103 protein-coding genes and 9 pseudogenes (1 of these 112 running past the window's edge) are annotated in these 115343 nt (G+C 63.8%); 46 read left to right on the forward strand and 66 right to left on the reverse strand.

Going from position 1 to position 115343, the window contains the following annotated elements:
* Window positions 1-269: 269 nt before the first annotated feature.
* From FA702_RS21575 to FA702_RS21700, 27 genes and pseudogenes are all read right to left on the reverse strand, one after another.
* Window positions 270-869 (reverse strand): annotated as a pseudogene (locus tag FA702_RS21575) (ATP-binding protein).
* Window positions 814-975 (reverse strand): hypothetical protein, encoded by a 162-nt coding sequence (locus tag FA702_RS23020; protein ID WP_210417681.1) that lies wholly within the window; start codon window positions 973-975, stop codon window positions 814-816. Before FA702_RS23020 ends, FA702_RS21575 begins: the two are co-directional and overlap by 56 nt.
* A gap of 6 nt (window positions 976-981) precedes the next feature.
* Window positions 982-1512: pseudogene (locus FA702_RS23400) on the reverse strand (IS21 family transposase); the annotation flags it as partial.
* A 30-nt stretch (window positions 1513-1542) separates the two neighbouring features.
* Window positions 1543-2436 (reverse strand): annotated as a pseudogene (istB, locus tag FA702_RS21585) (IS21-like element helper ATPase IstB).
* Window positions 2433-3892, reverse strand: a pseudogene (istA, locus tag FA702_RS21590) (IS21 family transposase). The pseudogenes istB (FA702_RS21585) and istA (FA702_RS21590) overlap by 4 nt, the downstream one beginning before the upstream one ends.
* Window positions 3893-4111: 219 nt before the next feature.
* Window positions 4112-4273 (reverse strand): annotated as a pseudogene (locus FA702_RS23405) (IS21 family transposase); the annotation flags it as partial.
* Window positions 4274-4674: 401 nt separating this feature from the next.
* Window positions 4675-4956 carry a type II toxin-antitoxin system YafQ family toxin gene (locus tag FA702_RS21600; RefSeq protein WP_004212690.1) on the reverse strand — a complete coding sequence of 94 codons (282 nt, stop codon included), beginning with the start codon at window positions 4954-4956 and terminating at the stop codon, window positions 4675-4677.
* Window positions 4943-5206 (reverse strand): type II toxin-antitoxin system RelB/DinJ family antitoxin, encoded by a 264-nt coding sequence (locus tag FA702_RS21605; protein ID WP_004212689.1) that lies wholly within the window; start codon window positions 5204-5206, stop codon window positions 4943-4945. Before FA702_RS21605 ends, FA702_RS21600 begins: the two co-directional genes overlap by 14 nt.
* A 383-nt stretch (window positions 5207-5589) precedes the next feature.
* On the reverse strand, window positions 5590-6027 hold the full coding sequence (locus FA702_RS21610) for a DUF411 domain-containing protein (protein ID WP_007683347.1): 438 nt from the start codon (window positions 6025-6027) through the stop codon (window positions 5590-5592).
* A 79-nt stretch (window positions 6028-6106) separates the two neighbouring features.
* A pseudogene (locus FA702_RS21615) lies at window positions 6107-7347 on the reverse strand (MFS transporter).
* The gene (locus FA702_RS21620; RefSeq protein WP_009823975.1) at window positions 7341-8327 is read right to left on the reverse strand and encodes a copper resistance protein B; all 987 of its coding nucleotides are present in this window, start codon (window positions 8325-8327) and stop codon (window positions 7341-7343) included. Before FA702_RS21620 ends, FA702_RS21615 begins: the two are co-directional and overlap by 7 nt.
* Window positions 8324-10030, reverse strand: coding sequence for a copper resistance system multicopper oxidase (locus FA702_RS21625; protein ID WP_136958154.1), 1707 nt, complete (start codon window positions 10028-10030; stop codon window positions 8324-8326). The genes FA702_RS21620 and FA702_RS21625 overlap by 4 nt, the downstream gene beginning before the upstream one ends.
* A gap of 25 nt (window positions 10031-10055) precedes the next feature.
* Window positions 10056-11081: an alcohol dehydrogenase AdhP gene (gene adhP / locus FA702_RS21630; protein WP_044663293.1), complete on the reverse strand. Its 1026-nt coding sequence runs from the start codon at window positions 11079-11081 to the stop codon at window positions 10056-10058.
* Between the two features lie 26 nt (window positions 11082-11107).
* Window positions 11108-12628 (reverse strand): aldehyde dehydrogenase family protein, encoded by a 1521-nt coding sequence (locus FA702_RS21635; protein WP_015449264.1) that lies wholly within the window; start codon window positions 12626-12628, stop codon window positions 11108-11110.
* A gap of 252 nt (window positions 12629-12880) precedes the next feature.
* Complete coding sequence (locus FA702_RS21640; RefSeq protein ID WP_004212674.1) at window positions 12881-13210, reverse strand: hypothetical protein; 330 nt, start codon at window positions 13208-13210, stop codon at window positions 12881-12883.
* 148 nt (window positions 13211-13358) lie between these two features.
* Window positions 13359-13760: a hypothetical protein gene (locus tag FA702_RS23030; protein ID WP_015449265.1), complete on the reverse strand. Its 402-nt coding sequence runs from the start codon at window positions 13758-13760 to the stop codon at window positions 13359-13361.
* A 318-nt stretch (window positions 13761-14078) separates the two neighbouring features.
* Window positions 14079-14369 carry a hypothetical protein gene (locus FA702_RS21650; protein WP_007406388.1) on the reverse strand — a complete coding sequence of 97 codons (291 nt, stop codon included), beginning with the start codon at window positions 14367-14369 and terminating at the stop codon, window positions 14079-14081.
* A 228-nt stretch (window positions 14370-14597) separates the two neighbouring features.
* Window positions 14598-15821, reverse strand: coding sequence for a glycoside hydrolase family 130 protein (locus FA702_RS21655; RefSeq protein WP_016743863.1), 1224 nt, complete (start codon window positions 15819-15821; stop codon window positions 14598-14600).
* A gap of 332 nt (window positions 15822-16153) precedes the next feature.
* Entirely contained in the window at window positions 16154-16594 is a 441-nt protein-coding gene (locus tag FA702_RS21660) for a four-helix bundle copper-binding protein (RefSeq protein ID WP_015449267.1), read from the reverse strand.
* 14 nt (window positions 16595-16608) lie between these two features.
* Window positions 16609-17052: a DUF1622 domain-containing protein gene (locus FA702_RS21665; RefSeq protein ID WP_007406411.1), complete on the reverse strand. Its 444-nt coding sequence runs from the start codon at window positions 17050-17052 to the stop codon at window positions 16609-16611.
* A complete protein-coding gene (locus FA702_RS21670; RefSeq protein WP_004212662.1) occupies window positions 17039-17761 on the reverse strand; it encodes a hypothetical protein in 723 nt (240 codons plus the stop codon). The genes FA702_RS21665 and FA702_RS21670 overlap by 14 nt, the downstream gene beginning before the upstream one ends.
* Window positions 17758-18486 (reverse strand): hypothetical protein, encoded by a 729-nt coding sequence (locus FA702_RS21675; protein WP_136958155.1) that lies wholly within the window; start codon window positions 18484-18486, stop codon window positions 17758-17760. The genes FA702_RS21670 and FA702_RS21675 overlap by 4 nt, the downstream gene beginning before the upstream one ends.
* Window positions 18486-20402: a 2Fe-2S iron-sulfur cluster-binding protein gene (locus FA702_RS21680; protein WP_136958156.1), complete on the reverse strand. Its 1917-nt coding sequence runs from the start codon at window positions 20400-20402 to the stop codon at window positions 18486-18488. Before FA702_RS21680 ends, FA702_RS21675 begins: the two co-directional genes overlap by 1 nt.
* A gap of 23 nt (window positions 20403-20425) precedes the next feature.
* Window positions 20426-20746, reverse strand: coding sequence for a hypothetical protein (locus FA702_RS21685; RefSeq protein ID WP_007406382.1), 321 nt, complete (start codon window positions 20744-20746; stop codon window positions 20426-20428).
* A 58-nt stretch (window positions 20747-20804) separates the two neighbouring features.
* A complete protein-coding gene (locus tag FA702_RS21690; RefSeq protein WP_062345065.1) occupies window positions 20805-21026 on the reverse strand; it encodes a hypothetical protein in 222 nt (73 codons plus the stop codon).
* On the reverse strand, window positions 21023-21502 hold the full coding sequence (locus FA702_RS21695; RefSeq protein WP_062345064.1) for a heavy metal-responsive transcriptional regulator: 480 nt from the start codon (window positions 21500-21502) through the stop codon (window positions 21023-21025). The genes FA702_RS21690 and FA702_RS21695 overlap by 4 nt, the downstream gene beginning before the upstream one ends.
* A 142-nt stretch (window positions 21503-21644) precedes the next feature.
* Window positions 21645-22001, reverse strand: a complete 357-nt coding sequence (locus tag FA702_RS21700) for a hypothetical protein (protein WP_210417682.1) — start codon at window positions 21999-22001, stop codon at window positions 21645-21647.
* Between the two features lie 243 nt (window positions 22002-22244).
* Here FA702_RS21700 and FA702_RS21705 point away from each other — a divergent pair, with 243 nt between their 5' ends.
* From FA702_RS21705 to FA702_RS21735, 7 genes are all read left to right on the forward strand, one after another.
* Entirely contained in the window at window positions 22245-22607 is a 363-nt protein-coding gene (locus tag FA702_RS21705) for a hypothetical protein (RefSeq protein WP_007406428.1), read from the forward strand.
* Window positions 22608-22683: 76 nt separating this feature from the next.
* The gene (locus FA702_RS21710; RefSeq protein ID WP_136958229.1) at window positions 22684-22941 is read left to right on the forward strand and encodes a hypothetical protein; all 258 of its coding nucleotides are present in this window, start codon (window positions 22684-22686) and stop codon (window positions 22939-22941) included.
* A gap of 63 nt (window positions 22942-23004) precedes the next feature.
* A complete protein-coding gene (locus tag FA702_RS21715; protein ID WP_136958157.1) occupies window positions 23005-24267 on the forward strand; it encodes a TolC family protein in 1263 nt (420 codons plus the stop codon).
* Window positions 24264-25754 carry an efflux RND transporter periplasmic adaptor subunit gene (locus tag FA702_RS21720; protein ID WP_021243085.1) on the forward strand — a complete coding sequence of 497 codons (1491 nt, stop codon included), beginning with the start codon at window positions 24264-24266 and terminating at the stop codon, window positions 25752-25754. Before FA702_RS21715 ends, FA702_RS21720 begins: the two co-directional genes overlap by 4 nt.
* The gene (locus FA702_RS21725) at window positions 25751-28894 is read left to right on the forward strand and encodes an efflux RND transporter permease subunit (RefSeq protein WP_136958158.1); all 3144 of its coding nucleotides are present in this window, start codon (window positions 25751-25753) and stop codon (window positions 28892-28894) included. The genes FA702_RS21720 and FA702_RS21725 overlap by 4 nt, the downstream gene beginning before the upstream one ends.
* Before the next feature lie 11 nt (window positions 28895-28905).
* Window positions 28906-29295: a copper-binding protein gene (locus tag FA702_RS21730; protein ID WP_021245555.1), complete on the forward strand. Its 390-nt coding sequence runs from the start codon at window positions 28906-28908 to the stop codon at window positions 29293-29295.
* 248 nt (window positions 29296-29543) lie between these two features.
* Window positions 29544-30839, forward strand: a complete 1296-nt coding sequence (locus FA702_RS21735; protein ID WP_021247421.1) for a hypothetical protein — start codon at window positions 29544-29546, stop codon at window positions 30837-30839.
* Between the two features lie 66 nt (window positions 30840-30905).
* On the opposite strand, the gene FA702_RS21740 is transcribed toward FA702_RS21735, so the two are convergent.
* Both FA702_RS21740 and FA702_RS21745 read right to left on the reverse strand, forming a co-directional pair.
* Window positions 30906-31436 carry a GNAT family N-acetyltransferase gene (locus tag FA702_RS21740; RefSeq protein WP_007686150.1) on the reverse strand — a complete coding sequence of 177 codons (531 nt, stop codon included), beginning with the start codon at window positions 31434-31436 and terminating at the stop codon, window positions 30906-30908.
* The gene (locus tag FA702_RS21745; RefSeq protein WP_008832583.1) at window positions 31433-32053 is read right to left on the reverse strand and encodes a recombinase family protein; all 621 of its coding nucleotides are present in this window, start codon (window positions 32051-32053) and stop codon (window positions 31433-31435) included. Before FA702_RS21745 ends, FA702_RS21740 begins: the two co-directional genes overlap by 4 nt.
* 125 nt (window positions 32054-32178) lie before the next feature.
* Here FA702_RS21745 and FA702_RS21750 point away from each other — a divergent pair.
* Window positions 32179-34451, forward strand: a pseudogene (locus FA702_RS21750) (Tn3 family transposase); the annotation flags it as partial.
* Window positions 34452-34512: 61 nt separating this feature from the next.
* Here the strand turns inward: FA702_RS21750 and FA702_RS21755 are convergent.
* The gene (locus FA702_RS21755) at window positions 34513-35073 is read right to left on the reverse strand and encodes a recombinase family protein (protein WP_004213255.1); all 561 of its coding nucleotides are present in this window, start codon (window positions 35071-35073) and stop codon (window positions 34513-34515) included.
* A 170-nt stretch (window positions 35074-35243) separates the two neighbouring features.
* Window positions 35244-35666: a helix-turn-helix domain-containing protein gene (locus FA702_RS21760; RefSeq protein WP_014072603.1), complete on the reverse strand. Its 423-nt coding sequence runs from the start codon at window positions 35664-35666 to the stop codon at window positions 35244-35246.
* A 76-nt stretch (window positions 35667-35742) separates the two neighbouring features.
* On the opposite strand from FA702_RS21760, the gene FA702_RS21765 reads away from it, so the two are divergent.
* The 5 genes and pseudogenes from FA702_RS21765 to FA702_RS21785 form a co-directional block, all read left to right on the forward strand.
* Entirely contained in the window at window positions 35743-36138 is a 396-nt protein-coding gene (locus tag FA702_RS21765) for a mercuric transporter MerT family protein (RefSeq protein ID WP_014072602.1), read from the forward strand.
* Window positions 36139-36150: 12 nt separating this feature from the next.
* Entirely contained in the window at window positions 36151-36480 is a 330-nt protein-coding gene (locus FA702_RS21770; RefSeq protein WP_004213249.1) for a heavy-metal-associated domain-containing protein, read from the forward strand.
* 37 nt (window positions 36481-36517) lie between these two features.
* The gene (merA, locus tag FA702_RS21775; protein ID WP_046765853.1) at window positions 36518-37936 is read left to right on the forward strand and encodes a mercury(II) reductase; all 1419 of its coding nucleotides are present in this window, start codon (window positions 36518-36520) and stop codon (window positions 37934-37936) included.
* Between the two features lie 91 nt (window positions 37937-38027).
* Window positions 38028-40997, forward strand: coding sequence for a Tn3 family transposase (locus FA702_RS21780; protein ID WP_014072601.1), 2970 nt, complete (start codon window positions 38028-38030; stop codon window positions 40995-40997).
* A gap of 57 nt (window positions 40998-41054) precedes the next feature.
* Window positions 41055-41630: pseudogene (locus tag FA702_RS21785) on the forward strand (Tn3 family transposase); the annotation flags it as partial.
* Between the two features lie 247 nt (window positions 41631-41877).
* Here FA702_RS21785 and FA702_RS21790 read toward each other — a convergent pair.
* The 13 genes from FA702_RS21790 to FA702_RS21850 form a co-directional block, all read right to left on the reverse strand.
* The gene (locus FA702_RS21790; protein WP_004212890.1) at window positions 41878-42627 is read right to left on the reverse strand and encodes an HAD-IIB family hydrolase; all 750 of its coding nucleotides are present in this window, start codon (window positions 42625-42627) and stop codon (window positions 41878-41880) included.
* Entirely contained in the window at window positions 42624-45125 is a 2502-nt protein-coding gene (locus FA702_RS21795) for a heavy metal translocating P-type ATPase (RefSeq protein ID WP_004212886.1), read from the reverse strand. Before FA702_RS21795 ends, FA702_RS21790 begins: the two co-directional genes overlap by 4 nt.
* Window positions 45122-45730: a cation transporter gene (locus tag FA702_RS21800; RefSeq protein WP_004212885.1), complete on the reverse strand. Its 609-nt coding sequence runs from the start codon at window positions 45728-45730 to the stop codon at window positions 45122-45124. The genes FA702_RS21795 and FA702_RS21800 overlap by 4 nt, the downstream gene beginning before the upstream one ends.
* Window positions 45727-46413 carry a ZIP family metal transporter gene (locus FA702_RS21805; RefSeq protein ID WP_004212882.1) on the reverse strand — a complete coding sequence of 229 codons (687 nt, stop codon included), beginning with the start codon at window positions 46411-46413 and terminating at the stop codon, window positions 45727-45729. The genes FA702_RS21800 and FA702_RS21805 overlap by 4 nt, the downstream gene beginning before the upstream one ends.
* Before the next feature lie 3 nt (window positions 46414-46416).
* Window positions 46417-46830: a hypothetical protein gene (locus FA702_RS21810; protein ID WP_017183574.1), complete on the reverse strand. Its 414-nt coding sequence runs from the start codon at window positions 46828-46830 to the stop codon at window positions 46417-46419.
* A 47-nt stretch (window positions 46831-46877) separates the two neighbouring features.
* Complete coding sequence (locus FA702_RS21815; protein WP_021238674.1) at window positions 46878-47255, reverse strand: hypothetical protein; 378 nt, start codon at window positions 47253-47255, stop codon at window positions 46878-46880.
* Complete coding sequence (locus FA702_RS21820; protein ID WP_004212879.1) at window positions 47252-47740, reverse strand: SRPBCC domain-containing protein; 489 nt, start codon at window positions 47738-47740, stop codon at window positions 47252-47254. The genes FA702_RS21815 and FA702_RS21820 overlap by 4 nt, the downstream gene beginning before the upstream one ends.
* Before the next feature lie 53 nt (window positions 47741-47793).
* Complete coding sequence (locus FA702_RS21825; protein ID WP_004212878.1) at window positions 47794-51039, reverse strand: efflux RND transporter permease subunit; 3246 nt, start codon at window positions 51037-51039, stop codon at window positions 47794-47796.
* A gap of 3 nt (window positions 51040-51042) precedes the next feature.
* A complete protein-coding gene (locus tag FA702_RS21830; RefSeq protein WP_004212877.1) occupies window positions 51043-52221 on the reverse strand; it encodes an efflux RND transporter periplasmic adaptor subunit in 1179 nt (392 codons plus the stop codon).
* Window positions 52221-53498, reverse strand: a complete 1278-nt coding sequence (locus FA702_RS21835; protein ID WP_004212875.1) for a TolC family protein — start codon at window positions 53496-53498, stop codon at window positions 52221-52223. Before FA702_RS21835 ends, FA702_RS21830 begins: the two co-directional genes overlap by 1 nt.
* A gap of 60 nt (window positions 53499-53558) precedes the next feature.
* A complete protein-coding gene (locus tag FA702_RS21840) occupies window positions 53559-53855 on the reverse strand; it encodes a hypothetical protein (protein ID WP_007406840.1) in 297 nt (98 codons plus the stop codon).
* 73 nt (window positions 53856-53928) lie between these two features.
* Complete coding sequence (locus FA702_RS21845; RefSeq protein ID WP_004212871.1) at window positions 53929-55896, reverse strand: cytochrome c/FTR1 family iron permease; 1968 nt, start codon at window positions 55894-55896, stop codon at window positions 53929-53931.
* Window positions 55896-56522: a cation transporter gene (locus FA702_RS21850; RefSeq protein ID WP_004212870.1), complete on the reverse strand. Its 627-nt coding sequence runs from the start codon at window positions 56520-56522 to the stop codon at window positions 55896-55898. The genes FA702_RS21845 and FA702_RS21850 overlap by 1 nt, the downstream gene beginning before the upstream one ends.
* A 75-nt stretch (window positions 56523-56597) precedes the next feature.
* On the opposite strand from FA702_RS21850, the gene FA702_RS21855 reads away from it, so the two are divergent.
* Window positions 56598-57017 carry a helix-turn-helix domain-containing protein gene (locus FA702_RS21855; protein ID WP_136958159.1) on the forward strand — a complete coding sequence of 140 codons (420 nt, stop codon included), beginning with the start codon at window positions 56598-56600 and terminating at the stop codon, window positions 57015-57017.
* On the opposite strand, the gene FA702_RS21860 is transcribed toward FA702_RS21855, so the two are convergent.
* Window positions 57011-58213, reverse strand: a complete 1203-nt coding sequence (locus FA702_RS21860) for an aspartyl protease family protein (protein WP_013039112.1) — start codon at window positions 58211-58213, stop codon at window positions 57011-57013. The two genes, FA702_RS21855 and FA702_RS21860, sit on opposite strands and share 7 nt — an antisense overlap.
* Window positions 58214-58502: 289 nt before the next feature.
* On the reverse strand, window positions 58503-59075 hold the full coding sequence (locus tag FA702_RS21865) for a recombinase family protein (RefSeq protein ID WP_021224432.1): 573 nt from the start codon (window positions 59073-59075) through the stop codon (window positions 58503-58505).
* 191 nt (window positions 59076-59266) lie between these two features.
* Here FA702_RS21865 and FA702_RS23620 point away from each other — a divergent pair.
* Window positions 59267-60666, forward strand: a pseudogene (locus FA702_RS23620) (Mu transposase C-terminal domain-containing protein).
* A complete protein-coding gene (locus FA702_RS21875; protein WP_009824028.1) occupies window positions 60593-61471 on the forward strand; it encodes an AAA family ATPase in 879 nt (292 codons plus the stop codon). The pseudogene FA702_RS23620 and the gene FA702_RS21875 overlap by 74 nt, the downstream one beginning before the upstream one ends.
* A 314-nt stretch (window positions 61472-61785) precedes the next feature.
* On the opposite strand, the gene FA702_RS21880 is transcribed toward FA702_RS21875, so the two are convergent.
* Window positions 61786-62979 carry a tyrosine-type recombinase/integrase gene (locus tag FA702_RS21880; protein WP_136958160.1) on the reverse strand — a complete coding sequence of 398 codons (1194 nt, stop codon included), beginning with the start codon at window positions 62977-62979 and terminating at the stop codon, window positions 61786-61788.
* Between the two features lie 194 nt (window positions 62980-63173).
* Between FA702_RS21880 and FA702_RS21885 the strand changes: the two genes are divergently transcribed.
* Window positions 63174-64322: a hypothetical protein gene (locus FA702_RS21885; RefSeq protein WP_136958161.1), complete on the forward strand. Its 1149-nt coding sequence runs from the start codon at window positions 63174-63176 to the stop codon at window positions 64320-64322.
* 31 nt (window positions 64323-64353) lie between these two features.
* Here FA702_RS21885 and FA702_RS21890 read toward each other — a convergent pair whose 3' ends face one another.
* Window positions 64354-65517, reverse strand: a complete 1164-nt coding sequence (locus tag FA702_RS21890; protein ID WP_136958162.1) for a tyrosine-type recombinase/integrase — start codon at window positions 65515-65517, stop codon at window positions 64354-64356.
* Between the two features lie 212 nt (window positions 65518-65729).
* Here FA702_RS21890 and FA702_RS21895 point away from each other — a divergent pair, with 212 nt between their 5' ends.
* Complete coding sequence (locus FA702_RS21895) at window positions 65730-66698, forward strand: hypothetical protein (protein WP_136958163.1); 969 nt, start codon at window positions 65730-65732, stop codon at window positions 66696-66698.
* Here the strand turns inward: FA702_RS21895 and FA702_RS21900 are convergent.
* From FA702_RS21900 to FA702_RS21910, 3 genes are read right to left on the reverse strand one after another with little or no spacing between them, the layout of a single operon-like run.
* Window positions 66695-67636 (reverse strand): TniQ family protein, encoded by a 942-nt coding sequence (locus FA702_RS21900; RefSeq protein WP_255504938.1) that lies wholly within the window; start codon window positions 67634-67636, stop codon window positions 66695-66697. The two genes, FA702_RS21895 and FA702_RS21900, sit on opposite strands and share 4 nt — an antisense overlap.
* A complete protein-coding gene (locus FA702_RS21905; RefSeq protein ID WP_136958164.1) occupies window positions 67633-68448 on the reverse strand; it encodes a TniB family NTP-binding protein in 816 nt (271 codons plus the stop codon). Before FA702_RS21905 ends, FA702_RS21900 begins: the two co-directional genes overlap by 4 nt.
* The gene (locus FA702_RS21910; RefSeq protein ID WP_136958165.1) at window positions 68445-70115 is read right to left on the reverse strand and encodes a Mu transposase C-terminal domain-containing protein; all 1671 of its coding nucleotides are present in this window, start codon (window positions 70113-70115) and stop codon (window positions 68445-68447) included. The genes FA702_RS21905 and FA702_RS21910 overlap by 4 nt, the downstream gene beginning before the upstream one ends.
* 122 nt (window positions 70116-70237) lie before the next feature.
* Between FA702_RS21910 and FA702_RS21915 the strand changes: the two genes are divergently transcribed.
* The gene (locus tag FA702_RS21915) at window positions 70238-71218 is read left to right on the forward strand and encodes a hypothetical protein (protein ID WP_136958166.1); all 981 of its coding nucleotides are present in this window, start codon (window positions 70238-70240) and stop codon (window positions 71216-71218) included.
* A 1018-nt stretch (window positions 71219-72236) separates the two neighbouring features.
* On the opposite strand, the gene FA702_RS21920 is transcribed toward FA702_RS21915, so the two are convergent.
* The 3 genes from FA702_RS21920 to FA702_RS21930 form a co-directional block, all read right to left on the reverse strand.
* Window positions 72237-73577, reverse strand: a complete 1341-nt coding sequence (locus FA702_RS21920; RefSeq protein ID WP_136958167.1) for a replication initiator protein A — start codon at window positions 73575-73577, stop codon at window positions 72237-72239.
* Between the two features lie 109 nt (window positions 73578-73686).
* Window positions 73687-74706 (reverse strand): ParB/RepB/Spo0J family partition protein, encoded by a 1020-nt coding sequence (locus FA702_RS21925; RefSeq protein ID WP_136958168.1) that lies wholly within the window; start codon window positions 74704-74706, stop codon window positions 73687-73689.
* A complete protein-coding gene (locus tag FA702_RS21930) occupies window positions 74703-75902 on the reverse strand; it encodes an AAA family ATPase (protein ID WP_168196193.1) in 1200 nt (399 codons plus the stop codon). The genes FA702_RS21925 and FA702_RS21930 overlap by 4 nt, the downstream gene beginning before the upstream one ends.
* 315 nt (window positions 75903-76217) lie before the next feature.
* On the opposite strand from FA702_RS21930, the gene FA702_RS21935 reads away from it, so the two are divergent.
* From FA702_RS21935 to FA702_RS21945, 3 genes are all read left to right on the forward strand, one after another.
* Window positions 76218-76457, forward strand: coding sequence for a type II toxin-antitoxin system prevent-host-death family antitoxin (locus FA702_RS21935; RefSeq protein ID WP_136958169.1), 240 nt, complete (start codon window positions 76218-76220; stop codon window positions 76455-76457).
* Window positions 76458-76472: 15 nt separating this feature from the next.
* Window positions 76473-76901, forward strand: a complete 429-nt coding sequence (locus FA702_RS21940; protein WP_136958170.1) for a type II toxin-antitoxin system VapC family toxin — start codon at window positions 76473-76475, stop codon at window positions 76899-76901.
* 219 nt (window positions 76902-77120) lie between these two features.
* Entirely contained in the window at window positions 77121-78209 is a 1089-nt protein-coding gene (locus tag FA702_RS21945; protein WP_136957250.1) for an IS5 family transposase, read from the forward strand.
* A 637-nt stretch (window positions 78210-78846) separates the two neighbouring features.
* Here FA702_RS21945 and FA702_RS21950 read toward each other — a convergent pair.
* Window positions 78847-80127: an HD-GYP domain-containing protein gene (locus FA702_RS21950; RefSeq protein ID WP_136958171.1), complete on the reverse strand. Its 1281-nt coding sequence runs from the start codon at window positions 80125-80127 to the stop codon at window positions 78847-78849.
* A gap of 203 nt (window positions 80128-80330) precedes the next feature.
* Between FA702_RS21950 and FA702_RS21955 the strand changes: the two genes are divergently transcribed.
* Entirely contained in the window at window positions 80331-80867 is a 537-nt protein-coding gene (locus FA702_RS21955) for a hypothetical protein (RefSeq protein ID WP_136958172.1), read from the forward strand.
* 100 nt (window positions 80868-80967) lie between these two features.
* Here FA702_RS21955 and FA702_RS21960 read toward each other — a convergent pair whose 3' ends face one another.
* Window positions 80968-82056: an IS5 family transposase gene (locus FA702_RS21960; protein WP_136957250.1), complete on the reverse strand. Its 1089-nt coding sequence runs from the start codon at window positions 82054-82056 to the stop codon at window positions 80968-80970.
* 153 nt (window positions 82057-82209) lie between these two features.
* Here FA702_RS21960 and FA702_RS21965 point away from each other — a divergent pair, with 153 nt between their 5' ends.
* The 7 genes from FA702_RS21965 (at window position 82210) to FA702_RS21995 (ending at window position 90527) form a co-directional block, all read left to right on the forward strand.
* A complete protein-coding gene (locus FA702_RS21965) occupies window positions 82210-85875 on the forward strand; it encodes a strawberry notch family protein (RefSeq protein ID WP_136958173.1) in 3666 nt (1221 codons plus the stop codon).
* Window positions 85872-86285: a hypothetical protein gene (locus FA702_RS21970; protein ID WP_136958174.1), complete on the forward strand. Its 414-nt coding sequence runs from the start codon at window positions 85872-85874 to the stop codon at window positions 86283-86285. Before FA702_RS21965 ends, FA702_RS21970 begins: the two co-directional genes overlap by 4 nt.
* Before the next feature lie 73 nt (window positions 86286-86358).
* Window positions 86359-86637 (forward strand): type II toxin-antitoxin system RelE/ParE family toxin, encoded by a 279-nt coding sequence (locus FA702_RS21975; protein ID WP_136958231.1) that lies wholly within the window; start codon window positions 86359-86361, stop codon window positions 86635-86637.
* A gap of 10 nt (window positions 86638-86647) precedes the next feature.
* The gene (locus tag FA702_RS21980; RefSeq protein WP_136958175.1) at window positions 86648-86968 is read left to right on the forward strand and encodes a HigA family addiction module antitoxin; all 321 of its coding nucleotides are present in this window, start codon (window positions 86648-86650) and stop codon (window positions 86966-86968) included.
* On the forward strand, window positions 86931-87164 hold the full coding sequence (locus tag FA702_RS21985) for a hypothetical protein (RefSeq protein ID WP_136958176.1): 234 nt from the start codon (window positions 86931-86933) through the stop codon (window positions 87162-87164). The genes FA702_RS21980 and FA702_RS21985 overlap by 38 nt, the downstream gene beginning before the upstream one ends.
* A 148-nt stretch (window positions 87165-87312) precedes the next feature.
* On the forward strand, window positions 87313-89391 hold the full coding sequence (locus tag FA702_RS21990) for a ParB N-terminal domain-containing protein (protein ID WP_136958177.1): 2079 nt from the start codon (window positions 87313-87315) through the stop codon (window positions 89389-89391).
* A gap of 80 nt (window positions 89392-89471) precedes the next feature.
* Complete coding sequence (locus tag FA702_RS21995; RefSeq protein WP_136958178.1) at window positions 89472-90527, forward strand: hypothetical protein; 1056 nt, start codon at window positions 89472-89474, stop codon at window positions 90525-90527.
* A 533-nt stretch (window positions 90528-91060) separates the two neighbouring features.
* Here the strand turns inward: FA702_RS21995 and FA702_RS22000 are convergent.
* The 3 genes from FA702_RS22000 to FA702_RS22010 form a co-directional block, all read right to left on the reverse strand.
* Window positions 91061-91393, reverse strand: a complete 333-nt coding sequence (locus FA702_RS22000) for an STAS-like domain-containing protein (protein WP_255504939.1) — start codon at window positions 91391-91393, stop codon at window positions 91061-91063.
* Window positions 91386-92519: a hypothetical protein gene (locus FA702_RS22005; RefSeq protein ID WP_136958179.1), complete on the reverse strand. Its 1134-nt coding sequence runs from the start codon at window positions 92517-92519 to the stop codon at window positions 91386-91388. Before FA702_RS22005 ends, FA702_RS22000 begins: the two co-directional genes overlap by 8 nt.
* A gap of 127 nt (window positions 92520-92646) precedes the next feature.
* The gene (locus tag FA702_RS22010) at window positions 92647-93582 is read right to left on the reverse strand and encodes an IS110 family transposase (RefSeq protein ID WP_136958180.1); all 936 of its coding nucleotides are present in this window, start codon (window positions 93580-93582) and stop codon (window positions 92647-92649) included.
* Between the two features lie 241 nt (window positions 93583-93823).
* On the opposite strand from FA702_RS22010, the gene FA702_RS22015 reads away from it, so the two are divergent.
* From FA702_RS22015 to FA702_RS22060, 11 genes are all read left to right on the forward strand, one after another.
* Complete coding sequence (locus tag FA702_RS22015; RefSeq protein ID WP_136958181.1) at window positions 93824-94801, forward strand: ArdC family protein; 978 nt, start codon at window positions 93824-93826, stop codon at window positions 94799-94801.
* 12 nt (window positions 94802-94813) lie between these two features.
* On the forward strand, window positions 94814-95104 hold the full coding sequence (locus FA702_RS22020) for a hypothetical protein (RefSeq protein ID WP_136958182.1): 291 nt from the start codon (window positions 94814-94816) through the stop codon (window positions 95102-95104).
* A gap of 147 nt (window positions 95105-95251) precedes the next feature.
* Window positions 95252-95617: a hypothetical protein gene (locus FA702_RS22025; RefSeq protein WP_136958183.1), complete on the forward strand. Its 366-nt coding sequence runs from the start codon at window positions 95252-95254 to the stop codon at window positions 95615-95617.
* Window positions 95618-95759: 142 nt separating this feature from the next.
* Window positions 95760-96137: a hypothetical protein gene (locus tag FA702_RS22030; RefSeq protein ID WP_136958184.1), complete on the forward strand. Its 378-nt coding sequence runs from the start codon at window positions 95760-95762 to the stop codon at window positions 96135-96137.
* Window positions 96134-96391, forward strand: coding sequence for a hypothetical protein (locus tag FA702_RS22035; RefSeq protein ID WP_136958185.1), 258 nt, complete (start codon window positions 96134-96136; stop codon window positions 96389-96391). Before FA702_RS22030 ends, FA702_RS22035 begins: the two co-directional genes overlap by 4 nt.
* Before the next feature lie 85 nt (window positions 96392-96476).
* Entirely contained in the window at window positions 96477-96827 is a 351-nt protein-coding gene (locus FA702_RS22040; protein ID WP_136958186.1) for a hypothetical protein, read from the forward strand.
* Between the two features lie 23 nt (window positions 96828-96850).
* The gene (locus FA702_RS22045; RefSeq protein WP_136958187.1) at window positions 96851-97222 is read left to right on the forward strand and encodes a DUF3768 domain-containing protein; all 372 of its coding nucleotides are present in this window, start codon (window positions 96851-96853) and stop codon (window positions 97220-97222) included.
* Window positions 97222-97830, forward strand: a complete 609-nt coding sequence (locus FA702_RS23035) for a hypothetical protein (RefSeq protein ID WP_210417683.1) — start codon at window positions 97222-97224, stop codon at window positions 97828-97830. The genes FA702_RS22045 and FA702_RS23035 overlap by 1 nt, the downstream gene beginning before the upstream one ends.
* Window positions 97827-98633 carry a hypothetical protein gene (locus FA702_RS23040; RefSeq protein ID WP_210417684.1) on the forward strand — a complete coding sequence of 269 codons (807 nt, stop codon included), beginning with the start codon at window positions 97827-97829 and terminating at the stop codon, window positions 98631-98633. Before FA702_RS23035 ends, FA702_RS23040 begins: the two co-directional genes overlap by 4 nt.
* Window positions 98630-98842 carry a hypothetical protein gene (locus tag FA702_RS22055; protein WP_136958188.1) on the forward strand — a complete coding sequence of 71 codons (213 nt, stop codon included), beginning with the start codon at window positions 98630-98632 and terminating at the stop codon, window positions 98840-98842. The genes FA702_RS23040 and FA702_RS22055 overlap by 4 nt, the downstream gene beginning before the upstream one ends.
* Window positions 98843-99262: 420 nt before the next feature.
* Window positions 99263-103666, forward strand: a complete 4404-nt coding sequence (locus FA702_RS22060; RefSeq protein WP_136958189.1) for a hypothetical protein — start codon at window positions 99263-99265, stop codon at window positions 103664-103666.
* Window positions 103667-103997: 331 nt separating this feature from the next.
* On the opposite strand, the gene istB (FA702_RS22065) is transcribed toward FA702_RS22060, so the two are convergent.
* Window positions 103998-104777, reverse strand: a complete 780-nt coding sequence (istB, locus tag FA702_RS22065; protein WP_006955904.1) for an IS21-like element ISRsp3 family helper ATPase IstB — start codon at window positions 104775-104777, stop codon at window positions 103998-104000.
* On the reverse strand, window positions 104767-106287 hold the full coding sequence (istA, locus tag FA702_RS22070) for an IS21-like element ISRsp3 family transposase (RefSeq protein WP_032490240.1): 1521 nt from the start codon (window positions 106285-106287) through the stop codon (window positions 104767-104769). Before istA (FA702_RS22070) ends, istB (FA702_RS22065) begins: the two co-directional genes overlap by 11 nt.
* A gap of 97 nt (window positions 106288-106384) precedes the next feature.
* On the opposite strand from istA (FA702_RS22070), the gene FA702_RS22945 reads away from it, so the two are divergent.
* The 3 genes from FA702_RS22945 to FA702_RS22080 are packed head-to-tail and all read left to right on the forward strand — an operon-like array spanning window position 106385 to window position 107495.
* Complete coding sequence (locus tag FA702_RS22945) at window positions 106385-106558, forward strand: hypothetical protein (RefSeq protein ID WP_168196194.1); 174 nt, start codon at window positions 106385-106387, stop codon at window positions 106556-106558.
* Window positions 106549-107049: a hypothetical protein gene (locus FA702_RS22075; RefSeq protein WP_136958190.1), complete on the forward strand. Its 501-nt coding sequence runs from the start codon at window positions 106549-106551 to the stop codon at window positions 107047-107049. The genes FA702_RS22945 and FA702_RS22075 overlap by 10 nt, the downstream gene beginning before the upstream one ends.
* A complete protein-coding gene (locus FA702_RS22080; RefSeq protein WP_136958191.1) occupies window positions 107049-107495 on the forward strand; it encodes a hypothetical protein in 447 nt (148 codons plus the stop codon). The genes FA702_RS22075 and FA702_RS22080 overlap by 1 nt, the downstream gene beginning before the upstream one ends.
* 614 nt (window positions 107496-108109) lie before the next feature.
* On the opposite strand, the gene FA702_RS22085 is transcribed toward FA702_RS22080, so the two are convergent.
* The gene (locus tag FA702_RS22085; protein ID WP_136958233.1) at window positions 108110-109165 is read right to left on the reverse strand and encodes a DMT family transporter; all 1056 of its coding nucleotides are present in this window, start codon (window positions 109163-109165) and stop codon (window positions 108110-108112) included.
* Window positions 109166-109371: 206 nt separating this feature from the next.
* On the opposite strand from FA702_RS22085, the gene chrA reads away from it, so the two are divergent.
* Window positions 109372-110676 carry a chromate efflux transporter gene (chrA, locus tag FA702_RS22090; protein WP_136958192.1) on the forward strand — a complete coding sequence of 435 codons (1305 nt, stop codon included), beginning with the start codon at window positions 109372-109374 and terminating at the stop codon, window positions 110674-110676.
* A gap of 27 nt (window positions 110677-110703) precedes the next feature.
* Window positions 110704-111423, forward strand: a complete 720-nt coding sequence (locus FA702_RS22095; RefSeq protein ID WP_136958193.1) for a superoxide dismutase — start codon at window positions 110704-110706, stop codon at window positions 111421-111423.
* Between the two features lie 853 nt (window positions 111424-112276).
* Here FA702_RS22095 and hxsC read toward each other — a convergent pair.
* The 4 genes from hxsC to FA702_RS23045 form a co-directional block, all read right to left on the reverse strand.
* Window positions 112277-113455 (reverse strand): His-Xaa-Ser system radical SAM maturase HxsC, encoded by a 1179-nt coding sequence (gene hxsC / locus FA702_RS22100; RefSeq protein WP_136958194.1) that lies wholly within the window; start codon window positions 113453-113455, stop codon window positions 112277-112279.
* Complete coding sequence (gene hxsB, locus FA702_RS22105) at window positions 113452-114918, reverse strand: His-Xaa-Ser system radical SAM maturase HxsB (RefSeq protein ID WP_136958195.1); 1467 nt, start codon at window positions 114916-114918, stop codon at window positions 113452-113454. The genes hxsC and hxsB overlap by 4 nt, the downstream gene beginning before the upstream one ends.
* Complete coding sequence (locus FA702_RS22110; RefSeq protein WP_136958196.1) at window positions 114911-115129, reverse strand: hypothetical protein; 219 nt, start codon at window positions 115127-115129, stop codon at window positions 114911-114913. The genes hxsB and FA702_RS22110 overlap by 8 nt, the downstream gene beginning before the upstream one ends.
* Window positions 115130-115239: 110 nt before the next feature.
* A protein-coding gene (locus FA702_RS23045) for a hypothetical protein (protein ID WP_210417678.1) crosses the window boundary here: on the reverse strand, window positions 115240-115343 show its end. 172 nt of this gene lie beyond the right edge of the window; 104 of the gene's 276 nt are visible here — the last part of the coding sequence; the start codon falls outside the window, past its right edge; it ends in the stop codon at window positions 115240-115242.

A 115343-nucleotide genomic window follows, 5' to 3' on the forward strand; every position in this document is an offset into this window, starting at 1 on the left:
GTCGAAAGCGGGCTCGCCGCCACCTTCCGGACGGAATCGGTGTAGGTATAATTCGCGGTCAGCAGCAATGCCGGGGTGATCGGCAGTCTGCCATTCACTTTGTCAAACGGCGCGCAAACGGGACCCCGTATAGGCGTTGAAGGGGACCCCCTTTTCGAGAATTGAGCGGAGGGTTGATGCCCTGCGCTGTGTGCGGCGGAGGTCGGGCGTAGCCCGGCCGGAGGCGTACACAGCGCAAGTTCGTTTTGAAGCTGGGGTGAGAGTGGCGGCTAACTGCGGTTTTTGAAGCGCCAGCTGTCGTTGCCGGTCTCGACGATATCGCAGTGATGAGTGACGCGGTCGAGCAGAGCCGTGGTCATTTTGGGATCCCCGAACACGGTAGGCCATTCGCCGAAGGCGAGGTTGGTCGTGATAACGACGCTGGTGCGTTCGTAGAGCTTGCTGATCAGGTGGAACAGGAGCTGGCCACCAGAGCGCGCGAACGGCAGATATCCAACTCATCGAGCACCACCAGGTCGAGCCGTGAGAGCTGTCCCGCCAGGGTCCCGCCTTGCCGATCCGGGCCTCCTCTTCGAGGCGTGTCACCAGATCGACGGTGTTGAAGTATCGTGCCCGAGCCCTTTGCGCACGACGTTGGCGGTAATCGCGATGGCGAGGTGGGTCTTGCCGGTGCCCGTGCCGCCGACGAGCACGATGTTGCGACGCGCCGGTAGGAAGGAGCCATCATGCAGGAGCGGATCAGTCCCTCGTTGATCGGCGTCCCTTCGAAGCTGAACCGCTCCAGGTCCTTCACCACCGGCAGCCGCGCGGCCGTCATGCGATATCGGATCGAGGCGGCGTCGCGATGGGTGGCTTCCGCCGGAGCAGATCGGTCAGGATTCCATGGTGGGCGCTGGCGCTGGAGGCCGGTGGTGACGGCTCGTCGAACGCGGCCACCATGCCCTTGAGGCCCAGGCCGCGCATTGTGTCGATCATCTCATGCGCTGCATCATAGCCTCGCAGTCGGTCATAGCTGGCACAGTCGGCGACGGCGGGTGATCAGCATCCGGTCTTCCGAAGTGACGATGCTATGGGGCGTCGCCGGCTCGCGGCACGGGAGAGGATGTTGAGATCAGGTCGTCGCTGACCGTTCCGCTCGCCAGCGCTTCGCGCACGGCCTCGACCTGCTCCAGCCATCGGTGAGCACGGCCGAGAGCACCGCACGAACCTGCGATCCGCCTCATCCCCGTGCCCCAGCCTGCGTCGCAGCGATGGAGGGATGGCGGCAACTCCCAGTCCTGGAACGGCGCGCCGTTGCGCAGGCACCGGCTTGTGGGCCAGAACCGGCAGATAATGCCAGGGATCGTAAATGGTGCGGTTCCGCCCGAAGTGACGCTCATGTTCCCCGACGATCTCTTCGCCGCAGCGGATGACCATCCGGCCCGCATAGGCGCGCACCTGCACCGTGCGCCGCGCGCCCTGGACATGGACCGAAGCGTTGCGGTCGAAGCTGATGAGGCAGGTGCCTGTAGCGCGACAAACTGTATGAGGATTGCGCGTCAATCAGGATGAGAATGTGATTGTCACGGCGCGTCGATCAGTGGCTGTTTTGATTGTCGCTGGCAAGTTCGTCGTTCTCATCCTGATTGACGCGGATGGTCTCGAGGATCTTTGGCGTGTGTAGGCGGCCGGGCGGCCGGCACCGGTGCGCCTGGCCTGTGCGTGCGCCGCCGGTAACTTTCGACGTTCATCTCGAAGATGGTGCGTGGTGCACGAGCCTGTCGACAGCGGCGAGTGTCATGGCGGGATCGGGGAAGACCCTGTCCATTCGCCGAAGGGCTGGTTGGCGGTGATCAGCAACGACCGTCGTTCGTAGCGTGCGCTGATCAACTCGAAGAGCACCGACGTCTCGGCCTGATCGCGCGAGATGTAGGCAAAGTCGTCGAGAACGAGCAGGTGGTTTTTGTCGAGCTTGGCCATGGCGGATTCGAGTGCAAGTTCGCGTCGGGCGACCTGCAGGCGTTGCACGAGTCGGAGGTTCGAGAAAACAAACCTCCAGCCCCGTTCCACCAGCGCAAGGCCGATTGCCGCGGCCAGATGGGATTTGCCGCCGCCCGGCGGACCGAAAGGATGAGGTTGCCCCTTGTTCGAGCCAGCCATCGCCGGCGCACAGGGCCATGACCTGGGCCTTGGAGATCATCGGCACGGCATCGAAGGCGAAGCAGTCCAGGGTCTTGCCTGCAGGCAGATGGGCCTCTGCCAGGTGACGCTCGATCCGGCGGCGATCTCGTTCGGCGAGTTCGTGTTCGGCGAGCGCGGCGAGGAACCTGCTCGCGGGCCACCCCTCCTTGTCAGCCTGGGCGGCGAAGTCCCCCAGATGTGCTTGATGGTGGGCAGGCGCAGCTCGTTGAGCATGAGGCTGAGGCGCTGTGCATCGATCATGGGAACTGCACTCATGCGGCTTCTCCCTGTTCGATAAGTCCGTCGTAGATCGAGAGCGGCACCAGTTCGACCACGACTTCGGGCAGATCGGCGGGTCCGGACAGAACCGGGCCCGCAAGGTTGTCAGGCACGGCGTTCGGCGCGCGGTCAGATCATCGGTCAGGATCCCGGCGAGTTCGGCCTCGCAGGCACGTTCGTGGCCATGGCCAGAAGTTCGACGGTGGTGCGGCAGGCTTCCCGCTCGCCCTGAACTTCCAGCAGGTGGTCGAACATCAGGCGATAGGCATCTCGCGGGAACAGGCTGTCGCGATAAACCAGCCCCAGCAGCGCCATGGGCTTGCGGCGCAGGGAATGGATCACGTGGCGGTAATCAACGACGTGGCCGTGCTTCCCGTTCATGCCGGCGCGGCCGCGCGGCAGGGTCATGAGCCTCGTGCCCCGATGAAGACGTCGAGGCGGTCATCATACAGGCGGACCCGCAAACGGTGCCCGATTAGGCGGGATGGGACCGTGTAGAACACCTTGCGCAGCGTGAAGCCGCCCGAGGATGTGACCGTCACGAGGATCTCCTCGTAATCGGTGGTGCGCACGTCCGGCAGCGACTGCAGGAACTTGCGTTCGGCATCGATCCCGGGGCTGTGCCGCCGGTTGCGCGCATTTACGACCTCGTCGATGAAGCGGCGATAGTCGGCAAGGTCAGCGAAGTCGCCGCTACCTCGCAGCAGCAGCGCATCCTTCACGGCAGCCTTGATATGACCATGGGCACTCTCGATCGCGCCGTTCTCGTGAGCAACGCCCCGGTTGTTCCTCGTGGGCTCCATTCCATAATGGGCACAGAGCGCGTCATAGCGCCTGGTCAGGTCGATCCTGGCATCGGCCTCCAGATTGCGGAAGGCGGCCGAGAGGCTGTCGGTACGATGAAGCTTCGGCGCACCGCCTGCGGACCAGAGTGCGTTCTGCAGCCCTTCGGCCAAGGCAACGAAACTCTCGCCGCCCAGGATGACGTGCCCATGCTCGAAACCGCCGCGCGGCAACCGGAAGTGATAGAGCAGGTGATCCAGTGGTTGTCCGGCGATCGAGACAGCCAGATCGTCCATGCACGTAAAATCGGACAGGCCGAGCCGCCCGGCCTCGTGCACCTGCCGGAAGATGACTTCGCGATCTTGCCCGTTCATCGCGCGCCAGTCGCGAATGCGCCTCTCCAGGGTTCGCCGGGAGCCGAACACCGTCTCGGGGTATCGGCGCCGCAGTTCCTCGAAGATCGCGATAGGCCGCAGGCCCGGAGCAGCCTCCAGCATCGGCACGACCACCTCATCGAAGATACCGGCAAGGGGTCAGGCCGGCGCCGGCTGCGTGGCGTTTGCCGCTGTGATGGCAACCGGGCGTCCTGAAGAACCCGATAGCCCGTCGCCGGGCTGAATCCAGCCTTAGCCGCCGCCAGAGCGACGGGGTCATTACGTCTGTTGGTCATGAAAAGTCTCACCTGATGATCGTTGATGTGTCGACCGGCCACACGTCAGGTCCTCCTTCTCGGAAAACCTCATGCATAGCGGCCACCACGACCATCACAGGCACCCCGCAAAGAGCGCCTCCGGTGTGTCGGGACCGGCTACGGGCTACGCCCTCCGCCGATCCCGACACACCGGATTCCCATCTTGATTGTCGCGCTTTCTCAACCTGATCGTCGCGCAACACAGGTGCCGGTGACGGCATGCTCGCTCTCATGGAAGCCATCGAAGGGCGCCAGGATCGGCTGCAGGACAGGCCGCTCCATCTCCAGCGCCTAGGCCACGGTGATATCGCCGCGCTCGGGATGGGTGTGGTGCTCGGCCCAGCGCCGGCACTCCGCCTTCCTTCTCACGATCTGGCTTTTGAGCCATTCGAGCATGGAATCTTTTGCCATCATGGGCGTCGTCGTCGCTCTCGGCAGCATCGTCTACCGGGCCAGCATCCGCCGGTCATCAACGTAGGGGTCACGACGGTGGAGCGAGCGGTCGGCTCTTCAAGCCCAACGCGATCGGCTCATTTCTCGCTCACCAGTCGTGAACTAACGGCAAATTTGTCAGAATTTGAGGGTGAAAGTGATTTATGGCCCTCATTTTTGTTTCAAGCAGCGCCTGCCGAATGCATCTCTGCGATTGATGTCTTCTGCAAAAGCTTGTTGGCATCGGATGCTCGCTGATCACACCTAACCCGTAATCGTGCCTCTGGCTGACATACCCGACAAACGTATAAGCTCGCCATGCGCGGGCGTCACCAACCCAATTCCGCGTGCGATCCCAAGCGCACAAGCTGCAAGGTGTCGTCATCGGGCTTGCGGTAAATCAGCACGAGGTCGGGCTTTATGTGGCAATCGCGATGGTCGCGCCAGTCGCCGGTCAGCGCATGGTCGCGGTGGCGCGGTTCAAGCGGCTCGTCGGATGCCAGCGCCTCGATGATCGGGATCAGGTCAGCGTCCAGCGTCTTGGCGTGCTGCCCCTTCTTCTCCCGCTTGTAGTCGCGCTTGAACCGCCCGAAGCGTTCAATCGTCCGCATTGAGGTCGGCCATCAGGTCGACCACCGTGGCGAACCGCTTGCCCTTTCCCTCGCGCGCTTCCTTCATGGCCTCTATCGTCTCGGCATTGGGCACCAGCGGTTCAAACGGCAAGGCCTTGTCGCGGGCAACGCGGGTCAGCATCAGGCGCACGGCATCGGAGACGGTCAGCCCCATAGCAGCCAGCACGGTCGCGGCTTCCTCCTTCACCGCTCCGTCGATCCGGGTCTGCACAAGAGCGTTTGCGGCCATGTCGATTTCCTTTCTGCATGACGATGTAATGCAAGCGAACGCAAAGTGCAATCAGGCAAAGCCCCGGCTATCGACATGGCGACCGGGCTTCGCGTTTTTCACCTTCAATGCTGTGAGTGCCATCGGTTCGGGGCCCTGATCGGGAATGTTGGGGCCGTTCTCACACTTTCGGTGGGCAAACGGTCCCACAATCGTTCCACATTTTGGGCCAAATTCAGGCAAATCAGGGAGACGACCGCGAACAACTTACAAGACAAATCGTTGCTTTTTCAGTGTAGGTAGGGGTAGGGACGCCATCAGCTCGCTTGACACAAGGTTCTACACGCGACAGCGGGGTCCTCTACCACCGGGCAATTCTGCAGGATGCTGCAAACCGCGCGATATCAATGGCGGGCGAAAATTCGCTGACCGGCGCTGCCGAAGGCCACCACCGTATAGGGTTGGCGGGCAGCGCCTGCCACTTCCATGCCCTCCGAACCGATCGGCATCCCCGCAACCGCAATGCCTTTGACGCCCGCAGGACGGGTCGCCAGCAAGCGCTTGACGTCGGATATCGGGACATGGCCCTCGATCATATAGCCATCGACGATCGCGCTGTGGCAAGATGCCAGCGTCCGGGGCATGCCGGCCTTGCGCTGAAGCTCGCTGCGCGACGCATCGTCACGCATGACGACCTTGCGTCCCAGCTTCGCGCGCACGGCCTGCGCCCACTTCTCGCAACATCCACATCCCGGATCCCGGTGGACGACGATATCACTGGCCGCAAGCGCTACGCCGGGCATGGCGAGGAACAGCAAGGCGACGAATAGGCGGGTCTTCATGAAATGACTCCCGGAAGAACGATAAGCATGGGGCAGAGGCCCCTTCTTTTCTATACGCATCAATGCGCCCCTCCCCTCATCACGCAGATGATTTTACGATGGCGGGCGGCCTCCAGGCTAGCGGCAGGGACACAAGCAGCGCTAGCGATAGACCACCAATCCCCCACAGAACGAGCGGCTGCGCCCGGGAGCGACGATGGCTATCGCCAGCGGCGCGAGCGCCTGCCCGATGCTGGCGGCGGAATGCTGGAAACCGAGCTTCACGCCTGAAGGGGCCCCGCCGCCGCTGATCCAGAAGCTGGTGACCAATCGAAGGGTTGCCGAGCTCCAGCCGGCAGCAACGATGATCCCACTGAGCTCGGCCATACTCGCGGCGACAGGAAACATGAAAAGTGCCACAGCCAGCAGGCCCAGCGTCAATCCGGCAAGCCGCCTCGGCACAGTGACCAGCCAATCCAGCTTTGCATGGAAGATCTGTGCCGCCAGCATGCCCAATCCGCAGAGACTGAGCATCCAGGCGATCTCTTCGCGGCTCAGCGAAATGGCGCTCCGCGTCACCAGGAGATTGACATGCATCGCCGCCAGCCCGCCGCCCGCGACGATCGTGATAAAAAGCAGGATCAACGTCGCGCCGAGCGTAGGCGCGGGCAGGTCTCCGCCATCGATGCAAGGTGCACACCAGCGCGGCAGACGCACGGCGCAAAGCGCCGCCCCGACGGCACCGATGCCGAGAGCGAGGATCATGAGGGGAGCGCGGGGCAGGATCGCGGCCGAGACCTCCGCCACCAGCGGACCGGCGAGATCGCCCAGAAACACGAAGGCGGTCAGCCAGGTGAAGCGGCGCGCCTGGTCCGCGCGCCCGCTTGCGGCAAAGCTCGCGCAGAGCAAGCCCAACGGTATGATGGCGGCCGACGCCATCCCCGCCACCAGACGCAATGCATAAAGCTCAGGCAACCCGACGAGGCCGATCGGCGCGGTCACCAGCGCGAGGATGACCAGCGCTGCGCGCAACATCGCCCGATAGTCGACCCGGTCCGCGATCCAGCCCCAGAGCGGCGCCGCCAGCAAGGCTGCCAGGGGATGGACCGCGGTCAGGCTCGCGACATGAAAATCATGAGCGCTTGACGATAGCGCGCCACGAGCCGGGTCGACCAGTGCCGGAAGGAAGGCGAGAATGGCCGTCTGTCCCGCCGACGCCGCAGCCGCCGCGAGCAACAAGACGAAAAAGGAGGCCGGCCAGCGACCGTTGGCTTGCGATCCAGCCTTGTCACGCGGCGCGTTCGCGGTCGATCCCTCGAGTGGCCATCCGCGGATCACCACCAGGCGCGCAAGCCGATCACCAGCCTGTGTTCGGAAGGCCCTTCCCTGCGCAGGCGACGGAAATCGGCCGTGCCGTCAAATGCGCGCTCCCAGACGAAGCCGATATAGGGCGCGAACTTGCGCGACACCTCGTAGCGCAACCGTCCGCTCAGCTCGACATTGCTGAAGCCGCTGCCGAGCTGCCGATCGCTCGACCGCTTCGAATAGATATTGGTTTCCACCTGCGGCGTAAGGATCAACCGATTGGTGAACAGGACCTCATAGGAGGCCTTGGCGCGCGCCGCGAGACGCCCATCGGTTCCTACATAGCCGGTGAGCTGGACGTCGAACCAATAGGGCGCCAGTCCCTCGACGCCGGCGGCGAGCCAGGTGGTCGCACCCTTGCCGAGATCCTGCCTGACCCCGAGCAGCGTGCCCCAGAACGGGTTCTTGCTGTGCCACCACAGCGCCTCGACGCTGCTCTCCGGATCGAGACGTTGGTCGCGGGAGTTCTTGAGCCCCTGGCTGCGCAGCCAGAGCTTGTCATTGTCCTGACCCTTGGTGACGAGCACGGTCCAGCCCACGCCCTGACCCTCGTTGCCGCTGGTGAACTCGAGCTCATCCACAAGTATCTTGGGGATCGAGAGCTTGTCGGCCATCTCATAGCCCGGCAGCGTCGAGTTGCGATAGCCGTCGGCATAATCGTCCGAGTTGCGCGCGTCCGGCGGGGCCTTGCCACCCTGCATCGAGCCCATGTCCATCGTGGCGCCGTTACCGGACGCCTTCGTGTCGGTCATATCCATGCCCGGCATGTCCATGCCCGCATGCTCCTGAGAGCCTTGCGCGGAAGGTGAGTTTGGATCGGGAGTGGCCGTTTGGGCAGGGGTGGCGGCGGGCGACGGGGGCAAGGCATCCTGCGCGAGGGCGGGAGCCGTGATCGCCGGCGCCAGGAAGAGGGCAACGCCAAGAGCAATGCCGCGCGAGGGGATAATCCGGATCATGCGACCACCACCTCCCGGAACATGCCGGCCGCCATGTGATAGAGCAGATGGCAGTGGAAGGCCCATCGGCCCATGGCGTCGGCGGTGACGCGGAAGCTCACCCGCTGGGCGGGCTGGACCACGACCGTATGCTTGCGGACCTGGAAGGCGCCGTCCGGGCCTTCGACATCGCTCCACATGCCGTGCAGATGCATCGGATGCGCCATCATCGTGTCGTTGACGAAGGTGACGCGCAGCCGCTCGTTCGGCTTGAAATGCAGCGGCCGGGAATCGTTGAGCTTGATGCCGTCGAGCGACCAGATGAACCGTTCCATATTGCCCGTCAGATGCAGCTCGATGTCGCGCTCGGGCTCGCGCGGGTCGGGATCGCCGCCCGGCGTGCGCAGATCGGCCAGCGTCAGCACGCGCCAGCCGCGCCCGCGCAGCCCGGCGCCGGGATCGTCGAGATTGGTGCGCGGATAGTCGACGCGCATGTCGGTATTGGCGCCATATTCGGTGCGGGCGTGCCGTGCCCTGGCCGGCATCTCGGTCATGCCGTGCCCGGCATGCGCGTCGCCTCCCATTGCGCCCATCGTCGCCATCGCGCCCATCATGTCGACCGGCTCGAGCCAGGTCCGGGCATCGAGCGGCGGCACGGCTGCCGCCATGCCCGGGGCCGGTGCGATCGTGCCACGCGCATAGCCGCTCCGATCGATCGCCTGCGCGAAGATGGTGCGGGCGCCGCCCTCGGGCATGGTGAACTCGACGTCGTAGGTCTCGCCCGGGCCGATCCGGAATTCCTCGACCGTGACCGGCTCGACCGGCTGCCCGTCGGTCGATACGACCGTCAGCTCGACCCCGGGGATCCGCACGTCGAAGAACGTCGCCGTCCCCGCGCCGACGAAGCGCAGGCGCACGCGCTCGCCGGGCGCGGCGATACCGGTCCAGTTGCCGGCGGGCGGCGCGCCGTTCATCAGATAGGTGTAGGTCGCGGCAGAGACATCGCTGTAGTCGGTCGGGTTCATCCGCGAGCTGTTCCACATCCGCCGCCGCTCGAGCGCCTTGCCCAAGCCCATGGTGCCGACATCCTTGAGGAAATCGCCGGCGGTCGGCTGCGCAAAATTATAGTAGCTGCTCTGCTTCTTGAGATTGAGGAAGATCTGCAGCGGCGGCTCGTCCGACCAGTCGCTGAGCACGATGCAATAGTCGCGATCGGGCGCCCGCGCCACCGGCGCCTGTTTCGGCTCCACGATGATCGCTCCATAGAGTCCCGTCTGCTCGGCGAGCGTGTGAGCGTGATACCAGTAAGTTCCGCTCTGGCGGACCTCGAAGCGATAGGTGAAGGTCTCGCCCGGCGCGATGCCGGCAAAGCTGATGCCGGGCACGCCGTCCATCTCCGCCGGCACGATGATGCCGTGCCAATGGATGCTCGACATCTCCTTGAGGCCGTTGCGCACACGGAGCGTGACCGTATCGCCTTCGCGCAGGCGCAGGACCGGCGCGGGCACGCTGCCGTTCACGGCAGTCGCAATACGGCGCTTGCCGGTGAAGTTGACTGGCAGCTCGGCGATCTCGAGGTCGAACTCGGTCCCGCTCAGCTCAGCGGGCAAGGTTGGGGCGGATCGCGCGAGAAGCGCCGGGGCGAAACCGGCGACCGCGCCGCCGATCGCCAGCCCCTGGACGAAACGGCGCCGCGCGATCGGCCGGATATGTAAGGGAGACATGAACTGTACTTTCGCGAAGTCGGGTTCAGGCGAGGTCGAGGACGATCCGGCCCTCGATGTCGCCATGATGCATGCGGGAGAAGACGTCGTTGATGTTCTCCAGCTTGTCTGCATGGACCGTGGCCTTGACCTTGCCCTCGCCGGCGAACGCCAGTGCCTCGAGCAGATCGAGCCGCGTGCCGACGATCGAGCCGCGCACGGTAATGCCGTTCAGCACGGTGTCGAAGATCGACAGCGGGAAGTCGCCCGGCGGCAGGCCGTTGAGCGCGACCGTGCCGCCGCGCCGGACCATGCCGAGCGCCTGCTGGAACGCCTTGGGCGAAACGGCGGTCACCAGCGCCCCGTGCGCGCCGCCAATGGCTTTCTTGAGCGCTGCCGAAGGGTCCTCGCTGCGCGCGTTGACCGTCAGTGTGGCGCCAAGGCGTGTAGCGAGGTCGAGCTTGCTATCGTCGATGTCGACCGCGGCCACATTGAGACCCATGGCACGGGCATATTGCACCGCCATGTGGCCGAGCCCGCCAATGCCGGAGACGACCACCCACTCGCCGGGCCGGGCCTCGGTGGCCTTCAGTCCCTTGTAGACGGTGACGCCCGCGCAGAGGATCGGCGCAATGTCGAGGAAGTCGACATTGTCGGGAAGGTGACCAACATAGTTGGGATCGGCGAGGACATATTCGGCAAAGCTGCCATTGACCGAATAGCCGGTGTTCTGCTGTTCGTGGCAAAGCGTCTCCCAGCCACCCAGGCAATGCACGCAGTGCCCGCAGGCGGTGTAGAGCCAGGGCACACCGACCCGGTCGCCTTCCTTCACATGGGTGACGCCGGCACCAACGGCGGCGACATGCCCGACGCCCTCATGGCCGGGAATGAAGGGCGGGTTGGGCTTGACCGGCCAGTCCCCTTCTGCCGCGTGCAGGTCGGTATGGCACACGCCGGTTGCCGCAATCTTGACCAGGACCTGCCCGGGGCCGACCGTCGGGATCGGCGCGTCCTCGATGACCAGGGGCTTGCCAAATTCGCGGACGACCGCCGCCTTCATGGTTTTCGCCATGTCCGTTTCTCCTTTTAAGCGGGGGGTCAGAATAGGCCGAGCGCGTGCTCGTCATAGGAGACGAGCAGATTCTTGGTCTGCTGATAATGATCGAGCATCATCCGGTGGTTTTCACGCCCGAAGCCCGATGCCTTGTATCCGCCGAAGGCGGCATGGGCGGGGTACTGATGATAGCAGTTGGTCCAGACCCGCCCGGCCTCGATCGCGCGGCCGAGCCGGTAGGCGGTGTTGCCGCTCCGGGTCCAGACGCCCGCGCCAAGACCGTAGGCGGTGTCATTGGCAAGTGCGATCGCCTCCTCGACCGTCTTGAACGTGGTGACCGACAGGACGGGACCGAAGATCTCCTCCTGGAAGATGCGCATGTGGTTCTGACCCACGAACACGGTCGGCTGCACGAAATAGCCCTGGTCGAGCGCACCGCCCGGCAGCGCCCTGGCGCCACCGACCAGACACTGCGCGCCCTCGGCCTTGCCGATATCGATATAGCCCAGGATCTTGTGGAGCTGGTCCTCCGACGCCTGCGCGCCGACCTGGACCGACGGGTCGAGCGGATCGCCCTGGCGGATCGCGGCGACGCGCGCCACGGCGCGCTCGATGAAGCGGTCGAAGATCGACTCATGGATCAGGGCGCGCGACGGGCAGGTACAGACCTCGCCCTTGTTGAAGGCGAACAAAGTAAAGCCTTCGAGCGCCTTGTCGAAGAAGGCATCGTCCTCGTCGAGCACGTCCGCCATGAAGATGTTGGGCGACTTGCCGCCAAGCTCCATCGTCTGGGGGATCAGATGGTCCGCCGCGGCGTGCATGATCTGCTTGCCGGTGACGGTCTCGCCGGTGAACGAGACCTTGGCGATGCGCGGATTGGCGGCGATCGCCTGGCCGACGGTCCGTCCCGGGCCGGTGACGACATTGAGCACGCCGGGCGGCAGGATGTCGGCGGTGAGCTCGGCGAACATCAGCAAGGTGAGCGGCGTCTGGGATGCGGGCTTGATGACGGTGCAGTTGCCCGCCGCCAGCGCCGGGGCGATCTTCCACGCCGCCATCAGCAGCGGGAAGTTCCACGGGATGATCTGGCCGACGACGCCGAGCGGCTCGCGGAAATGATAGGCGATGGTGTCCGCATCGATCGTCGAGATGCCGCCTTCCTCCGCCCGGATGCAGCCGGCGAAGTAGCGGAAATGGTCGATCGCGAGCGGCACGTCGGCAGCGCGCGTCTCGCGGATCGGCTTGCCATTGTCGATCGTCTCGGCAAGTGCCAGCAACTCCAGATTGTCTTCGAGCCGGTCGGCGACGCGATTGAGAATCCTGGCGCGTTCGGCGGGCGCGATCCTTGCCCATTGATCCTTGGCGGCGTGCGCCGCATCGAGCGCGCGCTCGACATCTTCCGGCGTCGACAGCGCGAACTCTGCGATCTGGGCGCCATTGATCGGGCTCGTGTCGGCGAAATACTCGCCGCCCGCAGGAGCGCTCCAGCGGCCTCCGATGAAATTATCATAGCGGTGTCGGAAGGAGGCCGCCGCGTTAATGGTCCCGATCGCCTTCTCGAACATAACCTGACTCCATCTCTATCGATGGCCTGACGGAGTAATCTCTTTGCCCGGGTGGCCTATAAGTAAGTTCCGCAGAAGGTAGTCTGGTATCGGGGTCGCGGGCTTGAGGGTCAGACACGCCAACAGAGCCGATGACTATTCATCGACTCCCGAACCTATTCGCGCACGCCTGATCGGAATTATGCCGAGACAGGCGTTACTCGGCCGAGTCTTCTTTTGGCGAGGGCGGCGCTTGGCATTCCAATTCTGGCGTTACGCCCGGACGCGCTTTAGGCTCACCCAATCGCCTTTCTGAAGCGTCCCGTCCCTCACGCGGAAATGAGCATAATGGTCGTCGAAAATCTGGTCGACTTCGACATGACCGACAAGACGGCGGTGGCGCGGCGTTGCGTGATAGACTTCGAGTATCTGCCCGATGTGCGCGCCATCGGCCTTACCCAGGCAGGCCACTGTGCCGCCCGCATCCATACGGACGATCTTGCCGCGCATGAACAAGCTATGGCCGATACCCTGTGCGAGGAGCGGCGTGCTGCCAAAGAGCAGAAAGCCAACAGCAGCACCGACGCCAAGATGTTTTCGCATCGCTGTTTCCTCTGTCAAGTCAGACGCTCGGACCCGGTTTTGAAGGCCGGGAGCACGGGCGACGCTGGGCATCGTCAAAGAACTGGCCCGCCGCGGGGGCGGCGGCGGGCCCTCAGCCCCGGGGGGTGTTTTATCGGGGCTGGAAACTTCACATGTCGCTCATCGGCTTGTCGGCCATGGGCTTGGCGGTCTTCTTCTTCGCCGCCGGCTTGGCCTTCTTCATCGGCATCTTGCAGCAGCCACTCTTCGCCTTACCGGCCATGCCCGAGCCGTTCGATGCAGGCGAGCCGCCGGACATGCCGGCCATCCCCGACATGCCCTGTTGATCCTGCTGGGCCGGTTGCCCCTGCTGCTTCTGCGCGCCGGCCTGATGATCCTTCATCATCTGATCGTGCATCTGCTGCCCGCCATGATCCATGCCCTGCTGGTGGGCATGGGCCGGCGCAGCCTGCGCGGGCGCGGGCGTCGACTGGGCGAGAGCGGTGCCGGCGGCGAAGGTTAGCGTCGCGAAGAGGCTGACGGGCGCCGCGAGAAATGTCGTCTGTCGCATTGAGGGTCTCCGAGTGTTCTTCCTGTTGCCCGATCGACGTTCCGATCCCGGCAATTCCGAAGCTTCAATGCTGCTAGCGAGACGCTGTCTGTATACGTAAGTTACGAATCGAAATCCGATCGGCCGTGTGCCTGCTGGAGCAGGCGCGTAAAATGATGATCCGGGATCGATCAAAAATGTGACCCGGCCTGGTTTTCTCGTCCTGAGACCGGCCAGAAAAGCGATTGGCCCGCCGTGGGAACGGCGGACCAAGGCTTCGGTTGAAAGCGGCCATGATCTTGTCCGTCAACCTTGTCGTCTGATGGAATGATGGCAGGGTCAGCAACCACCGTCCGACCTGTGTGACATGCCGGAGGCGCCGTCCTGGTCCTGCGAATCCCGCATCGCCATTCGATGGCCCTGCATCATCTGGCCGTGCATCTGCTCCTTACCGTGAGCCATGCCCTGCATGTGGGCAGGATCGGGCTGGGCAGGCGCCGGCCTGGCCTTGAGGGTCTCCTCAAGATCGGGCATGCCCGGCGGCATCCCGTCCGCCAGCACCGGTCCGGCACTGACGGCGAGGAAGCCGAGAGCTGCGAGCGAAGCGATCATTGCCGTCTTCTTGCGCAAGTATCCATTCCTTCAAGTCTGGGTTTCCCGTTCGATCGAGCATATGCCCGGTCGATTGTCGCCCCTTCCGGAGCTTGCCCGTGAAATGGTGTCACCTTCCGCCTTGCTGTATACGTAATGTGCGAAGTCCGTCTCTGAGATGGCCATAAATTATCGCACTGGCATCGTTGTTGTGCCGATGTGTAACTATGGTTCGGACTCGAGAGCAGGACAGGTCGGCAACAGTGACTAATCCATGGCGGCCAGCAGACGCTCGAGAGGAATAGTGGCAAAAGTGGTGAAGCTGTCAGCAATGGCATAAGGCAGTACCAGCACCCGATTATGTACCATCGCGCCGCAGCTGTAGGCTACGTTTGGCACATAACCTTCGCGCTCATCCATGTCCGACCGCAAAAGCGGTAGCTTCGTCCGCGCCAGCAGCTTCGAGGGATCGTCACGGTCCAGCAGGCACGCCCCGATGCAATAGTTCCGAACGGCGCCGACTCCATGAGTTACGACCAGCCAGCCTTCGTCGATCTCGATCGGCGATCCGCAATTACCGATCTGGACAAACTCCCAAGGCCAGCGAGGTTCGATGGCTTTCGCTCCGCCACTCCAGTCGTGAATGTCCGCGGACGTCAGGAACCAGATATTTTCGTTATCCTCGCGCCCAAGCATGGCAAAGTGCCCGGCAATGCGTCGGGGGAAAAGCGCCATGCCCTTGCTACCGGTGGCATCCCCACGCAGCGGTCTGAGTTCGAATGTCCGGAAGTCCGGCGTGGACAACAACTCCTGCCGGACGGACTGGCCGCTAAATGCCGTATATGTACCGAAATAGGTGGCTCGGCCATCGTCGTCCAGGAAGCGGACCAAGCGAAGGTCTTCGATGCCACCACGCTGGCTGGGGGTTGTCGGAAAGATCACGATCTCCGAGAGATCGTGGCTGCCATCGCACTTGATCCGAATGCCCGCGTCCGGCCCGTCCTCGCCGGAGATGTTTTCAGTCTCCAGCACGAGCGGCATGGGGCTCGGAGGATTGATTGCTATGGTTCCGTCCGCGGCGCAAAACCCGGTGCGAAAGGTGACGGAGGAGATATGCCCCTCGCCCACGCCTCGCAGGGAAAGAATGAATCGGAGAGAGTTTTCAGGTACAGCAGACTGGTCAGGATGCAGGACGATGCTCGGATTGAAAAGCGCTGCTGCCTCATAGGAATATTCGTTGCAAAAATGGGCACCGATCAAGAGCGCCTGTTCATGGGTGACCTCGCAATCACAGACGATGATGCCATCAACCTCGTGGAACCGCCGCAAAAACAGGGACGGAACCTCACGATGCCTTCCCGAGAAATCATCAAGAATGCGTTGCAACTCATCGTGGAGCGATGCTGGGTCGAGCGCCAGGACGCGGTCGGCGATGCGCTGCGCACGTGGCTGATCCGGTACCGCATATTTATAGGTTTCCGTCGACGGCATATAGGGTCTGATCACTACCCTTGCTGGATTGGGGCGGAGCAATTCGGGTAGCCGGTTGACAAATTCGGCGGTTGACACTGACTTCTCCAATACAGATCGACCGTGGAGCGTTCACGCAATCGTAAAGATGGTGCTCGGCATTACCCGACTATCGGGTGGCGGCACGAAAGGCTCCGGCGATGGCGGGTGCGATGATTTCCGCCGTTGCCGGATACTCGGACTTTGTGCCACGTGCCATGATCGCTGTCCTGGCGTAGTTGTCGGACACACAAGCTGTGACCGGGGGCTCTGGCCTGAACGTGACTATGTGGGGCACGTGCGAAGCGCGCCGCTCAGCTCGACATGTCCGCCATCGTTCGGCAGCTCGCCGCGCATTTCTTGCAGGTGGCCGAGCAACGCGCGATCCGCTGGTCCGCGCTATGGCGTCCGCATTCCTCGGCGCAGCGCTCGCAAGCGTCGGCGCAGGCGCGGCAGACGATGCGGTGCAGGGCAGATTCCCGCAGCATCGAGTTGGCGGTCGCCTGGCACAGTTCCGCACAGTCGTTCAGCATGGCGATCAGCGACGCCGTAGCTGACGCGCCGCCTTGCTTCGTCAGCCAAGCGGCGGTTTCCAGGCACATGCGGTGCGAAGCCACGCAATCGTCGATGCAGTCCGTCATCGACATCGCCATCCCTTCCATTCGATGCTGCTGCGCCGCCGCCGGCACAGCCAGCGTTCCGGCGGCGGCAAGGCCGGCGCCGGCCATCAGCAATTCGCGTCTCTCGATCATCATGCACCTCCCATCTGCTATCCCTTGAGCGCTGTGCCGCATCCGGCGGCCTCAGCCGTCGCAGGCGACCCATCCGACGCCGCACGCGCCTTCTCCCGCGCCATCCGGGTTTCCTCCCAGGGCCAGTGGCCGTTGATCTCGACCCCGAGCGAGATGCTCAGGAAGGTCCGCACCAGCACCAGCCCGGCCAGAACGATGAGATCGTCGAGCGTCGGGTTGATCACCAGCGACTTGACGATGTCGCCGGCGACCAGAAATTCCAGGCCGAGCAGGATGCTGCGGCCGAGCGCCGAGCGGAACGCGCTATAGGCCTCGGTTCGGTCGCCCGCCCTCGCCCGCCGCGCAAACAGAAAGGTTGCGAGCCCCGCGCCGACCAGGATGGTCAGCGTGCCCGCCAGTTCCAGGCCGATCACCGCGAGCCGGAAGAAGGCGCTCAGCCAGTCGGCCTCAATGGTGATCATACCAGCCTCGCTTGCGGATATTGTTGAAGCTGTCGGTGGCATGACAGGCATAGCATTGATCGACGCGCGCCTTCGATCCGGCTGCGCGCTGCGAGACCATGCTGAAATGCTCCATGAAGTGACTCGGCGGCGCCTTGTGGCACTCGGCGCACTGCGTCGAATTGACCGATGGATGGCGATAATTGGCGATCTTCCAGCTGTCGGTCTTGTGACAACTCGCGCAGTCGGTGCCGAACAGGCCCTGGTGCGGATCGCGGAACGCATGGCAGCTCGCGCAATTGAGCGCGGTCTCGGGGGTCAGGCTTCGAGTGTTTGTCGACATGCCCGCCAAAGGCTGCCGCCACTTTGCCATGTCGAGCAACGCGGCGTGATCCATGCGGATGATGCCGCGCTCTCCCTCATGTTCGACGTGGCAGGAGGTGCACTGCGTCGCTTTCGCGTGGAACTGCGTCGACTGCTTCGTCCCGAAATCCGTGCCCGCATGGCAGGTGAGACAGGTCCGGGTTTCGACGCCCTTGCCCGGCGTGTGGCAGGCCGTGCATTGGCCGGCGAAGGACTGGTGGGCGCTCGAGAGCGGGCCGGGCGCTACGAGCTGCGCCACCAGGCCGGCATCCCTCGGCGCGTCCGATCGCATCCGGATCGCGACCGCGGCGACCATCACCAGCAGGGCTGCGATGAAGACGGCATAGGAAAGACGCTGCCAGCTCATAGCCAGCGCAGCCCGTAATAGATCGCCGCGCCGACGTGGAGCGCGAGCAGCGCGAAGATGAGACAGCCCAGCAGGATGTGCAGGAACCGCCACCGCGCGAACAGGGTGTTGGTCGCCTCTTCGGCGCGGATCGCGAATTCGGTATCGGCCAGCGCCGCGGCGATCCCCGCCCTGTTCTGGGGGTGCTGGCCCGCGGGCGCATCCCCGGCGACGAACAGATAGCGCCTCCAGCCCGACAGCGGCGCGGCTGCGGTATCGGCCTGCGCCGGCGCCGCCGGCTCCTCAAGGAAGGCGGCGCGAAGCGAGGCCAGTTCCGACCTGCGTCCGCGCAGCGCCCGACCAAGCTGGGCAAGCAGGTAGCGGCCGATGAAGCCGGTGATGACCGTCATCAGCAGGAGGACGGTCAGAAGCAGTCCGACCGGGCTTTCGAGCTTGTGCGCGGCGTGGACCAGACCCAGGATCGGCGCCAGCACGCCGGCATAGATGTGGATGGCGAGCAGGGTAGGCTTGCTGACGAGCCGGGAGAGCGCCTTGTCGACCCAGGCGATGTGCTTGGCCGCGACATAGGGAAGCGTCAGCAGCATCAGCACGAGCGCTGCGATCCCGATGATCCCGCCAGCGAGGCTGCCCGGAAAGCGCGGTGACACATGCACGAGGTAGCCGAACGGGAACAGCAGCAGGAATGCGACCAGCAGGCCGACGGCGATGTCGCTGCGTTCGCGCATCAGGCTTCGACCACGAGCGGCGTGCCCGTGCCCTTCGCCTGGCACGCGAGCACATAGCCCTGCGCCTTGTCGGCGGGCGCGAGGCCGGACTCGACCTCCATCGTTACCTCGCCCTGCAGCAGCTTGACCACGCAGGCGCCGCATGTGCCCGCACGGCAGGCATAGGAGATCTCGACGCCCGCGCCCTCGGCCGCCTCGAGCACGGTCTCGTCCGCGGGCAAGGCCGCCGACACCCCCGACACGGAGAAGGTCACCGTGCTCGGCGCCACCTCGGCGCTCGGGGCCGGCTTATCCGCTGGCGCGGGCGCGGGTTTGACCTCGAGATCCTCGTGGTCGGCCGGCAGCGAGGCCGGACCGAACGCCTCGGTGTGCAGCTGCGCTTCGGGGACGCCAAGTTCCGCCAGCACGCCGCGCATCGCGCCCATCATCGCCGGCGGGCCGCACATATGGATCCGCCGGCTCGCGATCTCCGGCACCGCGGCCAGGATCATCTCGCGGGTGATCGGCCCTTCGGGGCCCATCCAGACGGTGCCGGGCGCGCGCTGCATCGCGGCGACGACATGGAGGTTGGGAAAACGGCGTTCGAGCCGCTCGAGCTCGTCGCGGAACACGAATTCCTCGGTCGACCGAGCGCCGTAGAAGAAGAAGATATCGCCCTTCCACGCGGTGTCGGTGAGATAGCGCAGCACCGACATCATCGGGGTGATGCCGACCCCGCCCGCGATCAGCACGATGCTCTGCGCATCCGTTCCCGTGAAGGTGAAGGCGCCGAACGGTCCGCTGACCTTCAGCAGATCGTCGGCGACGACCTTGTCGTGCAGGTGTCGCGAGACCACGCCCTGCTCCTCGCGCTTGACCGTCAGTTCGACATAGGCCCGCTGGGTCGGCGAAGAGGCGATCGTGTAGGAACGGCGCGCGGTCTTGCCCGCTTCGGGCTCTACCTCGACCTGCAGGAACTGGCCCGGCAGGAAGTCGAACGGCAGCCGGTCGGCGGTCGGGTCCGCGAGCCGGAAGGTCAGCACGCTCGGCGTCTCTCGCACGATCTGGACCACGCGCAGCTGCCCCGCCCAGCTTTTGGGCTTGCGCAGCGACGCCCCAGCGGGTGCGGCCGCATTGCTCGGCGCGAGCCCGGCGCTGTCGGCAACGGGTGCAGGCGCGGGCGCAACCCTGGTAGCGGGAGGGGCAGCCTTCGGCTCCGGCTTTGCTGGAACCTTGGCGGTGGCGACACCGCCGGCGATCGCCCCGATCCGCCGCAGGCGGAAGATCTGCAGCGCGATAAGCGTGGCGCTCACCAGCCCCAGGAACAGCATGAGAAGGAGGTGCGAGGGCGAGATGCCGAACCAGTGATCGGCATGGCCGGGCGCGGCCTGGTCGATGTCGAGCTGATCGCGCAGCCAGGCAAGCCCGACCTCCCGGGGCGGCTGCAAGCCCCCGATCGCGCCCTGCGCGGCGGTGCCGGAGCGGAACAGGTCGGTTCCCTCGCGCAGGCGCCGCGCCGCATCGAGCCGGGCCGAGACCGTGGTCGCACGCGCGCCGTCGGCCGAGGCGGCGTTGATCATCGCCAGACCCGTGCTTACCCGTGCGCCGGCCTGCGCAGCGACCCGCTGCCTTGCCGCTTCGTCAAGCGCGGGAAAGGCGAGCAGCTGCGAGATGAAGCCGGTCCGGCGCGATTCGTGGCCGTGCTCATTCTCCCCTTCCCCATTGATCATGCGATCCATCATGGGGTTCATCATCTTCGCCATGTCCGACGACCCCGGCTCTGCCGGTGCGGACATGCCCCCGCCGGCCGGCATGCCTGCGCCATGATGCGCGGCATGATCCCCGCCCTCCTGCGCGCCCGCGCTCGCGCTCGCGGACAGGCTGAGAGCGATTGCGCAGCCGAGGCTCAAGCGTCGAAGGCTGATCCGCCTGGACATCCTCATCCCCTTCGTGTGCGAGCCTACATATCCTTCATCGGCATCGCCGCATTGCCCGGCGCGGGATCGGGTGCCGGCGCGGTCTGGTTGCCGGCCCCGGCGCGCATCGCGTCATGGTCCATCGCCTGACGGTGATGCCGCTCCATCTCGGCCTGGTTGCTCATCGCGTCCATCGGCGCCGCGTCTGCAGCGTTGCCGCTGTCGGTCAGGACCGGGGTGGCGGCGACGCTGTTCGCCGCGGGCGGCACCGTCTGGTCGGCCTGGCGGTCGCAGCCCGAAAGCGCGAGCGCCAGCAACAGGCTTCCGCCGACAAGCGGAAGGGCTTTTTTCGCATGGTCGATCATAGCTTGCTCCTTGGCTTGAAAACTGTGTCCGGGCGCCAGGGATGGCGCCCGGACCCGATCATTGCGCGTTGCGCAGGATCTGAAGGCACCGGTCGTGCGAGAGGTTCATCGGGTTGCGCCCCTGCCCCTTCATCTCGCCATGATCATGCGGCGTCTGGAGACCCATATTGCCCTCCATCGCCCGGCAACTCTCGACCTGCGCCGAGGTCGGCCGCGTGGTCACACAGGCGCCCAGAAGCAGCGCCGGCGTGAGGACGGCGATCAAACGCATTTTCGTCATGACAAAACCCCTTTCGCTAGTGATGATCGTTCGTCCTGCGCTGCCTGAAGTTTCTTGTTATGCTGCTGGTCTTTCCGCCGCGCCGTCAGGAAGGCGAGGATCGGGCAATCGGAGACGGGTACTTCACCCGGGCATTCATCGGCGAGCATCCGCAGCATGTCGCGGATATCGGACAGGCGCTCGAGCCGGGCTTCGGCATCCGCGATCTTGGCGAGCGTGATATCGAGCACGGCCTGGGCATGCGCGGTGTCCGACGCCCTGAGCGCCAGCAACTTCCGGGCCTGTTCGAGTGTGAAACCAAGCTCCTGCGCCGAGCGGATGAAATTGACGCGCTCGAGGTCGGTCGCGTCGTAGAGCCTGTAGCCCGCTGCCGTGCGCGCGGGCTCGCGCAGCAAGCCCATCCGCTCATAATAGCGGATCGTATCGCGGCCCACGCCTGCCGCGGCGGCCAGTTCGCCGATCTTGAAATTGCCCATGTCATCCGCTCGATCATGCCGGTAGGACCATGGTCCAGGGTCAAGCGGTTTCGCCTCGATCCCGAACGGTCCGTTGCCGCCGGCAACCCGCTGCCCCGATGCCTCGCATCAGGGCAGCGTGTGCCGCCGGGCCACCGGCTCGTCAGTTCTTGCGAAGCTCGACGATGTCGTGCTTGGCAGGCGTGCCGTCGGCGACGGACACGTGCGCGAAGTGATCATCGAAGATATGATCGATCGTCACATGGCCGATGAGCTGGCGGTGATAAGTCGGCGCCACGCCTTTGGACGGACCCGGATGGGTCACAACGCGATAGACCTCGAGCTTCTGGCCGACCTCGGCGCCATCGGCCTTGCCGATGCAGACGACCGTGCCGTTGCTGCCCGTGTCAACGATCGAGCCGCGCATGAAGAAGGTATGTCCGATACCCTGAGCGAATGAAGGGACCGCTGCGAGCATCGAGATGCCGGCGAGCGCAACCATGAGAGTTTTTCTGACCATATTCACCTCCTTGGATGGTAAGCCACCGCCCGGACTTTGCCGAGGGGAAGAGCGTCTCTTCAGGCTTGGGACTACGGTCCCGGGTCCAGCCTCGATATACGTAGAGGCCGCAGCCGATCTTCTTCCCCGGGCCGGATCTTTATTGACGCGGAGTTGACGGAATCAGCCGTCAGCACTTCAAAATCCGCGCGGCGCGAGACTTTGGTTGGCTGCGCCCGCGAAACCCGATAGATATCGAGGCCCGTGAAACGCCTGCTCGCCCTCCTGCTCGTCATCGGAGCGCTGTCCGGTCTCTTCGGAGCCCAGATGGCGGCCGCGCACAGCGTGCCGCAGGCGGCAGGCGCGCCGCTGGCCAAGGGCATGGATGCGGACTGCATGGCGATGATGGCCAAGCAGCAGCCTGCGCCCAGCGAAAAGCCCTGCAAGGGCCTGACGCTCGATTGCATCGCCGCGATGGGGTGCGTGATCCCGCTGGTCGCAGCGGACCTGGCAGGCGGCGTTGCGCCTGCGCGTCTCTACGACGCGCCCAGCTTCTGGACGACCGACACGATATTGACCGGCAAGGCGGTTGCGCCCGAGCCGGATCCTCCCACCAGCCTTGCCTGATTGAACGAGCACGGGCTGCGCGCATCGATCGATGCGTGCGCGCCCGGTTTCCTTCTTTTCAGTCAAGGTTTTCGTGATGATCAAACTGCTTCCGGCCGCCCTTGTGGCGGCCCTCGGTCTCGCCGCGCCTGCGCTTGCAGCCGACGCGAGCCGCACGCCGCAGGGCCATTGGGAATGGCGGGCGGCGCCGCAATATGGTCCGCGGGCGACCGGCCCTGCGCGTGTCCGCATATGGGTGCCCGAGAGCCGGGACATCGCCAGCTGCGATTGCGCGATGATGCAGGCAAGCGCCGCCGACTGCATGCGCGGCGCAGTCAGGTCGGACAAGGGCTAAACCCACTCCGGAGCGGCGCGTCACATGTTGGCGCGCCGCCTCTGTCATGAGGGGATGATATCCATGATCATGATGCCGAGGCGCGCTATGCGACGCCTGTTGCTCTCTCTCGGTGCGACGCTTGCGAGCGCCTGGGCCGTGCCGGTGTCGGCCGGCCCGCTCACCTACGAGCAGGCACTGAGGCTCGCTGCCGCCAATGCGCCAAGCCTCAAGGCGCGCGCGGCGGCGACAGCTGGCGCCCGCTCCTCGGCGGTCGCGGCCGATCGCCTGCCCGATCCGACGCTCGACCTGGGCCTGCAGAACTTCCCGGTGAGCGGCCCCAATGCCGGCAGCTTCACGCGCGACGATTTCACCATGGCGACGATCGGGTTCAGCCAGGCCTTCCCCAATCTCGCCAAGCGCCATGCACGCGCCGCGCGCGCCGCGGCCGATATCGGTGTCGCCGAGGCGGGCGAGCTGGTCGAAGGCCGCAACGTGCGGCTCGAGACCGCGCTCGCATGGATCGATCTCTATTATGGCGAACGCCGGCTCCGGCAGCTCGACCTGCTCGATGCCAGTCTCGACGACCTGCAGAAGACCGTGACCGCACGCCTGGCGTCGGGCAGCGCGCGCCCGAGCCAGGCGCTCGAGCCCGACCAGCTCCGCGCCGCCATCGCCGATCGCCGCGCCGAGATGGCTGCGGTGGTGGCGCAGGCGCGGGCCCGGCTCGCGCGCTATACCGGCGACCCCGACCCGCAGGCGACGGGCGACCCGCCGATGCTCGATGTCGATCCGATCCGGCTGCGGGCCGGGATCGATGCGCTTCCCGCCCTGCGCGCGCAGGACGCGCGGATCGCAGTCGCCGAAGCGGACGTGCGTCTCGCGCGCGCCGACAAGCGCCCCGACTGGAAGGTCGGCGTCACCTATGGCCGGCGCGATCCCATGTACGGCGACATGGCCTCGGTCGGCGTGTCGATCGACCTGCCGCTGTTCGCCGGCAAGCGCCAGAACCCCAGGATCGCTGCAAGCGAGAGCCTTGCGCAAGGGGGTCGGTTCGACCGCGAGGCGATCCGCCGCGAGCTGGTGGCGCAGCTCGACGCCGATCTCGCAGACCATGCCATGCATCTCTCCCGGTTGCGCAATGCCCGCGAGACGCTGGTGCCACTCGCCAGGCACCGCGCCGAGCTCGACCGCGACAGCTATGGCGCCGGCAAGCTCGACCTTGGCGCCGCGCTGCTCACGACGCTCGGGCTCGCGGAGGCCGAGGTCGAGGCGCTCAACCGCGAAGCCGACGTCGCGCGCGACGCGGTCCGCATCACTATCACCTATGGGGAGGAGCGGCCATGACGCTCGATAAATCCGCGCTGCGCTGGGGCGCATCGATCCTGGCTGTCGCGCTGCTGGCCGGCGGCACAGGCTATTGGGCTGGCCATCGCCAGGCACCGCAATCGGAGGCGACCACGCCCGCCGGGGCAGGCAAAGTCCTTTACTGGTACGATCCGATGTTCCCCAACCAGAAGTTCGACAAGCCCGGCAAGTCGCCCTTCATGGATATGCAGCTCGTGCCGCGATACGCGGACGGAGGAAGCGCCGGCGCGGCCCCCACGGTCGCCGTCGATCCCGCCGCGCGGCAGAGCCTGGGATTGCGGGTCGTCGCGGCGAAGATGGGCAGCCTTGCCTCGGCCCTCGAGGTCACCGGCACGATCGACTTCAACCAGCGCGACGTCGCCGTCATCCAGGCGCGTTCGGGCGGGTTCGTGAGCCGCGTCTATGCGCGAGCGCCCGGGGACGTGGTCCGCGCCGGCGCGCCGATCGCGGACCTGCTCCTGCCCGAATGGGGCGGCGCGCAGACCGAATATCTGAGCGTCAGGCGGCTCGGCAAGCCCGATCTCACCGCGGCCGCGCGCCAGCGGCTGCGGCTGATGGGCATGTCCGACGGCCTCATCGCCAGCGTCGAGCGGAGCGGTCGGCCGAACGGCGTGGTGACCATCACGACGCCGATCTCGGGCACGATCCAGACGCTCGACGCCCGTGCCGGCGTGACGCTCGCCATGGGCCAGACGCTCGCCCAGGTAAGCGGGCTCGGCACCGTCTGGCTCAATGCCGCGGTGCCCGAAGCGCGCGCGGGCGATGTCCGGGTCGGCCAGAATGCCAGCGCCACGCTGGCGAGCTTCCCCGGCGAGCGCTTCGCCGGCCGGGTGATCGCGATCCTGCCGACGACGCAGGCCGACAGCCGCACGCTCACCGTGCGGATCGAGCTGCCCAACCGGGACGGGCGGTTACGGCCGGGCATGTTCGCCAGCGTCGTGCTTGGCGGCGATGCCAAGCCGGCGCTGCTGGTGCCGAGCGAGGCGGTGATCCGCACGGGCAAGCGCACGCTCGTCATGCTCGCCGCAGGCGACGGGCGCTATCATCCCGCCGAGGTCCGCATCGGCCGCGAGGCGGGCGGTGAAACCGAGATCCTTGCCGGCCTGTCGCCCGGCGAGAAAGTCGTCGCCTCGGGGCAGTTCCTGATCGACTCCGAGGCGAGCCTGTCGGGAATCGAGGCGCGGCCGATCGGCGGCGGTGCGGCATCGGCGACCATCGCCGCGCCGAGGTCGAAAGCCACGCTGTACGAGACGACGGGCAAGATCGAGCGGCTCACGGCCAATGCGGTGACGCTCAGCCACGAACCGGTCCCCGCGCTCGACTGGCCCGCGATGACGATGACCTTCGCGCTCGCCGATCCGGGCATCGCGCGCGGCTTCAAGGCGGGCGACCGGGTTCGGTTCGGGTTCGACCGGCCCCCGGCGGGACCGACGCTGCGGCGTATGGCGAAGGTGGCGGGCCGATGATCGCCCATCTCATCCGCTGGTCGGTCAAGAACCGCTTCTTCGTTCTGATCGGCATGCTGGCGCTGGTCGGCGCGGGCCTCTGGGCGGTACGATCCACCCCGATCGACGCCCTCCCCGATCTGTCCGACGTGCAGGTCGTCATTCGTACCAGCTACCCGGGTCAGGCGCCGCAGATCGTCGAAAACCAGGTCACCTATCCGCTCACCACCACCATGCTGTCGGTGCCAGGCGCCAAGACGGTGCGCGGCTATTCCTTCTTCGGCGACAGCTTCGTCTATGTGATCTTCGAGGACGGCACCGATCTCTATTGGGCGCGCAGCCGCGTGCTCGAATATCTGAACCAGGTGCAGGGGCGCCTGCCGGCGAGCGCGCGCAGCGCGCTCGGGCCCGACGCGACCGGGGTTGGCTGGGTCTATGAATATGCGCTGGTCGACCGCACCGGCCGGCATGACCTGTCGCAGCTGCGCGGTCTGCAGGACTGGTTCCTGCGCTATGAGCTCAAGACCGTGACCGGCGTCGCCGAGGTCGCCAGCATCGGCGGCATGGTCAAGCAGTATCAGATACTGCTCGATCCGGTGAAGCTCGCGGCCTACGGGGTGACCCACGCCCAGGCGGTCGAGGCGATCCGGCAGGCCAATCAAGAAGCGGGCGGGTCGGTGCTCGAGCTGGCCGAAGCCGAATATATGGTGCGCGCCTCAGGCTATCTGAAGACGCTCGACGATTTCCGCGCGATCCCGCTGAAGACGGCGGCCGGCGGCGTGCCGATCCGCCTCGGCGACGTCGCCACGATCCAGATCGGCCCCGAGATGCGGCGCGGCATCGCCGAGCTGAACGGTGAAGGCGAGGTCGCAGGCGGGGTCGTGATCCTGCGCTCGGGCAAGAATGCGCGGGAGACGATCGCGGCGGTCAAGGACAAGCTCGCGGACCTCAAGAGGAGCCTGCCGCCGGGCGTCGAGGTGGTGACGGTCTATGACCGCTCGCAGCTGATCGACCGTGCTGTCGAGAACCTCACCCACAAGCTGGTCGAGGAGTTCGTCGTCGTGGCCCTGGTCTGTGCGCTCTTCCTCTGGCATGTCCGCTCGGCGCTCGTCGCGATCCTCACCCTTCCCTTGGGCGTGCTCGCCGCCTTCGTCGTGATGCGCTACCAGGGCGTCAACGCCAACATCATGTCGCTCGGCGGCATCGCCATCGCGATCGGTGCCATGGTCGATGCGGCCGTGGTCATGATCGAGAACGCCCACAAGAAGATCGAGCGCTGGGAGCAGGACCATCCGGGCACGCATCTCGACGGCGAGACGCGCTGGATCCTCGTCACCGAGGCGGCGGCCGAGGTCGGGCCGGCGCTGTTCTTCAGCCTGCTGATCATCACGCTGTCGTTCATCCCGGTGTTTACACTGGAGGCGCAGGAGGGCCGGCTGTTCGCGCCGCTCGCCTTCACCAAGACCTATGCGATGGCCGCCGCCGCGATCCTGTCGGTGACATTGGTGCCGATCCTGATGGGCTGGCTGATCCGGGGGCGGATCCCGCCTGAGCAGGCCAATCCGGTCAATCGCTGGCTGACCGATCTCTACCGGCCTGCGATCGACTGGACGATGAAGCGGCCCAAGACCGTGCTGCTGATCGCGGCTTTGGTGTTCGCGACCACGGCCTGGCCGCTCAGCCGGCTCGGCGGCGAATTCATGCCCAACCTCGACGAGGGCGACCTGCTCTACATGCCCTCGGCCCTGCCCGGTCTCTCGGCCGCCAAGGCGAGCGAACTGCTCCAGCAGACCGACCGGCTGATCAGGACGGTGCCCGAGGTCGAAAGCGTGTTCGGCAAGGCGGGGCGTGCCGAGACCGCGACCGACCCCGCCCCGCTCGAGATGTTCGAGACGACGATCCAGTTCAAGCCCCGCGACCAGTGGCGACCAGGCATGACGCCCGAGAAGCTGATCGACGAGCTCGATCGCCGGGTGAGGCTTCCGGGGCTCGCCAATATCTGGGTGCCGCCGATCCGCAACCGCATCGACATGCTCGCGACGGGCATCAAGAGCCCGATCGGGGTCAAGGTGTCGGGCAGTGATCTCGCCGAGCTCGACCGCATCGCCCATGATGTCGAGACCGTGGCCAGGACCGTGCCGGGCGTCAGCTCGGCGCTCGCCGAGCGGCTGACCGGCGGACGCTATGTCGATGTCGACATCGACCGCGCCGCCGCTGCGCGGTTCGGACTCAACATCGCCGACGTGCAGGCCATCGTCTCGGGCGCGATCGGCGGCGAGACGATCGGCGAGACGGTCGAGGGCCTCGCCCGCTATCCGATCAGCGTGCGCTATCCGCGCGAATTGCGCGACAGCCTCGACGGGCTGCGGGGGCTACCGATCCTGACGCCCGCGGGCCAGCAGATCACCCTCGGCACGGTCGCCAATGTCACGATCGCCGAAGGGCCGCCGATGCTCAAGACCGAGAATGCCCGGCCCTCGACCTGGGTCTATGTCGATGTGCGCGGGCGCGATCTCGCCTCGGTGGTTGGCGATCTGCAACGCGCGGTGGCGAGACAGGTTCGGCTCTCGCCGGGGGTCAGCATCGCCTATTCGGGCCAGTTCGAATATCTCGAGCGCGCGGTCGACCGCTTGAAGCTGGTCGTGCCCGCGACGCTGCTGATCATCTTCGTGCTGCTCTACCTCATCTTCGGCCGCTTAGACGAGGCTGCGCTGATCATGGGCACGCTGCCGTTCGCGCTGACCGGCGGCATCTGGACGCTCTATCTGCTGGGGTTCAACCAGTCGGTTGCCACCGGGGTCGGGTTCATCGCGCTCGCCGGCGTCTCCGCCGAGTTCGGGGTGGTGATGCTGATCTATCTCAAGAATGCGCTGGCCGAGCGCACGGCTAATCCGGACGCCGCCGAGGTGAAGGCCGCGGTGCGCGAAGGCGCGCTGCTGCGCGTCCGGCCCAAGGCGATGACGGTCGCGGTGATCCTCGCCGGCCTGCTGCCGATCCTGCTGGGATCGGGCGCGGGCTCGGAGGTGATGAGCCGGATCGCGGCGCCGATGATCGGCGGCATGCTGAGCGCGCCGCTGCTGTCGATGTTCGTCCTGCCCGCCGCCTATCTGCTGCTGCGCCGGCCGAAGACCGACCCCATCCATCAACCCGCTTCATCATGAAGGAGACGATTATGAGACATGCACGACTGACCCTCGCCCTCGGCCTTGCCGTCCTGACCGCCGCGTGCGGCAAGAAGGGCGAGACCCCGGTTACAACCGAAACCAACCAGGCGGCGCCTGCCGCGACCATGAGCGGCGACATGGGCAACATGTCGATGGCGCCTGACGCGAACGCCGCAATCAAGGCCAAGGGCCATGGCACCGTCACCGCGATCGACAAGACGGCGGGCACGATCACGCTCAACCACGGCCCGATCCCCGAAGCCAAGTGGCCGGCGATGACGATGGCGTTCAAGGCGGCGCCCGCGATCACCGATGCGGTCAAGGTCGGCGACAAGGTCGATTTCGACCTCTCGCTCAAGGGCAGCGATGGCGAGGTCACCGCGATCACAAAGCAATGATCCGCTAAGTTCGACCAAAAGAAGCTGGTTGCGTCGCCGCTCCGGGGCGGCGACGCCCCTGCCGGCCGTCTGCCTGGCCGTGCGCCCGGTCTACGGATGCGATCGGCAACGCCCAACGCCAGCCGCGTTTCCCTGCGCGATCACAGGCAGTTTGAGCAAGCTTCGCGGATCGCACATTGAACGTGCAAGCCGCCCTTGCCCGCGATAGCCTGAGCGGCAAGGAGCCAGTTCAGGATGACCGAGCCAGTATGACCTTGTTACCCACGACACATCATGATCTCTTGAGCGAGCTTGTCCGTCGTTGGCGAGACGATCCGGGCGCCACCTATCGCTCCTGGTTTCTTTGGGACGAACGCCTGAAAAACTTCCGCTCCATCCGTCGGGGGCTGCAGCAGGTGGTCGTGGAAATCGAAAGTGGGCGGTTCGGCGTCGCCTATCGCGGCTCGTCACTGGAAACGGTTGTCCACTCGATCGCCGAACAGCGGCAGATCTTCAAGGGCGCCGACCATGCCTGGCTGTGGAAGCCCAAGCTGCGCATTCCCGACATTTACGAAAGCCCGGACAATCAGCGGGCGTTCGGTCGCCTGCTCGACAATTGCTCGTGCTGCGATACCGCCGAGGAGATCATCAGCCACATCCGCAGCATAGACGCGCTCAAGATCAAGGGGCTGGGGCCGGCGGCGGCCAACCTGCTCTATTTCCTTCACCCGACGCTGGTGCCGCCCTTCAATACCGCGATCGTCAAGGGCTACAATGCCGTCACCGGCGCCAAGGTGAAGCTCGGGTCATGGGATCATTTTCTCGCCATGCGCGCCGGCATCCTCGACCTCAACGACCGTTACCGCGAGTTGCTCTCCAACGATCTCGGCGCGATCGGCGGACTGTTGTTCGACATTGGCTCGGGCCGCTATCCCGCGCCACCGCTGGAGGATGACGCAACGGCGGCCGACGACTGGCTCGGCAGATTGGAACATGCCAGAGCGGAGGCAAGCCGGCTCGACAAGACAGCCGCCGCGCAGGGCGAAACCGATCGCACGCACGCCGAAATCCAGGCCTGGCTGCGCGACCTCGGCCATGCCCTCGGTTACGATGTGTGGATCGCCGCCAATGACCGCGGTCGACTTCACGCTGGCTGCCCGCTTGGACAGGGATGCCTCGAGCGCCTTCCAGACGCCATTGCGACCTCTCCCGGAGCGGACTCGATCCGCCTCATCGACGTGTTGTGGCTGGCGAAGGGTGGCGACGGCGTCGCCGCCGCGTTCGAGGTTGAACATTCGACCTCGATCTACTCGGGGATCGTGCGCATGCTCGATCTGGCGCTGTCGGGGAGCGATCTGCACGCTGCCGCCGGGCTATTCCTGGTCGCACCGAATGCGCGCGAGCAGGACGTTCGCGCGCAACTCCGTCGCCCGGCTTTCAGCCGTATTGCCGATCTCGACTTCGCCTATCTGCCCTATGGCGAGCTGGAGAGAAACAGGGACGCGATCGCTCGTTTTGGAACGGGATTGAAGGCCATCAAGGCGATCTCAAGCCCCCTTCCCTGAAAGGGGGCGTTTGCGGGAGGGGGCGGAATCCTACGCCAAGCTCGCCCAGATAGCCGGCGCGAGATCTTACTTGTTGCTGCCTTCTACGGTCGCGCCAGAAAGGCGACGGCTCAGTTCTATCCGGCGATGGCTACGCATTTTGAAGGTGTCTGGCCCAACGCGCCGATACTCAATGAAGCCGAGAGAACGCCAAAATCGCTCTGCCGCTTCATTCGCTTCCAGCACGGCCAACCGAATCTCTGTGGCACCTCTCGCAGCGGCCCAGCTTTCGACCGTCGAGTAAATTGAGCGTCCGACGCCACGACCACGCTGTGCGGCATCTACGATCATGAAGCCGAGATACCATGTGCCATCACGCGGATAATCGCGGAGGATGGCCGCGATTGCATATAGGCCGCCAGGCCCCTTCCATCCCAGGACAGCTTGATTGTGGGCGCTCTTTTCGGGCGGCACATCGGAGAAAAGCTCGCGAGCATCGTCCAGCGTGGGCGCGGCCCCGTCCTGCAACAGGAAATAGTCGCTGCAACGGTTGTACAGGTCTGCAACGTCTGCGGCGTCCGCTTGGGTAAGTTTGATCGGGGCTCCCGTCATCATCATCGCGTTTTGGCAGCAAGCACGCGCTGACCGTAATCCCGGAGTTCCCCGTTGGGACCGACATAGCGGTAGAGAGTGACGCGCTCGATCCCGAGTTCCTTGCAGAGGTCGGAAACGGACGTGTCGCGTTGGGCCATAGCAGCCTGAGCGAGCCGCACCTGGGCCTTGGAGAGGGCGAACTTGCGGCCACCCTTGCGTCCCCGCGCGCGGGCAGCGGCCAGGCCAGCCATGGTGCGCTCGCGGATCATATCCCGCTCAAACTCCGCCAGTGTGGCAAAAATGCCGAACACCATCCGGCCCGATGGCGTCGTGGTGTCGATCTGCGCGCCCTTGCCGGTGAGCACCCGCAGACCGATACCGCGATCCGACAGATTCTGCACCGTGCTGACCAGGTGGGTGAGCGTTCGGCCGAGCCGGTCGAGCTTCCAAACGATGAGGACATCGCCGTCGCGCAACGATTTCAGGCAGGCGGCAAGACCGGGGCGATCATCACGGCTACCGGATGCACGATCATCATAGATATTGCCTGGCTCGACACCGGCAGCGCGAAGGGCATCGTGCTGCAGGTCGAGCGACTGCGAGCCGTCGGCTTTGGACACGCGGGCGTAGCCGATCAGCATGGATCACAAACGAAGGTTTGAGGCGGTGACGAACATGAGCACATAAGATTGGGCTATTGTGTATCTTAACCAGCATCTCAATCAAGCTATCTCAAACCGTAGCTCGGAAAGAATAAGGAGCATGTATGCCGCGTCGCGTGACCCTGACCGATCGACAGCGCGAGGCGCTGCTTCACTTGCCGGTCGATCAAGGTGAGCTGCTGCGGCACTATACCCTCAGCGATGAGGATCTCGGGCATATCCGCCAGCGCCGGCGCGCCCACAATCGTTTTGGCTTCGCGCTGCAACTGTGCGTCCTGCGCTACCCGGGCCGGGTGCTCGCTCCTGGCGAGTTGATCCCGGCGCAGGTATCGGATTTCATCGCGGCCCAGCTCGGCCTGACCAGCGACGATCTACTCCTCTATGCCGCGCGCGAGGAGACCCGGCACGAGCATCTGGCGGACCTTCGCCGAATCTACGGCTATCGCTCCTTTTCGGGGCGGGGCGCACGGGATTTGCGCGAATGGATCGCTCGGGAAGCCGAGGCGGCGACATCGAATGAGGATCTTGCCCGTCGCTTCGTTGCGGAGTGTCGCCGCACCCGCACGATCCTTCCCGGCTCCTCGACGATCGAGCGCCTTTGCGCCGATGCGCTGGTTGAGGCCGAGCGCCGGATCGAGGATCTTATCGCCCATCGCATCACGCCAACCCTGAGCGAGAATTTGGCTCACCTGTTGGAGGATACGGTGGATGGTCGCGTCACGCGCTTCGTATGGCTGCGACAGTTCGAGGTTGGCGCAAATTCAGCAGCCGCTAACCGGCTGATGGATCGACTGGAATATCTTCAAAGGTTCGATCTTCCGGCGGATTTGCTGGACGGCGTGCCGGCGCATCGTGTGACCCGGCTTCGCCGGCAGGGCGAGCGCTATTACGCCGACGGCATGCGTGATCTGCCCGAAGACAGGCGGCTTGCGATCCTCGCTGTCTGCACCCTGGAATGGCGGTCATCGCTGGCCGATGTCATCGTGGAGACCCACGATCGCATCGTAGGCCGTCTCTATCGGGCCTCCGAACGCCTTTGCAACACCAGGATCGCCGACGAAAAGGCGGCCGTTCGGGACACGCTGAAGTCCTTTGCCGAAATCGGTGGTGCTTTGCTTGGAGCGCAGGACGATGGCACGGCCCTGGACGGGATAATCGCCACCGGGCCTGGCTGGGAACGGTTCAGAACCCTTGTCGCCACGGCCTCCGCGCTGACCAACGTGCTCGCGGCCGACCCGCTCAGCCGTGTGCTGGACGGCTATCACCGTTTCCGCCTCTACGCGCCCAGGATGCTGCGCCTGCTCGACATGCAGGCGGCGCCGATCGCCACGCCTCTTCTGGCGGCCGTTGCGATGCTGCGTAACGGGATCAAGGTCGATCCGCCGGTGGATTTTCTACGTCCCAACTCGAAATGGCATCGTCATCTTCGCGCTGAGCCCAGCGGCGACCACCGGCTTTGGGAAATCGCGGTGCTGTTCCACATCCGCGACGCCTTCCGGTCCGGTGACATATGGTTGGCGGGATCGCGCCGCTATGGCGACCTCAAGCAGCTTCTGGTCCCGCCACAGGCGATAGAGCAGACCGCGCGGCTCGCCGAGCCGCTGCGACCCGGCGAATGGCTGGCCGAGCGCAGGGCTCGACTGGATACACGGCTGAAGGAGTTTGGCCGCGCGGCGCGAACCGGCACGATCCCAGGCGGCATCATCGAGAACGGCAAGCTGCACATCGACAAGCTGAGGGCCGACACGCCCGAAGGGCCGAGGATCTCGTGCTCGATCTCTATCAACAGCTCCCGCCCGCGAGGATCACCGATCTGTTGCTGGAAGTCGATGAGCGAACCGGATTTTCCGAGGCGTTCACGCATCTGCGCACCGGCGCGCCCTGCAGCGACCGGATCGGCCTGATGAACGTGTTGCTGGCGGAAGGCGTCAATCTCGGTTTGCGCAAGATGGCGGCGGCGACCAACACGCACAGCTTCTGGGAATTGCTGCGGATCGCGCGCTGGCATGTCGAAGGCAGCGCCTATGATCGGGCGCTCGCCATGATCGTGGAGGCCCACGCCGCCCTGCCCATGGCCGCCTTCTGGGGACAAGGGCAATCGGCATCCAGCGACGGGCAGTTCTTCCTTGCTAACGAGCAGGGCGAGGCGATGAATCTGATCAACGCGAAATATGGCAACGTCCCGGGCCTCAAGGGATACAGCCATGTGTCCGATCAATATGCGCCGTTCGCAACCCAGGTGATCCCGGCAACGGTCAGCGAGGCTCCCTATATCCTGGACGGGCTGCTCATGAATGACGCGGGCCGCCGCGTTCGCCAGCATTTTGCCGACACGGGCGGCTTCACCGATCATGTGTTCGCCGCCTGCGCCTTGCTGGCGTCACCTCAAGCTTTGTACGCTGAACAACGATTTTCCGGACATAATGTGAACATTGGTGTCAGGCAGCGGCGCGAAGGTACTGGTAGAGGGTTTCGCGGCTGATGCCCATGTCGCGCGCGATGGTCGCCTTGCGTTCACCGGCGGCAACGCGGCGGTGCAGATCGGCAATCATCTCATCCGAGAGCGACCGTTTCCGCCCCCGATAGGCGCCGCGCTGCCGAGCGATCGCAATGCCTTCGCGTTGCCGTTCGCGGATCAGGGCGCGCTCGAACTCAGCAAACGCACCCATGACCGAGAGCATCAGATTGGCCATCGGGGAGTCCTCCCCCGAGAAGGACAGGCTTTCCTTCTCAAACTCGATCCGGATACCTCGCTTGGTGAGGCCCTGGACCAGCTTGCGCAGGTCATCCAGATTGCGGGCCAACCGATCCATGCTGTGGACGACGACGGTATCGCCTTCGCGGGCGAAAGTGAGCAGAGCCTCAAGCTGGGGGCGGTTGACGTCCTTGCCCGATGCCTTGTCGGTGAAGGTCCGATCGAGCGACTGACCTTCCAATTGGCGATCCACATTCTGATCGAACGTGCTGACCCGGACATAGCCGATCCGTTGCCCCTTCACTGCGCACTCTCTCCATCAAAATGTCAGGTTGAAATCTATGATACGCAACGACATTCGTCAACAAATTCCGTTTAGTACCCTAATCTGACAGAAACCGCGGTAGCGCCCTGACGTCCGGTTAGGCTATACTCCAAGCTGACATCACAAAATCAAATCCCTCAAAGATGGCGTCAATTGCCTTGATGGGGTAAAAACTGGAGTGCTTCCAGGATGGGACATTCGGCAACGTCATCTCCAGTGCATCTGGCTAACGTGGTCGCCAGCGTCACCTCTATCTTCTGCAAATCTGCAATGCGGCGGCGGACATCTTCAAGGTGGAGTTCGGTTCTCGCCATAACCTCCGCGCAGGTTTGTGCACCGGTATCGGTGAGCGACAACAATGACCGTATCTCATCCATTGCATAGCCAAGGTCGCGCGCGCGCAGGATGAACTGCAACCTTTGCACCAGTTCCGGCGAATAGACGCGGTAGCCGTTGGAACTGCGAGGCGGCCCCGGCAGCAATCCCACCTTCTCGTAATAGCGGATGGTTTCGAGATTGCAGCCTGTTTTCCGGGCAAGCTGGGCACGCAAGATGCCGACCTGTTGCTCCATGAAAATACCTCTTGAGTCTGTAGTGGCTACAGAGCCTACACTGCGAATCACTCAGTTGGAACAAGGGATTCAAGCCATGGTCTCAACGCCGGAAGCGGGACAGCCAGCCCTCACCGAAAACCACGAGCCGAAGCAGGCAAACTGGGTTGCGGCGGGCGCATTGATCGGCGCGGGGCTCGCCTCGGCTTGCTGCGTCGTCCCGCTACTGTTGGTTATGCTCGGAATTTCCGGCGCGTGGATCGCCAACCTGACGGCGCTCGAACCTTACAAGCCCTATGTCGCAGGCGTAACGCTCGCGCTGCTCGGCTACGGCTTCTGGCATGTCTATTTCAAGCCGAAACCGCCCTGTGAAGACGGTTCCTACTGCGCTCGTCCACAATCGGCTTGGACCACCAAGGCGGTGCTGTGGCTGGGCCTTGCCGTCGCCATCCTGGCGCTCACCATCGACTGGTGGGCACCCTGGTTCTATTGAAAGGAAATACCCATGAAAAAGACAGTATGTATCGCTATGGCCGTGCTGGCTATGGCTGGCGGCGGGGTCGCCTATGCAGTTAGTGGCACGGCGCAAGATCGCCCCGCGGCTACCGCAACCGCTCAGAAGCAAACCACCTTTGCCATAGAGAACATGACCTGCGCCACCTGCCCGATCACCGTGAAGAAGGCGATGGAAGGCGTCGCCGGGGTAACGGCGGTCACGGTCGATTTCGCAGCCAAGACCGCGCGCGCAACCTATAACCCGCGCCGCACCAATGCTGCTGCGATTGCCGCTGCATCAACCAACGCGGGTTATCCGGCGCGCGCTATTCAAAACTGAGCGGGGCGCCGCCAGCGCCTCAAGAAAGCGATAAGCAATGAACGACTGTTGCAACCGCCCCGGGCAGGAAGGATTTGACGTGGCCGTCATCGGCGCGGGTTCTGCCGGGTTCTCCGCCGCGATCGCCGCTGCCGATCTGGGCGCGAAAGTGGCGCTCGTCGGTCACGGCACGATTGGCGGCACCTGTGTCAATGTTGGCTGCGTTCCTTCCAAGACGCTGATCCGCGCCGCCGAAGCGGTGCATGGTGGGCTTGCCGCCGCGCGCTTTCCCGGCCTTGGGGGCGCTGTCCAGATGGATGACTGGTCCGTATTGGCGGCGTCGAAGGACGATCTTGTCACGACGCTGCGCCAAAAAAAATATGTCGATCTGCTGCCCGCCTATGACGGTGTGAGCTATATCGAGGGCAAGGCACGCTTTGCCGATGGTGCGCTGATTGTCGGCGATGCGCCCATGAAGGTCGGCAAGGTCATATTGGTGATGGGTGCGCACGCCGCCGTGCCGCCGATTCCGGGGATGGACAGCGTGCCCTACCTAACCAGCACATCGGCGCTGGCGCTGGATCGCTTGCCCAAATCGCTGCTGGTGATCGGTGGCGGGGTGATCGGGGTAGAACTGGGACAGATGTTTTCGCGTCTGGGCGTTGATGTCACCATCTGCTGCCGAAGCCGCCTGCTCCCCGAAATGGACCCGGAAGTGAGTGCCGCGCTGAAAAACTATTTGGAAGCCGAGGGCGTGCGGGTTTGCGCAGGTGTCGGCTATCAGCGTATCGCCCAAACACAGAGCGGGGTCGAATTGACCTGCGAGGGGCATTGTGACACCGTCGCGGCGGAACAGGTGCTCATCGCCACCGGACGCCGACCCAATAGCGACGGGCTTGGGCTGGAGGAGCGCGGCATAGTGCTTGCCCGTAATGGTGGAATCGTCGTCGATGACCACCTCGAAACGTCGGTTCCAGGCATTTACGCGGCGGGCGATGTAACGGGACGGGACCAGTTCGTCTACATGGCCGCCTATGGCGCAAAACTGGCCGCGCGCAACGCGGTGACGGGCAACCAATACCGCTACGACAATTCCTCCATGCCATCCGTCGTCTTCACCGACCCGCAAGTCGCCAGCGCCGGCCTCACTGAAACGACAGCACGGGCGCAAGGCCTGGACATCAAGGTTTCGCTGCTCCCGCTCGATGCTGTGCCAAGGGCACTGGCAGCACGCGATACGCGGGGTCTCATCAAACTGATTGCCGACAAGGCGAACGACCGTTTGCTGGGCGGCCAGATCATGGCACCCGAAGGCGCGGATTCGATCCAGACACTGGTGCTGGCGATCAAACACGGCATGACCACCCTGGAATTGGGTGCAACGATATTTCCTTACCTGACCACTGTGGAAGGCCTCAAACTGGCGGCCCAAACGTTTGATAAGGATGTCGCCAAACTGTCTTGCTGCGCCGGGTGATTGCTCGGGGATCAACCGGCAACGAATGGCCTCCCTCCAGTGCAAGCCGCTTTGGTGTCAATTTTGTTATTCGCCTCAGCGGGAGAGCAAAATGGCACGACGCCGACTTCTGACCGGAGACGAGCGCCGGCGCCTGTTCGATCCTCCTGTCCAAGAAACCGCGATCATTGGGCATTATACCCTTTCTGCGGAAGATGTTGAATTGGTTGGGCGCCGCTATGGTCCAGCAAATCGCCTCGGTCTGGCTGCACAAATCGCTTTGATGCGACATCCCGGCTTTGGTCTGCAACCCGAGATCGGGCTTCCCGACGTCATTCTTCAGTACCTCGCGGCACAGTTATTCGTCGATCCTTCCTCCTTCTCTGCATATGGTCAGCGCGCGCAAACCCGTACCGATCATGCCGATCTCGTGGCGCGTTATCTTGGCATACGCCCGTTTCGACGCGGCGACCTGGCACTTGCCCTGAATCTTGCCGCGCAAGCCGCCGAGTATACAGACAGAGGTGAACCGATTGTTCGCGCCCTCATGGTTGGCCTGAAGGGTGAGCGGTTCATTCTTCCGTCAGGCGACACACTGGAACGCGCCGGTCTTGCTGGCCGGGCACGCGCACGCAAAGCTGCCGCAGCCGCAATCGTCGAAGGCCTCAGCTCTGCTGAACTGACACGGCTAGACGAACTCGTAATCAACAACCCGGATTTCGGCATGACACCGCTGGCGTGGTTGCGTAATTTCGAAGAAGCCCCGACTGCGGCCAATATCAATGGCTTGCTTGAGCGCCTGCGCTATGTTCGCGGCATAGGTATCCACCCGGTAGTTGGGGGCGCCATTCCGGAATTCCGCTTTGCCCAATTTGTCCGCGAGGGCGGCGTGGCACCGGCATTCCTGCTTTCGGATTACAGCGTCAATCGCAGGCGGGCGACGTTGACGGCCGCAGTGATCGACCTTGAGGCCAGACTTGCCGATGCCGCGATCCAAATGTTTGACCGACTTATCGGCGGCATGTTCACGCGCGCGCGGCGTGGGCGCGAGCGTCGCTACCAAGATAGTATTCAGTCGGTGGGGCAACTCATGCGGCTGTTTGGCGCCACGATTACAGCACTTGATGAGGCTGTCCAGAATGGCGGCGATCCGCTCGAATTGATTGACGAAGCGGTGGGCTGGCACCGGCTTGTTGCGGCAAAGGCCCAAGTAGATGCCCTTGCTGATCTTGCCGGCGAGGACGCACTGGTAACGGCAACCGAGCGTTACGCCACGCTACGGCGTTTCAGCCCGGCATTTCTGGACGCCTTCACCTTCAAGGCGTCTGGAACAGGGACGGCACTGATCAAAGCCATCGATGTCATTCGCGATGCGAACACACGAAAGTCGCGCGACCTTCCCGATGGCGTTCCACTGCCATTCCCCAATCGGCAGTGGAAGCGTCTCATCACCGAAAGCGGCCGTATCGACCGCCGACGTTATGAAATTGCGATCATGGCAACCTTGCGTGATCGTTTGCGCGCCGGTGATGTATGGATCGAGGGAACCCGCAACTATCAGCGCTTCGATGCCTATTTGCTGGGTCGGCGCGACGCCGCCAAAGTGGCGGATGTGCTTCCGTTCGATTCAAATGCTGCATCCTACCTCGCTGACCGGGCACGAAATCTTGACTGGCGGCTGCGCCGATTTGCCAAGCAGTTGAAAACAAACAAGCTTGAGGGAGTGTCGCTCGAACGAGACCGGCTCAAGCTTCAGCAAATGCCGCCTGTCACCCCACCGGAAGCTGAAGCCCTCGATCGCAAGCTCGATACCCTGCTTCCCCGCGTGCGCATCACCGAGCTGCTGCTTGAAGTCGCCGAACGCACTGGTTTTTTGAACGCATTCCGTGACCTGCGCTCAGGCAAGGAGCACGACAACCCCAGCACGGTACTCGCCGCAATTCTGGCTGATGGCACCAACCTCGGGCTGGAGCGGATGGCCAATGCCAGCGAAGGCGTCAGCTATGCCCAACTCGCATGGACCCACAACTGGTATCTTTCACCCGAGAACTATCAGGCCGCGCTGGCCATGATCATCTCAGCCCATCACGAATTACCCTTCGCGCGGCATTGGGGCGCTGGCACCAGTTCGTCGTCCGATGGCCAGTTCTTCCGGTCGGGGCGGAGCCGTTCAGGGGCGGCGGACGTCAATGCCAAATATGGCGCCGAACCTGGCGTGAAAATCTATTCTCACCTTTCCGATCACTTCGCATCATTCGGATCACGGATCATGTCCGCGACGGCAGGTGAAGCGCCTTACGTGCTCGACGGGCTTGTCCTGGGCGCCGGCAACCTTCCGTTGCATGAGCACTATACCGATACCGGCGGCGCCACCGATCATGTTTTCGCACTCTGCCACCTACTCGGGTTCCGCTTCGCGCCACGGCTGCGCGATATTGGCGACCGCAAGCTGGGTTCGATCGCTGCGCCATCGACATACAAGGGCATCGAAAATCTGATGGGCCGCACCATCAAAACGGCAGCGATCGAGGCCGATTGGGATGACATCGTCAGGATTGTCGCCTCAATCAAGGATGGCACGGTGGCGCCGTCAGTAATCTTGCGAAAACTTGCCGCCTACAAACGCCAGAACAGGCTGGATTTTGCATTGGCTGAACTGGGCCGTATCGAGCGCACTTTGTTCACGCTCGATTGGCTTGAACAACCGGAACTGCGACGTGCCTGTCAGGCCGGTCTCAACAAAGGCGAGGCGAGGCACACGCTTGCCGCCGCCATCTATACCAACCGGCAGGGTCGGTTCACCGATCGCTCGCTGGAAAATCAGGAATTTCGCGCATCTGGGCTGAACCTGCTGATTGCGGCGATTTCCTACTGGAACACGGTCTATCTCGACCGGGCCGCCCAGCACCTCAACGCTGTCGGCACGACGTTCGATGCGGCACTGCTTGCGCACCTTTCTCCGATGGGCTGGGCGCACATCAGTCTGACCGGCGATTACCTCTGGGAGCAGGCCAGGCGACTTCCAGCAGGTGAATTCCACCCACTCAACGAGCCAATGGCGCGGTTGAAGCGTGTAGCGTAGCCCATGTTCCGCTTATGTCCGAGAAATCGTTGTCTGGCGAACAAACCTTGAGGTGACGCCTTGCTCGGCTACAGGTTCGCCCCCCGTATCCGCGATCTCCCTCAGAAAAGACTCTATGCCTTCACGCCCAACGCGACGCCGGCCAATGTGCGAGCGCTGGTCGGAGGTAAGATCAATGAACCGCTCATCGAGCGCAACTGGCCCGACATCCTGCGCATCATGGCGACGATCGCAGCGGGGATCGTCGCCCCCAGCCAGATTCTTCGCAAGCTCGCCTCTTACCCGCGCCAGAATGAGCTGGCCCTCGCATTGCGAGAGGTGGGCCGCATCGAGCGAACCCTGTTCATGATCGACTGGATTCTTGATGCCGGCCTCCAGCGCCAGGCTCAGATCGGCCTCAACAAGGGTGAGGCCCACCACGCCCTAAAGCGCGCCATCAGCTTCCACCGCCGAGGTGAAATCCGGGATCGATCCGGCGAAGGCCAGCACTATCGCATCGCCGGAATGAACCTGCTCGCCGCCATCATCATATTCTGGAACACCATGAAGCTCGGCGAGGTCGTCAATACCCGGGCCGCCAGCGGTACCCATATCGCGCCTGATCTACTCGCCCACGTCTCGCCGTTGGGATAGGAACACATCAATCTAACCGGGGAATATCGCTGGCCCAAATCCTTAGCGTAGGATTCCGCCCCCTCCCGCAAACGCCCCCTACGATTGAGAAGCGCGGCGGAATCTCTTAGATTGATCGCTGGAGGCTTTGTTCGCGGAGACGCGCACATTGCCTTCTTTTCGTTTTAGGAAGCGCTGCCCTAAGCGACAGAAGCCAGAGCTTTGACAATGCGGCATTCCGCGATGGAGCCGACCATGTATCTTGATCCTATCGGTGCAGACACGCGATGATGGCGGTCACGACGGCGGTGGTTTCCGCGACGTCGCGCACCCTCACTGTGTCGAGGCCGATTTCAGCAGCGGGATAGTCATTCCCACCGGGGAATATCGCATCCCCAATGAACAGCATCCCGTCGAGCGGGACACCGCTCTCGGCACTCAGGCGCTTCAGGCCATAGCCCTTGTCGATCCCTGCTCTGGTCACGTCGATCGATGTCGTGCCACCGAGATTGATCGAGAGCTCCGGCAGCTTCGCGCGCAACGTGGCCTGCAACGCGGTCCTCTTCTTTCGGTCAGGATCCCACGCTTCCTTTTCCTTCAGCGGCGCTGCCTGCCCCAGGCCCGAAAAGGTGATCTGGCTGCCCCGGTCCTCGATCCGTTCGCCCCAGATACGTTCGTCGGCGAGACCGGCATCGGTCAGCGCCTGATCGAAGGCCGTGCGGATCTTCGCCTTCTCCGCGTCGTCGAACAGTTCGGCATAGACCGCGCGCCAAGCGCCATTGATGAACCGATAGAGTTTCGTGCCTGTGGTCGGCATCAACCAGAGACGGTCGAGCGCGACGCCGGCAGGAAGGCGCGAGGCGATCTGCTTTTCGAACTGCGGCCAGTCCCCGCCCGAGATCACCGCCACATCCGTGATGGCGAGCAATCGGGCGAGGATTGCGGCCATATCCTCCGATAACGGCCGCTTGCTCTCGGCAAGCGTGCCGTCGAGGTCGAAGGCGATCAGCCACTTCATGCCGCCTTCCCTGCCGGATCGCGGTAGGCGAGCAGCCTGAGCGCATTGATGACGACGAGCAGCGTCGATCCCTCATGAACCGCCACCGCTGGCCCAATGCCGAGGCCGAGGATGGTAGCAGGCACCAGGAAGGCGACGACACCCAGGCTGACGAAGACGTTCTGCCGGATGATTCCACGGGTATGGCGGCTAAGACCGACTGCGAATGGCAGGTGCGCCAGATCGTCGGCCATCAGCGCCACGTCGGCTGTCTCCAGCGCAACGTCCGACCCCGCCGCGCCCATCGCGATGCCGACCGTGGCGCTTGCCATCGCCGGCGCATCGTTCACGCCGTCGCCCACCATCGCGACCTTGTCTTCGCCGGCGAGCTTCTTGATCGCGGCAACCTTGTCTTCGGGCATGAGGTCGCCCCACGCTTCGTCGATCCCGACTTCGTCGGCGATCGCTTCGGCGACTTTCTGGTGATCGCCGGAGATCATTATCATCCGCGACACGCCCATCTCGTGCAGCCGACGCAACGCGGTCTTGGCAGCTTCGCGAGGCGTGTCCATCAGGCCGATCGCGCCCAGGTCGCGGTCCCCCTTGCGGACCACCATTGTCGTGCGGCCGTTCTCGCGCAGCTTCGCGATTGCGTCCTGCGCGCCCTGCCCCAGCGCCGGAATGCCCTCACTTCCGAACATCTCGGCCTTGCCGATCCACACCGTCTCGCCATCCACGCTCGCGGTGACGCCCCGACCGGTCAGGCTCTTGAGGTCGCCGGCAGTCGGCACGGCACGATCGTTCAGACGTTCGCGGCCGTCCTTGACGATCGCTTGGGCCAGGGGATGGTCGCTCAACGCTTCGACGGCGACAGCCAGCGCCAGCAACTCGCCTTCATCGGCGCCATCGACGGGCACGACATCAGTGATGCGCGGACGACCTTCGGTCAGCGTGCCCGTCTTGTCGAAAGCGATCGCTTTGAGCGACCCGAGGTTTTCGAGCGGTGCACCGCCCTTCACGAGCACGCCGCCCCGCGCTGCACGGGCAACGCCCGACAGGACCGCGCTCGGCGTTGCGATCGCGAGCGCGCACGGGCTTGCCGCCACCAGCACCGCCATCGCGCGATAGAAGCTGTCGCGGAACGGCTCGTCGACGACCACCCATGCGAACAGCAGGAGCACTGACAGGACCAGGACGGCGGGCACGAAGATCCGTTCGAACCGGTCGGTGAAGCGCTGCGTCGGCGACTTCTGCGTCTCCGCTTCGCTCACCATCTTCACGACCTTGGCAAGCGCGCTTTCATTGGAACGGCGTGTCACCTCGATCTCGATCGCGCCGCCGCCGTTGATCGTACCAGCAAAAACCCGGCTTTCCGCGTCGACTGCATCGGGCTTGGCGCGTGCCGCTGCGGCATCTGCGACCGGCACCTTGTCGACCGGGATGCTTTCACCCGTGACCGGGGCCTGGTTGATCGCGCTGGTGCCCTTGATGACGAAGCCGTCGGCAGGCAGGCGCTCGTTCGGGCGGACGATGGCAATGTCCCCGACGACCATCTGCTCGACCGGGATTTCGCTGGTCTGCCCGCCGCGTCGCACGGTCGCGGTTTCGGGCGCGAGCTTCGCCAGCGCCTCGATCGCCTTCTTGGCGCGGCCCATTGCATAATGCTCAAGCGCATGGCCGAGGCTGAACAGGAACAGCAGCAGCGCACCTTCGGCCCATGCGCCCAGCGCAGCGGCGCCGGCCGCAGCGACCAACATCAGCGTGTCGATCTCGAACTTCTTCATCCGGAGGTTGTCGATCGCCTCGCGCAGCGTGAAGAATCCGCCGAAGAAATAGGCTGCGATATAGCAGGCGGTCGGCAGCCATTCGGGCGCGCCAGCGACCAGCCTCTCGATCGCGTAGCCGATCCCCAGCAGCGCGCCACAGGCGAGCGCGAAGATCAGCTCGGTATTGGGGCCGAGAAATTCGGCGTGGCTATGGTCGTGGCCATCGCCGGGGCCGTGCTTCTCTTCGCCCGCGCCGTGGCCCCCGGGGCCGTGGTCGTGGCCGGCATGTTCATCGGCAGCGACCCGCTTGCCCACCCTCACCTTCAGCTTGCGAAGCGCAGCGCGCACCTCCTCTTCGGTGGTTTCGCGGCGATCATATTCGACCCGGACAGACCCGCTGGTGCTGGCGCTTGCCTGGACCACGCCGGGCAAGGCGCACAGCGCATCGCTGACCGTGCGCGCCCGACGTTCGTGGTTGATCCCCGTCACCTGCCAGATCGCATGGCCGTAGCGCTCGGTGATTTCGGCACCTGCGGCGCGCACCATTTCGCGCAACCGTGGCAGCGGCAGCTTGGCGGCATCGAAATGGATGCACAGCGCCGCTGGCGTGTTGCCGTCGAGACAGATCACATGCGCCCGCTCGACACCTTCGCGCTTTGACAGGGTTGATACGAGACGGTCCAGGCAGGCATCGGCCGCGTCAGGAAGGTCCGGCAACAACACTGGAATGTCGAGTTCGAGCTTGTCGTTCATGACGACCTCCTTTCGCTTTTCTTGGTTTCGGCGCGCGCGTCGCGCAGGATTTCGACACCGCCCTTGATGGCGATGATGGCGGTGGCGAAGCCGACCAGCAGGTCCGGCCAATTGGTACCCAACCACAGCACCAGCACGCCGGCGATCAGGATGCCGCCGTTGGAAATGAAGTCGTTGAAGCTGAAGGTGGTTGCGGCCCGGAGATTGACGTCCGGATCCTTGAGGCGCTGGAGCAGCCGCAGGCAGAGGTAATTCACGACGCCGGCGATCGCGGACATGACCATCATGGTAGGTCCGATGGGCTCGCTGCCCTGCACGTAGCGCCGTCCGACATCGATCAAGATGCCGCCCGCGAAGATCAGCAGCATGACGCCCGAAGCGACCGCGGCGCGTGTCTTCCATGTCTGGCCCCGGGTGAGCGCCACAAGGCTCAGCGCATACACAGCCGTATCGGACAGGTTGTCGACGCCGTTGGCGATCAGCGCGCTCGAGTCCGCGAAGAAGCCGGAAACGAAGAAGCCCGCAGCGATCGCCGCGTTCAGCAGCAGGACGATCCACAGTGTGCGGCGCTCCTGCCCGCCATTGTTGTCGTTGCCCGGGATCATCCCATCATCTCCTCAAGTGTCAGCAGGGCCAGGAAGCCGACGAAAAACATCGAGCTGATGAGCGGGGTGTCGGGTTTCTCGTGCGCCTCGACCAGCAACTCCTCCGTGACGAGGTAGAGCAGCGCCATCAGCCCGAAGCTGAGGAAGCCGGCGATCATCACCGGCGACAGCGCGGCGACCGGCACGGCAGCGAGCGCGCCGATCGGCAGCAGCAGGGCCAATGCCGAGACGATCACGATGATGCGCAAGCGCGAGCGATAGGTTTCCGCCAGCTCGTCGGTCAGCGTCAGTCCCAGAAATAACACTTCCAGAGTGAGCGCGATCGTCAGCAGGAGACCTGCCTTCTCGCCCGCCACGAAAGCGAGGCCGAGCACCAGGCCGTCCACCAGAATGTCGATGCCGATCGCGGCGAGTAGCGCCATCGGCCCCTTGAAGCGGGCCTCAAGAGCCTTGAGCCCCAGCATGGTCGCGACGCCCGCCGCCCCGCCGATCAACGTCGCGCTGGGCGATGCCTCATGCTTGACCTGCGGCAGGATTTCGGTCGCTGCCGCCGCGAACACGACGCCGGCAGCGAGATGCTGTAGGCCCGCCACGAGGCCAGGTTTCAACTTGGTGCGGCTCGCGACAATCGCGCCGAGCACGACCGCCAGCACAGGCGCAAGCGTATAGAGCAGTGCCTGCATTTCCTAGGACTCCTCCGGGGTTCGGTGGCAGACGCGGATCTTCCCGCGTCGCGTGAACGCGATCGATCCGCCCGCCACGACAGCCCGCGAATGGTCGCCGCGAAACTCGTCACCGGTTCGCTGCGCGCGCAGGATCTCGGTCCTGCCCTTCGGCAGCCAGGTGACGGCCATTTTCAAGCCTTCATCGATGAAGTCGACATCGGCGCGTGTGCCGTCGTCGCAGTACATGATGCGCTGCGCGATTAGTTTCGACGTCAGATGCTTTTCATGCGCCGGCTCGGTAGGCTGGGTCGGCGCTGGATTACACGCCCCTATAACCGCCCCGGAGACGAGAACGACGCCGAGGCGCGCGATCGCCAGACCGGCCCGATTCAGGCCGCACAAGGTTGTCACATTTGAAATCGACGTGTCAGACATCGGTCTCTTCCGACGAAGCGCCCTGTGGCGTTCGAAGGCAGGGCAGTTCATCGCGTGCCTTCCTGCTCGCAGATCCGGGTACGGCCATCGCCTTCCACGATGGTGAGCTGCGACCCCTTGAAGGTCGCGGTGGCTGTTTCGCCGACATATTGCAGGCCCTGCGCTGGCGCGGTCAGCATCATCGGCGGTCCCCCGTTGGAGCGCCGCAAATCGATCTGCAGGCCGTTGTCCTTGTAATCGACGAACAGCGGTTCCCCGTCGGAACAGCGATATCTATGCCGCCCCATTTCCCCGGTCGTCACGGCGCTGTCGGACGAATGGATCTGCTGCTCCGTTGGCGGGGCTGGCGGCTTTCTTTCCGAGCACGCCGCGAGCCCGACAACGAGGATGACGGCGGGCAGCACCCGCTTACAGTGCATCATCATCGCGCCTTCCTCCTGTAGCGGAAGGGGACGCGCTGACGATTGATAGCCCGGGCAGGCTGACCTACCCGCCAGCGGAGATAGGTTGCGAGGCGATCGTCAGATTCGACCATCAGGGATCGCAGGCGGCGCAACATCATCGCCGCGAACGGCAGGGAGAGCGCCCCGCGCAGCGTGCAGCTATGCGTTAGCCTGGTGCCGCCATCGTCCCCCGCCAGCTCGTACCGCTCTTCGAGCGTGAACAGATAGGGGATGCCGCAGGACCAAGCGAAGGCGTGCGGTTTATCGAATCGATCAATCCGTGCTGGCGTCCGAATTGGCCGGGTGATGCCCTGGATCGCAAAGGTGCATTCTGTGTCGCCGAGCCGGGACGGATCATCGAGAAATACGAGCGGACTCCACGCCCGGCGATGATCCGGATCGGTGAGTGCCGACCAGATGCGCAGTGGCCCGCCGTGAAGCATCGAGCTGGTTATGGTGCGAGGCATATCCCCATCTCCCAGAGATGGGCGGGGCGATCGCGGATCGCCCCGCCCATCCATCAGGCCAAGTTGTTCACGAAGGTCTGACCGTGGTCGTCCCCTTCATGCTCCTCATTGTAGTGCTCGGGTTTCTCGATCACTTTCTGCCCGAACCGGGCATAGAGTGTCGGCAGCACGAACAGCGTAAGAAGCGTCGCCGAGATCAGACCGCCGATGACGACCGTCGCCAAAGGCTTTTGAACCTCTGCGCCGGCGCCTTCGCCCAGCGCCATCGGCACGAAGCCGAGGCTGGCGACTAGCGCGGTCATGATGACGGGTCGCAGACGCTGCATCGCGCCAACATGCGCGGCTTCCTCGCGGCTCATCCCTGATCGGATCAGATCTTGGATCGAGCTGACCATGACGAGGCCGTTGAGGACCGCGATGCCCGAGAGGGCGATGAAGCCCACTGCCGCCGAGATCGAGAAGTCCATGCCCCGCAGGAACAGCAACAGGACGCCGCCCACCAGCGCGAAAGGCACGCCGGTGAACACGATCGCGGCGTCGCGGACCGATCCCAACGCCCCGTAGAGGAGCAGCAGGATCAAGATGAAGCAAGCCGGAATGACCAGCTTCAGCCGTTCGCTTGCCGATTGGAGGTTCTCGAACTGGCCGCCCCATTCGAGATAGGTGCCGGCAGGCAGCCGGAGTTGGCTGCCGATCGCCGCCTGCGCATCCGCCACGACGGATCCGACGTCGCGGCCACGCACGTTGGCTTGCACCACCACGCGCCGCTTGCCGTTCTCGCGGCTGATCTGGTTCGGACCATCGACCACCTTGATCTCGGCGACGCTGGACAGCGGTACATAGCCGCCGCCTGCCACCGGCACCTGCACCTGTTGGAGCAGGCCGATGTCGGCACGCTGCGCCTCCGACAGGCGGATCACCACGGGGAAGCGACGGTCGCCCTCGAAGATCTGGCCCGATGTTCGCCCGCCGATCGTCGCAGTCACGGTGTCCTGCACATCCTGAGCCGTAACGCCCAACCGCGCCATCGCGTCGCGGTTGACGCGAATGTCGAGCATGGGAAGACCGGTCGTCTGCTCCACCTTCACGTCCGCTGCGCCTTGCGTTCTGCGCAGCACCGCCGCGATTTGCTCGGCCGTCCGGTTCATCTGGTTGAAGTCGTCCCCGAACACCTTCACCGCGATGTCGCCGCGCACGCCGGCGATCAGCTCGTTGAAGCGCATCTGGATGGGCTGGGTGATCTCGTAGGCATTTCCCGGAATCTTCGCGAGATTACCCTCGATCCGGCTGACCAGCTCCTCCTTGGGAAGCTCAGGATCCGGCCAATCCTTGCGCGGCTTCAGGATGACGAACATGTCGGTCGCGTTCGGCGGCATCGGGTCGGCCGCCAGCTCGGCGGTGCCCGTCTTGGAATAGACGAATTGCACCTCCGGCTGCTTCGACATCATCCGCTCGATCGGCACCTGCATCGCCTGGCTCTGCTGGACCGACGTTGCCGGAATGCGGAGCGACTGGATCAGCAAATCGCCTTCGTCGAGCTGCGGCAGGAACACCGAGCCGAGCGTAGTGAAAGCAAGCGCCGCCACCACAAGGCTTCCCACACCCGCACCGATCGTCAGCGTCGGGCGCTTCATGGCCCGGTCGAGACCGGGTTCGTAGCGCTTCTTCAGCCACGTGATGATGCGGCCGTCCTTCTCCTCGACCTTCTTCGACAGCCAGATCGCAATCATCGCCGGCACGAAGGTGAGAGAGAGGATGAAGGCGAAGGCGAGCGCGATGATGACGGTCAGCGCCATCGGTCCGAACGTTTTACCCTCCACGCCGGTCAGCGTGAGCAGCGGTACGTAGACGAGGATGATGATTGCCTGCCCGTACACAGAGGGACGGATCATCTCACGCGCAGCGGCTGCCACGGTCGCGAGCCGTTCCTTGACGCTGAGCAATCGGCCTTCATGATGCTGTTGCTCGGCAAGCCGGCGCAGCGCGTTTTCGACAATGATGACGGCGCCGTCGACGATCAGACCGAAGTCCAAAGCCCCAAGGCTCATCAGATTGGCCGAGACCCCAGCGCGCAGCATACCAAAGCCTGTCAGCATCATGGTGATCGGGATGACCAACGCCGCGATCAGGGCCGCACGGAAGTTGCCGAGCAGCAGGAAGAGCACGACGATGACCAGCACCGCGCCTTCGGACAGGTTTTTCGCGACCGTCTTGATCGTCGAATTGACCAGCTCGGTGCGGTTCAGCACCGGCTGAATTACGACGTCAGGAGGCAGCGAAGCGTTGATCGTCTTCAGTTTCTCAGCGACCGCGGTCGACACGATGCGGCTGTTCTCGCCGATCCGCATGATCGCCGTGCCGACGACGACTTCGGTACCGTTCTCCGATGCCGAACCCATGCGGATCGCCTGACCCGTCTTCACAGTCGCAACTTGTTCGACCGTGATCGGCACGCCGTTACGTGTCGCGATCACGGTCCTGGCCAACTCGCTGGCATTGCGAACGAGCGCATCCGAGCGAACAGCCAGACCTTCGCCATTGCGATTGACGAAGCCACCGCCGACGCTGGTGTTATTGCGCTCCAGCGCATTTCCCAGGTCCGTCAGCGTGATGCCGAGCGAGGCCAGCTTCTGCACGTCGGGCACGACGAGGAACTGCTTGGCGTAACCGCCAATCGAGTCGACACCGGCGAGGCCCGGTGTGGTCTTCAGAAGCGGCGTCACGATCCAGTCCTGCGCGGTGCGCAGGTAGGTCGCCTTGTCCTCTTCGGTCGTCAGTCGCTCGCCCTCTGGCGTGATGTAGCTGCCATCGGGCTGTTGGCCCGGTTCACCGGGCTTGTGCTTGTCGTCCTCGCGATGATCGAGACGAACGGTGTACATGTACACCTCGCCCAGGCCTGTCGCGATCGGACCCATTTCAGGGTTCACGCCGTCGGGCAGATTCTCTTGCACGCCCCGCAGACGCTCGCCCACCTGCTGGCGGGCGAAATAGATGTCCGTCGCGTCCGAAAAGACCGCCGTGATCTGCGCGAAGCCGTTGCGGCTCAACGAGCGCGTATATTCCAGGCCGGGGGTGCCGGCGAGCGCGGTTTCGATTGGAAACGACACCTGCTTCTCGACCAGCTCGGGCGAGAGGGCAGGCGCGCGGACGTTGATCTGGACCTGATTGTTGGTGATGTCCGGCACCGCGTCGATCGGTAGCCGGTAGAGGGAAAAGGCGCCGATGGCGGCGACGATGACGGTGAGGAGCAGGACTAGCCAGCGCTTCTCGACCGCCCAGGTTACGATACGGGCGATCATGGCTTAATCCTCGTGGCTCGCTTCGCCCTTGCCGATCTCGGCCTTGAGCGTGAAACTTCCGGTGGTGGCGATCTGTTCGTTGCCGGTCAGGCCCGACCGGACGATCACCGTGTCGCCCGACGCATCGCCGAGCTGGACCGGGGTCGCCTTGAAGCCGGTGGGCGTGCGCACGAACACGACCGACTTGCCCTCGAAACTCTGGACCGCCGTCGTCGGCACGCGGACCGCCCCGCTCCCGCCGCTGCCCGTGAGCTGCACGGCTGCCGTCACAGGCTCGCCGACCCGCCATTCGCCACCGCGATTGTCGAGGGTGGCGAGCGCAGGCACGAGCCGCGTCTGCGGATCAAGCGCCGGCGACACGAAGGTCACGCGGGCGGTCGCCTGACGGCCTGCCGCCTTCACCAGCACCGTATTGCCGGGACGCACCCGGCCCGCATCCTCGGGCTTGAGATTAAGCGCGATCGACACCTGGCTCAGGTTGGCGATGCGATAGAGTTCGGCATCCGCCGCGACCGTTTGTCCCAGCGTCACGGGGCGCGCAATGATCTGGCCCGAGATCGGCGCGGCAATGCCGAGCCGGTTGAGCCCGCCGCCGCCGACACCCGCCGCCGAAACCATGCTCTGCGCCTGCGTCAGGGCGATCCGCGCCTCCGTCGCCGCTGTGCGGGCGGCGATCAGATCCTGTTCAGGGGAGACTCTCTGCGCGAACAGCCGCTGTTCGCGCGCGAGGTTCGAATTAGCGAGCTGAAGCCGCGCCCGCGCCGCCTCGACCTCGCCCTTGATCTGCGCCGCCTCGCGGCTTTCGATGACCGCAATGGTCTGGCCGCGTCCGACCGATTGGCCGAGGTTACGGGTGAGCGCGACCACGCGTCCCGCAATTGCGGCCGAGACGACCTGCGTTCCCTGTGGGTCGCCCTCGATGATCGCGGGCAGCTCGATCGTCCCGGCCCCGCCGATGATCGGCCGTCCGACCTGGACGCCCGCTGTGGCGATCTGGTCGGCACCCAATGTGACGACGCCTTCACCGGCATGACCGCCTTCAGCACCGCCCTTTTCCGTGCCCGCTGCCGTCTCATTGGCAGCTGCGCCTTCGGCAGTTGCCTCGTTTCCGCCATCCTTGCCGCCGCAGGCAGCCAAGAGCAGGGCGAGCGACGCCGCGCCCGCGAGATAAAAGCTCTTCATCACTGATTCCCCCCATTGGGCGCACGAGCGGTCAGTCGCTCCACTTGCGCGCGGGCATTCTGGTAATTGGCAAGCGCGTCGATCGCGGCGACCCGCGTTTCGGCGAGCGTGCGTTCAGCATCGAGCAATTCGAGCTGGCCGAACTTGCCCTCGCGATAGCCGATCCGCGCGATGCGGGCGGCCTCCTGTGCAGCCGCCAGCGCCGGCCCCGACGCCGCACGAGCCGTCGTTGCGGCATTGGCCGCCTGCGCCTGCGCGTCCGTGATCGCCTGTTCGATGTCGAGCGCGGTCACGCGGCGCTGCGCATCCGCCTGGGTCCGCTGCGCGGTCGCCTGCGCAATCGCGGCGCGACCATTGTTGAACACCGGGATCGGGATCGACACGCTGAACACCGCCGCCATGTCGTTGGTCGCTTCCAGGCGGCGGATCGACGGCCCGACGTTCAGGTCAGGCACGCGATTGGCGCGCGCGAGCCGCACGCCGGCTTCGGCAATGGAGAAATCCGCGTTGGCTGCCGCCAGCGCGAGTGTGCCGGTCGTGTTGACCGGTGCCAACGGCCCATAGACGTTCACACCGGGAAGGCGATCGAGCAGCGTGTCATCGAGCAGGCCGTCGATCGGCCGTCCGATCCGACGCGCCAGATTGGCGCGGGCCGCCTCGGCCAAGCGAAGCTGCCGCTCCACATTGGCGTCGGCATTGATACGCGCGACATCCGCGCGCTGTTGCTCGAGTGGCGATGCCCGCCCTGCCTGCACGCGAACGCTCGCGGCCCGCAGCGCATCGCTGGCGATCCGGGCCTGATCGCGGGCTGTCATTACCCGGCGATCGGCCGCGACCGCTTCGACATAGAGCTGCGTTACCTGAAGCCGGACATCCGCCGCGATGATCGCGGCCTGGATCTCGGCCCGGGACAATTGCGCATTGGCGACCGCGACGCGGGCGCCGCGCTTGCCGCCTAGCTCGATCGGGATCGCAAAGCCGACCGTGGTTTCCGCGCTGCGGACCCCCCGATACGGCCCGGAGCCGATGACATTCTCGACTTGGCCTTGAACCACCGGATTGGGCCGCAAGCCGGCGACTGTGCGACCTGCACGGGCCGCGTCGATTCCAGCTGTCGCCGCTTCCGCAGCAGGGGCCGAACCGCCCGCTGCACTGACCGCTTGGTCAAGCGTGTAGACCGGCGCATCCTGCGCAACAGGCGCGGACGGTCCGACCTGCGCCTGCGCCATCGTGGCGCAAGACGCTGCGGCCAGCATGGCCGCGAGGATACGATTCATGAAAATAGGACTCCTGACGATGATCGACAGGGGCGCGCCAACGCACGCCCAAATCGGACGTCAGGCTTGGGGGGGCCTCAAATGGACCATGCCGGTGCGGCCGTCGAGCGACGCAGAGGCGGAGATTGTCGGCTTGGGCACTGTGAGGACGGGGGTATATTCCATCGTCGTGCGCGCAGGCGCGCCGACGTCGTGTCCGTGACAATAATTGTGATGATGCGGGACATTCTTGTCCGAGTCCGATGGCACCTGATCGATGTCACCGGCGGTATGGACCGTGAACTCAACGCCCGCGATGCTTCCCCCCGCCAGATCGGCGGCATGGGCCATGCCGGAGAAGCTGGTCAGGACCAGCATCAGGCATGTCAGGAAAGGCAAAAAGGCTCGCACTAGCTTGCCTCTATCACGGAAGGGTTTTCATGTCATTGCACTAATTCGAACCAAGGGTCACTGAGCCGGAACCCGAGCGGGATCGGTCGCGCCCGTTCCAGGCGAACCCGACCGCAATGGCGACCGCCATCAGGAGTTGCGCCAGCACCGATTGCCAAGTGGGAAACACGCCGAGCATCGACAGCCGTGGCACGTCCGCGAGCGGTGCGATGTTGATAAGGCCGGCTTCCTGGAGCGCGGCGACGCCTTTACCCGCCAGCACGACGGTCAGGACCGCCATGAGCCAGGAGCTATAGCGGAAGAACTGCGCGATCGGCAGCTTGCGACTGTAGCGAAGCATGGCCCAAGCGATCAGGCTGAGCAGTCCAATCGCCGACCCGGCCCCCGCGAGAAGCATCCCGTTGTCACCTTGCGCCGAAAGCGCGGCATAGAACAGGATCGTCTCGAAGACCTCGCGATAAACTACGACGAACGCCAGCCCGAACAGGAACCAGCCCGACCCGCCCGAGAGCGCCCGCGACATCTTCTCGCGAATATAGCGCTGCCACTGATCGGCCTGCGCCTTGCCGTGCATCCAAATCCCGACCGAGAGCAGCACGACCGCGGCGAACAGCGAGCCAAACCCTTCCGTCAGCTCCCGGCTCGCACCGCTGATCCCGATCGCATAGGTGGCGACCGCCCAGGTGATCCCGCCCGCGATGATCGCGCTGACCCAGCCGCCATGCACGTACCGCAGCGCCTCGCCGCGCTCGGCTTTACGCAGGAACGCGATCATGGCGACAACGATGAGCAGGGCTTCGAGCCCTTCACGCAGCAGGATCGTGAACGCGCCCAGGAACGTGGACGCTTCGGTGGCGGCATCAGGCGCGAGCGCCGCTTCCGCATCGTCGAAAAGGCCGCCCAGTACTGCGACCTTCTCCGCGAGATCATCGGGCGACGCGCCCCGGTCGATCGAGGCGCGGAACTCCCCCATCGCGCCCTCGATTCGACCCATCAGCGTCGCGTCGCGCGCGGTGAGTGTTGGCTCGATCGGCTCGAACCCATCGAGATAGGCCGACAGCGCCAGCTCTTTCGCCATGCGCGCATCGCCGCGCCGCGCAGCCGCCACGCTTTCGGCGAGTTTGGCGCGGGCGACCGCGAGCGAGCCGGGAGCCTGTTGTATCACCTGTTCGGGATGACGACGCAGGAACGCGAGCACTGGGTCAGCCTTGGCGTCGCCGATCGCCGCGCCGAGCGCGGCCGGGGTGAGCGCGACCAGGGTTTTCAGGTCCGGAATGCGCCGGCGAAGGGTCGGGTCGGATTTCCAAAGCCGCTCGCCTTCGCGCGCCTGCGCATCCGTGAAGGCGAAGCTCCCGGCTCGGAATGCTAACGCCCAGCGCTGATCGTTGGGCAGATCGGCGAAGCTCTGCATCGCGGTCCCGTCGATGCCTTGCGTCACCACCTGATAGAGCGCGAACACGCTGCGCTGGCGCGCGCGCTCGGCATCGGTGAAAGCAATCGGGGGCGTAGCGAGCTTGGCGGCGTCAGGGCCACGGCCGTTGCCCGTCATCCCGTGGCAGGACGCGCAGGATTGTCGGAACAGGGCATCGCTGGAGACGAGGTTCGGAGCCTTATCGGGCGCGAGCGGCACCGGGTAGGCGCGCAACAGATCGGCCGCGAGCCCGTGCGCCAATGTTGCCACCTGTTCAGTCGGTCCCTTTTCCGCGATCACCGCCTGGAGGTTGGCAGCCCGCTGGATGAGGGCTTGACGCTCCGGCTTCGCCGGCAGGCCCTGAAGCCGTGTCGAGACCGACGCGGCGAACTCCGTCATCTCGGCATATTCCGACGTGCTCTTGATCCGACCGTTGGCGACCGCGCCGCCATAATCGACGGCCATATAGTCGAGCAGCCGCCATGCGGTTTGCACGTCGCCGGGTTCGGCGATTGCCGCAGCAGGGATCAGCAGCGCCGCGAGCGCGGAGAGCAGCCGCAACGAGAGCATTGCCCGGATCAACGCGAGCAGACGCACTACCGCTCTCCCAATTCGCGCCGAGCGCCAGTGACGATTTCATAAGCGGAGTGGAGGAACAGGAGGGCGATGAGGCCGGCGACGGCGAGGTCCGGCCAGGCGCTTCCTGTCCACGCCACCAGACCGGCCGCGGCGATCACCGCCACGTTGGCGAGCGCGTCGTTGCGGCTGAACAGCCAGATCGCGCGAACATTGGCGTCCCCTTCCCGGAAACGCGCAAGCACCAAGGCGGACACGACATTGATCGCGAGCGCGACAACGCCGATTGTGCCCATCAGTTCGGCATCGGGCGCGGTTGCGTTCAGGGCGCGCCAAATCGCGAAACCGATTACGCCCACGCCAAGCGCACCGAGAAACAACCCCTGCGTCAGCGCGACCTTTGCCCTCGCCCGTGCGGACCAGGCAAGCGCGAGAAGACCGATAAGGCTGATCGACCCGTCCCCGAGAAAATCGAGGGAATCCGCTTTCAGCGCTTGGCTATCGGCGATGAACCCGCCGAACAGCTCGGCGACTCCGAAGCCGAGGTTGAGCACCACGACGGTCAGCAGCGCACGGCGATAGGCCGGATCGGTTTGCGCGCGCGCGGGCTCCCCGTGGCACCCGCAGCTTTCGGTAGAAGCATTCATGCGGCCTTCCTTACCACCTCCAGTCGCTGTAGAAGCAAGCGAAATGTGCGACACGTTCGCATAAGCAAGGATGGCATGATGAAGCCGGTGATGATTGGGCAGCTCGCCAGCGAGACCTCGACGAAGGTGACGACGATCCGCTTTTATGAGTCGATCGGGTTGCTCCGATCCGCCCCTCGCACGGCGTCGGGTCGCAGAACCTACGATGCCAGTGACATTGCGCGTTTGCACTTCATCCGCAACGGTCGCCGGCTTGGCTTCTCCGTCGACGAGATCCGTTCGTTGATGGGGCTGGCGCAGAACCCGGACCAGGATTGTGGTGCCGCCTCAGCTATCGCTGCTCAGCACCTCAAGGATGTGGAGGAGAGACTGGCGCAACTCGCGGTGTTGCGGGATGAGTTGGCAATGCTCAGCCAGAGCTGCACCAAGGCGCGCATGGCCGATTGTCGGATCATGAAGGCGATCGGCAAAGGCCACCCTCAAGCCGATCAATAATAATCGGCCAGCCTGAGCTCGCGCACATCACCCGAGGCCATCGTCAGCTTTACGAGGGTGCCAGCAGGCCGGGAGCGCACTTGCCAGAGCTCCCCACGCGTATAGTTCGCATCGATCGAATGGCCGTTCACCGCCACGATCCGGTCGCCGACCGCCCAGCCAGCCTTTTCCGCGGGACTGTTCGCCGCCACATGAACAACGGTGAGCGCCGTTGGTGAGGCTGCGAGGCCAAGGCCGCTACGGTCCTTCAGCATCGGCAGGCGACGACGAGGACCGAGTGGCCGGAGCCACACGAATCCGGCGGTCACGTCGAACACCACGTCGAATTGAGCGATCAGCGGTAGGCCGACATTGCCAACCGTGCTGGTGGAGAGCCAAGCTCTCATCCCGAGTGTGGGGACGTTCGAGACGCCAAGCCCTTCGATGTTGATGTTCTGGATCGTGAAAGCATCGTTGATACGCACACCATCGACGCCGCCGATCGCCGCGGTCGAGACGAGCTTCCCGTTCAACAGCCCTTGATCGCGGGCATAGGCCGACGAGAGCATCAGCGCGGCCGAGCTGCCAAGATCGATCATCAAGGGCACGGGAGGCAAACCCGAGACGGAAGCTCGAATGAACAGCTCCTGCTTGGCACCGCGCCCGAGCGCGACAGCGCGCCAGTCGGGACCGGCGAGAAACGTGCCTGACTTGACGACCGCCATACGCCTTTTCGCGAAATCGAGCGCGATGCAGCTACCCGTGAACATATCGGCACCGAGGAGGATATCGATCGGTCGTCCGAAGGCCGCCGACACTGAACTCAGATCACCAACGACGGCAAAGGGTAAGCGACGGGTTTCGCGGGCGAGCTGTACGTCGATGTCGCGGACCAGCAGCACCGGGGCCTTGGCGCTCAGCCCGCTAATCATGCGCCGCTCACCATCGTTCAAGCCGAGCTTCGCCGCGAGCGCCGTGCTCATGATCGACGCGCCGCTGCCACTGTCGAGCACCGCCCGCACCGGCACTCCGCGCACTTGTGCCGAAACAAGGAGGGTATCACCCGTGCCGACTTCCAGCGGCTCCCATTCGAGGTGAGCCGCACCGAAGTTCCACGAGCCCGCAGACCGGGAAGTCTGTCGCGCGAGCGTTGGAGAACCGAGCACCAAGCCGGTTCCACAGGCCACCAGCCGCGCCACTAATGAGCGTCGAGACATACCGATTGCTTCAACACGGGCCGTCAAAAAGCCACCTCCAGCCCCCCGTCCGCAGGAGAGCAAATTGCGGTTACATGCTCCAGCCACTGGAGGAGCAAGTGCTTTTGGTGCGCCCGAAAATCCTCAGAAGCGCTTGGAGAACTTTAGATGAAGGATGGTGCAGACCGCTTAGATGCCTTCCCGATAACGAACGGTTCCGGGGGACGCTGGGCCGATCGGGACCGCAAACGGTGTAAACGCTCGCGCTAAGTGGCGGCATTCTGATCGCGCTATTTGTCGGCGAGCGTCGCTACGCGGCTACCGGCTTGGTCTCGGCCGATCGCACATAGGCGTAGAGTTTTGGCTTGGAGATGCCGAGCATCGAGCAAATCTTGGCGATCGGCATCGTGTTCTCGTGGTAGAGCCTGACGGGCAGGTCGCGCTTTTCCTTGCCGAGTGCGGCCGGCCGGCCACCCTTCTTGCCGCGAGCGCGGGCTGCGGTGAGACCGGCCTGGGTCCGCTCGCGGATCAGGTTGCGCTCGAACTCCGCCAATGCCCCGAACAGGTGGAAGGTAAGCTTGCCCGACGTGGTGGTCGTGTCGATCGCCTCGTGCAGGCTCAGCAGCCCGACCTTTTCCTCGTCGAGGTAGGTCATCCATCCGATCAGATCACGGAGCGAGCGGCCGAGCCTGTCGAGGCGCCAGACCACCAGTGTGTCGCCGGCGCGAAGCAGCTCCTTCACCTTTTCCAATCCAGGGCGAGCGGCAGTCGCCCCGGAGGCCTTGTCGGTGATGACCTTCTCGCAGCCGGCAGCCTTCAGCGCATCACGCTGGAGGTCCAGGTTCTGCTCGGCGGTCGATACGCGGGCGTAACCGATTTTCATGCGTAGGGCCGGTGGCGCCCCGATCGGGCGCGGTTTGGGAAGAAAGTCGTCATCGGCAGGTCTATGTTGCCCTAGTTTTCTTTACCGGGTAGATTTACGTCGAACAGGCCGGTTTGGCAACGCGAGCGGACTCGCATGGCGATGGGCAGGCAAATCTCCGTTTTCCTTACCTGCGACACGGACCGTCGGCGGTGACGCATCCGGCGCTTGTCCCGCCGCTGGCGATCGAGCGCTACCGCGTCCTTGAACCGCACCTCGCCGATGGCATCCCGCTCGCGGACCTCGCCCGCACCGGCACGCTGAGCGAGCGGACGTTGCAGCGCTGGCTCGGGCGCTACCGTGCCGAAGGACTTGCCGGTCTCGCGCGTCTGCCGCGCAACGATCGGGGCAGGCTGCACCTGCCGGAACATCTGGTCGAACTGACCCGCACTCTCGCCACCAAGCGCCCGCGACCCCCGGTCGCCGCCATTCACCGAAAGGTGCAGGAACTCGCCATCGCGCATGGACACCGAACCCCCAGCTATGCGGCCGTCGCGCGTGTCGTCAGGGCGATACCGGCAAGCCAGATCGCCGCAGCCTCCGATCCGGCCGTCTACCGCGACCAGCACGAGCTAGTGCATCGGCGCGAAGCCGCGACCTCGAACGAGATGTGGCAGGCCGATCATACCGTTCTCGACATTCTCGTGCTCGATGATGCCGGAACCCGGTGCGTCCTTGGCTGACCGTCATCGTTGACGATCACAGCCGAGCCATCGCCGGTTACTTCCTCAGCCTCGATGCCCCCAGTGCCCTCAACACGGCGCTCGCCTTGCGGCAGGCGATCTGGCGCAAGCCCAATCCCGAATGGATCGTCAGCGGCATTCCCGAACAGCTTTACGTCGACAACGGCTCGGATTTCATCTCCGAGCATATCGAGCAGGCGTGCATCGCCCTCAAAATCCGCCTCATCCATTCGCTGCCGGGGCGTCCTCGCGGGCGCGGCAAGATCGAGCGGCTGTTCCGCACCATCAACGACATGTTCCTGCCCGACCTGCCCGGCCACCTGATCGCGGGCAAGCCGCTGTCGGCGCCAGTGCTCACGCTCGACGAGCTGCGCGCCCGCTTCGAGGCGTTCGTGTGCGGCGTCTATCATCGTCGCCCGCATGGCAGCACCGGCGAACCGCCGATCACGCGCTGGCAGAAGGGCGGGTTCCTGCCCGCAATGCCCGACAGCCTTGAACAGCTCGACATGCTGCTCGTGCACGTGCCCAAGCCCCGTAAAGTGCTGCGCGACGGCATCCGTCTGATGGGCAGGCGCTATGTCGAACCCACGCTCGCGGCCTTCGTCGGCGAGCAGGTCGAGGCGGTCTATGACCCCCGCGACCTGACCGAGATCCACGTCTACCACCAGGGCCGGTTCGTCTGCCGTGCGCTCAGCTCCGAGCACGCTGGGCACCCGTCGTTGCGCGCGATCCAGCGCGCCCGGCGCGGCGCGAAGGAGCGCGACAAGCAGGTGCCTGCCCCCACGGAGACCTTCGATGGCGACCAAGAGGATACGGCTTCCCGGCCCACCACCTACCGAGGGCTCCGGCTCTACGCCGCTGACGATTGAGTTCCTGGTCGAGCAGCCGTTCCTGGCGACCCGCGAACATGCCCGGTTCGTCGAGTTTGCCGAAGCCTGCGCGCACTACCGCTATATCGGCGTGTGTCATGGCCGGCCGGGCGTCGGAAAGACGCGATCGGCGCGCGAGTTTTCCAGCTTCCCCGACCTGGGGGAATATGCCGCGCTCCGTCCCATTGCCGCGCTCCTTGGCGAAAAGGTCGCTCGCTGCCGCGCCGTCTTCTACACCGTGTCGGTCAGCAACACGCCCAAGACGATCGACGCGGTGTTGGGCCTCAACCTCATTAAGCTGGGCTATGCCCGGCTGACGGTCGCGGGCGGCTCGCAGGACGAAATCACCCATGACGCCGCCCGCATCGCCTGCCCCCTCGTCATCGTCGACGAGGCCGACCGCCTGACCATAAAGTCGCTCGAACATCTCCGCGACATGGCCGATCGCCACGGCTTCGGGCTGATCCTGATGGGTATGCCGGGCTTGGAGAAGCGCCTCGCCCGCTATGCCCAGCTCTACTCGCGGATCGGCTTCGTCCACGAGTTCAAACCGCTTACCGAGACCGAAATGCGGCTGCTGCTCGCGACCCACGCCGGCGATTTCGGGATCAGCTTCGACCCGGCCCAACTCGACGCGATCGAAGCGCAGGCAGCCGTGATCCGCATCACGCGCGGCAACTTCCGGCTCATGGAGCGCCTGTTCGCGCAGATGCGGCGGATCATGACCCTCAACCGCGTCGAGGAGGTCACCGCTGACATCGTTCAGGCCGCGCGCGATTGCCTCGTCATCGGACCCGGCAACTGACAAATAGCGCGATCAGAACGCCGCCATTTAGCGCGAGCGTTTACACAGGATAAGATCCATACCGTTTCCGGAACCACTTTCTTGTTTCCTCTTCGAAATTGGACTGTGCTGATGAGTTTGAGCGATGGTGGCTTCGCTCATACACTACGCGCTACCAGGCCCCTGCCCGTTTCTTAGGCTTAACGTTGTAGCTCAAGACCCCGGGGGCTCAGCCTCCCTTCTCCGGTTCTTGCCGCTGCGCAAATCCCTCGATCTACCTGCCGCCGTCGTGTGGTCGCACGGCATCATCCAAAGACCTATTTAGGCCGTCATGACTAGCCAATCTTCGCCATAAGGCGCCCCGCCGCCCCCTGCTCTGCCGCGAGATTGCGATTATAAGCGAGCGGCATCCGCGGCGACTTCCACCGCAGCGCGTCCATGATGCCGGCCAAATCCTCCCCGCTGGCGAACAGGTCCTGATTGAGCCCGATCCGCGTCGAGTGCGCACTGATCCCCTTCAGCAACCGCGCCAGATCGTCCGCCGTCAAATCGGGCAGCGCGCCACGGTCGAACGCGCGGCCGATGATCGACCGAAAGATTGGTCCGATCGAGCCCGGGTGCAGCGCCACGGCGCCGATGTCATACTCGACCCGCGCCTTCACAGCGGGCTTGGACAGCGTCTTGCGCAGATCCCAGGTCTCCCGGCCCGAGATGCTGTCGATCGAACGACCCTTCACAGCCGCCCGCGCTTTGTAGCGCCGTACCTGCACCCGCCGGAACAACGGCCCCGCGTCGATCCCAGCGGCCTCTCTCCACGCCGCGACAGCCCGCACAGAGCGGGGCGACAAATAGGCTGTGGCTCCCTCGCCCTCCTGATCGCCTTTGCTTCGCGCGATGGCGAGGAGGCGCGCTTCGGGATCAAGCGCCTCGAGAATGTCATTGATGCTGATTGCGACGAGCTCCGATGCACGGAGCCCCGTGTCATAGGCCACCGACAACAGGGCTCGGTCCCGCAAGCCTGGCAGATCGCCCGCGCACGCCTCCAGCAAAGCTCGCACATTCAGTCCGCGAGGACTGTCGCGCTCCACGTCTCGCACTGGCCCCTTGAAGCGCAAGGGACGCGCCTGAGCCTGCGCGGTGCCCTTCTCGCGCCGGATCGCGCGTAGCCGCAGCTTCACGAGATCAGCCTGGGTGGGATCCTTGAGATCAAGCAGCTGATGGATCTTGGCGATCGACGCCTTGTAGCGGCCAAGCGAGGCGGGCTTGGCCCCCTGCCCTGCCCGCGCGTCGAGATAGTCGGCGACGATCTCGGGCGTGGCCGGCAGTGCAATCCGGTTGTTGCGCCGACACCACGCATCGAACGCCTCGACGTCGGACTTGAGCGCACGGATGCTGTGGGGCGATGAAGCGGCCTGATAGGCGGCGATCAGGCCCTCGTTGACGGTGATGCGCTCGCCGGCGCGCATCTGCACGATCGTCCACGCAAGGTCGGCCGGCGCCCTGATGTCGGCTGCCAAAATTGACGTCATCGACGCCTTCCGTGACAGGGTTCGCGTGCCATAATTGATGGCAATGCGGCACGCGCATTTACACGCCGCTGAATTGAACTACCTTCCCTGTCATGTCCGCGGTCCCTTCCTGGCGTGCTGGCTTCGAATTGGAGGTCATCCTCGGTGACCTAGGCGATCCCCGTTTCGAACGAGAACTACGTGAGGGTGAGGCCATGGACGAGGCTTCGCCGACCTTCTGCCGGGCCTTCGCGTCAAAATTGCGCGAGCTGACAGGACGATCTTGGTCAGCCCCCTCCAAATCCCCGAAGCGCCCCGGCTTCTACGTTGTCCCGGAATATGGGCTGGACCCATTGAATTGGCCGGAATGCCGCCTCGCCGGCGTGGAACTGTTGACTCCTCCGTTGCCCCTCGACGAAGCTGAGGCGGTCAGAACCGAACTCTACGAGGCAATCTACGAGATCGACGGCGATTTCAATTTCTTCGCCAGTGAACACACCGATGGCTGCGGTTGGCACATCAACATTGATGCCGGTGATGGCTACCGGCTCGATCCGGACCGCTTCATCCTCGGCGTCGATGAACTGCTGCTGCTCGCGAACAACGATCGGCTGTTCAGCCGCTACACTGGCCTGCAACGCCATGCTGTAGGCGTTCCGCTGCTGCGCCATCTGGCGCAAGATCCGGAAGGCAAGTTCCTACTCGGAACGGCCCTCGGCAATCTGCTCGATGCGAGTGCCGGACGCGACAAAGGCTACGCCGCCAACTTCGGCAAGCTCTTGAAGGGCTATCTCGAATTGCGCCATTTCAGCGCAGAGTCGTTCTTCAACGGCCCCCATCTCATCGAGCAACTCGAGCGCATACCCGCGGCCTTCGAGGTTTGGCCCGCCCACAGCCATCCCTTCGAGCAGGCCTTCCGCCACAAGTTCCTGCTGCTTTCGCGCTGGCTTGCCCGCATTCGCGCCAAGCTGGAGTGGAATCTGACCCACGGCCTGGTCGCCGCCGCGGGTCGCGTCCATTTCGCCGGCGAGCCGCTCGGCCACCTGATGGCCAATGGCCTGGTCGAGCTCAATCTCTACGGGCGCGGCGAACATGAGTATGTCGCCACCATCCGCGACATCGTCCTCGCCGATATTCCCGAAGCGGTCGCCTTGCTCGCGCTCGATCTTGCCGAGCTCTACAATCTCGGCGTCCGGCAGCGTGCCAGCAGCAACAAAGCGTTTCAGCGGGCAGTGCTCCAGCTGGCCGGACAACTGAGAAAGGCGCCTGGCCTTTCGAGTTCAGCGCAGCTGGACGAGCTGGCGAAGGTCGAGACGCTGCGACGGGCGATGCATCCGCAATTCTATGCGGCAACCAAGCCATAGAGCTACCCGCCCTCCCCTGTAGGCAAGTGTCCTACGCGGCCGTTCCTCCGTCGCTGTCGCGCAAGCGTCCCAGCACCCGTGCCGCCGCATTGTTACCCACGGCCAGTTCGCGCGCATAGCGTAGCGCGGTGGTTGGCGACGACCAGCGCAGGGCGAGGGCAATTCCAGACCCATCCTCACCCGCCGCGAACAGATCCTGGGTCAGCCCGACCCGGAACGAATGGGCGCTCAAGGCCCGAACGGTGTCGCCTTCCATCCCGGGCTCAAGCTCGACATGGCCGAGATCGATCGCCTCGAGCACCCGGCGGCGCAGGATCGCGACCACACCCTGGCGGGTGAGCGGCTTGGCGCCAATGTAGTGCCGCACGACCCGCTGTCCGGCAGGATCTGGCGGACTGGTCAGCACATTGATCCGACGAAACACCGGGCCTTCGCTGAGGCCACTTGCCAGCAACCAGGCCGACAGACGCGCCATGGTGTCACCCGACAGCCAGGCCAGAGCCCCCTCCCCCAGCTGGTCTGTCTTGGAATGCCCGATCTCGAGCCGGCCGCTGCTGTCACCCGCCTGCCGCAGATCGGCAACCTCGGTGCCCACCAATTCCGAGACCCTGAGACCCGCGTCATAGGCCAGGCTGATCAGCGCCGCATCCCGCAGACCAATGATGTCGGTGCCGCAGGACGCGAGCAGCGCTTTTACCGTCACCCCCTCGGGAGCCCCCTGCCCTTCGGCCATGGCTTCGCCAAGCCGCAGCGGCGCGGCCTGACGCTGGCGTTGCCGCTTGTCACGGCGGATCCCTTTCAGGGTATCGCGCACCATCCCGGCCTGCGTTGCCAGCGGCTCTTTCTCGCCAAACCCCAGCATGCGATGAACTCGGGCAATGCTGGCGATCCGCCGCGCGAGCGTCGCGGGCCTGGCAGGAGCGCGCGTGTCCGAACCCTTCGCCAGCCAGCGCAGGTAGTGGACGAGCGTTTCCGGCTCGGCGGGAACCGCAGTGGCAACCGGCCGGCGCGACTTGCACCAGGCGAGGAAGCACTTGAGGTCTGCGGTGATCGCGGCCTTGGTCGCTGGCGCCATCGCCGTGACCGCCGCCTCGAAGGCGACCGAACGGGCGCCGCGTGCGTCGATCAGCGGCGCGTAGCGGCGCAAGACCAGCTCGACCGAAGACGGGAACGGTTGATCAGCTGCGGCGAGCATCGTTGTTTCCGGCGGATTTCACCGAACCTTTTTGGGCAAAATCGGTCCTTTCGGCAACACCGATTTTACCATAATATCAGATTATGGAAATTCCGCGATTCTGACAGTCGGACAGATAGGATACCAAACTGCACATTAGGTAAACTTTGTGATTGACCCAGATTCCCGGCGCAGGTAGCCAGTTCGGAACAGCAGGCAGGAGGGTCATTCGCTTGAACAGCGCGATCGACGCCGGTCCCATCGCCTTCCGTATCGGCCAGATCGATGCGCTGGCCAAGTGCCTGCTCGCCTCGCATGCCTTCTATTCCCCGGAAATGCGCGCTTCGCTGGCGCTCCACTGGCTCTCGCGCGCCTGGGAGCAATACCGCCAGGACCGGGGGATCACCCTCGGGACCTCGCTGATCGGCGCCGAATGCGCCGCCGAGCGCAATGCATTCCTCACCCTGCTCGAACGCGCCCTGTGCCCCCGCGAAAAGCCGCTCACCCAAGCGATCCGGACGGTGCGCAAAATCGCCATCCGACCGATGGCCAGCGAGGCCGCCGACGCCGAGGCCATCGCCGCCGCGAGCACGGACGACCTCGATGCGGTGCTCGAAGCGCTCGGTCAAACCAAGCTGCCGCAGGCCCCGCTTGAACGGCTGCTCGCGCTCGTCGACCGGTTCCGCTATTCGAGCGGCGATGAGCGCGATGCCCTGTCGGCCACCGCCCGCACGCCGTGCTGGGCGATCAACCTGGCGGCTGTGGCGCTTGGGTCAGCCTTCCGGCTGAGCGAAAGCCCCCTGCCCTTCGTCGGCGTCGTCCAGCGCCGGCTGTTCCGCGCCGATCGTGACGCTGGCGAACGGCGCAGCGACGGCCGCGAAAGCCTGCTTGCCGCGCTCCACGGCACCGCCTGTGATGTGGCCCGCCCGCCGCGTGCGGCCGAGATTTTCGCGCGCGAGTTTCCGAGCCAGCGTTCGAACTCACGGCTTTACCTCGCCTGGATGCTGCTGTTCGGGCTTGGCGGACTGACCCCCGCGCAGCTCGCCCGTGCGCTCCCCGCCACCAAGGCGGGCGCCGCCAAGCTGCTGCGGCACCTCGAAGCCCGGCATCTGGCCCAAGCCCAGGGTCCCTTTGCGCCCTTTGTCTGCGCCATCACGATTCCCATGGCCCTGCCCGATTGGCGGCATGAGACGGTCTCCTAGGCGGCCTGGAGCACCTCTTCCCGACCTTGCCGGGCCCGCAGCGCACCATAGGCGCAGAGCAGGCTCAGCAAGTCAGGAGCGATCCAGTGCGAGCGCGGCGTGGCTTTGAAGGGGGCCTGCAGGCGATATGGCGGTTTCTGATCGGCCAGCCTGCCGCCGCCGGGCGTGGGCCGCTCGGGCAGAGCTTGCGACATCAGGGCCTCGAAACGCCGCGCGGCGGCATCGCGCCGACCATGCGCCAGGGCCAGCATGGCGATGCGAGCCGCTGAGAAATGGTACACATTCGCGGCGAACCGGTCCCGGTAGGCAGGGTCGATGGCCCGGTGCCTCTGCCATTCCGACTGCCGGACCAACTGGGCAAGAGCCGCGGAATTGCGCCGGATTGTCTTCTGCGATGGCCTCGCCACCGCAAGCGAGCGTTCGGCCAGAACCACCAAGCGCACCAATTGCGCCAACGCTAGCCGACCGCCCGGTTCGCCTGGCACTTTGCCCATATCGCTCAGTGGCAGGCCGTGCTCCTGGCACCGCCAGCTCGCCCGCAGGATCCATTCGCGCCGGATGAATTCGGGCTTTCCCGCCCGCCGCGCCTCGTACCAGCACCGTGCACAGGCATAGTGGCGCAATCCGCGCGGCAGCAGAGCGCTTGCCTCGCAAGCCAGAAATGTCGCCGAAATCCGCTCCTTCTCGCATTGCACCGCCCAAGCAAGCCGCTCGACCAGGCCATCAAAGGCCTCGTGCCACGCCGCGTCGAGGCCGCGGCTGCCGCGTGCCAGGTCCTGTCCGGCCAGCGCCGGTTCAATGCCGAGATGGCGGAAAAGCACGCTTCGGCTCAATTCATGCGCACTTCCGACCCGATCGATCCACGAATCGAAGCACTCGTCCGCGAGCGGGCGCACGCGGAATGCGAGCGGTTCCGGCTCGAGCCCGAGGGCGATCACCGCGACGGATGGTTCGGCAGCAGACCCGCCGCCTCGCGGATATCGGCGAACTCCACGCGTTCGCGGCCATGGCGGCGGGCGACCTTCTGCCCCCAATGCAGCAACCGCTTGAAATTGCCGGTAACCCCGAGGCTGTGACGCCAGAGAAATTCGGCGATTTCGGGCTCGGCGAGCCGCTCAGGCTCGATCAGCTGCATCCCCTGCCCCAGAACCCGGATCAGGCGCTGCGACGGCTCTCCCGGCGGCCAGGGATTGAGCCGCACGATGATCGAGCGATAAGCCAGTTCGACATCCTCGGCAAAGATGTCCGCCGCGACGTCGAGCCCCGCCACCACCATCGGCACATTGCCTTCGCTCATCAGGAAGCGGAAGGCGTCGAGCGTATCGCGCCGCGCCCTTCCGCCAGCGGTGAGGATCGCATGGACATTGTCGATCCCCACAAGCCGCGTCCTTTGGCGGCGCAACAGCTCGACGACCTTGAGATCGGCGATCCGGTGCGTCTTGCCGGTAATCGGCCAGCCCTGCTTCCACAGCAGCGTCAGGTTGATCTTGAGCGCGGTCGAACCCGAAGGGATCACCGTGCGCAGCATCGGTTCGTAACGCGCCTCGCCCCATTCCTCGGGTTCGGGAAAGTCGAGCGCAATCCGGCGCTGGGTCTCACGCAGGATCGAGGTCTTGCCCATACCCGACTGGCCGACCAGCAGGACGCAGGGTGGCCGCTCGTCGGGCTCGTCATGCGCCAGCTCGACAAGCGTCTCGACCGCGCGGCGCGCTTCCTCGAAATCGATCCAGAAGGCCGAATGTACGCTCATTTGCGCCACTTGAGCCAGTCATCCTGCGGCAGATCGGCTGCCGGGACCCAGCGAACCTCGGACCACTCGATCCGGCCTTTCGCTTGGGGCGAGTGCGATACCCCTTCCCGCTCCCGGCGCTTGCGTTCCTGCCGACTGCTGGCCGTGCGATGGCGGGCCGCGAGAACTTCGCGCCGCGCAGCCTCGATATAGCGCGCGGTCGCCGCCTGCGCGCCGTCAGCCTGGAACGCTGCCCCTTCGCGCCGCAGGCGTTGTCGTTCGGCTTCCCATTCGGGCTCGCTGACGTCGGGATAGTGGCCAACTGCCGGAAGGGTGACGAACTGGCCGTCGATCTCAGCGTAGACCTCCTGCAAGGTGCGCTCGTCGTGGTGCACGGCGATCTGCTGACCGATCCAGGGCGCAAGCACCGGATGCCAATAGCGGCGATGTAGGATCTGCACGCCATAAGCCTGCACTGTCCGCTGCCGCGCAGGCAGGAATTGACGGGTGAGATGCTCGACATCGAGGCAGGCCGGAAGTAGCGGAAGATGGCCCGAAACCGCCATTTTCCAGGCCTGCGCGGGGCATTGTCCCCCCAGCCCCTTGTGCGGCGCGTTGTGATAGATGGCGATCTGCAACAGCAGCCAGCGCTCGAACTCCGCCAGGGTCATCGCCGCCGCCATGCCGGCATCGTAGCCGTCACGCTGGGTCACATTTCCGCCGGTCGCACCCGGCAGCAGCCGCATCCTGCCAACCAATGTGCCGATCAGCCGCTCGATGTGCCCGCCAAAGTGCGCCGGACCACGCGGCCGGATATCGGGATCGATGCCATTGGCTAGGCAGGCACGCCTGAAGCTATCCGCCCGGTGCGGAGCGGCATGGTCGGCATGTAGACGGCGAAATTGCCCGTGCATCGGGTAGGAAACATCGACGCCCAGTTCCTCAAGCAGCGGTTCCTTGGGTAACAAGGCATTGGCCACCGCCCGGCCGCAGCGGAAGATTGAAGGGTCCCCAAAACTCACATAAAAGCCCAGAATACTGCGGGTCCAGACCTCCACCAACAGCGTAATCCACGGGCGGGCGAGTTCCTCGCGATGCGTGCTATCGACCAGAATCACGTCGGCGCGGGTGTGATCCATCTGGACCAGATCGAGCAGGCCGTCGCTGCGGTATTCTCCCGGATGCGGTTCGTGGGCGCTGCGTTGCTTCGAGCCCATGCTCGATTTTGCCCGCTGCGGCTCCGAAATCTCCCCGATCAGGCGGATCAGGGTGCGCTCGCTCGGGACCTCGTCCGGTGAGAAGCGGAACTCCCCATCCTCCGCAAGCAGCAATCCGTGGATTTCGCGGGCCGCCAAGGCCGCCGTTGGCGGCGGCTTTGCCAGGAATATCTCATGGGTGAGCCGCTCGATTGCCGCTTTTACCGGCGCGGCGATGCGGTGGCTGCCAATCTGGGGGCCGCGCGGTGTCGGAGCGAGGCTAGCGGCCACCGGGTTTGCGCGGAATCTTGCCGCCAACCGGCGTACCTGGCGCGCGCTGAGGCCTGTCGCAGCTGAAACTTCGGCTATGACCCGTGCGGATATCGATCCATCGAGTGGAACATGGTGCCTGAAGATCGGATATAGCTCGGCACCGGTCGCCAGCGCCTCGGTTGAGATGGCCTTCGCCGGCTGCGGCTTCCGCTCGATCACCCGCCCTCCCCTGGCCGGAAATCGACCCGTTCGATGACATCAATTCTGGCAGAGCGCCCGACATGGTTTTCCGGCCTGCCAGAATTAATGCTCCCGGAGTCGCACTAATGCATTGATATTGAGTGCATAAATTCGGTTGCCAGAAACTTTGGCAGCCGACATTCGCCGGCCTGCTCCCGCTGGTCGATCCCGCCGATCGCCCGACCGCGGACTTGCGCCCACCCCGCGCCATGGTCGCCGCTCTGCTCCGCGCACTCGGCCACAGCAGCTGGGCACCGCTGGCCTCGCTGGCCGTTGAAATGGGGCCGGCCCTTATGGCCTGGGCCGATGAGCAGGGAGAGGAGGATCACGGTTCACCCGGTCTCCTGTTGGAGGACGCCCGGGATCTTCTGGCAGCCTTGCCTGCACCAGCGAGCGCCCTCCCCTTCGACCTCTTGAGCGCTGTCCACCGCGCTGTCGCGTCAAGCCCGCTGTTCGCGCCCGGGGAGTTTGTGCCGACGCCGCTGCGCATCGGCGACTGGCGCGTGACCGTCGAACGGCCACCCTCCCCTTCCCCGCGCTGGGCGGTCGAAGTCCTGCTCGGCGAGCCCTTCCGCCGGGCTGGCTATTTGCCGCACGCGCTCCCGCTGACCGGGCTGCTGCGCCTCGACGCCCTGGACGGTGACAGCGAGGAATCGCGCGCAGGTCGGGCTGAAGCGCTCCTGCGCCTCGCCGAGGGGCTGGGAAAGGACGTTGGCGAGGCGCGGGCGCTGGCGGAGGACGCGATGCGGCTCGGCACCGACCGGCGCAGCACCTCGCGGGTGCCAGCGCTGTATGCGCTTCTGGCCGGGTTCGGGGCGATGCGCTCGGCGCAGGTGGAACGGCTGCTCGGCGTCTCCCGCCTCGGCCTGCGCAAGATGCTGTCCACGCTGGAGGAGGACGGGTGTGTCTCACGCACCACGATCGGTGGGGTTCACCTTTACAGTGCCGCGAGGCCGAGGTCCGGAATCGAGGCCCCTCCCCTGCCCGCCTCCCCGTTCACGCCCGACGCGCTGGTGGAATTTGATGCGGCCATGGATGAGGTGGATGCCTTACTCTCACGACTGAGGCCGAACGATCCATGAGAACTGCCCCAATTGGCGTTAGCGTACCATGTCCAGCGTATCCCAGTCATTGAGCGTCTGCCTGATGTATCGCCTCAGGTTGCCACGAAAATTGCGTTGCGAAACGGGGATCCAAAGCAAGTCTACTTTGGTGGAGGTGCGGGTCGAGGTTGAATGGACAGCGCCCTCCCTTTCTCTCTCATAAAATAGACATTTTCAGAATCCGCCGCAGGCGCATGCGTTAGAGGGGTTAAGCCTTATAGTTAGAATGTTACTGGGTTTGAGGCTCGCAGAAACTGCCGGAATTTGGGCGATTCGCTGCCTGTGGATAGAATCCAATAACACGACGATTAAAGCCTGATAACACGATGGCGAGATTCTAATAACACGACGCTGGGGATCTGATAACACGACGGGTAGATCGGGAGGTGTGGATAAGTCTCTGCCGGTGAGTGTGAGAACTACCCCATAGCGCAGAGGTTAGTGTTCCGATTCGCTTTTGGCCTGCAGACCCCAAACCTATAACTACCTCCGCCGGGCCGGTTGTCGGTTCGAGCGTGTTATCGGGAATGTGACGTACCCGGTCCATCGTGTTATCGGGAATGGATATTCTCCTTCGCCACTCTGCTGTCAATTTTGCAGGCTGATCTATAGAATATCGAGGGGCCTTCTGTCCTTGCTCTGGTTTGAAGTTGTTTGCTTGGCGAGTGTGGAAATTGGCCAGGTTGGGGTAGTTTTCCGGATTGATTGCCTGGCTATCGGACGTGTTTTTAGAATCGTGGAGCCGACGTTCTGAAGCGTTCAGGTCGTCAGATTGTGGGGGATTCCCGTAGGCGTTGGCCTTCGTGCTGGTCCGTCTGAGCGATTCCCGAAAACACGATGCGGTGCACGCCGATGGCGGTACAGTGCAGACGATGCCAATCGACATCTGGCACCGGGACCGCATGGTAGTTTGTGTTGTAGTCCCTGCCCTGCTCGTAGCTGATACCGACAGAGACCTGATGCTTTGACCTATCTCGAGCGGTGGGTGGAAGAGGTGTCAGAACCCAGGCAGTGTGTGCTTGTTACGCTCGTGGTGTTTCTTCATGAAGCCGTAGAACCGCTTGGAATAGTTCCGCGGCATCTCGTTAGGATTGCTGTTCAGGAACGCGTCGAACTGCTTGATTAGGACGTCCAGATCCCAGCCAGGGCATTCGGTTTTGATCGCGATATAGGTCTCGGGGTCGAGCACCTCATGCGCCCGTCCACCGCGCCGGCGTGGCGTGGTAGCGGCTTTTGCCGCGTAGGCTGGGTCATGCGGGTCTTGGCTCGGGTTCGGATCGGCGACTTTGAGGTTCGAGATGGCGCGTTGCACCAAGGCATGCGTGAGGCTCGGGTCAACGAGGTCGTCTGCCGCTTGGATGGCTGACGGCTGAAGCGGTTTGTCCGCGTCGGGATGCTTTGGATTGGTCGTGCGACGGGCAGGGGAGGGGGTATCTCCACGCTTCACCGATGACACTTCGCGATGCCCATCCATGTACCGGCGCATCACCATCTTGAGTTTCGGGCGTGGCGTCTCTGCGCCGATCACTTCCAGGTTGATCTCAGGCAGGCTGTTCGCGCGCGCCAACTCGAGGATTTTGTTCTTGAACGAAGGAAGGGAGCTCTCGCTTCCGCTCTTCTGGTGCAGCGTCTCGAAGCCGATGGTGAAGCCTTCGGCACCATTGCCGCCCGCATGTTTGCGGCTCGCGCGATAAAGCCATTTGCCGAGACCGCTCGTGATCTCGAAATAGAGCGGCGAGATCGCAAGGACATTGCGCTTGTCCATCACACCGTCGAAGAACCACTTCGACAACGTAATCTCCATGCCGAGTGAACGCTGCGTGCGCTCGTCTACTAGATGAGTGTAACTGTCGATCCATGAGAACGTGGTCTCACGGGTTTTGGAGTTGGCCCGGATGTTCGTTTTTATCGTTGTGGCCTGAAGTCGATCTAGCGCTCCAATAAGGCGCTCGTAAGCGCGCCCGCTAACACCCCAGCAAATCCGTTTCAGCAGATCCCCGGGCTGAAGACGAATTGTCGGCGACAGGTCATTCTCACCCCGTTCACGCAGCTCGTTCAGATGAGATGCGAGATAGATCATGATATCAGCATCCCAGATCGTCGCCATGCCGTATTCCGGGTTTGCCGACACATGGACGGTGACCTGCTTGTCTGGACTCACGTACTCAATGGGTTTGATCCGCTTCTTCTTCGATAGGCTGAAGAAGGGGCGTTGCATCGTCTCCTGATAATCGCGCAGCGAAACATCGCTGAAGTCAGGCAGCGTGAAGAACATTTCGAATTGGACGCGCCGACCACCCGGTACTGCGGCCTGGGTCTTCGCCTTCCGGTCGCTCATGGCTTGTCCCACGCGTGGGACAAGGAGGGTAAAGCTTTGAAAATAGGGAGAAAAACCCCATTTCTTAGAGTGGGAAATCTCGTGCTATTCCTGACGGCAACAAGTCCCATCAGCGACCGGCTCTTTTCAAGATCTTGGCCCTCTCTATGAGTGGGCGAATAGCCTCAAGGATATCATCCGCGGACAGATCAGTCGGGTTGATGGTGATGGTCAGGCCTCGCGCTCGGTCACGGTCGACCTGACCAATCGTGGAGCCTTTGGCTTCGATGGTAGCCTTCTGGTGGCGAGTTCCCCGGCTTGTCGTAGTCGACTTGATCAGTCGCGCAACGACCTCGGCGCCGCCAATAGGCTCCTCATCCCCCGATTGCCGAAAGCTCTGTTCCGCAGCGATGTCTTTGGCCGCTGCCTCCATCTTCTCCCGCATTGCCGGAGTGCGAATGAGTGGAAGAAGCTTATCGCCATGGCGCACTTGGAGGTCCATTGGCGAATTGAACGCGCTGACAATCGATTGCGGGATTTCCGTGAGGCCGATGTATCTCGACAACATGGATCTCGACAGCTTCACCCGATCGGCCAAACGGGCCTGCACGCCATCATAATAGGCGTCGACCGCAGCTTTGTAATTCGCCCCACGTTCAAGATCGGAAATGTCTTCACGCTCCCGGTTCTCGATGTCCGCAAGCCTGAAGGCCGCCTCGTCGTCGAGATCCTCGATGATCGCGACAAGCTCGATATCAGGGTAGTGGTTCGCGTTGAGCCAGGAGATGGCCCAATGGCGACGCGTCCCGATTACAAGCTCATATTCGAGCGCAGCATTCTTCACGCGCCGAACGACGACCGGTATCCGGTTGCCATTCTCGGCCTGGATCGAATCGATTAGGCTTCGGACGCGATCTTCAGTCAGCAGGGCATAGTCCCGGGCATTTCCCGGCCAGATTGAACATTCTGATGGCTTCAGCCGGATGGTGGGGCGTTTCACCATCCGGGCAGCTTCGGTGAACCCCTCCAACCGCCGCGCGGTGAAATTGCGGGCTGCTCCACTGTGGCCGGCATCCGTCTGCTCGACTGTAGGCTCGGTTGTGGGCGCTGGCGCTGCCAGAGCTTCGCTGATCGCTGAACGCCGGCTCATGCTGCTGCGCTCGTGACAGTGTCGCTCGCACGTCCGGAGATACTCTGCGACGGCCACTGCTCGCGAATCTGCTGGAGAACTTCTCCGAACACGGAGTCGAGATTATCACGGCACCGTTGATAGGTGGCGTGCGCAGCCGATGGCTTGCTCTCGTAAATCGACCTGAAAGCCTGGGTCGCGTTCTTGATCTCTTCCGATGCCAGAATAGGCTGGCTCAGTAGGAAGTTCGCATAAGTTGCCTGCATCATCTTCCACATGTCGGCTTCACCAGGCTTGCTTGGCGTGTAGGCAGAACAAACTACACGAATAAAGCCATAATCCACGGGCGTACCATTCTCTTCAAGGATCTCGATATTGTCAGCGATTGTATCCATGAAGTGAATGGTCGATAAATAATCGAGCTGCCGAGCTGGGACGGGGACAAGAAGCCCTGTCGCAGCGGCCATCACGTTCAGCCCCAGAAAGCCCATCGCTGGCGGTGGATCCAGCACGATGACATCGAAATCTTTGATGATATCCTGAATGCCGATGCGAAGTCTCTGCAAACCCTCGCGGACTGCCTGACCGCCCTCGCGCAACGTCGCTGTCAGATCCCATTCCGCGTCCTGAAGCCCAAGACTTGAAGGCACGATTTTGATCGTCGGCCAAGCCGTGTCGTGAATGGCTTGACGGAAATCGTCAAAGGTGCTGCGCGGCGAGAGGAAATTGCCGAGCGTCTTGTCTTCATCGAAAAGGGTTTCGGGCTGAATATCGAACATCGTCGTGGTCGAAGCCTGCGGGTCGCAGTCGATGACCAACACGCTATATCCATGAAGAGCCAAATAATCTGCGAAGTGCTTGGTTATCGTGCTCTTACCCACACCACCTTTGAAATTTTGCACGGCCACCACGACAGCATCTTCATCAGTGGCTTTGCCTGGATGAATGTGGAGAGCCTCGCGGATCTTAGTCAGATCCTCAAGCGTGTAATAGCGCCGGCCATTACCCAATTGCTTTGGCGGCGAGAGCCGACCTTCCTTCTCAGCCTTCGCCAAGGCTTCGGGGGTACGCCCGACCAGCTCCGCTGCTGCCGTAGGGCCGAATGTGAGGTCGAGAACCTTGCGGTCTTCCGGTTTGAACACGACCGATTTTACGCGGTCGCGCATCATCTCACACGAACGGGTCATCGTCCGAAGCGTGTTCACGGTATATGACATCTTCGGGTGCCTCCCTTCGAATCAAGACAATTTGATCCAGTTTGTGTTTCATGAGCAAAAATAAGCGCAAAAGTCAAACCAGCGCTTGGAGTGACGCATGATCCCCTAATCGGGACGAGTGGAGCTCGTCGATCGGGAACCGGCTATCCATTCAGATTGTACGACCCAATGACTGATGGAGCGCTTTTGGAGGTACTCTTGGGGCGAACCACTCAGGAGGCGAGGCCGGGAGGGACGCAGCGAACGTGAGGGGCAACGTTGCCGTTGTTCATTACTCATGATATCTGTACCTAGATAGCTACCTAGGAGTCGACGGTGACCGCAATCTTTAGCTCGCAGGAATTCAACCAAAATCCGGGTCGCATCAAAAAGGCAGCTGAAGATGGGCCGGTCATTGTCACCGAACGCGGCCAGCGCAAGCTTGTTATACTGAACTGGGCGGAATACGAGGCGCTGTCAGCCAGCGCGCCGAATATCGTCGATTTGTTCTACGATCCCGAAACCGCAGACATAGACTTCGAAGCCGTTCGCTTTAGTGGCTTCAGCAAGGCTTAAGTGTGGGATGAATAAATGTATCTGCTTGATACCAATGTGATTACCGAACTCCGCCGCGCTGGTAACGGAAAAGCTGATCCTAACGTAACATCTTGGCTACAAAAGCAAAACGCCGTCGAACTCCACATCTCCGTCATTAACCTCTTTGAGATGGAAATGGGTGTCTGTCGCCTTGAAAGGAAAGATCCTGTCCAAGCGGGTGCGTTGCGCCGCAGCCTCTCGAAGGTATTCTTACGAGCCTTTGGTAACCGCATCCTCGATATTACGCCGGATATCGCAACCAAAGCTGCGTCGCTACATGTTCCGGATCCGCGGGCCGAACGCGATACGTGGATAGCAGCGACGGCAATTATTCACGAGTTGACAGTGGTCACACGCAATGTCGCCGATTTTTCCCATGCCCCGGTCCAGATTCTCAACCCTTGGGATCAAGGGAAGGGGTGATTGTTCGTTAGGGAGGCGAGCCGGAACCCAGCGCCGCTTAGAGGGGAACCCAGCTCCGGCTGCTTGACGACTTCCAACTTTGGTTCTCCCGCAATCAAAGCTCGCCGCCGCATGCCAGGCCCTGCACGTATGAAACGAACGCAGTTGGAGGGTTCGAAAAACTCTGGCGCTTGTCGGCCTGACCTGATTCACTGCCCTTGCGGATGAGCGGAGGCGATGATGGCGGGACAGCCCGGTTTCTTTGATCTTTCGAACCGGTACGAGGCCTTGAGCGCAGCGGGTGATCCGTTGGAGCGTCTGTCCGGGGTGGTCGACTTTGAGGTTTTCCGGGGGCCATTGATCGCCGCTCTGCGCCGCAGTGTTCGTGGCAAAGGCGGGCGGCCGCCGTTTGACCCGGTGATGATGTTCAAAATTCTGGTGCTGCAGGCGCTCTATTCGCTTTCGGACGAAGCGACGGAATTCCAGATCAAGGATCGCTTGTCGTTCCAGCGCTTCCTGGGCCTTGGGCTCGATGGCACGGTGCCGGATGCAACGACGGTGTGGCTGTTCCGCGAGCGCTTGGTGCAAGCCAAGGCAATCGACAAGCTCTTCGCCCGCTTCGATGCCGCACTGACCGACCGGGGCTATCTCGCCATGGGCGGCCAGATCATCGATGCTACCGTTGTGCCTGCCCCCAAGCAGCGGAACACCGACGAGGAGAAGGCAGCGATCAAGGACGGCCGGATCCCGGAGGCATGGAAGGCAAAGCCAGCCCGGCTCCGTCAGAAGGATCGCGATGCCCGCTGGAGCGTGAAGTACACCAAGGCCAAGGTGAAGGAGGGTGCCGATCCCAAGGCCTTCAAGCCGGTCGATCTCGCCATCCCGATGTTCGGCTACAAGAACCACATCGGCATCGACCGGGCTCACGGGTTGATCCGGACCTGGGATGCCAGTGCCGCCAATGCCCATGACGGCGCCCGGTTGCCTGACCTGATCAGCACGAACAACACCGGTTCGGGCGTCTGGGCTGATACCGCCTACCGGTCGAAGAAAAACGAAACCTTTCTCGAGAGGGGCATGTTCAAGAGCCACATCCACCAGCGCAAACCGAACCGCCGTGCCATGCCCGAGCGTGTCGCCAGAGCCAATGCGAAGCGATCGGCCATCCGCTCGGCAGTCGAACACGTCTTTGCCGGGCAAAAGCACCGCATGGGCCTGATCGTGCGCACCATCGGCATTGCCCGCGCCCGCATCAAGATCGGCATGGCCAACCTTGCCTATAACTTCCAGCGCCTCGCATGGCTTGAGGGGCGTACTGCGCCCGCGTGACCCAAAAACCGGCCCACGCAGCCGGCTCCGCCAAGAAAATAAGCAGATCAGCAACCCAAGCCTGGAGCTCGCCACCCGCTCCTGTGCCATCACATCGCAATTACGCCAAAATCAGACGGTTCTTCGAGGTGTCCAGTTCGCTTCAATGAGCGACTGGCGATCCACCATTTGGCGCTGGTTTGCGCGGTAAGGTGTTGCAGGAAATCCCTGCCGACCCCGGCCTTGTGCAATTCTATGAGCCGCTTCGTCCGAATTGTGGTGGCCCAGGCTATCTGCCGGAAACTCCCCGACAGATCAGGTAGCTGGCATCCGCCAAGTTCCGCGACCGCGGCTTGGAGTCTCTCCTCCCGGACCCGAGCTTCACATTCCGCGCATCTCTGTCGGGATAGTCTTGCGGCTTCCTGGTCAAGATCCGCGGCAAAATGGCCAAGCACGTCATGAACCTGTGCATGGCCGCAAGAATGTCTGACGCTTACACCCATATGGCATTTCCCCTGTCGAAGACCCGGGGCATGCTGAAAGGAGCCGGTCGTGTGAAACAAATACTTTGAATCAATGGCGCCTTATTGATTCAAATTCCCTCACTGTGACTTAGCTGGCGCAGTACGTACCCATGTCAAACGGGACGCTGCCACAATCAAGCAGCAATCTTTTGGAGGTCCGGCGGCAGACGGCCTTCCGCCAGATGAAGTTGCAACGACGGCCAATCGGAAAAGCCCCATAAATCCGGTTCCTCGACACCCATAATCTTGTCGCCATCGAGACTGTCCTTGATGGTGACGATTTCGGGCGGACAGTAGCATTTGTCGCGCGTGGAATAGAAAGCGCAAGCCCGCGGCCGCGAATTGCGGCGTGCGTTGTCGAGCACCATGCCAAGCCGGTTGCTGCGCAATCGGACCAGCATGCCGACAGGGAACACACCGATGCTTTGCATGAAGACGAACAGCAGCTCCCGGTCAAAATGACCTTCCCAGCTCCACATGGCGGCGAGCGCTTCGGCAGGCGACCACGCCTTCTTGTACGCCCGATCCGACGTCAACGCGTCATAGACGTCGCAGATCGCGCCCAGTCTCGCCGCAAGGCTGATTTCGTCGCAGGACAGACCGAAGGGGTAGCCCTTTCCGTTGACCTTCTCGTGATGGTGCAGACAGACGTCGAGGGCGGCTTCCGACATCTCCGTAACCGCGGCTAGAAGCTGATGGCCCTGCCGGGGGTGGTCCTTGACCAGCGCGAATTCCTCGTCGGTCAGCCCGCCTTCCTTGTTCAACACCGGTTCGGGCACGCACATTTTCCCGATGTCGTGCAGCAGGCCCGCAAGGCCGAGATCGCGCGCGGTGTCGGCATCAAGGCCCAGCTGATGCGCGGCGTTGACCATGAGGGTGCATACCGCGACCGAATGCAGGTAGGTGTATTCGTCCTTGTTCTTCAGGCGAATGACATTGAGCAGGGCGTTCCTGTTGCTGGTCACGGACCGACTGATGTCGTCGACGATATCGACGACCTGCGTCACGTGCGGCGCCCGACCCAGCCTCGCGGCATGGAACACGCCTACCATGACCTGCTTCGAGCGCGATACAAGGCGTTCCGCCTTCTTGCGATCGGAAGCTCTCGTGTCGCTCCGGGGAGTATCCCAGTCGGGCAGGGGGGCACTCCAGGCGACAGCGCGCGGGGTGGCGCGATTTTGCCTGGCGGGCGCCTTTGTCGTCACGCTCTGATCGCTATCCCCGCTTTCCGGCGAAACACCGCGTTCGTCATCGATCAGGACATGGGAAACGCCCGAAGCGTGGATCTTCTCCACGTCCGAGCCGGTCTCGATCAGGAATTTCGAGCGCCAGAACGGGTGGAGGAACCATGACCCCCCGAAACCACATATAAACATGCCGATACGAACCTGGTCTCGTTCGATACGACGGATCATGGCGTCTGATGTCCCCGGATATGGCTGCGTCCTTGAGGCGCTCCGTAATGGAGGAATTTACCGGGACAGGGATTAAGTGAATCTTACCTCCTGAACGGGAACGGGGTTCTCGTCCGGGCGCGCTCCGACACAGGGAAGCAGGAAAGGAAAGAGGGGAAGGAGATCGGCGGCCGAGAGAGGCCGCACAGAAAGGTCCGCATCCCATGCTTCACGCACTTTCGTCCCCATCACAGCACTCCATTCGCCTCATTGCTGCAGCCAGGCAGCTTGCCGATCGCCTTTGTCCATCCTCGCGCATCGGGCGGGATGACCTCAACGCCGCGATGGTCGATGCCTTCGGCTGCTCGGCCTCCAGCGGTGCATGGACACAACGCGACAGCTTTGTTGCCGCCGAGATCGCGACGATCCTACGTTCACGCGAAACGGCCCTGCCGGAAGAAGGCGCGGCGTGCCTGATGGCACTGGATGCATTGGCAAGCCTGCTGCCGATCCAGACCGTCCGCAGCGAAGAGCAGATCGCTCACCAGCATTTCTCGACCCCGCTCTCGCTGGCATGGCTCGCCGCGCGGATGGCAATGATCGGGCCAGACGATAGCGTCCTCGAACCCAGCGCCGGGACCGGCATGCTCGCGCATTGGGCAGGGGAGGGGAGGGCGCTCCACCTCAACGAGCTTGATCCGGTCCGTGCAGAGATCCTGCGCCAACTGGACACCTCGAAGAACCGTCTGATTTTGGCGTAATTGCGATGTGATGGCACAGGAGCGGGTGGCGAGCTCCAGGCTTGGGTTGCTGATCTGCTTATTTTCTTGGCGGAGCCGGCTGCGTGGGCCGGTTTTTGGGTCACGCGGGCGCAGTACGCCCCTCAAGCCATGCGAGGCGCTGGAAGTTATAGGCAAGGTTGGCCATGCCGATCTTGATGCGGGCGCGGGCAATGCCGATGGTGCGCACGATCAGGCCCATGCGGTGCTTTTGCCCGGCAAAGACGTGTTCGACTGCCGAGCGGATGGCCGATCGCTTCGCATTGGCTCTGGCGACACGCTCGGGCATGGCACGGCGGTTCGGTTTGCGCTGGTGGATGTGGCTCTTGAACATGCCCCTCTCGAGAAAGGTTTCGTTTTTCTTCGACCGGTAGGCGGTATCAGCCCAGACGCCCGAACCGGTGTTGTTCGTGCTGATCAGGTCAGGCAACCGGGCGCCGTCATGGGCATTGGCGGCACTGGCATCCCAGGTCCGGATCAACCCGTGAGCCCGGTCGATGCCGATGTGGTTCTTGTAGCCGAACATCGGGATGGCGAGATCGACCGGCTTGAAGGCCTTGGGATCGGCACCCTCCTTCACCTTGGCCTTGGTGTACTTCACGCTCCAGCGGGCATCGCGATCCTTCTGACGGAGCCGGGCTGGCTTTGCCTTCCATGCCTCCGGGATCCGGCCGTCCTTGATCGCTGCCTTCTCCTCGTCGGTGTTCCGCTGCTTGGGGGCAGGCACAACGGTAGCATCGATGATCTGGCCGCCCATGGCGAGATAGCCCCGGTCGGTCAGTGCGGCATCGAAGCGGGCGAAGAGCTTGTCGATTGCCTTGGCTTGCACCAAGCGCTCGCGGAACAGCCACACCGTCGTTGCATCCGGCACCGTGCCATCGAGCCCAAGGCCCAGGAAGCGCTGGAACGACAAGCGATCCTTGATCTGGAATTCCGTCGCTTCGTCCGAAAGCGAATAGAGCGCCTGCAGCACCAGAATTTTGAACATCATCACCGGGTCAAACGGCGGCCGCCCGCCTTTGCCACGAACACTGCGGCGCAGAGCGGCGATCAATGGCCCCCGGAAAACCTCAAAGTCGACCACCCCGGACAGACGCTCCAACGGATCACCCGCTGCGCTCAAGGCCTCGTACCGGTTCGAAAGATCAAAGAAACCGGGCTGTCCCGCCATCATCGCCTCCGCTCATCCGCAAGGGCAGTGAATCAGGTCAGGCCGACAAGCGCCAGAGTTTTTCGAACCCTCCAACTGTTCCTGACCGCTTCCGTCACAACCCATGATGCCGCCGCGATCCGGCAACTTGGCATTCGCCCAAGCGTCGTCCTGATGAACCCACCGTTCGCACGCAACGCCGCCGGCAAGGACGACCCGCTTGCCGCCGCGCGCCACATCGCTGCGGCGCTTGCCGCGCTGCGCCCCGGCGGGCGGCTCGTCGCGATCATGCCCGATGGCTTTTCCGGACAAGGGCGCAAGGCCGAAGTCTTTGCCCGCGCCCTGCAGGGCTCCACTGTCGCGGCGCATTTCCGTATCGAGGATGCCTTCCGCAGCCATGGCACGCGCGTTGCCATCCGCCTGCTGGCGATCGACAAGGTTCCGGGCAACCTCAACACGACTGTCGTCCAGCGTCCAAAACTCGGTGACCTGCTTGCCTTCGTGACCGCTATGCCGCCGCGCGCGGTTTGTCCCGCTGACGACGTTTGCGCGACAGCGTCTGTACCGATCCCTGAGCGCGCGGGGCAGGGCAAAAGCCTCTTCAAGGCCTTCGGCAGGCGGGCCTCGGCACCCGTTTCGGTGCCGGTGGCCGACCGCTGCCCATCGGCGGATGCGCCGAACTGGGTCGACGTACAATGGAAACCCGTGGCGGCCCATGGCCCTGACGTCGCCACGACGGATGTCTATGCCGCCTGGCGGCCCCAGCGGATCGCGTTCGAAGGCGCCGCAGACCATCCCGCCGCTCTTGTCGAAAGCGCGGCCATGGCCTCGGTCCTGCCGCCGCTGCCTGCCTATGTGCCCCGGCTTCCCCGGTCGGTCATGGAGAACCAGGTTCTTTCCGCGGCCCAGCTCGAGACGGTCACCCATGCGCTCGATGCCACGTCGCGCGATTTGCCCGGCCGCTATGCCGTGCCGGAAAAGGGGCTCGAACTTGTCCCGCATGCCGAAGGCCAGATCTACCGGCAGGGCTTCTTCCTCGGTGACGGCACCGGGGCGGGGAAGGGGCGTCAGCTTGCCGGTATCCTGATGGATCAATGGCTGCGCGGGAACCGCCGCCACATCTGGCTGTCCGAGAACGCCAGCCTGCAGGTCGATGCGATACGCGACTGGGAAGCGCTGGGAGGCATGGCCCTCGACATCCAGTCCATGGCGAAGTTCCGGCCCGACGCCCGGATCACGCTCAGCGAGGGTATCCTGTTCCTGAGCTATGCCACGCTGCGCAATGCATCGGGTGGCAAGACCCGGTTGCAGCAGCTGCTCGAATGGTGCGGACCCGACTTCGAGGGATGCATCCTGTTCGACGAGGCGCATGCCATGGGCGGCGTCGCCGGCGGGGAAGGGCGGTTTGGCGCCACCAAGGGATCGCTGCAGGGCCTCGCCGGCGTCGAACTGCAGAACCGCCTGCCCCGCGCCCGCGTGGTCTATGCCTCGGCGACCGGCGCCACGGACATCAACAACCTCGCCTACGCCGTCCGTCTCGGCCTGTGGGGGGAGGGGACGCAGTTTCCCGACCGGACATCGTTTACCGCGCGGATCCGCGAAGGCGGCATTGCCGCCATGGAACTGGTCGCACGAGAGCTGAAAGCGATGGGCGTCTATACCGCCCGCTCGTTGTCCTACGCCGGCGTCGAATACGATATCCTCGAACACGCGCTCACGCCCGTCCAGATCGCGGACTTCGATGCCTGGAGCGAAGCCTGGTCGGTGATCCACCGGAACATGGAATCGGCGCTCGCCGCCTCCGGCGTCACCGATCCGCTCGAGGGCAGGACGCTCAATGGCCCGGCGCTCGCCGCCGCGCGCAGCCGGTTCCAGTCCTCGGTCCAGCGCTTCTTCGGCCAGCTGCTGCTCGCCATGAAGCTGCCCACCCTGTTGCCGGCGATCCAGTCCGCGCTGGACAATGGCATGTCCGCGGTCGTCCAGTTGGTCTCGACCTCCGAAGCCCTGCTCGACCGGCGGCTTGCCGATCTCGATGCGCAAGAGCGGGCGGAGCTTGCCATCGATCTCAGTCCCAGGGAACTTTGCCTTTCCTACCTGCAGAACGCGTTCCCGACGCGGGCGATGGAAAGCTATGTTGACGAAGACGGCAATATGTTCTCGCGCCCCATATCGGATGCCGATGGCCATCCCGTTCATTGTGCCGATGCGCTGCGCCTGCGCGACGACATGATCGAGATGCTCGGCGCGCTCCCGCCGATCGCGCCGGCGCTCGACGCCATCATCACCCGCTTCGGCGCCGACGCTGTGGCCGAGGTGACCGGGCGGACCCGGCGCCTGCTGACGCTGCCCGACGGTTCCCAGAAGCTGCAGTCACGCTCGGCAGCCGCCGGCGTTGCCGATGCCAACCTGTTCATGGCCGGCAGCAAGCGCATCCTGGTCTTTTCCGATGCGGGCGGGACCGGGCGATCCTACCACGCGAGCCTGGCGGCGGCCAACCAGCAGCGCCGCGTCCATTTCCTGCTCGAGCCCGGATGGCGCGCCGACAAGGCGATCCAGGGCCTTGGCCGCACCAATCGCACCCACCAGGCCTCGGCGCCGATCTTCCGTCCGGTCACCACCGATTGCCGGGGCGAACGCCGCTTCATCTCGACGATCGCCCGCCGGCTCGACGCGCTCGGCGCCCTGACCCGCGGGCAGCGCCAGACCGGTGGGCAGAACCTGTTCGACCCGGCGGACAACCTCGAATCCGAGTACGCGAGGGAAGCCCTGCTGCAGTGGTATCGGCTGCTGCATGCCGGCAAGCTGACCTCCTGCCAGTTCGCGTCGTTCTGCGAGCGCACCGGGCTGCGTCTCGAACACGAAGGCAGCCTGGTCGACAACCTTCCTCCCATCCAGCGCTGGCTCAACCGCATCCTGGCGCTGCCGATCGCCCTGCAGAACGCCATCTTCGACGAGTTCCTCGGCCTGGTCGAAGCGCGGATCGAGGCGGCCCGCAAGGCGGGCACGTTCGATGCCGGCGTCGAGACGGTCGTGGCCGACCGGCTGACCGTCGCCGAGCGGCGCACGCTGCTCGAACGCGATGGCGCCGCGATCACCGAGCTGCTCACCATCGAGGCGCAATGGGCGGTGCGTTGTCCGGACATTGCCGGGATCATGGAGCGGGCAAGGAGGGCAGGGGGCTCGGCCCGCTTCCTGCGCAACGGCCGCTCGGGCAAGGTCGCCCTGCTGGTGCGAACCCGTTCCCGTCTTACGGATGACGGCCTCTCGATTAGCTGCTACGCGCTCCATCGTCCCGGTGGCCGCAGCGTGATCACCGATCCCGATCTTGCCGAAAGCCACTGGGACGACCTGTCGGCGGAGAGCTTCGCCCGGCTCTGGCAGGCCGAGTGTGCGGATCTCGAGGCCCGGCCCCAGACCGAGCGGTTCTTCCTCGCCACCGGTCGCCTGCTGCCGATCTGGAACCTGCTGGGCGACGAAGCGCAGGTGCGACGCCTGGTGACGCAGGACGGGCGCTCGCTGCTTGGCCGCATCGTTCCGGCCGGGACCGTCAATGCCTTGCTCGACAAGCTGGGCCTGGGCGGCGCCGTCCAGCTCACCACCCAGGAAATCGTCGAGGCCGCGCTGTCCGGAAAGGTCGTGCCGATCGATGCGCGGCAGGGCCTGTCGCTCAGGCGTTCGCGGGTCAACGGCGAGGCCCGTCTCGAGATCCTGGGCTTCGAGGCCCGGGCGCTCCCCGCCTTGAAGGCGAAAGGGTGCTTCACCGAGATCATTCAGTTCCGCACGCGCCTCTTCCTGCCGGTCAACGATGCCGACCGTATTGTCGGGGAGATCGCTGCATGAGTGGCTTTCGCTGCCAGGTCTGCGGCCGGCGCAAAGCCCTGCGCAAGGACGGCACCGTCGTGCATCATTGTGCCAGAGGACCGCGCTGTCCCGGCAGCGGCTATCCGCCGATCGAGCACGATGACGCGCGGCTCATCGCCTATGCCGCCGCAATCGAACGGGCGTTTCGCAAAGCCTGCGAGGCCGTGCGGCGTCTCGAGGAGCAGCGCGCCAACCGGATCGATCCCGCGCTCATCATCCGGCGCGGGCTGCTCGCCGGCCAGAGCGTGCGGATCGGCCGACGCCTGCGCCGGCATCGCGACTGGCCCGAACGCTACCGCCGCTCCATCGCCCGGCAGATGGAGCGCCATGGTTATGCCTGGGCCGATCCGCCGCCGGTGTACCTGGTGGAGCGGGGCGAGGCACTATGAGCGCCTGCTTGTACGCATCCGAGCCATGGTCGGAACCATTTGCATCGTGCATCGTTACGCGATACAGTTGCTCATGATCCTCAGCTTCCGCCACAAGGGAATCGAAGCCTTCTATCATTCGGGAACAACGCGGGGAATTCAGGCGGCGCATGCAAAGAAGCTCCGGAATATCCTGGCGATGCTCGATGTGGCGGCAAGACCCGAAGACATGAATCTGCCGTCTTTCAGGTTACACCCCCTGAAGGGGGATATGAAGGGCTTCTGGTCGATCTGGGTCAACGGCAACTGGCGCGTGACGTTTCGATTTGTGGGCGCCGATACGGAACTGGTCGATTATCAGGATTACCATTGAGGCAATGACGATGATGCACAATCCCCCGCACCCCGGCGAACTCTTGCGCGATGAAGTCATCGGAGCGCTGGATCTTTCGGTTACCGAGGCGGCAAGCCGTCTCGCCATGTCGCGCGTTGCGCTGTCGCGTGTTCTGAACGGCAAGGCCGGGATCAGCCCCGATCTTGCGGTCAGGCTCGAGCAGGCAGGCGCCAGCACCGCCCGGGCATGGCTGGCCATGCAGGCGAATTATGACCTGTGGTGCGCGATGCAGCACAAGCAGCCGCCGGTACGCCGCCTGCAGGATGCCACAGATGAAACAGGAACCGCCGACGCGTATGGACATGCATGACGATGTCGGCAGAGCCTATGTGCATGACTTCGTCACGCAACTGTATCGCGTGCCGGCGGATGCCGATGCACTCTATGTGCTGATGCACCTGATAGAGGTTCTCCATAAGGCCGGCGATATTCTTCCCGATGATGCACGCGATCACCTTCTGATTGCAGGCGCTGCGGCGATCGCGATCGCCAAGGACCTTGATTGAGGCAGTAGGGTAGGGCTGTTGCCGGCATATCCCGCGCCCGCCTGTGGCGGCCGCGACCAAGAGGAGGGGGAAGGCGAGGGGGCGAGGCCCCCTGGGAGCGGAAAGAGCCCCTTGATCCGGGCCTCGCGAAGAAACGCGAGTACCTGCCATGATCACGACCACGATTCCCTTCGCCAAGCTGCGCGGCTCGGATGCCAATGTCCGCAAGAGCAGCACCTATGCCGCCGCCGGAATTGCAGCGCTGGCCGCCTCGATCGAGGGCCACGGCCTGCTGCAGCCACTGATCGTCTCGCCGTCGCGCGGGCGCAAGAGCCTGTTCGACGTCCATGCCGGCGGCCGCCGCCTGGCGGCGCTCGCCCTGCTGGTCGAGGCCGGCAAGCTCGGGAAGGACCATCCCGTCGAGGTCCGGCTGTGCGAGGACGAGGACGCCGCCGCGCGCGAACTGAGCCTTGCCGAGAACCTGCTGCACGAGCCGATGACCGCGGCCGAGGAATGCACCGCCTATCGCGACATCATCGCCGAGGGCGCCAGCGCCGAGGATGTCGCGCGCCGCTTCGGCGTCACCGTGCGCCATGTCCATGGCCGCATGCGGCTTGCCGAACTTGCCGAGCCGATCTTCGCGGCGCTCGCCGAAGGGACGATCACGCTCGATGTCGCCATGGCCTACGGCGCCACCAGCGACCGTGCCGCGCAGCTCTCCGCGTGGGAGCGCTATTCGGACAGCTGGGCCGCGGACAATCCGCAGGCGATCCGCCGCGCCATTGCGGAGACTGGCCTGTCGGGACGCGATCCGCTGGCGCTGCTGGTCGGGGAGAGCGAGTACCAGGCCGCTGGCGGACGGATCGAGCGCGATCTCTTCGCGGCCGAAGGCGAGGGCACCTGGATCGATGCGGACATTGCCCGTGACCTCGCCATGAAGAAGCTGACCTTCGAGGCCGAGGTGGCGCAGCTCGCCACGAAACTTGCGTGGGTGAAGCCCGTCGCCGCGACCCGCGTCCCCTATGACGACACCCGCGACCTGCAGGGCTACTTCCCGGACCATGCCGAACCCTCGCCCGAGGCGCAGGATCGCATGGCCGAGATCGAGCGCCGGCACGAGGAAATCGAGGAAGAAATCGAACAGACCGAGGACGAAGACGCGGCGCAGGCGTTGTACGACGAACAGGAGCGCCTCTCGGCGGAATACGATGCCCTGCGCAAGACCGACGTCATCATTCCGGACGAGGATCGGGAGCATGTGGGCACCTTCCTCGTGATCGGCCAGGACGGCACGCCGGAACTGGTCGACCGGTATTACACAGCAGCCAAGTGCGTCCGGTCCGACAGCGCGCAGGCGGACACCGGGGAAGAGGCCGGCGACAGCGCGAGCGATGCGATCGATCCCGAGGAAGAGCAGGCCGGCCTCCTCGACGCATTGCCGCGCGGTCTCGAGGAACAGCTGGCGAAGGATCGCCGCGACATCCTCGCGCTCCACATCGCCCATGATCCCGCGCTGGCGCTCGACCTGGCGATCTTCAGCCTCGCGCGCGACCAGGCGGGGCATTTCGGGTACAGCGACACCGGCTGCTCGATCCGGATCACCGACCGGTTCGAGCCGGCGGGCCTCAAGGACATTCCGCCGAGTGGCGCGCGCGAGCAGCTCGAGCAGGTCCGGGTTGGCCTGCCCAACGACTGGGCGCTGATCGAGGACAGCTTCGCTTCGTTCCTCGCCTTCCGCGCGCTCGACGAGGACACCCGCGCCAGCTGGCTTGCCTATGCTGTCAGCCAGAGCCTGCAGGCGAGCCTTGCGAGCGGCGAGCGGAACAAGCCCTTCCAGTCCGGTCTCGGCGTCCTGCTGGGCATAGATGTGGCGCGGCACTGGCGTCCGGGAGCGGAGAGCTTCTTCGACCGGCTGAAGAAGAGGCAAATCCTCGGCGTCCTCGGCGAGATCGATCCGGCAATGCCCGGCCGCTACGCGCTTGCCAAGAAGAGCGAACTCGCCAGCGCCGCCACGAAGCTGTGTTCGGGCGACGCCATTGTCGAGCCGGCGATCCGCGAGCGGGCGCTGCGCTGGGTGCCGGAGCAGCTCGCCTTCGTACCGCCGGTGTCCGCGGACGATACTAGCGTCGGGGACGGCGACGAGGCATCTGCCGACATCGCTGGTGAGGAGGAAGTGCCTGCCGGTGAAGACGAACACGAGGACGATGAAGCGGACGCCCTGGTCGCGGACTTCGCCCGGGCAGCCTGACCGCGGCCATCCTGCGTACCACAAAGGCCCGGTGTCCGCTTCGGCGCGGCGCCGGGCTTCGATCTTTCAGGAACGATCCCGTGACCGATACAATGACCGATGCGTGCGCCGGCGCGCTTGTCGCGCTTGCGCGCGCCGCCGGGGACGACGGCCTTTCGCCTGCCGACGAAGTCCGGATCGACGAACTGGTCGCCGAGGCCGCGGCTGCCGCCTGGTACTGCGCCTTTGAACCCTCGCGCGATTGTCTGACCCTCAAGCAGGGCAACGCCATCGCGGAGGTGATCCTTGACGCCCATGCCAGCTGCGAGGATGTCCATGCAGCGCTGGCGACCTCGTCGCTGTTCCCCCGAAACGAAGTCTGGCCCGCCGCGCGCGAGGCGGCGCACGATCTGGTCCGCCGCTATGACGAGTATCTGCAGGACCTCACGCGCCGTGAACATGCCGCGTTGCTATCGGAACTCGCCTGCCGGATCGAACCGCTGCTGGCCGATGCCGATACATCGACTCCGGGCGATGCCCTCTCCAGCTGCGATCGTGCCGAAGTGCTGTTCGTCCTGTCGCCCAAGGGCAAGCATCCGTTGGACGCCAGCATTACCAGCCACCGGCCCTGGCCCGAATTTGCCGAAATGTATGTCACCGAAGATCTCGTCCATGCCCTGGCCGCGCTTGGCTACACCCTCGGCGACTATCGCAAGGCCAGCGGCAATGGCCATGCATCGGAGCGGCCCCGCGGCAAGGTCCTTATCGGCAGGCCGGACTTCCCGCGCCGCCCGACACCGTTGTGCAGTCTCGAGGCCGTTCGCGAAATGGTCGACAATGCCTGCTCCACGAACTTTCTCTTCGTGCTCTACGCCATGGTTCCGATCGCGCAGCTGATCGATCTCGATCCCGCCAGGCCGGTCACCTTCAGCCGGGCGGCGATCGCGACCTGGGATCCGTGGAACGGTACGTTCCACGATGCTGTCAGCGTGCCCGCGGTCACCGTCACGCCGGCCATGGGTACGCTGATGTCTCCGGCGCGCTGGTATTCACCGGATCACATCTGTGGGTTGGTGCATAGCTGGTACACCGCCGATATCGGCCAGGGCGGGGAAGGGGGCTGTGAATTGAATACCTCAGCCTGCGGCAGGGGGTAATCCAAGCCACGCGTCGAATTTCTCGCCCAATCGGTTCCAGAGCCTAACGACAGGGTCTGTTTCAAACAGGATCCTTAGTTCAGCATCCCTCATTTTAGCCAGTGCTGAACGCAGCCCGGCTCCGGCATGTGCGAGACGTCGAATGTGTTCTCGGTCTACGGTGCCGTCCGATTCTTGAAAGTTGCCGCCCGTTAATTCAATGAGCAAGGTCTCGAACCGTTTTTGGGCCTCTATGCGACTCTCGTGGACCAGTTCGGGATGTGGGCCCAATATCACAGGCATAGATGATCGAAGCTCGCGGTCACCTAGAATTACCTTAGCCTCTTGTAGGCCTTTACGATCAGATGGTGGGGTGGCGAAGTAGTCGATGGCCGCTTCCACCGCCCTTCGGACGTCTTCCCGCGTGACTTCAAAAAGTTTGGTTATATTGTCTCGGCGAGCACGTCGAGCCTCTGAACGCCTATTTACCCAGAGCGAGACAAGAAAGCTGACCAGTGCCGGCGTGATCCACGCTGACAGAAACCCCGCCAAAGTCAGTGAGGCCCGGATGCGGCTTCAGCGAATCGCCACGCAAGCGACGGGTACGCGTCAAGCTCAGGGTCGGAATGCTGAAATCTCACAAGGTTTTTGAGGACGGCTAAGTCAAAGCCTTCGCGGACGAGCCCGCCAAAAACTTCCTCAAGAAAAGACGAGGGAAGCCCCTCCACCCCGTCGATGTCCAGCACAATGGAAACACCACGGGTTAGCTTTGGCCTCAACACATCCTCTCGGAATGCTTCACCTGTAAAAGGCCCATCATTCCGCTTCCTGCCCGCCGGGAACGGCGAGAAGTCATTTGCGATCGAGATCGTCATCACGTCAGTCACGCAGCCCAATCTCCCACTCAATCAATGTCCCAAAGAAAGGGGCCTTACGCGTCACCCCTGATACTACACCGCCGGCCTCGTAGGAAACGCTTCCTCGCTCGCTCGTAATCCTCAGAAATCCATTACCCAGTTTGTCAATCCACGCTGTCATTTCTGCCAGGCCCTTACCTCTACCCTTCTCGCCGGTCGAGGTCCGGCCCACATCCAAGGCAGCTGCAATAAGTTTATGGGCAGCTCGCTCAGGGTGGAGCCTGTCGATTCCAAGTTTGCTCAACACATCCGACCAATGCTCAGATCTGGGAAGCGTTGCCGGAATGCCAACCCCCTGATCATAGAGTTGAAGCGAAACGACGTTCGTCTCGCTGTTCCACGCACCCGCTGCCCACCACTGCCCCGTCGCTTTGGTGGGCCAAATGCCGATGTGTCGGGGATAAGCATGACGGGTGTTTGCAATGGCCTCCGAGATCGCTTCGTAGACAGTCGTTCGAGGACCAATCTTCTTGCCGCACAACTGCTCAACCCGATCCCTCAATTTAGCCCCGATTTCGCCTTTTACCGATCGACCGCGGACAAAGCGCACGGCCTGTAAGGCTCCATTCGTGCTTCCTTCTTCTGCGATTTGAGGCTCGATCCCGAGCAGCTCGAAAAGCCCCGCTTGGCGGAAGTAGGATCGTACTGCTGGGTCCCATTCGGCGTCCAATGAATGAGGTTTCACGCCCGTTACCAACCGTCTCCGATCAAGTTCAGCTGCGAGCACCAAGCCAGCGCCAGGCGCGATGGTCTTTAGCGCGCTGAAGTCGGTGAAATGAATCAACTTCGTGCCTGTCTCAGGATGTACCACGGGCTGGGTGATTGAACGCCCCCTGATATCCATAAGGAACGCGAGCGTTTCGTCATAATTTTCCGCTAGATCGAAATTCGCTGGCGGTCGGAGGACGCAACAGCCCGGTCGCTTATCGTATATCACCTGAGGGGCTGGCAGCAGGCGCTTTGCGGCTTCAAACCGCTCTTTGGCAGCAAGTCGAATCGCGCTGAGCTTACCCGGAAATCGGACTGAATTTTGCCTGATGCGTCGGCGTGCACGGCGGATATGGCGAAGTTTCTGCTTCGTGGTGAGTTTCCGCAACAGCCCGCCTTTCCTGGTTCCTCGCGGTGAGCCGCTTACCCTGCTCGGCCGCGCTCGTCCACGACCCGCTGATCACCTTCCCGGCCGCACACGGCCGACATCGGGACTCGGAGAGGGGAGCAACCGTCTATGCGGCAGCCCATTGCTGTTTGTTTCGGATCATGGCGTTGAGAGCTGTGATGAGTTTTCGCATGATCGCAACGAGGGCGACTTTTGCTGGTTTTCCGGCGTTTTTCAGATTGTGGTATGCGGCGGCCATTGTGGTGTTGCGCCGACTTGCGACGAGGGCGGCCATATAGAGTGCATCGCGGGGAGGTTTGCGCCCTCCGGCGATGCGTCGCTTGACCCTGAAGGCCCCGCTTTCGCAATCGAAAGGCGCGACGCCGACGAGCGATGCGGCCTGTCGGGCGCTCATTGCACCGAGTTCCGGCATGAACGCGAGGAGCGTTGCCGCGGTTGTCGGCCCGACGCCTGGCACCGAGCGCATGATTGCGTTGCGCTCGGCAAGTTCGGGGTGATCCGCGATCAGGCGTGCGATCTCTGCTTCAACCAGCGCGATCTCGGCTGACAGCCGTTTGATCCGCTGTGCAGCGATCGGCCTGAGCAGCGCGCTGGCAGTCTGCTCGGCCTGGTTGGCGCAGCGGGTGCGCTCCTCGCACAGCTGGCGGCGTGCCGTGACGAGTTCGCCGAGCATGGCGCGGGCAGGATCGTGGACCACCTCGCGCTGGGGCAGCGCAGCGCAGAAATGCGCGATCGCTGCAGCATCGATCCTGTCGTTCTTGGCCAGAATCCCGGCAGCGCGGGCGAACTGGCGCACGCGCATCGGGTTGACGCGTCGAGCGGGCAGGTCTGCCTCGCATAGAGCCGTCAGCAGAGCGCGTTCATAACCACCCGAAGCCTCGAAGCCGACTGCGTGGGGTCTGACGCGGCGAAGCCACCGGATCAAGGCTCGCAAGCCATCCCGGTCGTTGGCAAAAGCGCAGGCCTCATTCTGCGGCCACAGACAGACATCAAGCCGCGCCTTGCTGACATCGATACCGACAAATTGATCGTGCTGTGCCATATCTCCGTTCCCATCCTTGCGTGTGCGGGGTCAACGCCCCGTGCAACCGTTCGGGTTGATGAAGATCCGTCCGGGCCCAAGCTCCCCAGCGGGCTGCTACGACCAAGGGGGACACGGGCTCGCGAACGGGCGGGAGGCTCCGCTAGCGGAGCCTCCCGCAATCGCATCATGCACCAATTTCAAGATACAAGTGGGGATGGGAAGGGCGAGCCTGCGGGCTCGCTTGCAGAGGAGAATCCCCATGGCATCGTCCCACCGCGCGCCGGCGCGTTCCGATATCTACGCCACCGTCACCGCCCAGCTTGTCGCCGCGATCGAGGCCGGCGCCGGGGAATGGCGAATGCCCTGGCACCACACGGGTGCGCCCACCATGCGCCCCGCCAATGTGATGGGCAGGCGTTATGCCGGGATCAACCGCCTGGTGCTGTGGGCCACGGCCGAGGCGCACGGCTATACCTCGGGTACGTTCGGCACCTACCAGCAGTGGAAAGGCATCGGTGGGCAAGTCCGCAAGGGTGAGAGCGGCGCCCATGTCGTGCTGTGGAAGCGGATCGAGTCCCGGAACGGCGATGTGCATGCCGGTTCCGATGCCGACACGGATACGGGCGACGAAGGCCGCGGCCGCGCCCGCTGCTTCGCCCGCTCGTTCGTTGTCTTCAACCGCGACCAGGTCGACCTCGAGGATGCGGGCGCGGTTCGCGAAGCGCCGCCGGTCGATACCAGCATCGCCGAAGCCCTGGCCTTTCTGTCCCGCGCCGGCATCCCGATCGAATACGGTCTGCACGACGCCCACTACCGTGCCGATATCGACAAGGTGTTCATGCCCGAACGCACCGCGTTCGACAGCGACCTCGACCTGGTGTCGACGCTGGCCCACGAGATAGCCCACGGCTCGGGCCACGCCGCCCGTCTCGCCCGCGAAACCTTGCGCGACTACCACAAGGAACGCAGCATCCGCGCGAGGGAAGAACTCGTGGCGGAGATCTGCAGCGCCATGATCATGGCGGACCTCGGCCTTGCCTGCACGCCGAGGCCCGACCATGCCGCGTACCTTGCCTCGTGGTTATCGATCCTGCGCCATGATGTCCGCGCGATCTTCACCGCCGCCGCGCAGGCGCAGGCCGCCGCCGACTGGATCCATGCCGCGGCCAGCGCCGGGCAGGGTGACGAGCTGGGTGGCGGGCACGACGATGTCCCACCTCTCGCCATTGCGGCCTGAGGAGACACCATCATGGGTTCGCCCCTTCGCTATCCCGCCGGCGCGTCCGTCGCCTATCATGCTCTCGATGCGGCCGATGCGACCACATGGATGAGCGATCATGCCCGGCTCGTCGAGGACGTGCGTGTCCGCGCCCGCGCGGCATTCCCCTCGTTCGACCCGATCGATTGCTGGCGCGATTGCAACGCGCGGGTGATCCTGCGCAACGCCTTCGCCGATATCGGCGTGACCACCGACGATGGGCTTGTCGCCATCTGGATGGCGCGGCGTACCGATCGGGAATTCCGGCTCCGCTGCGAATAGAGCGACACGGGCCAAGTGGCACGCGCCTGGCTCGCGCGGTCCGCCGTGACGTTCGCGACCATATTCGGCGCGCCTGACGCCGTCGGTATCACCTCGTCCGCTCTGCCACTGGCGGCCTGACGAACCCCGTTCACCGGAGACATCCCGATGACCATGATCACCCGCGGCGCGTGGCGCGCCGGCCCCTTGCGTCCCGGTTCCGCCTCGTGGCCATTCGACTGGGAGGCCGACATCACCACGATCGATCCGGTATGCCGGCGACACCAGTATGTCGGCCGCTTCGTCCAGGCCGGCGGCCGCCCGATCGGCGAGGCGCAGGCCAACCTCAGCGCGGTTGCGCTGATCCCCGAGATGGTTCGCCTGTTGCAGGCCGTCGCCGGCGTGATCGCGATGAGCGATCCCGATGACGAGGCCTTCGCGGACAGCGCGGCCGACTGCCTCGAGGCCCTGCTGAAGCATACGGATGCCTTGCGGTCCGTGCTTCGGGCGCTTGGGGGAGGGGCAGGACGGTGACCGCCGTTATCGGTCACCGCAGCGCCATGAAGAGGGCCGTCGGACTTTACTGTGCGGTTTGGGGCGGTCGATCGGCCCACCGCGATCCCCCTCATTCTGAACACGAAACCGGATCGCCACCGATCCAGCACGAGGTATTGTCATGAACGGGATGTATCTGGCCTATCGCTGCCCACTCTGCGGCAGCGAGGAATGCGGCAACGACGCCAATGCCGGTTGGGATGTGGTCACGCAAAGCAGCGTGCTGCTCGGCGCGTTCGACAACGAGTGGTGCAATGCCTGTGGAGATGTAAGGCTGGAAGAATTCACCATCACCGATCCCGTGCGGATCGCCGTCATCGACCAGCAGCGCGCCCGCCTTGTGGTCGAGGGCGCGGCGCACGATCTGCTTGCCGCAGCGCGGGACGCCCTTGCCGCGCTCTGCGACCAGAGCACCGCGCGGCGCAAGGGCTACGACGTCCTCGCACACGACCGGCTGCTTGCCGCGATCGCGCTGGCCGAAGGCCGGAGCGCGCCATGATCGAGACCATGCTGGCGCTCTCCACCGCGCACTTGCGCGAGGAAACCTGCAACGACTGGTTGCATCGCGCGCCTTTCGCCGTCTTCGAGAAGGGGGCTTACGGGTGGTTCGTTTCCATACCCCAGGACGATCCTGCCGATCTGCCTGCGGACCTTGCCGAATGCTTCGCCCAGGCACGGGGGCTTGGCTGCGACTGGCTGATGTTCGATCGCGACGCCGACACGCTCACCATCCTGCCGACCTACGATTGGTGAGGACGCCCGGCGCCACGGTGCGGATAAAGCAGAGGGGGGAAGGGGAGTGGCGAGCCATTCCGCTCGCCAGAAAGTCCAACCTCCCATGCTCAGCGACAACGAACGCTTCGCCTTCATTCCCAGTCGCATTCACAGCTTTGCCAGTACCGGGAACGCCTATGACGCGACCCAGACCGACGAGGGGATTGGGAGCGGCGACACCCTGCTTATCCTGCCCGAGGGTGTGGTCGGCGTTGCCCATTGCTGGCCCTTTGCGGTCACGCAGGCGACGGGCAATCTCCACGGCGTTCAGCCCAGGGCGCACGAGACGCTGGGTGAATTCGCCGCCGCCTTCAACGTGACCCCTGACGACGTCGCGGCCGCCATCGCGCTCACCCATGCGCTCGGCTTCGTCCTCGATCCGGCGCTGGCCGCGCTTGGCGTTCCCGCCGTCTGAAACCCTCTACCGGGAGAACCATCATGCTTGCCCCCATCCCGCCGGCGGGTGCGCCCACGCGCGTCGAACAGATCGCCCGGCTCAACGACCGCGCCCGGCTTGGCCTCGACAAGTCCGCGCGCATCGTCATCACCCGCAATTGCGTCGCGACGCTGGGGCCGCTCGAGGGGCCGGTCGCAATCCTCAACCAGGCTCGCATCCTCACCGCGATGCGCCGCTGCACCTTCAGCGTTGACAGTCCCGAGCGCGATCTCGGCGTGTTCGCGCTCGATGGGCACACCATCTGGGTGAAGGTGGATTATTTCGACAAGGCTCTCGCATACGGATCGGACGATCCCGCTGACGCCACCGTGACCACGCGGGTGGTCACCGTTCTCCTGCCGGCGGATTGGTGATGGCCACCGTCGAAACCTCGGGGCCGTTCGATCCGCGGAAGGCCGGGGCGTGGATTGCCCGGGGCAGGCCGCCGGCGGAGGCGGTGCAGCTCGCCGTTATCTGGCGGCGCTTTCCGGACCTGCCCGCGGGCGCCGAACCAGAGGCTCGGATGCAGCGCCTGCGGGAACGCGTCGGCGCAATGCGACCCTTGAACGACGCCATCGCGCGTCGGAACGCGCAGGAGCGGGAGCGCCGCAACTTCGCCTTCACCGCCTCCAGGCTTGCCGCCGGACAGGGTGACGGTCGCGATCGGGCCATTCTCGCCGGGCGGGACATCCATGGCTTCGCCTGGATGGCGGCGGTCCGATATGCCGATGGGCTCCATGCCGCGCGGTCGGGATGGCCCTATGCGCCGTATTGCACTGGGTCGGAACGCGACGCCTACGATCACGGCTTCCGCGAAGGGGGGGCGACCGCGAGGATCTCTTCGACACCGCCCGCAGGGCGCTGCGCGTTGCCGCACCACAGCGGGAGCCGATGCCAGTCCTATCCTCTCGCCCCTTGCCGAGCACATGGCCGAAGCCCGACGATGCTTGCCGGCCCGCGCCCTGGTCGCGTCGTCTCGTGATCTTCGGCGCGGCCGAAGCCGGGCTGGCCGCACCCACCAACAACCGCGCTGTACTGCTACCGCCGTTGCTGGCGCACGAGGGAGGGGACGGCGCGGCGGTTCTGGTCGTCGTTGGCGATGTCCTGTGCGCATTGGATGACGTGCGCGCAGCGGCAACCTGGCCACCGCCGCCGGCGAACCTGAATTCCCTGTTTGCCGGACGTGACTTCTCCGACATCCTTGTCGCGGCCCAGGGCGCGGATCTCGCGGTGATCGATGCCCACGCGCCTTTCCTCCCGCTTGCCCGCCATCAGGAGCGATTGCGCCATACCCTGCCGCTGCAGCGGACGCAGTTCGCCCGCTGGCTCGAGCGCGGTCTCTGTCCCGGGGAGACCCGCGCGGCGGGACATATCCGCTGGGGGAAGGCCATCCATGGGCTGGTGGCCCGCCTTGGCGAATTGACCGCGACCTGTACTGGCAAGGATGCCCACGGGCATCGGATCGTCATCACGTTGACCACGACCGGGGAACCGGCACGGGACTATGTCGCCGGCGACGGCGCCGCGCTCGAGCCCGTGTTCCATGTCAGCAACCGCAAGGCAGTTCGTGGGGCCATGACGCTGGCGTTGCGACGTTTTGCAGGAGGCACTCGGCTAGCCCCCCATCACTCATGCAAACGGGAGGAAGCTGACGTGGACCTATATTTGCCCACGTCGGCGCTGATCGGGCAGGGCCATCACCGACCCTTGGTCGGGGCAGGGGCAAATTCTCTTGCCAGCCAGGCGCGTGCGCGGCACGCAGCGCCAAACGGGAAGCGAACATGACAGGCAATCTTGCGACATACGACAACGCCTGGCGCGTGGCCGCTTCCATGGCCGATGATCATGATCGCGATTACGCGCTGGTCCGCACCGGCAATCCCGGCCGGCCCTATCTGGTCGAGGAACTGGCAGGGCAACCCGGCGTCGTGGCGATCCTCTGTTCCGATCCCGCCGTAGCCCAGCGCTGGGTCAGCGAGGTGGAAAGGATATGAAGCCCGCGCGGTTCTCCGTGCTTGTGACGCTGGTCCTGCTGACTGGCGGTTGTCACCGCGCTTCCATGGCCGGGGGCGAGCCTTGTGTGATCGTCATCGAGCTGGCGAAGCGCTCCGAGACACAGCAGTCTGGCCAACGACCGGGCTTCATCGGTATAGCCCGGCGTTGCCAGCCATCCGGTTCCGGGCCGAAAGAGCCAGGTTCTCACGCCGATGGGGCCGGTGTAGCGATGGTGTGATCAGGGCTGGCGCGCGTGATTGGTGAAGGGCTGATTTCGGCGAGGTTTGCGGACAGTCCGGAACGGCAGCTTAAAGGCCGCGAAAACGGGATAATTGCCCTACAGACATGTCAGTGTAAGCGCCGGCATCAAAGAGCCTCATGGCGCTGTTCCTACTCGACGGCGCCGCTATAGAGAGAAGATGTTCGGGGAGCATTACGATCTCAGTCGCCGGTTTCGTCCGGCTACCAAGGAAGGGGACGATGACCGGTCGTTCCGCGGGCTATTCGGCGAAGACCTGAGAGGCACGTCGGCGTGGCCCGAACTGCTGGAGACGCGCCGTACCATCGTTCTCGCCGAGGCGGGCAGCGGCAAGTCCAGCGAGTTCGACCATCAATGTTCCGCCCTGCGCCAGACGAACAAGTTTGCGTTCAAGGCGACTGTGCGCGACGTCGCGGACGCCGGCCTCGAGGCGTCGCTGGTTCCGAACGACCGCACTCGATTTGCGCAATGGCGGGCAGACCCGGACGCGCCTTGCTGGCTCTTCGTGGACTCGGTCGACGAAGCCAAGGACCAAGGACATCATTTCGACACGGCCTGTCGGAAGCTGGCCGATGCGATCGCCGGGCTGGAGGAGCGCGTTCATCTCTACATCTCGAGCCGCTATACCGATTGGGATAAGACTGCCGATCGCATCTCGGTCGAGAAATGGCTCTCGCTGCCCGAGCCGCCCCCTCCCCCGACCGATGTCGCGGATGAGGTTCGCGCGACACTGCAGAACCGGGACAAGAGTCCGCCAAAAGTGCGCGAAGAGATCGGTGTCCTGGTCATGGAGCCGCTCAGCCGCTGGCAGGTCGAGCGCTTCGCGCGTGCCTCAGGCATCAAGACGATCGATGCTTTCCTGGCTGCGGTCGATCATGGCAGCCTTTGGGAATTCGCGGCGCGGCCGATGGACCTCGGTTGGATGGTGGAGTTCTGGCGCGGTCATAAGCGGCTCGGCTCGCTTCGGGAGATGATCGAGGCCAGCCTGAAGGCGAGGCTGCTCGATCCCGATCCGCTTCGCCGCAAGCGCGATCCGCTCGACCTCGCCAAGGGCGCTCATGCCCTCGACCGGATTGGAGCAGCGTTTTTGCTGTGCGGGCGCGATTCCGTGCGTGTCCCTGCCGCCGGCCTGGACCTGTCGCCTCCCGAGCGCTCGATGCCAATCGAGGAGATCCTGCCGGACTGGCCGGATGGCGAACGGCTCCTTCTGCTGGGGCGCCCGGTCTTTGATCCGGCGACGCTAGGCCGGGCGCGGCTGCACAACGACAATGAGGCGACGCTGCGATGTTATTTGCTGGCGCGCTGGCTGGGACGGCTTCTCGCTGAGGGGTGTCCCGTGGCGGTGGCGAACGATCTCCTGTTTGCCGATACCTACGGCTATCGGCTGGTTCGGCCGGAGATGGTCGAGGTTTCAGCATGGCTGGCCGGAGAGAATGATGCGATCGCCGACTCACTCATCGCTCGGTCGCCCTATAATCTTCTGCGCTATGGGGATCCGGGGTCGTTGCCGATACCGGTGCGGGTCAAGGCATTTGCGGCGGCGCTCGCGCAGGTCGAGACGATTGATCCACAGAAGCTCTGGTTCGGCGAGCAGGGGCTTCGCCGGTTCGCCGATCCCGGCCTCGACGACCATATCGCGGGTTGGTGGGAGATTGCCAAAGGCGATGAGGAAGCTCGGCACCTGCTGCTGCGCCTCGTCGATTTCGGCGGCCAGAAAGGCGGTCTCCCCGTTGTGCGCCGGGTTGCCTACGACCGCAGCACCGATGAGATCACGCAGCTGCTCGCGAGCCGGGCTCTTCTGAAGCTTGGCGAGAAGGCAGATCGTGCCGCCTATGCACAGCACGTTGCGGAGCAGGGTTCCGATCTCTCACGCTCGATCATTCTCCAGGCCCTAGACGCGCTGTTCCCGGAAGAGATCGATGTTGGGGCATTCTTCGCGTTGATCGATAAAGCCGGGGTCACGGGCGAGGACGACATTGCGACCATACTGCCGCTGGGCAGTGAGCTGCCGGCGGGCCTGACGCGCCGGGAAGACCTGCACCGGTTCCTGACCGAGGTCGTCGCTCGGTCCGGCGATTTTAGCGGCGACACGGTCGATGAGGACAAGCCGTTTCGCGAGGCCTTCTCGCAGATGGCAGCCAGCGCAGCGCTTCGTCTCCTCGACTATCATCCGTCGGACATCCCCGATGTCGTCACGGATCTCTTCCTACTGCTTCACGAATCGCACCGTCGAAGCGGGTCCGAGGCAAGCTTCAAGACGCTGGGCGAGGCATTTGGTGCATCTCCGGGGCGGCGCCGCACGTCGCTCTGGCGGTCGATCGTGCGGCTACGCACGCACCCCTATGCGCGTGACGATGGCGAGCTCAACATCTGGTTGGTCCAGCATCTCGGATGGCCGGTGCTGCTGAGCCTCGCCGACATCGACTGGCTCCTCCTCGATGTGCGCGAGCGAACCGACCGGCAGGATCGGCTGACGGCGCTCCGTGCGGCGCATACGCTCTGGCGGCAGTTCGGGGGCACTGACGGGGACATGCAGCGCATCGTCGACGCCGTGGCCGACGATGCGGAGTTCTCGGCCCAGCTTGCGGCCTGGCGGTCGCCGCCGCCCGAGACGCCCGAGATGGTCGAGCGGATGGCTGGGTTCGACGCGGCGCGGAAGCGCAATGAGGATCAAGCGGAAGCGCGCGACCAGAGCTGGGTCGAGCTCATCAACACGCTCCGTGACGATCCGAGCTTCTTCGACAGCCTGTCGCCTCAAACCGACGAGACAGTAGACTCGCGCCTCTATCATCTCTGGCAGTTCCTCTCCTGGCGGACTGAGTCCCGCTCGCGCTACTCGATCGACAGCCTCGATGTGGTCGAGCCGGTGTTCGGGCCGGAGATGACAAGACGCTTCGGCGAGGCTTTGATGGCGTTCGCCTATAAGCGCACTCCGGTCGGAACCGTCGAAGAGGCCGCCCAGCGCCGCACGGTCACCAGCTTTGACATCATGGCATTGACCGGCATGTCGCTGGCGGCAGCCACAGTTCCAAACTGGGCGGAGCAGCTCGATACTGCCCGCGCCGTGCAGGCGGCGCGGCTGGCCGTGATCGAGCTCAACGGCTTTCCAGCCTATCTCGTACCGCTCAGCCAAGCGCATCCCGAGGCCGTGCGCTCGGTGTTGTGGCGGGCGTCACGCGCCCAGCTCGACCGGCTCGATAAAGTAGACCACGGGATGCTCGACCGGCTGGAATATGCCGATGGCGTGCTTGCCCGGCTGCTGGTTCCCGACCTGATTGATTATCTGCGCGACAATGACAATCTGGCGGCGTTGGCGCTCGAGAAGATCGTCTCGGTGCTGATCCAGGCACAGCCTTTCCCGTCCGAGGGGTTGGCGGAGCTGGCCGAAACGCGCGCGACGGCGGCGACCGACCCCGTAGTCGCAGCCTATTATCTGCTGCTTCTCTTCGCGCTGGAGGGCGATCGCGCCGTCGACCGACTGCGCGAGAAAATGAGCACGCTCGATGGTCAAGACCAGGCCGCCTTGTGCTGCACCCTGTTGCCGCGGCTGTTCGGTGGCCGGTTCAATCGCACCGTGGCACCGCCACTGCCTCTTTCCGCTGAACGGCTCGAGCAATTGCTCATCATCGCGTTCGAGGGTGTCCGACCCGCGGACGACATCGTGCGCGCGAACGGCAAGGTCTATTCGCCGGGCTTACGCGATGAGGCGCAGGACGCGCGGCATATGATCTTCGACAGACTGCTGAAGACGCCCGGTGAAGCCACGCAGGCCGCGATCCGGCGCATGGCGGAGATCCCCGACTTTCCGATCGAACCCAAGCATCTGCGCATCCATGCCGAGCGGCATGCCGAGGTGAATTCGGAGCTGGTCGCCTGGCTGCCGTCCGACGTGGTGGTGTTCGAGAAGAGTTTTGATCGCGCGCCGCGCACGACGGAAGATCTGCAGCTGATAGCGCGGCGCAGGCTCGAGGCGATCGAGCATGATCTTCTTCATGGCAAGTTCGCGCAGGGCGATACGCTGCAGGGACTGGCCGACGAGGATGCGGTCCAGCGATGGGTCGCGACCCAGCTTGAGGAGCGGCGCAAGGAAGCCTATACCGTACAGCGCGAGACCCATTTCGCGGATGAAAAGGAACCCGACATCACGCTGACGAGCCGGCACGGCGGTGTCGACCTGCCGGTCGAGATAAAGGTGGCGGATGGCCTCTCGGTCAAGCAGTTGGAAGCGGCGCTAGAAGTTCAACTTTGCGGTCAGTATCTGCGCCACGAGACGGCACGTCACGGCATCCTGCTCCTCGTCCTCCAGCAGCCGCGCCCGGGTGGCTGGGTAATCGCGCCGGGCGGCCCACTCGTCCCCTTCTCCGTCGTCATGGACCATCTTCATGCGCGCGCACGGGCAATTCGCGAAAGCGCGGCGACCGGTCCGCAACCGATTGTGTGCGCGATCGACGTCTCCGAGGTGGTCCCGCTCAAGGTCAAGCGCGCGGCCGCGCGCGCCAAACGCAAGTCAAGCACAGCGAAGACTAGAAAATCGATCAAGGCACCATCGAAACGACGCAACTGACGACCTGGTATTGGCATGCATCAGCGAAGCCCTGTTCGGCGTGGCGGGACCGCGCTGGCGGGTGATCGCGTCTAGCTAGCGTCGTCGGGTCCAGCGTCTGGCGTCTCAGGCGCGCCATCATCTGGCGGCGGGACCGGCCCCCTGGCTGGCCGTCTGATATGGGGCAGGAGGTCGCGCCAGACTTGCGGAGGCACTGGCAGGCGATGTGCGCGGCAAGCGGTCAGCACGATCGGCCAATGGCCTGTTGAGTTGCACTGAGAAGTGACCCGGGATTTTCATTGAGAAGTGACCCGGGTGGGCGTGGATGATGTGCTGCCTGCGACGAGCAGGGTCAAGCGGGTGATTTGTCCTTTCTGGATTTTGGGGCGGCGGAACTGGCTCTGAAGCGGAAGCTGTCATTGCCGGTTTCAAGGATATGGCAATGATGCGTGAGGCGATCCAGCAGGGCGGTGGTCATTTTGGCATCGCCAAAGATACTGGACCACTCGCTGAAGCTCAGGTTGGTGGTGATAACAACGCTGGTCCGCTCATAGAGTTTGCTGAGCAGATGGAACAGCATGGCCCCGCCTGAAGGGCTGAAGGGTAGATATCCCAGCTCATCAAGGATGACGAGGTCGAGGCGCAACAGACGCTCGGCCAACTGGCCCGCTCTGTTTGCGGCCTTTTCCTGCTCCAACGCATTGACCAGATCGACGGTGGAGAAGAAGCGGATCTTTTTGCGGTGATGCTCAACCGCCTGGACGCCCAAAGCCGTCGCGATGTGGCTTTTGCCGGTGCCTGGTCCGCCGATCAGTACGACGTTGTCGGCGCTATCCATAAAGTCACCACGGTGAAGTTGACGCACGAGCGCCTCGTTGACCTCACTGACGGCAAAGTCGAAGCCTGCCAGATCCTTGTAGGCCGGGAACCGGGCTGCCTTGATCTGGTAAGCAATGGACCTGACCTCCCGCTCGGACATCTCCGCCTTGAGAAGCTGTGAGAGGATCGGAACGGCAGCATCAAAGGCTGGCGCGCCCTGCTCGATCAGATCACCAGCGGCTTGCGCCATGCCATACATTTTGAGGCCACGTAGCATGACAACCACAGCGGCGCTGGCCGGATCATGACGCATGGCGTAACGCCCTCAGCGTGTCGTAGCGTTCGACATCGGCAACAGGCTCCTGGGCGAGGCGCAGGGCCTGCGGGGCATCGATTGGGGATGCCGGTGGAGCCTTGCCATCGATCAGGCGGTGCAGAACATTGAGGATGTGGGTTTTGGTCGGCACCCCAGCTTCGAGGGCCAGTTCGACGGCGCTGAGCACAGCCTGTTCGTTATGCTGTAGAACAAGGGCGAGGATTTCGACCATCTCCCTGTCACCACCGAGCCGCTTGAGCAGATGCCCCTGCAGTTGCCGGAAGGCTTCGGGCATTTCGAGGAATGGCGCCCCATTGCGCAAAGCGCCAGGCTTGCGCTGAACAACTGCCAGATAGTGCCGCCAGTCATAGATCGTCTGCCCCGGCTTCTGGTGAGAACGGTCGATAATCCGGTTGTGCTCGCACAAGATTTGCCCCTCGGCCGCGATGACCAACCGATCAGGATAGACCCGCAGGCTCACTGGCCGGTTCGCAAAGGATGCAGGAACGCTATAGCGATTGCGCTCGAACGCGATCAGGCAGGTCGGCGACACGCGCTTGGTATGTTCGACAAAGCCATCGAAGGCCCGCCCCATCGGCATCAGGCTGATAATCTCAACGGCGTGCACATCGGCAACTGTGCCGGGGAGGACGCCATGCTGGATTTCTCCCCATTGTGCGATGCACCGCTCTTCCAACCAGGCATTGAGGGCATCAAGATCTGGGAAGTTGGGCATTGGCTGCCATAACCGTCGACGCGCATCCTGAACGTTTTTCTCGACCTGACCTTTCTCCCAGCCTGAGGCCGGATTGCAAAAATCCGTTTCGAACAGGTAGTGGCTGGCCATGGCAGCGAACCGCGCATTGACCTGTCGGACTTTGCCCTGGCCGATCCGGTCTACAGCCGTCTTCATATTGTCGAATATTCCACGCTGAGGCACGCCGCCCAGCACCCGGAAGGCCTGCGTCAGTGCGTCGAACAACATCTCGTGCGTTTGCAGCAGATAGGCTCGCGTGATGAACGCCCGACTGTGGGAGAGCTTGGTATGGGCCACCTGCAGCTTGGTAGGCCGGCCATTCAGAAGGGCGTAATCTTCACTCCAATCGAACTGAAAGGCCTCACCGGGCTGGAAGATCAGCGGTACGAATGTGCCGCGCCCACTGGTTTGCTTTTCATATTGGCGTTCGGTCTTCCACGAGCGGGCGAAGGCGGCAACACGGCTGTATGATCCCTCGTAGCCCAGCTTAACCAGATCTGCATGTAGCTGCTTGGCTGTTCGCTTCTGTTTGCGCGACTTGCCAGATTCCACCCGCAGCCACGTCGTCAGTTTTTCTGCAAACTGATCAAGCTTGCTCGGCCGTTTGGGAACCTTGAACGTCGGCTCCACCGCGTCATCGCGCAGATATTTGCGGATCGTGTTGCGCGATAATCCAGTCCGCCGCCGGATCTCGCGAATGGGGATGCCTTGCCGAAAATGCCAGCGGCGGATCACACTGAGTAGGTCCATGTCGATCACTCCGATGCCTCCTGACTGTCAGCCAGGGGCGAGGAAAACATGGGTCAATTCTCAGTGAAAACTTATAACCCTCCCGGGTCACTTCTCAGTGCAACTCAACAATTACAGCGGTCTGCACGAACTCGATGTCTACGCCCGCGCCAATGTCGTCCACTGTCGCGCGCGCGGCAAGAACAACTTCGATGCGACCCATTTCGTGTTTGCGGACATGGTTGTCGAAGTCGATGTCGAAGGTCCGAAAGGGGTGGACCCGTGGGAATAGCCCGCTGGCCACTGCTCGCCCTCTTCGCCGCTTGCGCCTGCACGGCGAAGGGTCGGCACGCTGAAAACGGCCACGATGAGGTGCCGGTGCGGCCCGGCCTGTGGAGTGTCGTTGCTCTGAACGATGACGGGGAAGATCCGGCAAGCCGCACCGAAGCCTGCCTTGCCGAACAGACCTGGTTCGCGATGGCTGCGCTGACCTCCGGCTCGCGCGAGATGGGTTGCGAACCGCTCGAACCGATTGCGCCGCGCGGACCGTCCGCAGCCGTGACGGGCGCCCGCGAAGTATGCCGACAGGGCAGCAAGACCGTGATCCGCACCGTGTCGCTCGATGGCGGCAGGCGGGTGAGTGAGCCGCTCGTGGCCTATGGCGAAGTTACCCGCCTGCATGTCGTGGGCCAGTCGGGCGAGGAAATCAGCCGCACACGCCATGTCTGGCTTGGCGCCTGTCCGGGGCCGGACGGCAAGCTGCTTGGGCTTGCGGCGGAGTAATGAAGCCCAGCCTTGAGCGCACTTTCACACCAGGAAAGGCCAATGGAATGACGAACGGAGATGGCTTCAACCCACATGATGCGCAGCAGGTTCGCCTGAAACTGCGCAGGCTCTTGAAGCCTTTAACTGCATTCGCCCTTGTCGTTGCGGCTGGCCACATCGTGTCATTCGGCCTCGCAGAGCGCTATCTTCGCCCAGCCTGCGCCGCAGCCGCCGAAGTCAGGCATTGGCAAAGCGACGACTATCGCCTCCCGGGCCTTACCAGGACGCGCGGCCCGCGGCGCAGTTATTGCATCATGCGCGATGCCCAAGGCAGCGAGCACCTGCTTTCCGCAAACCGTGTGGTGGTTTTCGCAATTGTGTTCGATCCTTGGTTGGTGAGCGTCGTCGTCGGCGTGCTCGCTGCTGTCATTCTTGTTCGAAGAGATCGGCAGTCACCCAGTTGAGCAAAAATCGCGCTCACATACTCGACTCAGGCTGGAACGGCAGCGTTTGCAGTATAGTTTTGCTTGCGGCGTGGTCATTGCATCCGAGTATCGGTCAGACTTTTTGGCCAGTAAGACACTGACAGCAAAGTGTGAAGGATGGACAACAATCAAGGGGCCATCCTTTGTGGATTGAAAGCATGCCGCCGGTGATCAGAACTCCCCAGCCACCCCGACACGGCCGGTAAACATGCTTCCGCTTGCGTAGGGCGCGCTTGCTGTCACAACGGAGGGATCGTCCGTGTCCATGCGACGCGCCAGCGATACGCCCCAGCCCACCTGCCCGCGATAGACCGATGTGTTTGCCGTATGCACTGCGCCCCACAAATGGCAGGTCCCGGCGTAACTTGGCGTTCATACGCGGGTTGGCAAACGACGGCTTTATCCCACCCCTCTTCATTCAGGCGCCCCGCCACGACGGTGAATGAACGACTGGTTCCGACGCTCCAGCCTGGTTCCCTGAACGGCCGCTATTAAGGCGGCAATCACCGGTTCGAGCACCGGCGTGCAGGCGTCGGCTATCGCCATCGCCTCGCAAAAACCCGTCTTTCAGGACACGACTTTGAAGCGCGCGTTCATCCATGACCGTGACGGTGATGAAGATCGGGATAGTGCGGATGGGCATGGACTAGGCGCACATGGACGTGAGCATGGCTGTGCGGTTCGCCAGGTGGGGCGTCGGAGGCGTGCTCATGGCGATGGTGCTCGTCATGCACATGGGCATGGGCGTGCTCGAGAGGTTCATGGACATGGCTGTGGTCGTGGCTTTCCGCGAGATGCAGGTAAAGGCCGATGATCATCAGCATGGCGGCCGCGATCAGGCGCAAGGTTACGGGGTCTCCCAGCAGCCCAATGGCGATCAACGCCCCGATGAAGGGCGCTGAGGAGAAATAGGCCCCGGTGCGCGCCGAACCCAAATGGCGCAGGGCCAGCACGAAAAGCACGAGGCTGACCCCATAGCCCAGAAAGCCGACCAGTCCCGCGCAGGCTAGCGTCGTCAGCCCCGGCAGATGCGCGCCGCTGGCAAGGCCCAGCGTCAGGTTGCCGCTGCCTGCAGCAAGCCCCTTAACCATGGCGATCTGCACCGGATCCGATCCCGAAAGTTTGCGGGTGAGGTTGTTGTCGATACCCCACGCGATGCAGGCGCCCACAATGGCGAGGGAGCTCCAGCCAATGCTTCCGGCACCGCCCCTCCACGATAAGATGAGCGCCCCCGTCAGAATCGCCAGCGCGCCGACCAGCAACCGCCGGTCGACATGCTCGCGCAGCACCAGCCAGGCGATGCCCATCGTGGCCAGCCCTTCCACATTGAGCAGCAGCGCCGCCGTTGAGGCAGGCGTGGATGCAAGCCCGATCATCAACAGCACCGGCCCGGCGACTCCGCCCGCCAGTACGACCAGCCCCATCCAGCCCCAATCCTTGCGCACCAGACGGACTTCGTCCTGCCTGTCCTTGCGGAGCATCCAGACAGCAGCCAGTCCCAACCCGGAGCCGAGATAGAGCAACCCCGCCAACATCCATGCATCCAGCCCGTCGCCGAGCATCAGCTTGGCAAAGGGCGTGCTGGCGCCAAACAGCGCAGCAGACGTCAAGGCAATGGCGGGAGCGGAGGAGAGCTTGAAACGGGACATGGCGTCGATGTAGCACAGCGCCGGGGCCATGTCGGCAATACTGATGCTGCGATCTTGCCATCAAATCTATCAAGATACTTGCCGTGATCTGTTTGCTGCACTAGAGGAGGAAGCACCGGGATAAAGCAACCTCCCGGCCAGGCGTCAGCCCAAGTGTTGCCTTCTCCGGCCTGCATTGTGCGGGCGGAAAGGTGATAGGCGTATAGATGACGACCTCTTCTTCCCATCCTGATTTTGCCGAACTGGTGCGCGTATCCGCCCGCATTGGCTGCCTCAGCTTTGGCGGGCCGGCAGGGCAGATCGCCTTGATGTATCGCGAACTGGTCGAGGAACGCGGCTGGATCAGCGAGGAGCAATATCTCCACGCTTTGAATTTCTGCCACCTGTTGCCCGGGCCAGAAGCGCAGCAACTGGCGATCTGGATTGGCTGGAAACTCCACGGTATTCGCGGCGGACTGGCGGCGGGGCTGCTGTTTGTCATTCCGGGCGCGGCTGTCATTCTGGCGCTTTCAATGCTCTATGGTGCGGCGGCGCATCTGGCGTGGTTTGCTGCGCTGTTCCTCGGCATCAAGGCGGCGGTTCTGGCCATCGTGGTGCAGGCGGTGCTGCGTTTGGCAGCGCGGGCGCTGGGCACAGACTTCCGCAAAGGCGCGGCGGTCGTTTCGTTTCTGGCGCTGTTCCTGTTCAACGTGCCCTTTCCGCTGGTGGTGATCGGCGCGGGACTGGTGGGCTGGCTGGTGGCACACTGGCGCCCGGCGCTGCTGGGGTTGAAGGCAGGCGGCGAGCCCCTGCCAACCTCGCCGCGCCCCTGGGGCCACAGCGTGAAGGCTGTGTTGATCGGCATGGCAGTGTGGGCCGCGCCGATGGTGGCGGTGTTTGCCCTGCTAGGGCGTGATCATGTGCTGTGGCGCGTGGGCGTGTTTTTCTCCAAGCTGGCGGTGGTCACCTTCGGCGGGGCCTATGCCGTGCTGGCCTATATGGCGCAGCAGGCGGTCAGTGCGCAGCACTGGCTTTCCGCCGCCGAGATGGCCGATGGTCTGGGGCTGGCCGAAACCACGCCGGGGCCGCTGATCATGGTTACGCAGTTCGTGGGCTATCTGGCAGCATTCCGCGCACCGGCGCCTTTCACGCCGCTGGTGGCGGGTCTGCTGGGTGCCGGGTTGACCACATGGGTGACCTTTGCGCCCTGCTTCCTGTGGGTTTTCGCGTTGGCGCCATGGATCGAGCGACTTGAGCGCGCGCAGGCCTTGAAAGGCGCGCTGGCGCTGGTCACCTCAGCCATTGTCGGGGTGATCGCCAACCTGTCGGCCTGGTTCGCGCTACAGGTGTTGTTCCATGACCTGCGCCCGGTCTGGGGTAGCCTCAGCCTTCCGGTGCTGTCCAGTTTCGACTGGCGCGCGGGGGCTATTGCGGCCGCTTCTGCTTGGCTGATCATCTCGCGCAAATGGAACGTCATACGCGTTCTGGGCCTGGCCGCGATCAGTGGCTGGCTGCTGTCTTTCCTTCCTTGACGCATCCCCCCGAACAGGAGTGCACACATGTCCGATATTTCCCGCCGCAATGCATTGAGCGCAATCGCCCTTGGTGCCGCTGCCGCCGTAGTGCCGATCGAGGCCGGCGCGCAAACTGCAGCGCCTGCCGCTGCAGCACCTGCCTTCTCTGGCAGCCACACGCCCAAGCCGCTGGGTTTTGACGCCACCAAGCTCACCGGCCTTTCGGAAAAGCTGATCCGCTCGCATTGGGAAAACAACTATCAGGGCTCGGTCAAGGCGCTCAACATGGTCGAGAGCCGCCTTGCCGCCGCGATGGCTGACAAGGATCTGCCGCCGGTCATCTATGGCGATCTCAAACGCGAGGAATTGCACCGCACCGGCTCGGTCATCCTCCACGAACTCTACTTCGAACAGCTCGGCGGAGATGGCGTGGCCAAGGGCGCTGTCCGCGAGGCTGTGGCCAAAAGCCACGGCAGTTTCGAGGCTTGGGAGGCCGAGTTCCGTCGTACCGCCATGGCGCTGGCGGGTGGATCAGGCTGGTGCATTCTGGCGTGGAACCAGTACACGAAGTCGCTGCACAATTACTGGGCTTGGGATCACACCAATGGCCCGGTGACCGGCACGCCGCTGCTGGTGCTCGACATGTATGAACATGCCTTCGCCATCGATTATGGCGCGGCGGCGGCCAAATATGTCGAGGCTTTCATGCACAACATCGATTGGGCCGTGGTCGATGCTCGCTACAAGGCTGCCACGCGAGGCTGAAACGGGAACAGGGGAGCGCGATGAGAGGCATCACATTTGGCGGTTTCAGGAGCGGCAATCACCAACCCGTTGCACCGGCGTGCAGGAGGCGGCTATCGCCATCCCTGCGTCATAATCGGCCTATCCGGTCACGCCAACTTTGCGGACTTTCCAGCACAACAACGTGGTGCGCGTCAGGGCAAAGGCGGCGGCGGAACGGGGCATCGACTTGCATTCGTCAGATGAAAATTGCTTGGCCTGAGCGCTACCTCGCGCCCATGCCAGTCTCCAAACCGCTCGCGACTTCCAATCTGAACCCAACCACTGAACGAAGCAGGACGCCCGTTATTCCGGCTCCGCTCCTGATAATCATATACATCGACAAGATACATTCTGGTGAACCGGAGACGGCTCGCGTGCAGATCTGCTTTGCCTGATATGTATCCTTCTTGACCTTCGTATTTTTCGGACCTGAGTTCCCAGCCCATTGGAACACTACATACGGCTACAAACTGGACGCCAAATGTATCGATGTGAAAAGCGTAGATGTCCTTGTCATGGGGCAGGGTCAGTCCGTTCACGGACAGCAATACTCGCCTGACGGCAGCGGCCGAGGGTTGCGCGACGCTGACAAACGCGACCACCAAAACGCCCAAGATAGCTGACCGTATCATACTCATCGCCTGAACCAATTCTTGGGGTCGCACTGATGATTGCCGCTTCGGCGAATGTCTGCAAGCCCCGCCATTGCCACCGATCGGCGATGCATAGGGCCGCACTGTCGGCCGCCGTTGGCCGCCTATCACCAGAAGATGTACGAAGGAGCGGTTTCGTGGTCAGCCTCCAGTCGCTGCAACGTCTCCTATAGAGGCGGTTAAGGATAGGCCGCTGGTGTGGAGACGAGGGGCTTGATGCCCCGGCTTCTGGCGTAAGTGACACTGGCAAAAAAACCAGCGCAGTCATTCCGAACTTCACACGTCGCACACACTGGCAGATAGGTTTGCTTCCAGTCGCTGATTGACCGACGTGCAAACGGGCGTACGCTGGCGGGTAATACGCAGAGCTGGCTGTTATAGACTGAGGTCCGAATTCCGGCGTTTGAAAGGACGCGGACCGCTTCTTCAAGCTGGTCTGCATAGTCAATTGGATCTGCCCAAATGCTGGCCATGTTCGCTCGAGCAAAGCCGGTCGGCTCCAAACCCATCAGAGCCACGTGGTCTACGAAAAGAAGATTGCGCGCGATGAACCGCGCCAGTTCGGGCAACCGCTTGACCGTTTGTGCCAGGAGCACCACACGGATTTCGACACGGACCCGGCTCGCCTTGAGCGCCAGGATACCCCTGATGGTTTCGTCGAAGGCGCCGTCAGCCTGGACCACGTGGTCATGCACGTGCGCAAGATCCGCATATACCGGGATGCCCATCATCAGGTCGTGATGGCCAATGGCACCCAGGCGCGCCGCCAATCGGCCATCTGCAAAACGGCGGCCGTTGGAAAGAATGTGCAAGGCGGTGCGAGGAAGGTGTGCGGCCGCAGCCTGTACCAGCTCCAGAAAGCGTTCCCCGAGCAAGGTCGGCTCTCCACCGGTGAAACCGATCTCGGCAGCGTCCCGATCGACGAGCGGGATCGCTCGCAATACCTCCTGCGCAACCCAGGCATCATCCACGTCTCGCGGAGGTTGCGAGCACATCAGGCAATAGTTGTTGCAACGCTCCGTCAGGAGAAAGTGATTGTAGGGCGAACTGCGCCGGTAATGCACACGGACGGCTTTGCGGCGCGGATCGACGGCAATAACATCACCTTGGCCAAGAAATTTGGCCTGGTCAGGTGCCGCGACGCTCGCCGCACCAGCTGGAAGTCGGTCAAAGTCGGCCGCAGAATGCACGATGTACCAGGCAAAGCCGTCCGGAATATCGCCGTCACCAGCCACGTAAACTTCCTGCGCCTTGATCGAAGCGGGTCTATGCGGGATGCGCGAAACACGCAGTACGCCTACGTCCAGTGCCAGGCCTGCGCCATTGAATTCCAAAGCACGGGCACGCAGGGGGATCATACGCGGTTGGCCCACTTTTCAAACAAGGCCCGGATCTCTTCACTTCCCTCCATGCGAATAATGAGGCCACGAAAGAGCGCCATATTTCGGGTGCAAAAGGCTGAGAGCGGCTTCTTGCCGATGACATCGCCTTGCGTAGCGTGATGGAACACGGGATCCGCTCCACACCACGGTTCGAATGCGCATGATGAGCAGCCCGGCACCGATCCCGCAAATGATTGAGTCAATGGCTCGAGCAGGGCATCGCCAAGCATGATGTCCTCGAAGGAATCCTTGTGGACGTTGCCCAAAGCAAATGTCTGGTCGCCCATTTCGGCGAGCATGCGGCTCTCGTCCGAGGCATATACGGTTCCATCGTAGTTGTAGACGATGGCCGCGATGCCAATTCCAGCGGGACTCATCAGATCGACATAGCTTGTCTGCAGCGGAGTCAGCATCTTCTTGAGCACCATCGCCGCATAATGCTCAATGAAATCAAAACCCTGCCGGTTCAACTCGATAATGTAGTCGAGCCCTTCAAAATAGAATTGCAGCCAGCGTTCGCGACTGTAGGCAGCGTAGGACCTGGTCTTGATGGCAAAGCCATAAGGTGACAGGGGGCGGAGGAAGATTCCTCCGAAGTCAAGCCGCAGGTACTCGTCGATGATCTCCTTTACCCGGCCCAGGCTGGCGGAGGTCGTGGTCATCAAGGCACCGACATTGTAGTGCCCGAGAACGCCCCTTACTTTCTGGATACCGTCAACCGCGCGCTGATGCGAGTCGCGCCCCGGCCGCGGTCGGTTTGCATTGTGAAGATCGGCCGGTCCATCCAGCGAGGTGGAGACGAGAATGCCTTCCTCCTTGAAGAAGGCCAGGGCCTCCTCCGTCAGGACCGCCAAATTGGTGGCGACAACGAACGCGAGTTCTCTCTGTGCGATTTCATTGCGGCGCTTTGCCTCGGCAACGATATACTGAATTAAAGACAGGTTGAGCAGCGACTCTCCGCCCTGAAATTCGATCTTCAATGCCGGAGATGGAGAACGGAAGACAAGATCGAGGGCTTTGAATGCCGTCTCCCGGGACATATCAAACTCGCCGCGGTCGTTGTTCGCCCGTGAAACTTGGCAGTAGGGACAACTGTGCTCGCAGCGCAACGTGACGACGAAAATATGGAGCGCCGTGAAATTGGCGAGCGGAGCCAGCTTCGTCCGAAGTTTGAGCGCCAATAGATCGACCCCGATATTGGTGTCGCTGTCGATAAGGAAATGGCGGGCTTTCAGTTCGTTATAGGCAGGATTAGCAGGGGCAAGTTGCTGGCGTGCAAAAGCGCGAACCGTATCTCGGTCGAGAACAAGATGTTCGCCTGCGAGGTTGGTCGCAACGTAGCGTCCATTATCCGCCAGTGCCGTGAAACGCCAAGGCAGCATGGTATAAGCAGAATTGGAAGACCTGTCGAAAGCGGAAATTTCCTTGAACTTAGTCACCCTGCAAGCCCGTCTTTGAAAAGGCAAGGCCGAGGATCAAATCACGGTAGCTTCCCGTCTTCTGCTCAATCACGATACGCAGTTCCTGATCTGTAACTTCCCGCGAGAACGCGAGCTCAGCAGCGCCAGGACCGAGGTCACTTTTCAGAACGCGCAGTTCGCAAATGATTGCCGGATCAACGGCAACAATGCGAACATCGACGGAGGCCATCAGCGCATAAGCAGCCCGATGCACAGCCTCAATAGAGTAGGCGGTAGCACAGAGCTCAACGACAATAATCGCCTCAGTCGGAGACGCCGCTACATCCCCAGTAGGCATGCTCAGTAAGAGCTGGACGAATGCGAACTGTGGCTTGCGTGACTTGCATGGCTGGAATGGCTTGCATGCGACGAATGGCTGGAGTGCTGAGCTTGGGCTGTCATCG

It is taken from the genome of Novosphingobium sp. EMRT-2 (genome assembly GCF_005145025.1).
GTDB lineage: Bacteria > Pseudomonadota > Alphaproteobacteria > Sphingomonadales > Sphingomonadaceae > Novosphingobium.

Excerpts from the sequence above, each read along its gene's own strand:
- FA702_RS23020 (WP_210417681.1), bottom strand. The coding sequence starts at position 975 with ATGATCGACACAATGCGCGGCCTGGGCCTCAAGGGCATGGTGGCCGCG.
- FA702_RS21600 (WP_004212690.1), bottom strand. The coding sequence starts at position 4,956 with ATGCGGACGATTGAACGCTTCGGGCGGTTCAAGCGCGACTACAAGCGG.
- FA702_RS21605 (WP_004212689.1), bottom strand. The coding sequence starts at position 5,206 with ATGGCCGCAAACGCTCTTGTGCAGACCCGGATCGACGGAGCGGTGAAG.
- FA702_RS21610 (WP_007683347.1), bottom strand. The coding sequence starts at position 6,027 with ATGAAGACCCGCCTATTCGTCGCCTTGCTGTTCCTCGCCATGCCCGGC.
- FA702_RS21620 (WP_009823975.1), bottom strand. The coding sequence starts at position 8,327 with ATGATCCGGATTATCCCCTCGCGCGGCATTGCTCTTGGCGTTGCCCTC.
- FA702_RS21625 (WP_136958154.1), bottom strand. The coding sequence starts at position 10,030 with ATGTCTCCCTTACATATCCGGCCGATCGCGCGGCGCCGTTTCGTCCAG.
- adhP (WP_044663293.1), bottom strand. The coding sequence starts at position 11,081 with ATGGCGAAAACCATGAAGGCGGCGGTCGTCCGCGAATTTGGCAAGCCC.
- FA702_RS21635 (WP_015449264.1), bottom strand. The coding sequence starts at position 12,628 with ATGTTCGAGAAGGCGATCGGGACCATTAACGCGGCGGCCTCCTTCCGA.
- FA702_RS21640 (WP_004212674.1), bottom strand. The coding sequence starts at position 13,210 with ATGCGAAAACATCTTGGCGTCGGTGCTGCTGTTGGCTTTCTGCTCTTT.
- FA702_RS23030 (WP_015449265.1), bottom strand. The coding sequence starts at position 13,760 with ATGCGACAGACGACATTTCTCGCGGCGCCCGTCAGCCTCTTCGCGACG.
- FA702_RS21655 (WP_016743863.1), bottom strand. The coding sequence starts at position 15,821 with ATGCCGTCGACGGAAACCTATAAATATGCGGTACCGGATCAGCCACGT.
- FA702_RS21660 (WP_015449267.1), bottom strand. The coding sequence starts at position 16,594 with ATGATGATCGAGAGACGCGAATTGCTGATGGCCGGCGCCGGCCTTGCC.
- FA702_RS21665 (WP_007406411.1), bottom strand. The coding sequence starts at position 17,052 with ATGATCACCATTGAGGCCGACTGGCTGAGCGCCTTCTTCCGGCTCGCG.
- FA702_RS21670 (WP_004212662.1), bottom strand. The coding sequence starts at position 17,761 with ATGAGCTGGCAGCGTCTTTCCTATGCCGTCTTCATCGCAGCCCTGCTG.
- FA702_RS21675 (WP_136958155.1), bottom strand. The coding sequence starts at position 18,486 with ATGCGCGAACGCAGCGACATCGCCGTCGGCCTGCTGGTCGCATTCCTG.
- FA702_RS21680 (WP_136958156.1), bottom strand. The coding sequence starts at position 20,402 with ATGTCCAGGCGGATCAGCCTTCGACGCTTGAGCCTCGGCTGCGCAATC.
- FA702_RS21685 (WP_007406382.1), bottom strand. The coding sequence starts at position 20,746 with ATGATCGACCATGCGAAAAAAGCCCTTCCGCTTGTCGGCGGAAGCCTG.
- FA702_RS21690 (WP_062345065.1), bottom strand. The coding sequence starts at position 21,026 with ATGACGAAAATGCGTTTGATCGCCGTCCTCACGCCGGCGCTGCTTCTG.
- FA702_RS21695 (WP_062345064.1), bottom strand. The coding sequence starts at position 21,502 with ATGGGCAATTTCAAGATCGGCGAACTGGCCGCCGCGGCAGGCGTGGGC.
- FA702_RS21700 (WP_210417682.1), bottom strand. The coding sequence starts at position 22,001 with ATGGTCAGAAAAACTCTCATGGTTGCGCTCGCCGGCATCTCGATGCTC.
- FA702_RS21710 (WP_136958229.1), top strand. The coding sequence starts at position 22,684 with ATGATCAAACTGCTTCCGGCCGCCCTTGTGGCGGCCCTCGGTCTCGCC.
- FA702_RS21715 (WP_136958157.1), top strand. The coding sequence starts at position 23,005 with ATGATCATGATGCCGAGGCGCGCTATGCGACGCCTGTTGCTCTCTCTC.
- FA702_RS21720 (WP_021243085.1), top strand. The coding sequence starts at position 24,264 with ATGACGCTCGATAAATCCGCGCTGCGCTGGGGCGCATCGATCCTGGCT.
- FA702_RS21725 (WP_136958158.1), top strand. The coding sequence starts at position 25,751 with ATGATCGCCCATCTCATCCGCTGGTCGGTCAAGAACCGCTTCTTCGTT.
- FA702_RS21730 (WP_021245555.1), top strand. The coding sequence starts at position 28,906 with ATGAGACATGCACGACTGACCCTCGCCCTCGGCCTTGCCGTCCTGACC.
- FA702_RS21735 (WP_021247421.1), top strand. The coding sequence starts at position 29,544 with ATGACCTTGTTACCCACGACACATCATGATCTCTTGAGCGAGCTTGTC.
- FA702_RS21740 (WP_007686150.1), bottom strand. The coding sequence starts at position 31,436 with ATGATGATGACGGGAGCCCCGATCAAACTTACCCAAGCGGACGCCGCA.
- FA702_RS21745 (WP_008832583.1), bottom strand. The coding sequence starts at position 32,053 with ATGCTGATCGGCTACGCCCGCGTGTCCAAAGCCGACGGCTCGCAGTCG.
- FA702_RS21760 (WP_014072603.1), bottom strand. The coding sequence starts at position 35,666 with ATGGAGCAACAGGTCGGCATCTTGCGTGCCCAGCTTGCCCGGAAAACA.
- FA702_RS21765 (WP_014072602.1), top strand. The coding sequence starts at position 35,743 with ATGGTCTCAACGCCGGAAGCGGGACAGCCAGCCCTCACCGAAAACCAC.
- FA702_RS21770 (WP_004213249.1), top strand. The coding sequence starts at position 36,151 with ATGAAAAAGACAGTATGTATCGCTATGGCCGTGCTGGCTATGGCTGGC.
- merA (WP_046765853.1), top strand. The coding sequence starts at position 36,518 with ATGAACGACTGTTGCAACCGCCCCGGGCAGGAAGGATTTGACGTGGCC.
- FA702_RS21780 (WP_014072601.1), top strand. The coding sequence starts at position 38,028 with ATGGCACGACGCCGACTTCTGACCGGAGACGAGCGCCGGCGCCTGTTC.
- FA702_RS21790 (WP_004212890.1), bottom strand. The coding sequence starts at position 42,627 with ATGAAGTGGCTGATCGCCTTCGACCTCGACGGCACGCTTGCCGAGAGC.
- FA702_RS21795 (WP_004212886.1), bottom strand. The coding sequence starts at position 45,125 with ATGAACGACAAGCTCGAACTCGACATTCCAGTGTTGTTGCCGGACCTT.
- FA702_RS21800 (WP_004212885.1), bottom strand. The coding sequence starts at position 45,730 with ATGATCCCGGGCAACGACAACAATGGCGGGCAGGAGCGCCGCACACTG.
- FA702_RS21805 (WP_004212882.1), bottom strand. The coding sequence starts at position 46,413 with ATGCAGGCACTGCTCTATACGCTTGCGCCTGTGCTGGCGGTCGTGCTC.
- FA702_RS21810 (WP_017183574.1), bottom strand. The coding sequence starts at position 46,830 with ATGTCTGACACGTCGATTTCAAATGTGACAACCTTGTGCGGCCTGAAT.
- FA702_RS21815 (WP_021238674.1), bottom strand. The coding sequence starts at position 47,255 with ATGATGATGCACTGTAAGCGGGTGCTGCCCGCCGTCATCCTCGTTGTC.
- FA702_RS21820 (WP_004212879.1), bottom strand. The coding sequence starts at position 47,740 with ATGCCTCGCACCATAACCAGCTCGATGCTTCACGGCGGGCCACTGCGC.
- FA702_RS21825 (WP_004212878.1), bottom strand. The coding sequence starts at position 51,039 with ATGATCGCCCGTATCGTAACCTGGGCGGTCGAGAAGCGCTGGCTAGTC.
- FA702_RS21830 (WP_004212877.1), bottom strand. The coding sequence starts at position 52,221 with ATGAAGAGCTTTTATCTCGCGGGCGCGGCGTCGCTCGCCCTGCTCTTG.
- FA702_RS21835 (WP_004212875.1), bottom strand. The coding sequence starts at position 53,498 with ATGAATCGTATCCTCGCGGCCATGCTGGCCGCAGCGTCTTGCGCCACG.
- FA702_RS21840 (WP_007406840.1), bottom strand. The coding sequence starts at position 53,855 with ATGCTGGTCCTGACCAGCTTCTCCGGCATGGCCCATGCCGCCGATCTG.
- FA702_RS21850 (WP_004212870.1), bottom strand. The coding sequence starts at position 56,522 with ATGAATGCTTCTACCGAAAGCTGCGGGTGCCACGGGGAGCCCGCGCGC.
- FA702_RS21855 (WP_136958159.1), top strand. The coding sequence starts at position 56,598 with ATGATGAAGCCGGTGATGATTGGGCAGCTCGCCAGCGAGACCTCGACG.
- FA702_RS21860 (WP_013039112.1), bottom strand. The coding sequence starts at position 58,213 with ATGTCTCGACGCTCATTAGTGGCGCGGCTGGTGGCCTGTGGAACCGGC.
- FA702_RS21865 (WP_021224432.1), bottom strand. The coding sequence starts at position 59,075 with ATGAAAATCGGTTACGCCCGCGTATCGACCGCCGAGCAGAACCTGGAC.
- FA702_RS21875 (WP_009824028.1), top strand. The coding sequence starts at position 60,593 with ATGGCGACCAAGAGGATACGGCTTCCCGGCCCACCACCTACCGAGGGC.
- FA702_RS21880 (WP_136958160.1), bottom strand. The coding sequence starts at position 62,979 with ATGACGTCAATTTTGGCAGCCGACATCAGGGCGCCGGCCGACCTTGCG.
- FA702_RS21885 (WP_136958161.1), top strand. The coding sequence starts at position 63,174 with ATGGACGAGGCTTCGCCGACCTTCTGCCGGGCCTTCGCGTCAAAATTG.
- FA702_RS21890 (WP_136958162.1), bottom strand. The coding sequence starts at position 65,517 with ATGCTCGCCGCAGCTGATCAACCGTTCCCGTCTTCGGTCGAGCTGGTC.
- FA702_RS21905 (WP_136958164.1), bottom strand. The coding sequence starts at position 68,448 with ATGAGCGTACATTCGGCCTTCTGGATCGATTTCGAGGAAGCGCGCCGC.
- FA702_RS21920 (WP_136958167.1), bottom strand. The coding sequence starts at position 73,577 with ATGAGCGACCGGAAGGCGAAGACCCAGGCCGCAGTACCGGGTGGTCGG.
- FA702_RS21925 (WP_136958168.1), bottom strand. The coding sequence starts at position 74,706 with ATGAGCCGGCGTTCAGCGATCAGCGAAGCTCTGGCAGCGCCAGCGCCC.
- FA702_RS21930 (WP_168196193.1), bottom strand. The coding sequence starts at position 75,902 with ATGTCATATACCGTGAACACGCTTCGGACGATGACCCGTTCGTGTGAG.
- FA702_RS21940 (WP_136958170.1), top strand. The coding sequence starts at position 76,473 with ATGTATCTGCTTGATACCAATGTGATTACCGAACTCCGCCGCGCTGGT.
- FA702_RS21945 (WP_136957250.1), top strand. The coding sequence starts at position 77,121 with ATGGCGGGACAGCCCGGTTTCTTTGATCTTTCGAACCGGTACGAGGCC.
- FA702_RS21950 (WP_136958171.1), bottom strand. The coding sequence starts at position 80,127 with ATGATCCGTCGTATCGAACGAGACCAGGTTCGTATCGGCATGTTTATA.
- FA702_RS21955 (WP_136958172.1), top strand. The coding sequence starts at position 80,331 with ATGCTTCACGCACTTTCGTCCCCATCACAGCACTCCATTCGCCTCATT.
- FA702_RS21960 (WP_136957250.1), bottom strand. The coding sequence starts at position 82,056 with ATGGCGGGACAGCCCGGTTTCTTTGATCTTTCGAACCGGTACGAGGCC.
- FA702_RS21965 (WP_136958173.1), top strand. The coding sequence starts at position 82,210 with ATGAACCCACCGTTCGCACGCAACGCCGCCGGCAAGGACGACCCGCTT.
- FA702_RS21970 (WP_136958174.1), top strand. The coding sequence starts at position 85,872 with ATGAGTGGCTTTCGCTGCCAGGTCTGCGGCCGGCGCAAAGCCCTGCGC.
- FA702_RS21975 (WP_136958231.1), top strand. The coding sequence starts at position 86,359 with ATGATCCTCAGCTTCCGCCACAAGGGAATCGAAGCCTTCTATCATTCG.
- FA702_RS21980 (WP_136958175.1), top strand. The coding sequence starts at position 86,648 with ATGATGCACAATCCCCCGCACCCCGGCGAACTCTTGCGCGATGAAGTC.
- FA702_RS21985 (WP_136958176.1), top strand. The coding sequence starts at position 86,931 with ATGAAACAGGAACCGCCGACGCGTATGGACATGCATGACGATGTCGGC.
- FA702_RS21990 (WP_136958177.1), top strand. The coding sequence starts at position 87,313 with ATGATCACGACCACGATTCCCTTCGCCAAGCTGCGCGGCTCGGATGCC.
- FA702_RS22010 (WP_136958180.1), bottom strand. The coding sequence starts at position 93,582 with ATGGCACAGCACGATCAATTTGTCGGTATCGATGTCAGCAAGGCGCGG.
- FA702_RS22015 (WP_136958181.1), top strand. The coding sequence starts at position 93,824 with ATGGCATCGTCCCACCGCGCGCCGGCGCGTTCCGATATCTACGCCACC.
- FA702_RS22020 (WP_136958182.1), top strand. The coding sequence starts at position 94,814 with ATGGGTTCGCCCCTTCGCTATCCCGCCGGCGCGTCCGTCGCCTATCAT.
- FA702_RS22025 (WP_136958183.1), top strand. The coding sequence starts at position 95,252 with ATGACCATGATCACCCGCGGCGCGTGGCGCGCCGGCCCCTTGCGTCCC.
- FA702_RS22030 (WP_136958184.1), top strand. The coding sequence starts at position 95,760 with ATGAACGGGATGTATCTGGCCTATCGCTGCCCACTCTGCGGCAGCGAG.
- FA702_RS22035 (WP_136958185.1), top strand. The coding sequence starts at position 96,134 with ATGATCGAGACCATGCTGGCGCTCTCCACCGCGCACTTGCGCGAGGAA.
- FA702_RS22040 (WP_136958186.1), top strand. The coding sequence starts at position 96,477 with ATGCTCAGCGACAACGAACGCTTCGCCTTCATTCCCAGTCGCATTCAC.
- FA702_RS22045 (WP_136958187.1), top strand. The coding sequence starts at position 96,851 with ATGCTTGCCCCCATCCCGCCGGCGGGTGCGCCCACGCGCGTCGAACAG.
- FA702_RS23035 (WP_210417683.1), top strand. The coding sequence starts at position 97,222 with ATGGCCACCGTCGAAACCTCGGGGCCGTTCGATCCGCGGAAGGCCGGG.
- FA702_RS22055 (WP_136958188.1), top strand. The coding sequence starts at position 98,630 with ATGACAGGCAATCTTGCGACATACGACAACGCCTGGCGCGTGGCCGCT.
- FA702_RS22060 (WP_136958189.1), top strand. The coding sequence starts at position 99,263 with ATGTTCGGGGAGCATTACGATCTCAGTCGCCGGTTTCGTCCGGCTACC.
- istB (WP_006955904.1), bottom strand. The coding sequence starts at position 104,777 with ATGCGTCATGATCCGGCCAGCGCCGCTGTGGTTGTCATGCTACGTGGC.
- istA (WP_032490240.1), bottom strand. The coding sequence starts at position 106,287 with ATGGACCTACTCAGTGTGATCCGCCGCTGGCATTTTCGGCAAGGCATC.
- FA702_RS22080 (WP_136958191.1), top strand. The coding sequence starts at position 107,049 with ATGAAGCCCAGCCTTGAGCGCACTTTCACACCAGGAAAGGCCAATGGA.
- FA702_RS22085 (WP_136958233.1), bottom strand. The coding sequence starts at position 109,165 with ATGTCCCGTTTCAAGCTCTCCTCCGCTCCCGCCATTGCCTTGACGTCT.
- chrA (WP_136958192.1), top strand. The coding sequence starts at position 109,372 with ATGACGACCTCTTCTTCCCATCCTGATTTTGCCGAACTGGTGCGCGTA.
- FA702_RS22095 (WP_136958193.1), top strand. The coding sequence starts at position 110,704 with ATGTCCGATATTTCCCGCCGCAATGCATTGAGCGCAATCGCCCTTGGT.
- hxsC (WP_136958194.1), bottom strand. The coding sequence starts at position 113,455 with ATGATCCCCCTGCGTGCCCGTGCTTTGGAATTCAATGGCGCAGGCCTG.
- FA702_RS22110 (WP_136958196.1), bottom strand. The coding sequence starts at position 115,129 with ATGGCCTCCGTCGATGTTCGCATTGTTGCCGTTGATCCGGCAATCATT.